The 115,343-nt window shown below is 63.7% G+C and carries 104 protein-coding genes, 2 tRNA genes and 2 riboswitches (2 of these 108 running past the window's edge); of the genes, 45 read left to right on the forward strand and 61 right to left on the reverse strand.

Going from position 1 to position 115,343, the window contains the following annotated elements; all coding sequences use genetic code 11:
• Positions 1 to 4,276, reverse strand: the start of a protein-coding gene (locus G9U53_RS23920; protein WP_165639267.1) for a non-ribosomal peptide synthase/polyketide synthase. It extends 22,301 nt beyond the left edge of the window; only the first 4,276 of its 26,577 coding nucleotides appear in the window; the start codon lies at positions 4,274 to 4,276; the stop codon falls past the left edge of the window.
• Positions 4,277 to 4,570: 294 nt separating this feature from the next.
• Positions 4,571 to 4,927, reverse strand: coding sequence for a hypothetical protein (locus tag G9U53_RS23925; protein WP_042450945.1), 357 nt, complete (start codon positions 4,925 to 4,927; stop codon positions 4,571 to 4,573).
• A 189-nt stretch (positions 4,928 to 5,116) separates the two neighbouring features.
• Between G9U53_RS23925 and G9U53_RS23930 the strand changes: the two genes are divergently transcribed.
• Positions 5,117 to 5,455, forward strand: a complete 339-nt coding sequence (locus tag G9U53_RS23930) for an RNA polymerase-binding protein RbpA (protein WP_003944971.1) — start codon at positions 5,117 to 5,119, stop codon at positions 5,453 to 5,455.
• A 444-nt stretch (positions 5,456 to 5,899) separates the two neighbouring features.
• Here the strand turns inward: G9U53_RS23930 and G9U53_RS23935 are convergent, their stop codons facing one another.
• The 6 genes from G9U53_RS23935 to G9U53_RS23960 all read right to left on the reverse strand — a co-directional run bounded on the left by G9U53_RS23935 (position 5,900) and on the right by G9U53_RS23960 (position 12,601).
• Entirely contained in the window at positions 5,900 to 7,078 is a 1,179-nt protein-coding gene (locus tag G9U53_RS23935) for a PrsW family intramembrane metalloprotease (protein ID WP_003944910.1), read from the reverse strand.
• A complete protein-coding gene (locus tag G9U53_RS23940; RefSeq protein ID WP_228400993.1) occupies positions 7,075 to 7,728 on the reverse strand; it encodes a hypothetical protein in 654 nt (217 codons plus the stop codon). Before G9U53_RS23940 ends, G9U53_RS23935 begins: the two co-directional genes overlap by 4 nt.
• 136 nt (positions 7,729 to 7,864) lie before the next feature.
• Entirely contained in the window at positions 7,865 to 8,695 is an 831-nt protein-coding gene (locus G9U53_RS23945; protein ID WP_007729819.1) for a hypothetical protein, read from the reverse strand.
• Positions 8,696 to 8,787: 92 nt separating this feature from the next.
• Positions 8,788 to 10,356 carry an apolipoprotein N-acyltransferase gene (lnt, locus tag G9U53_RS23950; protein ID WP_165639306.1) on the reverse strand — a complete coding sequence of 523 codons (1,569 nt, stop codon included), beginning with the start codon at positions 10,354 to 10,356 and terminating at the stop codon, positions 8,788 to 8,790.
• Positions 10,357 to 10,393: 37 nt separating this feature from the next.
• A complete protein-coding gene (locus G9U53_RS23955) occupies positions 10,394 to 12,028 on the reverse strand; it encodes an amidohydrolase (protein ID WP_165639268.1) in 1,635 nt (544 codons plus the stop codon).
• Between the two features lie 12 nt (positions 12,029 to 12,040).
• The gene (locus G9U53_RS23960) at positions 12,041 to 12,601 is read right to left on the reverse strand and encodes an FxsA family protein (protein WP_003944915.1); all 561 of its coding nucleotides are present in this window, start codon (positions 12,599 to 12,601) and stop codon (positions 12,041 to 12,043) included.
• A 250-nt stretch (positions 12,602 to 12,851) separates the two neighbouring features.
• Here G9U53_RS23960 and G9U53_RS23965 point away from each other — a divergent pair, with 250 nt between their 5' ends.
• Positions 12,852 to 13,511, forward strand: coding sequence for a hypothetical protein (locus tag G9U53_RS23965; protein WP_003944837.1), 660 nt, complete (start codon positions 12,852 to 12,854; stop codon positions 13,509 to 13,511).
• A 37-nt stretch (positions 13,512 to 13,548) separates the two neighbouring features.
• Here the strand turns inward: G9U53_RS23965 and G9U53_RS23970 are convergent, their stop codons facing one another.
• Both G9U53_RS23970 and G9U53_RS23975 read right to left on the reverse strand, forming a co-directional pair.
• Positions 13,549 to 14,208, reverse strand: a complete 660-nt coding sequence (locus G9U53_RS23970) for a response regulator transcription factor (protein ID WP_124568575.1) — start codon at positions 14,206 to 14,208, stop codon at positions 13,549 to 13,551.
• A 57-nt stretch (positions 14,209 to 14,265) separates the two neighbouring features.
• Positions 14,266 to 15,429 carry a sensor histidine kinase gene (locus G9U53_RS23975; RefSeq protein ID WP_165639269.1) on the reverse strand — a complete coding sequence of 388 codons (1,164 nt, stop codon included), beginning with the start codon at positions 15,427 to 15,429 and terminating at the stop codon, positions 14,266 to 14,268.
• 38 nt (positions 15,430 to 15,467) lie between these two features.
• On the opposite strand from G9U53_RS23975, the gene G9U53_RS23980 reads away from it, so the two are divergent.
• Genes G9U53_RS23980 through G9U53_RS23995 form a run of 4 tightly spaced genes read left to right on the forward strand, consistent with a single transcriptional unit; the run spans position 15,468 to position 20,046 of the window.
• The gene (locus G9U53_RS23980; protein ID WP_030536361.1) at positions 15,468 to 16,235 is read left to right on the forward strand and encodes a TSUP family transporter; all 768 of its coding nucleotides are present in this window, start codon (positions 15,468 to 15,470) and stop codon (positions 16,233 to 16,235) included.
• 30 nt (positions 16,236 to 16,265) lie between these two features.
• A complete protein-coding gene (locus G9U53_RS23985) occupies positions 16,266 to 17,786 on the forward strand; it encodes a TldD/PmbA family protein (protein WP_165639270.1) in 1,521 nt (506 codons plus the stop codon).
• Positions 17,783 to 19,141: a metallopeptidase TldD-related protein gene (locus G9U53_RS23990; RefSeq protein WP_165639271.1), complete on the forward strand. Its 1,359-nt coding sequence runs from the start codon at positions 17,783 to 17,785 to the stop codon at positions 19,139 to 19,141. Before G9U53_RS23985 ends, G9U53_RS23990 begins: the two co-directional genes overlap by 4 nt.
• Entirely contained in the window at positions 19,141 to 20,046 is a 906-nt protein-coding gene (locus G9U53_RS23995; protein WP_165639272.1) for a TIGR01777 family oxidoreductase, read from the forward strand. The genes G9U53_RS23990 and G9U53_RS23995 overlap by 1 nt, the downstream gene beginning before the upstream one ends.
• A gap of 7 nt (positions 20,047 to 20,053) precedes the next feature.
• Here the strand turns inward: G9U53_RS23995 and G9U53_RS24000 are convergent, their stop codons facing one another.
• Entirely contained in the window at positions 20,054 to 20,434 is a 381-nt protein-coding gene (locus tag G9U53_RS24000) for a PPOX class F420-dependent oxidoreductase (protein WP_042450954.1), read from the reverse strand.
• A 203-nt stretch (positions 20,435 to 20,637) separates the two neighbouring features.
• Here G9U53_RS24000 and G9U53_RS24005 point away from each other — a divergent pair, with 203 nt between their 5' ends.
• Positions 20,638 to 22,293, forward strand: coding sequence for a GMC oxidoreductase (locus tag G9U53_RS24005; protein ID WP_165639273.1), 1,656 nt, complete (start codon positions 20,638 to 20,640; stop codon positions 22,291 to 22,293).
• A gap of 39 nt (positions 22,294 to 22,332) precedes the next feature.
• On the opposite strand, the gene G9U53_RS24010 is transcribed toward G9U53_RS24005, so the two are convergent.
• Positions 22,333 to 25,953, reverse strand: a complete 3,621-nt coding sequence (locus G9U53_RS24010) for a cobaltochelatase subunit CobN (RefSeq protein ID WP_165639274.1) — start codon at positions 25,951 to 25,953, stop codon at positions 22,333 to 22,335.
• A 63-nt stretch (positions 25,954 to 26,016) separates the two neighbouring features.
• A riboswitch (cobalamin riboswitch) is annotated at positions 26,017 to 26,102 on the reverse strand.
• A 74-nt stretch (positions 26,103 to 26,176) separates the two neighbouring features.
• Here G9U53_RS24010 and cobG point away from each other — a divergent pair.
• The 8 genes from cobG (at position 26,177) to G9U53_RS34040 (ending at position 31,350) form a co-directional block, all read left to right on the forward strand.
• Positions 26,177 to 27,319: a precorrin-3B synthase gene (gene cobG, locus G9U53_RS24015; protein WP_075833204.1), complete on the forward strand. Its 1,143-nt coding sequence runs from the start codon at positions 26,177 to 26,179 to the stop codon at positions 27,317 to 27,319.
• 19 nt (positions 27,320 to 27,338) lie between these two features.
• Positions 27,339 to 27,965: a precorrin-8X methylmutase gene (locus tag G9U53_RS24020; protein WP_007729839.1), complete on the forward strand. Its 627-nt coding sequence runs from the start codon at positions 27,339 to 27,341 to the stop codon at positions 27,963 to 27,965.
• Positions 27,962 to 29,449 (forward strand): precorrin-3B C(17)-methyltransferase, encoded by a 1,488-nt coding sequence (gene cobJ / locus G9U53_RS24025; RefSeq protein ID WP_030536355.1) that lies wholly within the window; start codon positions 27,962 to 27,964, stop codon positions 29,447 to 29,449. The genes G9U53_RS24020 and cobJ overlap by 4 nt, the downstream gene beginning before the upstream one ends.
• A gap of 26 nt (positions 29,450 to 29,475) precedes the next feature.
• Entirely contained in the window at positions 29,476 to 29,835 is a 360-nt protein-coding gene (locus G9U53_RS24030; RefSeq protein ID WP_065455757.1) for an HNH endonuclease signature motif containing protein, read from the forward strand.
• A complete protein-coding gene (locus G9U53_RS24035) occupies positions 29,832 to 30,236 on the forward strand; it encodes a hypothetical protein (RefSeq protein WP_007729842.1) in 405 nt (134 codons plus the stop codon). The genes G9U53_RS24030 and G9U53_RS24035 overlap by 4 nt, the downstream gene beginning before the upstream one ends.
• Positions 30,233 to 30,472 (forward strand): PLDc N-terminal domain-containing protein, encoded by a 240-nt coding sequence (locus G9U53_RS24040; protein ID WP_165639275.1) that lies wholly within the window; start codon positions 30,233 to 30,235, stop codon positions 30,470 to 30,472. Before G9U53_RS24035 ends, G9U53_RS24040 begins: the two co-directional genes overlap by 4 nt.
• Before the next feature lie 77 nt (positions 30,473 to 30,549).
• A complete protein-coding gene (locus G9U53_RS24045; RefSeq protein ID WP_042450962.1) occupies positions 30,550 to 31,140 on the forward strand; it encodes a dihydrofolate reductase family protein in 591 nt (196 codons plus the stop codon).
• Positions 31,141 to 31,221: 81 nt separating this feature from the next.
• A complete protein-coding gene (locus G9U53_RS34040; protein ID WP_256082810.1) occupies positions 31,222 to 31,350 on the forward strand; it encodes a hypothetical protein in 129 nt (42 codons plus the stop codon).
• Between the two features lie 236 nt (positions 31,351 to 31,586).
• On the opposite strand, the gene G9U53_RS24050 is transcribed toward G9U53_RS34040, so the two are convergent.
• The 9 genes from G9U53_RS24050 to G9U53_RS24090 form a co-directional block, all read right to left on the reverse strand.
• Positions 31,587 to 32,369 (reverse strand): alpha/beta hydrolase, encoded by a 783-nt coding sequence (locus G9U53_RS24050; RefSeq protein ID WP_165639276.1) that lies wholly within the window; start codon positions 32,367 to 32,369, stop codon positions 31,587 to 31,589.
• A 201-nt stretch (positions 32,370 to 32,570) separates the two neighbouring features.
• On the reverse strand, positions 32,571 to 33,086 hold the full coding sequence (locus G9U53_RS24055) for a DUF1990 domain-containing protein (RefSeq protein ID WP_081557891.1): 516 nt from the start codon (positions 33,084 to 33,086) through the stop codon (positions 32,571 to 32,573).
• Positions 33,086 to 33,445 carry a VOC family protein gene (locus G9U53_RS24060; protein WP_019748498.1) on the reverse strand — a complete coding sequence of 120 codons (360 nt, stop codon included), beginning with the start codon at positions 33,443 to 33,445 and terminating at the stop codon, positions 33,086 to 33,088. Before G9U53_RS24060 ends, G9U53_RS24055 begins: the two co-directional genes overlap by 1 nt.
• A 10-nt stretch (positions 33,446 to 33,455) precedes the next feature.
• A complete protein-coding gene (locus G9U53_RS24065; RefSeq protein ID WP_019748499.1) occupies positions 33,456 to 34,097 on the reverse strand; it encodes a ScbR family autoregulator-binding transcription factor in 642 nt (213 codons plus the stop codon).
• Between the two features lie 159 nt (positions 34,098 to 34,256).
• Positions 34,257 to 35,156, reverse strand: coding sequence for a HAMP domain-containing protein (locus G9U53_RS24070; RefSeq protein WP_225320034.1), 900 nt, complete (start codon positions 35,154 to 35,156; stop codon positions 34,257 to 34,259).
• 166 nt (positions 35,157 to 35,322) lie between these two features.
• Positions 35,323 to 36,096: a cobalt-precorrin-6A reductase gene (locus tag G9U53_RS24075; protein WP_037126390.1), complete on the reverse strand. Its 774-nt coding sequence runs from the start codon at positions 36,094 to 36,096 to the stop codon at positions 35,323 to 35,325.
• Positions 36,093 to 36,842, reverse strand: a complete 750-nt coding sequence (cobM, locus tag G9U53_RS24080; RefSeq protein WP_165639277.1) for a precorrin-4 C(11)-methyltransferase — start codon at positions 36,840 to 36,842, stop codon at positions 36,093 to 36,095. Before cobM ends, G9U53_RS24075 begins: the two co-directional genes overlap by 4 nt.
• On the reverse strand, positions 36,839 to 38,122 hold the full coding sequence (gene cbiE / locus G9U53_RS24085) for a precorrin-6y C5,15-methyltransferase (decarboxylating) subunit CbiE (protein ID WP_165639278.1): 1,284 nt from the start codon (positions 38,120 to 38,122) through the stop codon (positions 36,839 to 36,841). The genes cobM and cbiE overlap by 4 nt, the downstream gene beginning before the upstream one ends.
• The gene (locus G9U53_RS24090) at positions 38,119 to 38,880 is read right to left on the reverse strand and encodes an SDR family NAD(P)-dependent oxidoreductase (protein WP_051649467.1); all 762 of its coding nucleotides are present in this window, start codon (positions 38,878 to 38,880) and stop codon (positions 38,119 to 38,121) included. The genes cbiE and G9U53_RS24090 overlap by 4 nt, the downstream gene beginning before the upstream one ends.
• 30 nt (positions 38,881 to 38,910) lie before the next feature.
• Between G9U53_RS24090 and G9U53_RS24095 the strand changes: the two genes are divergently transcribed.
• Complete coding sequence (locus tag G9U53_RS24095; RefSeq protein WP_165639279.1) at positions 38,911 to 39,336, forward strand: PPOX class F420-dependent oxidoreductase; 426 nt, start codon at positions 38,911 to 38,913, stop codon at positions 39,334 to 39,336.
• Here the strand turns inward: G9U53_RS24095 and G9U53_RS24100 are convergent, their stop codons facing one another.
• On the reverse strand, positions 39,337 to 40,473 hold the full coding sequence (locus G9U53_RS24100) for a Xaa-Pro peptidase family protein (RefSeq protein WP_165639280.1): 1,137 nt from the start codon (positions 40,471 to 40,473) through the stop codon (positions 39,337 to 39,339).
• Between the two features lie 37 nt (positions 40,474 to 40,510).
• Between G9U53_RS24100 and G9U53_RS24105 the strand changes: the two genes are divergently transcribed.
• Positions 40,511 to 41,476, forward strand: coding sequence for a 5'-3' exonuclease (locus G9U53_RS24105; RefSeq protein ID WP_003944862.1), 966 nt, complete (start codon positions 40,511 to 40,513; stop codon positions 41,474 to 41,476).
• Between the two features lie 4 nt (positions 41,477 to 41,480).
• Here the strand turns inward: G9U53_RS24105 and G9U53_RS24110 are convergent, their stop codons facing one another.
• The 7 genes from G9U53_RS24110 to pafA form a co-directional block, all read right to left on the reverse strand.
• The gene (locus G9U53_RS24110; protein ID WP_003944884.1) at positions 41,481 to 42,305 is read right to left on the reverse strand and encodes a DUF4333 domain-containing protein; all 825 of its coding nucleotides are present in this window, start codon (positions 42,303 to 42,305) and stop codon (positions 41,481 to 41,483) included.
• Between the two features lie 52 nt (positions 42,306 to 42,357).
• On the reverse strand, positions 42,358 to 45,069 hold the full coding sequence (locus tag G9U53_RS24115; protein WP_165639281.1) for an RNA helicase: 2,712 nt from the start codon (positions 45,067 to 45,069) through the stop codon (positions 42,358 to 42,360).
• Positions 45,070 to 45,117: 48 nt separating this feature from the next.
• Positions 45,118 to 46,146 carry a twin-arginine translocase subunit TatC gene (gene tatC, locus G9U53_RS24120; RefSeq protein WP_003945030.1) on the reverse strand — a complete coding sequence of 343 codons (1,029 nt, stop codon included), beginning with the start codon at positions 46,144 to 46,146 and terminating at the stop codon, positions 45,118 to 45,120.
• A 73-nt stretch (positions 46,147 to 46,219) separates the two neighbouring features.
• Positions 46,220 to 46,495: a Sec-independent protein translocase subunit TatA gene (tatA, locus tag G9U53_RS24125; protein WP_003944836.1), complete on the reverse strand. Its 276-nt coding sequence runs from the start codon at positions 46,493 to 46,495 to the stop codon at positions 46,220 to 46,222.
• A 134-nt stretch (positions 46,496 to 46,629) separates the two neighbouring features.
• Positions 46,630 to 47,607 carry a YafY family protein gene (locus G9U53_RS24130; RefSeq protein WP_030536343.1) on the reverse strand — a complete coding sequence of 326 codons (978 nt, stop codon included), beginning with the start codon at positions 47,605 to 47,607 and terminating at the stop codon, positions 46,630 to 46,632.
• Complete coding sequence (locus G9U53_RS24135; protein WP_042919732.1) at positions 47,607 to 48,617, reverse strand: YafY family protein; 1,011 nt, start codon at positions 48,615 to 48,617, stop codon at positions 47,607 to 47,609. Before G9U53_RS24135 ends, G9U53_RS24130 begins: the two co-directional genes overlap by 1 nt.
• Positions 48,618 to 48,727: 110 nt before the next feature.
• On the reverse strand, positions 48,728 to 50,086 hold the full coding sequence (gene pafA, locus G9U53_RS24140; protein WP_007729869.1) for a Pup--protein ligase: 1,359 nt from the start codon (positions 50,084 to 50,086) through the stop codon (positions 48,728 to 48,730).
• Between the two features lie 144 nt (positions 50,087 to 50,230).
• Between pafA and G9U53_RS24145 the strand changes: the two genes are divergently transcribed.
• Complete coding sequence (locus G9U53_RS24145) at positions 50,231 to 51,649, forward strand: phosphatase PAP2 family protein (protein WP_172827081.1); 1,419 nt, start codon at positions 50,231 to 50,233, stop codon at positions 51,647 to 51,649.
• 37 nt (positions 51,650 to 51,686) lie between these two features.
• Here the strand turns inward: G9U53_RS24145 and prcA are convergent, their stop codons facing one another.
• The 4 genes from prcA to dop form a co-directional block, all read right to left on the reverse strand.
• Positions 51,687 to 52,454, reverse strand: a complete 768-nt coding sequence (prcA, locus tag G9U53_RS24150; protein ID WP_003945006.1) for a proteasome subunit alpha — start codon at positions 52,452 to 52,454, stop codon at positions 51,687 to 51,689.
• Positions 52,451 to 53,329, reverse strand: a complete 879-nt coding sequence (gene prcB, locus G9U53_RS24155; RefSeq protein ID WP_007729873.1) for a proteasome subunit beta — start codon at positions 53,327 to 53,329, stop codon at positions 52,451 to 52,453. The genes prcA and prcB overlap by 4 nt, the downstream gene beginning before the upstream one ends.
• A complete protein-coding gene (locus tag G9U53_RS24160; RefSeq protein WP_003944925.1) occupies positions 53,326 to 53,520 on the reverse strand; it encodes a ubiquitin-like protein Pup in 195 nt (64 codons plus the stop codon). Before G9U53_RS24160 ends, prcB begins: the two co-directional genes overlap by 4 nt.
• Before the next feature lie 148 nt (positions 53,521 to 53,668).
• On the reverse strand, positions 53,669 to 55,168 hold the full coding sequence (gene dop, locus G9U53_RS24165; RefSeq protein ID WP_003944852.1) for a depupylase/deamidase Dop: 1,500 nt from the start codon (positions 55,166 to 55,168) through the stop codon (positions 53,669 to 53,671).
• 58 nt (positions 55,169 to 55,226) lie between these two features.
• Between dop and G9U53_RS24170 the strand changes: the two genes are divergently transcribed.
• Positions 55,227 to 55,784, forward strand: coding sequence for an NUDIX domain-containing protein (locus G9U53_RS24170; RefSeq protein WP_054828098.1), 558 nt, complete (start codon positions 55,227 to 55,229; stop codon positions 55,782 to 55,784).
• A 51-nt stretch (positions 55,785 to 55,835) separates the two neighbouring features.
• Here the strand turns inward: G9U53_RS24170 and G9U53_RS24175 are convergent, their stop codons facing one another.
• Complete coding sequence (locus tag G9U53_RS24175) at positions 55,836 to 56,513, reverse strand: TIGR00266 family protein (RefSeq protein ID WP_003944961.1); 678 nt, start codon at positions 56,511 to 56,513, stop codon at positions 55,836 to 55,838.
• A gap of 118 nt (positions 56,514 to 56,631) precedes the next feature.
• A complete protein-coding gene (gene arc, locus G9U53_RS24180) occupies positions 56,632 to 58,407 on the reverse strand; it encodes a proteasome ATPase (protein WP_003944870.1) in 1,776 nt (591 codons plus the stop codon).
• A gap of 195 nt (positions 58,408 to 58,602) precedes the next feature.
• On the opposite strand from arc, the gene G9U53_RS24185 reads away from it, so the two are divergent.
• The gene (locus tag G9U53_RS24185; protein ID WP_003944789.1) at positions 58,603 to 59,127 is read left to right on the forward strand and encodes a hypothetical protein; all 525 of its coding nucleotides are present in this window, start codon (positions 58,603 to 58,605) and stop codon (positions 59,125 to 59,127) included.
• 64 nt (positions 59,128 to 59,191) lie between these two features.
• Here G9U53_RS24185 and G9U53_RS24190 read toward each other — a convergent pair whose 3' ends face one another.
• A complete protein-coding gene (locus tag G9U53_RS24190; protein WP_225320401.1) occupies positions 59,192 to 60,115 on the reverse strand; it encodes a tRNA (adenine-N1)-methyltransferase in 924 nt (307 codons plus the stop codon).
• Here G9U53_RS24190 and G9U53_RS24195 point away from each other — a divergent pair.
• Together G9U53_RS24195 and G9U53_RS24200 are read left to right on the forward strand one after the other, a co-directional pair.
• Positions 60,083 to 61,144: a RecB family exonuclease gene (locus G9U53_RS24195; RefSeq protein WP_215732001.1), complete on the forward strand. Its 1,062-nt coding sequence runs from the start codon at positions 60,083 to 60,085 to the stop codon at positions 61,142 to 61,144. The genes G9U53_RS24190 and G9U53_RS24195 overlap by 33 nt on opposite strands.
• Before the next feature lies 1 nt (position 61,145).
• Positions 61,146 to 61,955 carry a thioesterase family protein gene (locus tag G9U53_RS24200; protein WP_003944950.1) on the forward strand — a complete coding sequence of 270 codons (810 nt, stop codon included), beginning with the start codon at positions 61,146 to 61,148 and terminating at the stop codon, positions 61,953 to 61,955.
• 46 nt (positions 61,956 to 62,001) lie between these two features.
• On the opposite strand, the gene hisG is transcribed toward G9U53_RS24200, so the two are convergent.
• The 6 genes from hisG to metH all read right to left on the reverse strand — a co-directional run bounded on the left by hisG (position 62,002) and on the right by metH (position 69,325).
• On the reverse strand, positions 62,002 to 62,853 hold the full coding sequence (hisG, locus tag G9U53_RS24205) for an ATP phosphoribosyltransferase (RefSeq protein WP_003944905.1): 852 nt from the start codon (positions 62,851 to 62,853) through the stop codon (positions 62,002 to 62,004).
• Between the two features lie 97 nt (positions 62,854 to 62,950).
• Positions 62,951 to 63,214, reverse strand: coding sequence for a phosphoribosyl-ATP diphosphatase (locus tag G9U53_RS24210; RefSeq protein WP_003944933.1), 264 nt, complete (start codon positions 63,212 to 63,214; stop codon positions 62,951 to 62,953).
• Positions 63,215 to 63,273: 59 nt separating this feature from the next.
• On the reverse strand, positions 63,274 to 64,188 hold the full coding sequence (locus tag G9U53_RS24215) for a pseudouridine synthase (protein ID WP_007729895.1): 915 nt from the start codon (positions 64,186 to 64,188) through the stop codon (positions 63,274 to 63,276).
• 3 nt (positions 64,189 to 64,191) lie between these two features.
• Positions 64,192 to 65,052: a rhodanese-related sulfurtransferase gene (locus G9U53_RS24220; protein WP_042450983.1), complete on the reverse strand. Its 861-nt coding sequence runs from the start codon at positions 65,050 to 65,052 to the stop codon at positions 64,192 to 64,194.
• Positions 65,053 to 65,064: 12 nt separating this feature from the next.
• Positions 65,065 to 65,763 (reverse strand): HAD family phosphatase, encoded by a 699-nt coding sequence (locus tag G9U53_RS24225; protein ID WP_007729900.1) that lies wholly within the window; start codon positions 65,761 to 65,763, stop codon positions 65,065 to 65,067.
• Positions 65,756 to 69,325, reverse strand: coding sequence for a methionine synthase (gene metH, locus G9U53_RS24230; RefSeq protein ID WP_047270513.1), 3,570 nt, complete (start codon positions 69,323 to 69,325; stop codon positions 65,756 to 65,758). The genes G9U53_RS24225 and metH overlap by 8 nt, the downstream gene beginning before the upstream one ends.
• Positions 69,326 to 69,493: 168 nt before the next feature.
• Between metH and G9U53_RS24235 the strand changes: the two genes are divergently transcribed.
• From G9U53_RS24235 to G9U53_RS24260, 6 genes are all read left to right on the forward strand, one after another.
• Complete coding sequence (locus G9U53_RS24235; RefSeq protein WP_223257810.1) at positions 69,494 to 70,348, forward strand: PAC2 family protein; 855 nt, start codon at positions 69,494 to 69,496, stop codon at positions 70,346 to 70,348.
• 41 nt (positions 70,349 to 70,389) lie between these two features.
• Entirely contained in the window at positions 70,390 to 71,505 is a 1,116-nt protein-coding gene (locus G9U53_RS24240; RefSeq protein WP_164490617.1) for an MFS transporter, read from the forward strand.
• Positions 71,506 to 71,651: 146 nt separating this feature from the next.
• Positions 71,652 to 72,737, forward strand: coding sequence for a hypothetical protein (locus G9U53_RS24245; protein ID WP_165639282.1), 1,086 nt, complete (start codon positions 71,652 to 71,654; stop codon positions 72,735 to 72,737).
• 33 nt (positions 72,738 to 72,770) lie between these two features.
• Positions 72,771 to 74,276, forward strand: a complete 1,506-nt coding sequence (locus tag G9U53_RS24250) for a TIGR02677 family protein (protein ID WP_165639283.1) — start codon at positions 72,771 to 72,773, stop codon at positions 74,274 to 74,276.
• Positions 74,273 to 75,715, forward strand: a complete 1,443-nt coding sequence (locus G9U53_RS24255; protein ID WP_054187391.1) for a TIGR02678 family protein — start codon at positions 74,273 to 74,275, stop codon at positions 75,713 to 75,715. Before G9U53_RS24250 ends, G9U53_RS24255 begins: the two co-directional genes overlap by 4 nt.
• Complete coding sequence (locus G9U53_RS24260) at positions 75,712 to 79,887, forward strand: TIGR02680 family protein (protein ID WP_165639284.1); 4,176 nt, start codon at positions 75,712 to 75,714, stop codon at positions 79,885 to 79,887. Before G9U53_RS24255 ends, G9U53_RS24260 begins: the two co-directional genes overlap by 4 nt.
• A gap of 57 nt (positions 79,888 to 79,944) precedes the next feature.
• Here the strand turns inward: G9U53_RS24260 and mshC are convergent, their stop codons facing one another.
• Positions 79,945 to 81,186 (reverse strand): cysteine--1-D-myo-inosityl 2-amino-2-deoxy-alpha-D-glucopyranoside ligase, encoded by a 1,242-nt coding sequence (mshC, locus tag G9U53_RS24265; protein WP_165639285.1) that lies wholly within the window; start codon positions 81,184 to 81,186, stop codon positions 79,945 to 79,947.
• Between the two features lie 10 nt (positions 81,187 to 81,196).
• Positions 81,197 to 83,287, reverse strand: coding sequence for an MMPL family transporter (locus tag G9U53_RS24270; RefSeq protein ID WP_225320402.1), 2,091 nt, complete (start codon positions 83,285 to 83,287; stop codon positions 81,197 to 81,199).
• A 127-nt stretch (positions 83,288 to 83,414) separates the two neighbouring features.
• On the opposite strand from G9U53_RS24270, the gene G9U53_RS24275 reads away from it, so the two are divergent.
• On the forward strand, positions 83,415 to 83,876 hold the full coding sequence (locus tag G9U53_RS24275; protein ID WP_003946187.1) for a MarR family transcriptional regulator: 462 nt from the start codon (positions 83,415 to 83,417) through the stop codon (positions 83,874 to 83,876).
• On the opposite strand, the gene G9U53_RS24280 is transcribed toward G9U53_RS24275, so the two are convergent.
• Genes G9U53_RS24280 through G9U53_RS24295 form a run of 4 tightly spaced genes read right to left on the reverse strand, consistent with a single transcriptional unit; the run spans position 83,873 to position 86,938 of the window.
• Positions 83,873 to 84,679, reverse strand: a complete 807-nt coding sequence (locus G9U53_RS24280) for an SCO1664 family protein (protein ID WP_030537533.1) — start codon at positions 84,677 to 84,679, stop codon at positions 83,873 to 83,875. The genes G9U53_RS24275 and G9U53_RS24280 overlap by 4 nt on opposite strands.
• 4 nt (positions 84,680 to 84,683) lie before the next feature.
• Positions 84,684 to 85,283 carry a DUF3090 domain-containing protein gene (locus G9U53_RS24285; RefSeq protein WP_003946200.1) on the reverse strand — a complete coding sequence of 200 codons (600 nt, stop codon included), beginning with the start codon at positions 85,281 to 85,283 and terminating at the stop codon, positions 84,684 to 84,686.
• Between the two features lie 55 nt (positions 85,284 to 85,338).
• Positions 85,339 to 86,034: a histidine phosphatase family protein gene (locus G9U53_RS24290; protein WP_003946173.1), complete on the reverse strand. Its 696-nt coding sequence runs from the start codon at positions 86,032 to 86,034 to the stop codon at positions 85,339 to 85,341.
• A 58-nt stretch (positions 86,035 to 86,092) separates the two neighbouring features.
• The gene (locus tag G9U53_RS24295; protein ID WP_030537531.1) at positions 86,093 to 86,938 is read right to left on the reverse strand and encodes an undecaprenyl-diphosphate phosphatase; all 846 of its coding nucleotides are present in this window, start codon (positions 86,936 to 86,938) and stop codon (positions 86,093 to 86,095) included.
• A gap of 228 nt (positions 86,939 to 87,166) precedes the next feature.
• On the opposite strand from G9U53_RS24295, the gene G9U53_RS24300 reads away from it, so the two are divergent.
• The 5 genes from G9U53_RS24300 (at position 87,167) to G9U53_RS24320 (ending at position 91,906) form a co-directional block, all read left to right on the forward strand.
• A complete protein-coding gene (locus G9U53_RS24300) occupies positions 87,167 to 88,102 on the forward strand; it encodes an aldo/keto reductase (protein WP_003946175.1) in 936 nt (311 codons plus the stop codon).
• 92 nt (positions 88,103 to 88,194) lie between these two features.
• The gene (locus G9U53_RS24305; protein WP_003946162.1) at positions 88,195 to 88,881 is read left to right on the forward strand and encodes a biliverdin-producing heme oxygenase; all 687 of its coding nucleotides are present in this window, start codon (positions 88,195 to 88,197) and stop codon (positions 88,879 to 88,881) included.
• Entirely contained in the window at positions 88,878 to 89,885 is a 1,008-nt protein-coding gene (locus G9U53_RS24310; RefSeq protein ID WP_165639286.1) for an ABC transporter substrate-binding protein, read from the forward strand. Before G9U53_RS24305 ends, G9U53_RS24310 begins: the two co-directional genes overlap by 4 nt.
• A gap of 63 nt (positions 89,886 to 89,948) precedes the next feature.
• Complete coding sequence (locus G9U53_RS24315) at positions 89,949 to 91,046, forward strand: iron ABC transporter permease (RefSeq protein WP_030537529.1); 1,098 nt, start codon at positions 89,949 to 89,951, stop codon at positions 91,044 to 91,046.
• Positions 91,043 to 91,906, forward strand: a complete 864-nt coding sequence (locus G9U53_RS24320) for a heme ABC transporter ATP-binding protein (RefSeq protein WP_007733386.1) — start codon at positions 91,043 to 91,045, stop codon at positions 91,904 to 91,906. The genes G9U53_RS24315 and G9U53_RS24320 overlap by 4 nt, the downstream gene beginning before the upstream one ends.
• Here the strand turns inward: G9U53_RS24320 and G9U53_RS24325 are convergent.
• The gene (locus tag G9U53_RS24325) at positions 91,887 to 92,309 is read right to left on the reverse strand and encodes a hypothetical protein (RefSeq protein WP_007733387.1); all 423 of its coding nucleotides are present in this window, start codon (positions 92,307 to 92,309) and stop codon (positions 91,887 to 91,889) included. The genes G9U53_RS24320 and G9U53_RS24325 overlap by 20 nt on opposite strands.
• A 183-nt stretch (positions 92,310 to 92,492) precedes the next feature.
• Here G9U53_RS24325 and G9U53_RS24330 point away from each other — a divergent pair, with 183 nt between their 5' ends.
• The 3 genes from G9U53_RS24330 (at position 92,493) to G9U53_RS24340 (ending at position 94,912) form a co-directional block, all read left to right on the forward strand.
• Positions 92,493 to 93,518 carry a hypothetical protein gene (locus tag G9U53_RS24330; protein WP_064074332.1) on the forward strand — a complete coding sequence of 342 codons (1,026 nt, stop codon included), beginning with the start codon at positions 92,493 to 92,495 and terminating at the stop codon, positions 93,516 to 93,518.
• The gene (locus G9U53_RS24335) at positions 93,518 to 93,766 is read left to right on the forward strand and encodes a DUF5703 family protein (protein WP_003946171.1); all 249 of its coding nucleotides are present in this window, start codon (positions 93,518 to 93,520) and stop codon (positions 93,764 to 93,766) included. Before G9U53_RS24330 ends, G9U53_RS24335 begins: the two co-directional genes overlap by 1 nt.
• 75 nt (positions 93,767 to 93,841) lie before the next feature.
• A complete protein-coding gene (locus tag G9U53_RS24340; protein WP_054187384.1) occupies positions 93,842 to 94,912 on the forward strand; it encodes a quinone-dependent dihydroorotate dehydrogenase in 1,071 nt (356 codons plus the stop codon).
• Between the two features lie 58 nt (positions 94,913 to 94,970).
• Here G9U53_RS24340 and G9U53_RS24345 read toward each other — a convergent pair whose 3' ends face one another.
• Both G9U53_RS24345 and G9U53_RS24350 read right to left on the reverse strand, forming a co-directional pair.
• The gene (locus tag G9U53_RS24345; protein ID WP_054827756.1) at positions 94,971 to 95,507 is read right to left on the reverse strand and encodes a YbhB/YbcL family Raf kinase inhibitor-like protein; all 537 of its coding nucleotides are present in this window, start codon (positions 95,505 to 95,507) and stop codon (positions 94,971 to 94,973) included.
• A 65-nt stretch (positions 95,508 to 95,572) separates the two neighbouring features.
• Positions 95,573 to 96,925 (reverse strand): M20/M25/M40 family metallo-hydrolase, encoded by a 1,353-nt coding sequence (locus G9U53_RS24350; RefSeq protein WP_165639287.1) that lies wholly within the window; start codon positions 96,923 to 96,925, stop codon positions 95,573 to 95,575.
• A gap of 118 nt (positions 96,926 to 97,043) precedes the next feature.
• On the opposite strand from G9U53_RS24350, the gene G9U53_RS24355 reads away from it, so the two are divergent.
• The 8 genes from G9U53_RS24355 to G9U53_RS24390 all read left to right on the forward strand — a co-directional run bounded on the left by G9U53_RS24355 (position 97,044) and on the right by G9U53_RS24390 (position 106,249).
• Positions 97,044 to 97,129 (forward strand) — tRNA-Leu (locus G9U53_RS24355).
• Between the two features lie 162 nt (positions 97,130 to 97,291).
• Positions 97,292 to 97,377 (forward strand) — tRNA-Leu (locus tag G9U53_RS24360).
• Positions 97,378 to 97,485: 108 nt separating this feature from the next.
• Positions 97,486 to 99,027, forward strand: a complete 1,542-nt coding sequence (locus G9U53_RS24365) for an SDR family NAD(P)-dependent oxidoreductase (RefSeq protein ID WP_074447104.1) — start codon at positions 97,486 to 97,488, stop codon at positions 99,025 to 99,027.
• A gap of 157 nt (positions 99,028 to 99,184) precedes the next feature.
• A complete protein-coding gene (locus tag G9U53_RS24370; protein WP_083057579.1) occupies positions 99,185 to 99,616 on the forward strand; it encodes a universal stress protein in 432 nt (143 codons plus the stop codon).
• 44 nt (positions 99,617 to 99,660) lie between these two features.
• Positions 99,661 to 100,911 carry a saccharopine dehydrogenase NADP-binding domain-containing protein gene (locus G9U53_RS24375; protein WP_165639288.1) on the forward strand — a complete coding sequence of 417 codons (1,251 nt, stop codon included), beginning with the start codon at positions 99,661 to 99,663 and terminating at the stop codon, positions 100,909 to 100,911.
• 152 nt (positions 100,912 to 101,063) lie between these two features.
• Positions 101,064 to 103,247, forward strand: a complete 2,184-nt coding sequence (locus tag G9U53_RS24380) for a malate synthase G (protein ID WP_064074336.1) — start codon at positions 101,064 to 101,066, stop codon at positions 103,245 to 103,247.
• A gap of 159 nt (positions 103,248 to 103,406) precedes the next feature.
• A complete protein-coding gene (locus G9U53_RS34235) occupies positions 103,407 to 105,101 on the forward strand; it encodes a VWA domain-containing protein (protein WP_165639289.1) in 1,695 nt (564 codons plus the stop codon).
• Positions 105,101 to 106,249 carry a metallophosphoesterase gene (locus G9U53_RS24390; protein WP_165639290.1) on the forward strand — a complete coding sequence of 383 codons (1,149 nt, stop codon included), beginning with the start codon at positions 105,101 to 105,103 and terminating at the stop codon, positions 106,247 to 106,249. The genes G9U53_RS34235 and G9U53_RS24390 overlap by 1 nt, the downstream gene beginning before the upstream one ends.
• A 22-nt stretch (positions 106,250 to 106,271) precedes the next feature.
• Here the strand turns inward: G9U53_RS24390 and gcvP are convergent, their stop codons facing one another.
• The 10 genes from gcvP to G9U53_RS24440 all read right to left on the reverse strand — a co-directional run.
• Positions 106,272 to 109,130, reverse strand: a complete 2,859-nt coding sequence (gene gcvP, locus G9U53_RS24395) for an aminomethyl-transferring glycine dehydrogenase (protein ID WP_058038820.1) — start codon at positions 109,128 to 109,130, stop codon at positions 106,272 to 106,274.
• A gap of 53 nt (positions 109,131 to 109,183) precedes the next feature.
• Positions 109,184 to 109,312, reverse strand: a riboswitch (glycine riboswitch).
• Positions 109,313 to 109,532: 220 nt separating this feature from the next.
• Positions 109,533 to 110,087 (reverse strand): MerR family transcriptional regulator, encoded by a 555-nt coding sequence (locus G9U53_RS24400; RefSeq protein ID WP_207624564.1) that lies wholly within the window; start codon positions 110,085 to 110,087, stop codon positions 109,533 to 109,535.
• A gap of 332 nt (positions 110,088 to 110,419) precedes the next feature.
• Complete coding sequence (locus G9U53_RS24405; RefSeq protein ID WP_003946194.1) at positions 110,420 to 110,893, reverse strand: bifunctional nuclease family protein; 474 nt, start codon at positions 110,891 to 110,893, stop codon at positions 110,420 to 110,422.
• 93 nt (positions 110,894 to 110,986) lie between these two features.
• Positions 110,987 to 111,724 (reverse strand): MerR family transcriptional regulator, encoded by a 738-nt coding sequence (locus G9U53_RS24410; protein WP_003946161.1) that lies wholly within the window; start codon positions 111,722 to 111,724, stop codon positions 110,987 to 110,989.
• Positions 111,724 to 112,218, reverse strand: coding sequence for a glycogen accumulation regulator GarA (gene garA, locus G9U53_RS24415; protein ID WP_003946166.1), 495 nt, complete (start codon positions 112,216 to 112,218; stop codon positions 111,724 to 111,726). Before garA ends, G9U53_RS24410 begins: the two co-directional genes overlap by 1 nt.
• Positions 112,219 to 112,429: 211 nt before the next feature.
• The gene (gene gcvH, locus G9U53_RS24420; RefSeq protein WP_003946160.1) at positions 112,430 to 112,834 is read right to left on the reverse strand and encodes a glycine cleavage system protein GcvH; all 405 of its coding nucleotides are present in this window, start codon (positions 112,832 to 112,834) and stop codon (positions 112,430 to 112,432) included.
• 45 nt (positions 112,835 to 112,879) lie between these two features.
• Positions 112,880 to 113,662, reverse strand: a complete 783-nt coding sequence (locus G9U53_RS24425; RefSeq protein WP_165639292.1) for a DUF881 domain-containing protein — start codon at positions 113,660 to 113,662, stop codon at positions 112,880 to 112,882.
• Positions 113,663 to 113,665: 3 nt separating this feature from the next.
• Positions 113,666 to 114,016, reverse strand: coding sequence for a DUF1290 domain-containing protein (locus G9U53_RS24430; RefSeq protein WP_003946178.1), 351 nt, complete (start codon positions 114,014 to 114,016; stop codon positions 113,666 to 113,668).
• Between the two features lie 13 nt (positions 114,017 to 114,029).
• Positions 114,030 to 114,896 carry a DUF881 domain-containing protein gene (locus G9U53_RS24435; protein WP_003946177.1) on the reverse strand — a complete coding sequence of 289 codons (867 nt, stop codon included), beginning with the start codon at positions 114,894 to 114,896 and terminating at the stop codon, positions 114,030 to 114,032.
• Positions 114,893 to 115,343 carry the 3' portion of a CDP-alcohol phosphatidyltransferase family protein gene (locus G9U53_RS24440; protein WP_030537518.1) on the reverse strand. Its footprint extends 149 nt past the window's final position, so the window shows 451 of its 600 coding nt (coding positions 150-600); its start codon lies off the right edge, out of view — the gene reads right to left on this strand; it ends in the stop codon at positions 114,893 to 114,895. Before G9U53_RS24440 ends, G9U53_RS24435 begins: the two co-directional genes overlap by 4 nt.

Raw genomic sequence — 115,343 nt, forward strand, 5'->3', positions numbered from 1 at the left:
GCGAGGCGTACGCCACCATCACGTCACGAGCCAGCGGCGCCATCGACAGGCCGTCTGCTGCAATGTGGTGCACGACGAGGACCAAAGTGTGCTCGCGTTCGTTCACCTCGAGCAGAGTCGCGCGGATCGGCACCGATTCGCTGACGTCGAATCCCTCTCGCGCGAGCTCACTCGCCCGCGCCGAGGTCGCTGCGGCAGGCACCGTTTCCACCTCGAGATGATCGAACATCTCGTCCACACCGAGAACGTGCTGGACGGGGCCACGCGCACTCTCGGGGAAAACGGTCCGCAAGATCTCGTGTCGAACGATCACGTCCCGCAGCGCGGTGAACAGTGCATCGACGTCGAGATCGCCGGTCATCGAAACCGCGATCGGAATGTTGTACGCCGGCGAACTCGGATCGAGTTGATTGGTCAGCCACATTCGTTGCTGCGCCAGAGATACCGGTATCCGGTCAGGGCGATCGATACGCGTCAGTGCCGGGGCACGTGTGTTCCGCGAGTCCGCGAGGTCGGCACGTGCTGCCAGAGCGGAGACGGTCGGCGCCTCGAAGAGGTCGAGAACGCTCAGCGTCGTTCCGAGAGCTCCGTTGACCCGCGACACGACGCGGGTCGCGATCAACGAGTCACCGCCGAGGTCGAAGAAACTGTCGTCTGCTCCCGCCCGGGTGATACCGAGCAGATCGCAGAACACCGCCGAAATTCGCTTCTCGGTCGAGGTCTCGGGGGCACGGTATTCAGCCGACCCGCCCACAGAATCGATGTCCGGTAACGCTTTCCTGTCGATCTTTCCTGCCGGAGTCAACGGAATGGAGTCGAGGACGACGATCCGCGCCGGAACCATGTGGGCTGCCAACGAAGATCTCGCGTGGGCGACCAGCTCGGAGTTGTCGATGTGTGTGCCCGCAGCCGCCGTGACGTACGCCGCCAACAGTGTTTCCCCACTCGGGCCCGCAACTCCGGCGGTGACTGCCTGTGCGACGCTCGGGTGGCGGCGCAGCACGTCGTCGATCTCGCCGAGCTCGACGCGGAAACCGCGGATCTTGATCTGGAAGTCGCTCCGGCCGAGGTACTCCAGCTCACCCTCGCCGTTCCACCGCGCGAGGTCACCCGTGCGGTACATGCGCTCTCCCGCAACACCGTTGGGGTCGGCAACAAATCGTTCGGCCGTAATCGTGGCACGCGCGTGGTACCCGCGCGCCAAACCGACACCGCTCACATAGAGCTCGCCGGCGACACCGATCGGCACCGGTTGAAGCCGCGAGTCCAGGAGGACGGTTGCGGCTCCGCGCATCGGCTTCCCGATGGTGACGGGAACATCGCTGCTCAGCGGTCCGGTCAGAGTGGCGACGACGGTGGTTTCGGTCGGTCCGTACGCGTTGAACATCGAGCGTCCGTGTGACCACTGATCCACCAGCGCGGGTGAGCATGCGTCGCCGCCGGTCACGACCACTCGTAGATCCGGTAGGCCGGCGGGATCGACTGTTGCCAGCGCGGCCGGGGTGACGAAAGCGTGGGTGACCCGTCCGATACGCATCACCTGTGCCAGTTCGTCGCCGCCGTACACGGTGGGCGGCGCGATCACCATCGTTGCCGCGCCCCCGAAGGCAAGGAGGAGTTCGAGGACCGAAGCGTCGAAGCTCGGCGAAGAGAAATGCAGGGTGCGGTCTGCAGGTTCGACTCCGAACCTGACTCGTTCTTCGTCGGCGAAGCTGCTCAGCCCGCGGTGACTGACCACGACGCCTTTGGGGACACCAGTGGAGCCGGACGTGTAGATGAGGTATGCCGGATCGTCGTAGCTCAGGCGCGTACGCCGCTCGGCGTCGTCGACCGGTGCATCGGAATGGTGCGAGGTGTCCAGTTCGTCGAGGAGCAGCCAATCCACCGAATCGGCGAGCCCGCCGTGGTGCTCCCCCACACTGATTCCGACTACAGCTCCCGAATCGGTGAGCATGTGCCGAATACGATCCTCGGGGTAGTGCGGATCGATCGGGAGGAAGGCACCGCCGGTCTTGGCCACCGCCCACGTCGCGGTCACCGATTCGAGAGACCTCGACAGCGCAAGGGCGACATAGGTGCCGGGGCCGACTCCCCTGTTGATCAGTTCACGGGCGAGTGTGTTCGACTCGGCGTCGAGATCCCGGTAGCTCACCTCACGATCACCGAAAACGAGCGCTGGGGCATCGGGGTTCACAGCCGAGGCCCGGCGGAGAATATCGGGGAGGGTCAACGGGGAGGACGCGGTCGCTCCCCGCGCCGGTACCAGGGACTCACGCTCGAAGTCGTCGAGGAGATCGAGGTCTCCGACCGGCGTTCGCGGGGCTGCTGCTGCGCCTGCAAGGATCCGCACCAGTCGCGAGAGGAAGGCTCGGACCGTGGATTCGGCGTAGTGCTGCGTGGAGTACGCAACCTCGAGGGCGCCGGTATCTGCGTGGACGTCGATCGCCACGTCGAGGCCGGCAATCGTGGTCTCCTGCGAGCCGTCGTTGAGGTGGACGTGCAACTCGGGCAGTGCGGGGACACCTGCCGCCGATCGAATCGACAACGTATCGCGTTCTCGAGCAAGAGAACTCACGAACTCGTCGAACGGCGCCGCCGGATCGACCTCGCAGCGCAGGGGCAGAGTTCCCCACTCGGTCCTCGTTCCGATCAGCACGTCCCGGCGCTCGGTCGATCTCGACAGCAACGAAGCAAATGCGGCATGGACAACGGCAAAGAGGGAGACGCCTTCCGTGCGCGCAAGTTCGGCGACCGCGGGATCGAGTGGGACGCTCAGCCGATTCGTACCGGTGGGCTCCGATTCGGCGTCGATTCGCTCGAGGCCCAGTGTCTCGAGGTCCAGTGTGGAGCCCTCGTCGGAGTCCCCCAGGTATCTCGCCCAGAACCGCTCGAGTTCCCTGCGCTGTGCACTGCGCGCCCCTGCCTCGGCACTTGCCGGATGAATCCGGTTCATCGGCGTACCGGCCGGTGCTGCTGTCAGTTCTGCGACCAACTCGGTGAACGCCCGGTGGTGCTCGGCCAGTTCGTCGTGTCCGTAGCGATTGGGGTTTCCGCGAAAGTCGATCAACGTCTGCGCCGGATCGCCGCTCTGGTACACGTTGACCAGCAGATCCTCGACCGGACCCGACGTGACGATGTGATACTCACCGGTCAGTGGCCCGAGGGTTATCTCCTGCCGGAAGAGCATCACATTCATCATCGGGCCGGACAGACGCGCGTCGCCGACGGTCAGACCGGCATCACGCCGGATGTCCTCGAGGCTGCATCGCTGATGACGAAGCGCACCGAGAAGTTCGAGTTGCACGCGCCCGACCAGATCGTCGACACTTTCGTCCGGGTTTACGTGGATGTGTAGCGGCGCGACGTTGACCAGCATTCCGCCGGACCGCTGCAGCGGTGCCGTCGTCCTCGCGGAAACCGGCAGGTTGATCAGCACGTCGTCGTAGCCGGTACTGCGGGACAGGTAGCACGCCAGTGCCGAAATCAACACTGCGGCCGGAGTTGCACCGGAACGTGAATTCCACTCGTCCAAGGCAGCAAGGCTGTTCGCCGACATCGCGGCACTGACGAGTTCACTTCGTGCAGTCGGGGGTCCCTCACGGGTGGCCAACGTCGAACCGTGTTCGACGCCCGACACACGCTGGGCCCAGTACTCGCGGTCGGCTTCGAATCGGCTCGATTCGCGGTACTTCTGGTCGAGCTCGGACAGCGTCGTGACGTCGAGCGCCTTGTTCACCGCAGGCTCTCGACCTTCGACGGCTGCGGTGTAGATCGCCGCAATCCGATTGACGATCGTCATACCGCTGTAACCGTCGAGAGCGACGTGATGAATCCTGGTGTACCACAGGTAATCCCGATCACCAGTTTGAAGAATTGTCATCTCGACGAGACGATCGCGAGTCAGATCGAGCGTCGTCGCGTAATCGTGGTCCATCCACTCCGAGGCAGCCTGCCGAGGGTTCTCACGCTCGCGGAAGTCGAAGTAGTCGATGCCCGGGTCGATCGTGAAGTCCACGATCTGGCAGGGCTCCCCATCCGGGTACATCAACCGTAGAAACGGAGATTCGAACTCGTGGGCAGCCTCCACCGCGGCGCGACTGAGAAGTTGCATGTCCAAATCGCCGTGGAACTCGATGTACTGCGCGATGAAGTACGGGACCGTCGGGTGAAGTTGCTGCGCAAACCACATGCTGCGCTGCACCGCTGACAGGGGGAACGCTCCTGCCGGCAGGCTTCGCGATCCGGTCAGCGGGTCGATCCTCTTGTCGGTATCCATCACGACCACCCCCACACAGCGTTGTGACGATCAGCGTTGTCACGATCAGCGCCGGGAAGTGTGGCTCGGGGATTGAAGAGAAACATCGCACCGCCTCGATATCGAGTGGAAACCATGTGGCGATCCTGCGAGAGCGCAGCCGAAGGTCATCGACCTCGACGAAGGGTCGCTTCGAAGTCCGAACCTCCCCGAAGGTCCGAACTCAGGATCAAAATTTGTCGTCGTCAGGCGTCAGGAGCACCGCAGTGTTGCAGTGCTCGACGCAAGGCTAGAAACCGGTTGCCCACACCTGCTCTACCGGAAACGTTCGGCTTCGCGGGCAAGTTCGGTCAACCGTTCACACAACTGTGTGAGCTCTGAACTCTCTGCGCCCTCGGCAACTGCTGTCGCCACATCTTCGGCAGCGCATCGGACCTCGAACATCCGATCCACGAGTTCGACCGCTTCGACTGCGGTCAAGATGACGGCGTCAGCCGGGATCGACGTGCCCTTGACGGCATTGCGCTGCTCGTACGCACGCTGTCGACAAGACTGGCTGCAGTACCGGCGTCGACGACCGACACCGGTCACCGCGACCTCTCGACCACACCACACACACGGGTTTCCCGAACGCGCAGACTGCGGTGATCCGACGCGTGTGCTCTCAGCCATGAATCGACACTGTACTCGAGATTCGGACGCCTTCGATGAACGCGCACGGTACCCGGTAAGATGGAGAGGTTGCGTCTTCTCGCCACACGGGAACCAATCGGGTGCTCGTGGCGTTGTAGATGAGTGTGAGCGTCTACTCCCCAAGTCAGGGCGCCCACCAGCGGTGACGAACGAAGAGAGGACACCACCATGGCAGATCGCGTACTTCGAGGTAGCCGACTCGGAGCTGTGAGCTACGAGACCGACCGTGACCATGACCTCGCGCCCCGTCGTATGGCCAAGTACAAGTGCGAGAACGGCGAGATCTTCGACATCCCGTTCGCGGACGAAGCCGAGATCCCCGGCACCTGGTTGTGCCGAAACGGCCTCGAAGGCACCCTCATGGAGGGGACTGCTCCCGAAGCCAAGAAGGTCAAGCCTCCCCGCACCCACTGGGACATGCTGCTCGAGCGTCGCTCGGTCGAGGAACTCGAAGAGCTCCTCAAAGAGCGTCTCGATTTGCTGAAGGCCAAGCGTCGCGGCGCATGAACTAGCACTTCGATCAAGACCGTCCGGTTCTACACCGGGCGGTCTTTCTCGTTCTTCGGGGAGTGATCGTTCACAAGTCGACGTCATACTTCGGCCCTTCTTCGACGTGGCAACTTCAGGATGCTTCGCGGTCCTCAAAGACACTTCAGGGCAACGTCATTCAGCATCCAGGCGCACTCGCGGGCCGACAGTGCGCAAATCCTGGACTTGCGCTGGAGAACCATCGGCACTGCTTCGTGCACCAGTGTGAGCTGTATCCCCCACCCCGCGACACACCAAACTTCGGTACACCAAACTTCGGTACACCAAACTTCGATACGGAGTGAACTGGTAGCCCAGTCACTCGGCCGGGTTGCTTGCCAAGTGACGATGGCAAGCAACCCGGCCGACTGGGGTGTGGGTGAATGATTTGCGGTGCTGAACGGTTCTTCCGCTACTTCCCGGTCACCGAGTGATGCTCTGTGCCGCGGTTCCTTGGCGGAGGCGGGTGATTTCGTTGCGTGATTCGACGACCTGGGGGCTGTCGTCGCCCTTGCTGACAGCTAGGTCGCTGCACAGATCCAGCGCGGCACGAACGATATGTCGTCGTTGGCGACGTTCGGTGCGAGTGGGTGCGGCTTTCGCGTAAGTGCGTTGTTGTCGCCATCCGCCGGCGGCTGTCACCTCGGCGTCGGTCAGGACGCCGGACTCGATTTCCGGGGCGAGAATGTCACGGACGAAGTGGGATTCACGTGGGTGCGCCCAGACGAACGCGATCCACAAGGCAGTGAACGCGAAGACGATGTCGCCGATCATGATGACGAACACGAGCGAACTGCTGCCGCCGGCGATCGCGAGCATGGAATCCCACACGCCGTGGATCAGGATGGGTGCCACGATCAACGCCAATCCGCGTCCGATCCGCCGGGGCTGGGCCGGGGTGCCGATCAGATAGATCACGCCGGCGCAGAAAAGGGCGGTGAACAGGGGATGAGAGACGATGTCGGAGTAGGTGCGGGTGGCGATGGAACCGAGCAGGCCGTCGGTTTGGTGGGCGCCGAAGCCCTGTGTTGCGCCGGCAATCGAGTACAGAAAGTCTTCGCTGGTCTGAAATCCCAAGCCGATGAAAGCACCGAGGAGCAGGCCGTCGGTTGCGGTGCGCACCAGGCGTGGTGCAAGCGCGAGGAGGACTACGATGCCGATGCCTTTGGCGGTTTCCTCCACGAAGGGTGCAGAGAGGCCCGCATGCCAGTCCTGAGCCCATACCTGCCCGAAAATCTTCGAGTAGAGCGAACCGACTGCTCCGTTCGCGGGTACTGCGATAGTGAACGTTGCTGCGGTGGCGCCCCAGATGAAGCCGGTGACCACTAGTCCTACGGGTTGGCGTTCGTAGCGGTCGATGTGCCGGAACCACCATGTCCAGACCGCGGCGCTGATGACGCCGACGATGCCGGCAACGAGGAGTGCGCGCCCGAAGTATCCGGCGAAGGGAGCAAACATCTGCCAGCCTTTGACGAGGCCGAATCCGCACATCCACAGGTATATCCAGAACACGACGTTGCGTGGCTGGAAGAAGTGAAATTTCTCGCCCCAGGCCGTCGTATCGAATGCGCGGGAGCGGGTTTCGAGGAGATCGGTGCTCACTTGGTGTCTCCCTCGTGTGTGCCGATAGAGGCGATCATGTCGGTGATTTCTCGACTGCGGGCGGCGATCTGATCGGGTGGGCCGACTACCTGTACCCGAATTCCCTTGCCGTCGACGACGAATGTGGTCACCGATCCGGCGGACCGCGGAGTGTCAAAGCTGACCTGGACGCCGCTCAGACCCCCGGCGGTGCTGATCGGCTGGCGCGCACCGGAGACCGCAAGCACGGAACTGCCGTTCGTCGCAAGACTCACGGCATCTGTTTGGGAGAGGAGTTCGTCGGCAGTTCCACTGAATGTGTCGGCGTCGACGCTCACGGTGACGGTGCCATCGGTCAACGTCACACGTGGGAGCGAATCGGACGCGCCATGTTGGTCGGTTCGGAAACCACTGTCGACATTCCAGCCCGCAGGTGCGGCGAAGGAGACCGTTTCGGTCACGGCCATCCGGTCTCCGGCGCCGGTTGGATCTTCGGAGGAGACAGCGGAATCGATGGCGGGCACGATCACGGTCCAGAGCATCCACACCGCCAAGATCGCGAGGGCGTGTGGAAAGACTCGTGTGTCGAATCCGAGGAAGCGGTGATCCGCTGGTGGACGTCTTCCGTGTAGGGGCTCGTGCTTGTGTGCAGTACTCGAAATAACGCTCAATTTCCCTCGTTTCCATTGCACGGCAGGTGCACTGACTATCGCAGAAACGGACAAATTCCGTGCATCAGCCGGCACCTGCCGGTCATCGAGACGATCGTGCACCAAGTTCCCGTAGGCGCGAGATCACCGAGAGCTCCTAGTCGACGGTGAACCGTCGCATCGCCAGATGTCCGAACACGCCGACCAGAATCAATGTGACGCCTGCGGTCACGGAAACGGAGTCGGTCACCAACCCCGCGATGCCGGTCACGGCCACGAACACCGGCAAAAAGTCGAACAGCCTGAAAATCGACTGCGGTGGTTCGGTTTCGAGGCCCTGAGCCTGAGCGGCCTTGTTCGGCGCATACTCGGGGTACCACTCGGTGAAGGAGATCGCGAAGAAGGTTCCGAGCAACTGCAGAATCCATCCGGTCCAGAAGTTGTCACCGTCGTGCAGCAGTGCGTCTCCGAACAGGCCCACTACGGCCGACCAGGTGAAGGCGAGAGCCCACACCGCCGTAATGACGTAGTTGATGTGCAGAAACAGAGGCGTCGCCCAATACTCTTCGGGCGTCGACTCTTTCGCGTACTGCAAAGTGAAAGGATTGCGGAGCAGGATCGATCCGAAGGCAAAGACCACCAGCGCGATGTTGGTCAGTTCGCCTCCCCAGAGTTCGAACCACCGAATCGTGTTCGCCGACGCGAGGAGGCCGATGGCCGCCAGAACGCCGAAGAACACGACGTCGAAGACCTCCAACAGCTTCACGGTGCCGCCGCGCCGGTGACTGGCCGCCAAGATCAGCAGCGACAACCCGAGGGCTGCGGCCGCGGATTCCTCGAACCTTCCCGGCCCGGAGAGCAAGGACAGCAAGATCCACGGTGACAGGCCGGCGAGCGGTGACTGCAGAACCGCGTCGACGACACTGGTTTTGTGAACTGCATCCCGGGGCTCGGACTTGTCTGGCTCGGTTTTCTCAGGCTCGGTCACAAGAAGCCGCCTTACGCAGGAACGGGTGGCACAGCGAGTACCCGCGTAGGCGCTCCTCGGAACATCGGCAGCCCCAATATCCGATGCTCGGCTCAGATTGCCGCAGTCTCCTCGGGTGAGTGCTCAGCCTGATCTCGGCGCCTGGCCAGCACTGCCATGGCAATCGCGCCGACCGCGATGATGCTGAGCACGATCTCCGGCACCGGACCTACTCGGCTGGCAAGGGTGGAGCTGGTCGAGAGCGGCACCTTCGCCACCAGGGTCGCCGGCACGAACAGGTCGGTTTGCGAAGTCACCGCACCGTCGGGAGCGATGATGGCGCTGACACCACTGGTTGCGGCGACAACGACGGCGCGGCCGTGCTCGACTGCCCGCACACGCGACATTGCCAGCTGCTGATAGGTCATCTCGGTGTCCCCGAAAGTGGCGTTGTTGGTCGGTACCGCCAGCAACTGTGCACCGTTGCGCACAGATTCCTGGAACGCCCGGTCGAACGCCACCTCGTAACAAGTCGCGACACCGATGGGTACCCCCGCTGCATGGACAACGCCGTTGCCCTCGCCGGGAACGAAATTGCCCGCGCGATCGGCGTACGAGGAGAAGTTCCTGAAGAAGCTTCGGTAGGGCAGGTATTCGCCGAACGGCTGAATGATCTTCTTGTCGTGCTGTTCCTGAGGACCGTTGGCGCCGTCCCACACGATCACCGAATTGGTGGTCGTACGATCGGCGTTCACGAGTACGGTGCCGACAAGAATCGGCGCTCCGATCGCTTCGGAGGCCCGGGTGATGTCGGCAGCGGCATCGGCGTTTCGCAGGGGGTCGATGTCCGAGGCGTTCTCCGGCCAGATCACGACGTCAGGCTGATCGACGCGGCCCGCGTCCACCTCGGCAGCAAGTTTCACGGTTTCGGCGACATGGTTGTCGAGGACCTGCTTGCGTTGCGAGTTGAAGTCCAAGCCCAACCTCGGAACGCTTCCCTGAATGGCGGCGACGGTGATCGTTCGATCACCGGAATCCATGGTGGACAAGAACGGCGACACCGCGAGAGCAATGATCACGGGCACGAGGGCAGCGGCAACAGCTCCGAAGAATCCTCGGTCCCATCGTTTGGCCGCGACAGCGACTGCAACTGCTGCCAAGCCGGTACCGGTCAGGGCCACCGCGAAGCTGAGCAGCGGCGCACCGCCGACACTCGCAAGTGGGAGGAGCCACCCTTCGGATTGACCGAATGCGAGCCTGCCCCAAGGAAATCCGCCGAAAGGAACGCTGGAACGAAGCCACTCGGTGAGCGTCCAGGTCGCGGCAATCCACAAGGGTGCCCATGGCAACCTCGCCACCGGAACCGCAAGCAGCCCGAACAGTCCGATGAACAACGACTCCACCGCGGCCAACGCGATCCACGGGACCGCACCTACGAACACACCGATCCACGGAAGCAACGGCACCAGAAATCCGAGACCGGCCAAGTATCCGTAACCGAAGCCGGCACGAAGGCGCAGTCCGCCGCGCCCGAAGTTCGTCAACACACACGTCAGAAGAGCGATCCCGACGGGCGCCAAGAACCACAGCGGGCGGGGTGGGAACCCTGCGAAGATCAGGAATCCACCTGCGGCCGCGTACAGCGAACGTAGCCATGCGGAACCGGTGAGCACAGCGCTCACACGGGAGCGATCACCGACAGACGCCTCTGCGCCGGCCTCACTCACTCGACGAGCCGCGCTGATAGACGACGCGTCCGCGATGCACCGACTTGATGCAGACCGGAATCGGCGCATCTTCCGCCAGCCTCGGCAGAGCGGGTACGCGCGAGCGCGGATCGGTAGACCATCGCTGAACCGAGTCGGCGGGTGCGCTCACTTCGAGTTCGCCTGCCTCCCACAACACGTAGGAGGCCGGTGCGCCCGGATTGAGGGTTCCCGCGGCGCCGTCCCGCACTCCGCCCGCGCGCCAGGCGCCGCGAGTTGCCGCGGAGAAGGCCGCACGCGGCGAGATTCCACTTCCGTCGGTGCGGTGCTGGACAGCGGCGCGCAGCATCGCCCACGGCTCGATGGGGGTGACCGGGGCGTCGGAGCTGAATGCGAGCGAGACACCCTTACCGGCAGCAGGTGCAAACGGATTCAACGCTGCTGCGCGCTCTACTCCCAGGCGCGTGGCGTAAAGACCGTCGGTGCCACCCCACAGTGCGTCGAACACCGGTTGGACGCTAGCGATGACACCCAAGGCGGCAAAGGTTTCCGCGTCGGCCATAGACATCATTTCCGCGTGCTCGAGGCGGTGACCCAACGCGGCGACCTTGGGGCCACCCAGTTCGTCGGCGACCTTGCGGAACGCGGCCGCTGCCGACGAGACGGCGCCGTCACCGATGGCATGGAAGCCGGCCTGGACACCCGCGAGGGTGCAGGCCCGGATGTGTGCGGCGATCGCGTCGACGTCGAGATAGGCGTTGCCCGTCGAATCAGGTTGGTCTGCATAGGGTTCGAGCAGCCACGCGGTATGCGAACCGAGCGAGCCGTCGATGAAGAGATCCCCGCCGAGTCCGTCTGCTCCGGTTTTGTCGAGGAGCGCGCGAGCATCCTCTTCGCTGTCGACACGCTCACCCCAGTAGCCCCGAACCTCCACGCCGTGATCGTGGGCCAACAGTTCCTGGAAATCGGTCAATCCCGAGATGTCCGGTCCCCCGCACTCGTGAACGGCCACGATTCCGCGTGAGGCGCAGAGATCGAGCGCAGCGGTACGAGCAGACGCGCGCTGAGTTTCCGTCAGCAGATTCCGAGCGGCATTGCGCGCCAGGTGGTGTGCGTCGAACGTCAACGGGCCTTCGGCTGAGTATCCAGCGGTGTCGGCGAGGCCGGAGATCCCGTCGCGCAATGCGCTCGAGCACGCGGCCGAGTGAACGTCGATCCGCGAGAGATACACCTTGCGGCCAGGGGCGGCCGCGTCGAGATCTGCGGTCGACGGCGGGGTCTGCTCGGCCCACTCGGTGTCGTCCCAACCGTGTCCCCAGATGACTGCGTCGGGATGGGCAGTTTCGGGGTTCGCGGCTGCGAATGTTCGTACTCGCGAGAGACATTCGTCCAGAGAGTTCGCGCCCACGAGATCGAGGCCGACGAGATTGAGTCCCAGTGCGGTGATGTGGACGTGGGTGTCGACGAACCCGGGAGTGACAAACGCACCACCCAGGTCTTCGATCTCCGCGGCGGGGTGCAACGCCCGTCCGGCGCGCTCGTCGCCGACCCACACGACGGTGCCGTCGGTGATGGCGATCGAGGTCGCATCAGGTGCAAATGAACTGTAGATCCGGCCGTTGACCAGCAGACGAGTAGTCACGAGCACCCAGTCTGCCTGTTAGTACTGCGGCCCCCGCGAACGGGTGGGTGTATCCGTGTCCAGAATCTCACCCTCGAGGACGAGTTCCTTGCCGTTGCTGGCGACGTACTCGGTGGTTTCGGGTGTCTCGACGATGATCTCGCCGTCGATCACCTCGCCGTTTCCGCGCATCCGCGCCGCGTAGCCGACGGTTCCGGCGAAGGCGTCACCACCGGCGGCAAATGCGGCTGCGCGCTTACCTGCCAGGAGCACTGCAAGCGGGCGCAGCGCCCAGCGGGTCGGCGGAATCAGAAGCAGCAGGCCCAGAACCGAAGTCACGAGTCCGGGTACGAACATCAACGCGGAGCCCGCCGCGACCAGGGCGCCGTCGGCGACCGCCAGTGACGGCGATCCCTCACCCCGCGTGGCCTTACGGAACCCGTCCATGACCCGTCGCCACTGCGAGCGCATGAGGATCAATCCGACAAGCGATCCGGCGAGAAACAGCAGCACTGTCCAGGCGACACCGATGGCGTTGCCCACGATGACCAAGGCTGCGATCTCGACGATCACGTAGAGGAGAAATACGGCGGCGATCATGACGTCCCCTTTCAGACGGTCTATTCGTTCAACGCTCGAGGGGCCGGTTTTTCTCCCGACAACGACGCAGAGGTGCAAAACAGGTGGGTGCTGTGAGTCACACGGGCCTTCTCTCACGCACGTGCGACTTGCCTGGCGTTAACTAACGCTCCGCTAACGATTCTAAACCTCAAGTTGACGTTGAGACTCTGCGCATGGTCAAGTCACTTCGGGCCGCATTTCCCGGCCTCATGAAATGAAGGAGCCCGACATGAGCCGACTCCCCGGCAAGACACTCGCCCGACGCATTCCCGCTGCCATCGCCGGCACTGCCGCCGTCGTGGCACTCACCGCCGGCAGCGCGATGATCAGCGCGGGAACCGCGGCCGCAGAACCGGTAGTACCCGAAGGGATTGCCGCACTGATCGCGCAGGCCGCAGCCATCTCCCCCGAAGCCTCTGCTGCTGTTCAGCAGTTGATCGGCACGGCAGGCGCTGATCAGATCACGACCGCTCTCGATCTCCCGGACATCGGCGTCACCAAGCCGCAGTCGTTCATGTACCCCGCACCGACGGTCGGGTGTGGCGTGGCCGGTGAACCCGTCACCGTAACCCTCAGCTCCGCACAGGCCGGTCCGAACTTCCCGTTGCCGCCGTGGGTCGAGGCCGACCATCTCCGTTTCCAGGCAATCCCGGGTTACGTCGGCATACCCAAGACCTCAGGGTTGAGTGTTGCCTGGATCAACGTCGGCACGTTCAAGGGCGGCATCGTCCCGTTGGACGAGAAGTTGCCCGTACTCGATACGCCGTTGCTCTCGAAGGTCGTCGACACCGGTGACGGCAAGGTGTTTGCCGCTCTGTTCGGCAATGTCGATTACGCAGACGGGAAGACCTGCATCGTGCTGCCAACAGTGGGCGCTTTTGATGCTTGAGCAGAGCGAAACGCTCGCTGCCTGACAGACGGCTGGCCTACGCGCCCGGAGTCACCAGTCCGGTCTCGTAGGCCAGCACCACAGCCTGCACACGATCACGCAGATCGAGTTTGGTGAGAATGCGTCCGACGTGCGACTTGATCGTCGATTCGGACAGGTACAGCTGCTGTGCGATCTCGATGTTCGACAGCCCCGTGGCCACGTGTCCGAGGACTTCGCGTTCGCGTTCGGTCAGGACGTCGAGAACTACCGGATCGCGCCGGGGCGCCGGACCGTCCACGATGAACCTCGACAGCAGACGACGTGTCACCTTCGGGGAAACAACCGCGTCACCGGCTGCCACGCTGCGGATAGCCGACACGAGATCCTCGGGCGGGGTGTCCTTGAGAAGGAAGCCGCTGGCTCCGGCGCGCAAGGCACCGAGAGCGTGTTCGTCCAGGTCGAAGGTCGTCATCACCAGGACCCTGGATTCGATCCCGGAGGCAAGAATCTGCTCGGTCGCTTTCACCCCGTCGACAATCGGCATCCGCACATCCATCAACACGACGTCAGGCTTCAGCGCCACCGCCGCTGCGACCGCCGCGGCCCCGTCGCCGGCCTCACCGATGACGGAGATGTCTTTATGAGCTTCGAGCACCATGTTCAGGCCCATCCGCATGAGTTCCTGATCGTCGACTAGCAGCACGGTGATGGGCACGGCGTAAACCTATCGGGCCTGAGACGTCGGTGCCAATGCGATTGCGGCGAGCCGGTATCAATCGTGGATCTCGAGCGGCAACTCTGCGTACACACGCCAACTGCCGTCGGGGCGTCGTCCCGTCTCGAGTGTCCCGTGCAGTACGGCCACCCGCTCACGCATGCCGACCAGTCCATTCCCCGAACCGTGGGAGAAGGTCGAACTCGACGTTCCGTTGTCGACGACCTCGAGTAGTACCGCGGTCTCGGTGCGGCGCACGGTGACTCGGGCCTTCGGGTTTGCGCCGGCGTGGCGGAGGACATTGGTCAGTGATTCCTGAACGAGGCGATGAATGCCCAGGCTGACCGATGGACTGATGTCGTCGAGCTCGCCGGTCAGTTCTAGCCGCACCCCGAGACCGGCGGCCCGCATCATCTCGACGACCTTGGCAATGCCGGCAGTTCCGTGTTGCGGCATCGCATCACTACTGACCTCGGTGCGCAGCAGCGAGACGGTACGGCGAAGCTCGGCAAGGGCGTCGCGTCCGGTGCTGGAGATGTTGCCGAGCGCCTTCTTGGCCAACGCGGGATTGGAATCGACCGCATACGACGCGCCGTCCGCCTGGACGATCATCACGCTGACCGCGTGGGCGACGACATCGTGGAGTTCGCGGGCGATTCGGGTTCTTTCCGTGGCCACCGCATCCTCGGCACGCCGATCCCGTTCGTATTCGGCCACTTCGAGTCTGGCGGCCACTTCCTCGTCGTAGGCGCGGCGGGCGCTCAAGAACTCGGCGGTGATCCAGGCCAGTGCATAGAGCAGCGTCGCGATGATGATCGTCAGGATCACGTCTTGGCGGATGACGAGCAACGAGAGAGTCATGTCCAGGGCAAGGAAGCACGCGAATATCGCCCCGGTACGCCGATCGACGTAGGCGACGAGTGTGTAGAGCGAAACTCCGAGCGCCAGCAGGCCTGGATGTTCCGCAGCCGGATCCCCAGTCGCCCACATCATCAGGGTCGCGAAGTACGACATCGACAATATGGACGCAGCGGACACACGCGGATATTTGCGACGCCACACGACGGGAAGGCAGATCAGAAATCCGACGACGAGCTGAGGCCACCGCTCCTCACGCGGCGAACTGACGAATGTGACTACCTCGAGCGCGAAGAACACGAGCGCCAGCGCGCTGTCCGCGATCATCGGCTTTCCTCGCAGCCACAGGCTGAACCTCCGCATGTGCTCAAGAGTGTCACAGCTGTGAAAGAGTCACCGCCGTGGATATTGCTGATTGGGGACTGCTGATGACGGCAGCGACGGCGGCGGGTTGGGTCGACGCCGTGGTCGGCGGCGGTGGATTGATTCTGTTGCCGGCGCTCTTTCTGGTCGCCCCGCAATTGACCCCACAGGCGGCACTGGCCACCAATAAATTGACGGCATTCACCGGGACGAGTGCTGCGGTGTACACGTTCTCCCGTCGAATCCCGATGGAGTGGCGGCAGATGGCGCCGGCAGCCGCGTTGGCTGCGGTGACGGCCGCGTGCGGGGCGGCGGCCGTTTCGCTGATCGACAAGAAGTACTTCATTCCGATCGTGATGGTCGTCCTCGTCGCCGTCGCCGTCTTCGTGACCATGCGTCCGACGCTGGGCACCACGATCGCGACCCATCGTCCGACGCAGCGCAAGACCGTCCTCGTCCTGCTGCTCTCCGCCGGACTCATCGGCCTCTACGACGGTCTGCTCGGACCCGGCACCGGCACCTTCCTCATCATCAGCTTCGCGACCTTCCTCGGAACCGAATTCGTTCGGAGCGCAGCGATGGCGAAGGTGATCAATCTCGGTTCCAATTTCGGCGCGCTCGCCTACTTCGCCGTCACCGGGCATGTCTGGTGGAGTTTGGGTTTGGCGATGGCGGTGTGCAACGTTCTCGGCGCGGTCATCGGTTCGCGGATGGCGCTGAGCAAGGGATCCGGATTCGTGCGGATCACGCTGTTGGTGGTCGTGATCGCCATGGTGATTCGCCTCGGATGGCAGCAGTTCGGCTGAGATCGGCGGTCGTCGGCTAGCGTCGTGTGCGTGACCGTCACCCGAGATGTCGATGCAGATTTCCTCGCCCTCCCGCTGCGAGCTGTCGCTGATGCGGCGCTGTCGGCAGCGAGAACGGCCGGCGCCCAGCACGCCGATGTTCGTGTCCACCGCGTGCTCACACAGTCGATCAGGTTGCGCGACGGCGTAGTTCAGGCGGTGTCCGACGGAGACGAGACCGGGGTCGCCGTCCGTGTGATCGTCGACGGCACGTGGGGATTCGCCTCGCACGCCGAGGTGTCCCCCGATGTCGCTGCTGCGCTGGCACGCCAAGCGGTCGAGGTCGCGAAGGCATTGCGCTCGCTCAATCGGGATCCGGTCACACTCGCCGACGAGCCCGTCTACGCCGACGCGACGTGGGTGTCGCCGTACCTCGAAGATCCCTTCGCGACACCGACGGCCGAGAAGGTAGGCCTGCTGGTCGACTACTCCGGACGGCTTCAAGCCGCCGACGGCGTGGATCACGTCACGGCGAGTGTCCTCCAGGTCAAGGAGCAGACCTTCTACGCGGATCTGGCCGGTTCGTCGATCACCCAGCAACGGGTGCGTCTGCACCCCGAGTTCGAGGCGACCGCCGTCGACAAGTCGGCCGGCAGCTTCGAATCGATGCGCACCTTGGCGCCGCCGGTAGGCCGCGGATGGGAGTACCTCGGGGCGGAGAGCACATGGAACTGGGGCGATGAGCTCGCGCAGATCCCGGAGTGGCTGGCCGAGAAGACCAAGGCACCGACCGTCGAAGCGGGTCCGACCGACCTCGTGATCGATCCGACCAATCTGTGGCTCACGATCCACGAATCCATCGGACACGCCACCGAATACGACCGCGCGATCGGCTACGAAGCGGCCTACGCCGGTACGTCGTTCGCGACGCCGGACAAGCTGGGAACGCTGAAATACGGAACGCCACTCATGCACGTGACCGCCGATCGTAACGAAGAGCACGGCCTGGCCAGCGTCGGATTCGACGACGACGGCGTCGCCTCTCAACGGTGGGATCTGGTGGCAGAGGGAACACTGGTCGGGTATCAACTAGACCGCGTGTTCGCGCCGAGGCTGGGGCTGACGCGTTCCAACGGTTGCTCGTACGCAGACTCCGCACATCACGTTCCCATCCAGCGAATGGCCAACGTCTCGCTCTCCCCCGACCCTTCTACGGACACCTCGACTGCAGACCTGATCTCGCGAGTCGAGAACGGCATCTACGTCGTCGGTGACAAGTCCTGGTCGATCGACATGCAGCGCTACAACTTCCAGTTCACCGGTCAGCGGTTCTTCAAGATCCGTGACGGAAAGCTCGACGGTCAGGTGCGTGACGTGGCGTATCAGGCGACGACGACGGATTTCTGGGGCTCGATGGAAGCCGTTGGCGGTGAGTCGACCTGGCGCCTGCAGGGCGCGTTCAACTGCGGCAAGGCACAACCCGGTCAGGTTGCGGCGGTCAGCCACGGCTGCCCGTCCGCTCTGTTCCGCGGAGTCAACATCCTCAATACTCGTTCGGAGGCTCAGCAGTGATCGATCCGCAGCAGGTCGTCGAGCGTGCATTGGCCGCGAGGACGGTAGACGAATCGTTGGTGATCGTGACCGATGCGAGTGAGGCGTCGCTGCGGTGGGCCAACAATTCGATGACCACCAACGGAGTTTCGCTGTCCCGGACGTGGACGGTGATCTCGATCGTGCGCGAGGGTGACATCGCGAAGGTGGGCACTGTCAGTTCCAGCAGTGTCGATCCGGAGCAGATTTCCGTACTCGTACAGGCAAGCGAGGCAGCTGCTCGCACAGCCACTCCGGCTGACGACGCGTCCGACCTGATCACGCAGTCGGCGGCAGAGACCGACTGGGACCTGCCGGCCGCCCTGACCGACATCGGTGTCTTTGCGCCGTTGGCTGCCGACCTGTCGAAGGCCTTCGACGGCGGCGACCAGTTGTTCGGCTTCGCTCACCACCAGTTGCACACCACCTGGCTCGGCACTTCGACGGGCGTGCGACGTAGAACGGCTCAGGCCACCGGCTCCGTGGAGATCAACGGCAAGCGCGGCGACGCAAGTGCCTGGGTCGGATCCGGAACTGTCGATTTCAGCGATATCTCGATACCGAAGCTCTTGTCGCAGTTGACCACTCGACTCGACTGGGCGGGTAACTCCGTCAGTCTGCCTGCCGGCCGCTACGAGACAATTCTTCCGCCGTCGGCTGTGGCGGACCTGATGATCTATCTGATGTGGACCATGGAGGGTCGCGGCGCCGAAGAGGGCCACACCGCACTGTCCACCACCGGTGGTACCCGGATCGGCGAGAAGCTCGGATTGCCACTGACACTCACCTCCGACCCCGGCGCCGAGGGCTTGCAATCCGCGCCGTTCGTGATCACGACGTCGTCGAGTGAATCCGTCTCACTGTTCGACAACGGTATGGAGATCGAACCCGTCGACTGGGTCCGAGACGGCGTCGTCAATGCGCTGGCGTACCCGCGCCACGCTGCACGAGAATTCGGTCGACCTGTCGCAGTTCCCGGCGACAATCTCACCCTGACCGGTGGTGACGACACCTCGATCGAGGACATGATCGCAGGTACCGAGAAGGGTCTACTGCTCACAACCCTCTGGTACATCCGTGAGGTGGATCCGACGACGCTGCTGTTGACCGGACTCACCCGTGACGGGGTGTATTTGATCGAGGACGGCAAGATCGTCGGCGCCGTCAACAACTTCCGTTTCAACGAAAGCCCTCTCGATCTCCTGCGGCGGGTCACCGAGGCTGGACGTACCGAGATCACGCTTCCCCGGGAGTGGAAAGACTGGTTCACCCGCACGGCCATGCCGCCCATGCGGATTCCCGACTTCCACATGTCCTCGGTCAGCCAGGCGCAGTGATGACGAAGGTCGTGATCGCCGGCGGCACCGGCGCTCTCGGCCGCCGGATCAGCGACGATCTCGCCGACCGTGGGTATGACGTCGTGGTCCTGACTCGCTCACCGAAACCCGGCAGGCACAGGCAGGTTCAGTGGGACGGTGTCACGGTCGGAGACTGGGCAGGAGAACTCGACGGCGCCGCGGTGATCAATCTGGCCGGCGAGTTGGTCGATCGCCGACCCACCCCGGCAAACATCGCACTGCTCACCAGTTCCCGAGTCGATCCGACCTGCGCGCTGGTTGAAGCGTCGAAACTACTGGCGAACCCTGTTCCGGTGTGGATCCAGGCGAGCACGCTCGCGATCTACGGCGATGCGGGTGAGGCACGATTGGACGAGGATTCTCCCCTCGCTGACGGGCCACCTCAGATGACCGACGTCGCAAAGGACTGGGAGGCAGCGGTCGAGGGTGCAAACGCGTCACGAGTGGTGATCCTGCGAACCAGTGTCGTGTTGGAGAAGGGCACACCGGCGCTCGAGCGACTGCTGTTGCTCGTGCGTCTCGGTCTGGGCGGACGCGTCGCCTCGGGTAGGCAGTGGACCAGTTGGATTCACATCGAGGACTGGCTGTCGATCGTTCGTTGGGCACTCGAACCCGATTCGGCTGCCTCGGGCGTGGTCATCGCGACGGCTCCGGATCCCGTCCGCAATTCAGAACTGATGGCCGGGCTGCGCAAGCACCTTCACCGGCCACCTGCGCCGCCGACGCCCGCTTTCATGGTCAGAATCGGCGCGTTCCTTCTTCGCAGCGACGCTGCCCTGGGCCTGACGGGTCGTCAAGCCGTATCGAAAGTGTTGGCGGACAAAGGCTTCACATTCACCTATCCGCGCTTCGACTCAGCGTTGGACGATCTGCTCGGCAACTGACGCGCGGTCAGGCTGCAGTGACGGCAAGTCCGATCGTTCCGGTCTTGCCGCGGCGAAGGAGACTGCCCTTCATGGTGATCCAGCCGAGGATTCCGTACCGACGTGCTATCGCGTCGCGAGCATGATCGGTGCCCGGTCCGTCGAGGATCTCGGCGACGGCGGCCACCGGTTCACCCTTGGGATTTCCCCGAGCGTCACACGCAGCGACTGTGACCGACGGGTTTCGCCTGATCCGCTTGACCTTGTAGGAATCGGTGACGGTCCACATCAGGAGCTTGTCGCCGTCCGGCGCGGCCCAGAGCGGAGTCGCCACCGGCGTTCCGTCCTTGCGGAAGGTCGTGAGTAGGACGTACTTGGCCTCGGAGACGCGCTTGAAGTCGGAGTTCACTCCTCGAGGATAGGTGCGAGCGCCTCTCGCTGAACATCGACAGGTTTCCGCGACTATCTGGCGACCGATCAGTACCACCCAGGAAGTGCCACTTATGCACGTTTTATCCGGTTCTTCTTGACGTCGGACACGCCGTTTCGTCCCCGAACTCCATCTCGAGTTATTCTGAGGCAAACCGTCGAACTGGGGAGTCGAACTTACACATGCAGCGCCGTGACATGCAGCGTCGTGACTTTTTCAAAGCCGCCGGGGCGGGGGCAGCAGTTGCCGCCGCGACACCGCTCATCTCGACGTCGACCAGCCACGCCACCCCCGCACCACTGCGGGCGCTCCCGATGGGTGCTGATCACTACCGCGCGCTCGTCCCCGAGTTGTTCGCACCCTCTCCTACTCCCCCGGAGCATTCCGAAGCCATCGTCATCGGGTCCGGATTCGGCGCAAGCGCCACCGCCCTCAGACTGGCGCAGAGCGGCAGCCAGATCACCATCCTCGAACGCGGACTTCGGTGGCCCCACGATCCGCAACGGGAGATTCACACCTCCGACATGCTGGCCGACGGCCGCGGAGTCTTCCGGCGAACATCGTTCACCAACCTCACCGGACTCCCCGTGGCGTGCGACTACTTCAGCGGCGTCCTCGATGCCACCGACTACGAACACATCTCGGTATGGCGCGGCGCTGCAGTCGGCGGTGGTTCCATCATCTTCACCGGCGTGATGATCGCGCCCGAGCGCCGATTCTTCGACGCAGTCTTCGGCAACTCCCTCGACTACGACGAGATGGCGTCCACCTGGTACCCCAAAGTGCGCCAGATGCTGCGTCTGAGCCCGTTGCCCGAAGACATTTACCAAACCCCGAACTTCGGTCACTCGCGTCGTTGGGATCAGGACGCTCGTCGTGCCGGATTCGATCCGCAGCGGATCGACGGGATCTGGAACTGGGACGTGGTGCGCTCAGAACTCGACGGCCGAACCCGAGCCTCGGCCACTGTCGGTGACAGCAACATGGGTAACTCCAACGGCGCGAAGTTCGACCTCACACAGAACTACATTCCTGCCGCCGAAGCCACTGGACGAGCCACCGTCTGTTACGGACATCAGGTGCTCGCGATCAGTCGCGAACGTGATGGACGCTACGTCGTCGACGTCGAATCGACGGATCCGACGGGTGGCTTTCTGGCCCGGAAGACTCTTACCTGTGACCGTCTGTTCCTCGGCGCCGGTTCGATCGGCACGTCCGAACTGTTGGTACGCGCCCAGGCGACGGGCGCGCTGCCCAACCTCAACGAACACGTCGGTAAGGGCTGGGGAACGAACGGCGACGCCGGGATGGTGCGCTCGTTCGGCTTCAGTGACGGCACTGCGCAAGCCGCACCGTCGGCATCACGCATCGTCGACGAGTCGGGAATGCCACTCTCCCTGGAAAATTGGTACGTCCCCGGCCTACCCGTCAACATCGGCATGCTCGGAACATTGGGGATGACCCTCGACTCGCAGCGCGCCGACTTCGCCTACGACGGCGGCTCCGATCGGGTGGTGCTGAACTGGCCGAAGAACGGCAACGACGCCACCGTCGAGGCACTACGCGCCGTCCAGAACAAGATGGCCTTCGCCGGCACCACGCTGCCGTCGGCATTGCCGTTCGCGAAGGACGTCAATTCCTCGTTCACCGCGCATCCCCTAGGCGGTGCGGTTCTGGGCAAGGCCACCGACGGTTACGGGCGAGTCAAGGGCTACGACGGCCTGTACGTGATGGACGGCGCTGCCATTCCGGGCAGCACCGGCACCGTCAATCCGTCACTGACCATCACTGCTCTGGCGGAGCGGAACATCGCTCAGATCATCAAGTCCGGACGCTGACACACTTCAGCGCCCGGACCTGCCGGTGATTCTCGAGGTTTACTCCCCCTCGAGTTCGCCTTCGGTTTCGAGGTACACCTGACGCAAGCCGTCGAGTGTCTTCTGCTCGGGGTGCTCCCACATGTTGCGCTCGGCGGCTTCGAGGAGCCGCTCGGCGATTCCGTGCAAGGCCCACGGGTTGGACTGCGTCATGAACTTCTGGTTCTGCTCGTCCAGAACGTAGGTCTCGGCGAGCTTTTCGTACATCCAGTCCGCGACCACGTTTGTGGTGGCGTCGTACCCGAAGAGGTAGTCGACCGTGGCCGCCATCTCGAACGCACCCTTGTACCCGTGACGGCGCATCGCGTCGAGCCAGCGTGGATTGACCACGCGCGCCCGGAAGACACGTGCGGTCTCTTCCGAAAGTGTGCGTGTGCGAACCGATTCCGGTCGAGTGCTGTCGCCGATATATGCCTCGGGCGACTTTCCGGTCAGCGCGCGCACGGTGGCAACCATGCCGCCGTGGTACTGGAAGTAGTCGTCCGAATCGGCGATGTCGTGCTCACGCGTGTCGGTGTTCTTGGCCGCCACGTTGATTCGACGGTATGCACTGCGCATGTCGTCGGCTGCCGGGATTCCGTCGAGCCCACGGCCGTACGCGAAGCCGCCCCAGTTGGTGTACACCTCGGCGAGGTCGTCGTCACCGCGCCAGGTCTTGGAGTCGATGAGTTGCAGCAGGCCGGCGCCGTAGGTTCCGGGCTTCGAACCGAAGATGCGAGTGGTCGCACGCCTGGCATCGCCGTGCTCGGCAAGGTCGGCCTGCGCGTGGGCGCGCACGTAGTTCTGCTCGTCCGTCTCGTCCAATGCGGCGACCAACTGAACAGCGTCGTCGAGCAGTGCGAGCACGTGCGGGAACGCATCACGGAAGAATCCGGAGATGCGGACGGTGACGTCGATGCGCGGGCGGCCGAGCTCTTCGAGATCGATGACCTCGAGGTTGACCACGCGTCGGCTTGCTTCGTCCCAGACAGGGCGAACACCGAGGAGCGCGAACACTTCGGCGATGTCGTCGCCGGAGGTACGCATGGCGGCGGTACCCCACACGGACAGACCCACCGAGCGCGGGTACTCGCCGTGATCGGCGAGATATCGAGCGGCGAGCGACTCGGCCATCGCCTGACCGGTCTCCCACGCCAGTCGTGAGGGAACTGCCTTGGGATCGACGGAGTAGAAGTTACGACCGGTGGGAAGCACGTTGATCAGGCCGCGCAGCGGTGACCCACTCGGGCCGGCGGCGATGAAGCCGCCGTCGAGCGCGTGCAGGACCTGCTTGATCTCGTTGTTCGTCTGTCGGAGGCGTGGAATCACTTCGGTGGCCGCGAACTGAAGGATCTTCACGACGGTCTCGTCGTCGCTGAGTTGTTCTGCCGCAGCGGGGTTCCAGTCGGCGTCGTACATGCCGCGAACCAGAGCGTGCGCCTTTTCCTCGACGTCGTCGACACGGTTGCGGGACTCGTCGCCGTCTTCGCTGAGCCCGAGAGCTTCGCGCAGACCAGGGACGCTCTGTTCGCCGCCCCACATCTGACGGGCACGGAGCATGGCCAGGACCAGTTCGATTTCGGCGTCGCCCTCGGGTGCGCGGCCGAGAATGTGCAGGCCGTCGCGGATCTGGACGTCCTTGATCTCACACAGCCAACCGTCGACGTGCAGGAGCATGTCGTCGAACACGTCTTCTTCGGGACGCTCCGCGAGGCCGAGGTCGTGGTCCATCTTGGCTGCCCGCATCAGCGTCCAGATCTGCTGGCGAATGGCCGGCAGCTTAGACGGGTCCAGTGCGGAGATGTTGGAGTGCTCGTCGAGCAGTTGCTCGAGACGGGAGATGTCGCCGTAGCTTTCGGCGCGGGCCATCGGCGGGATCAGGTGATCGACGAGAGTCGCGTGGGCGCGACGCTTTGCCTGTGTTCCTTCACCCGGGTCGTTGACGAGGAACGGGTAGATCAGCGGCAGGTCGCCCAGGGCCGCGTCGGTGCCGCAGTTGCTCGACATGCCGAGTGTCTTGCCGGGCAACCATTCGAGGTTGCCGTGCTTGCCGAGGTGTACAACGGCGTCGGCGCCGAATCCGCCAGCATCAGGCGTCGCCGCGATCCAGCGGTAGGCCGCGAGGTAGTGATGGCTTGGCGGCAGATCCGGATCGTGGTAGATAGCGACGGGCTTTTCGCCGAATCCACGGGGCGGCTGGACCATGAGCACGATGTTGTTGAATCGCAGTGCCGCGATGACGATTTCGCCGTCCGGATCCTGCGAGCGGTCGACGTACAGCTCTCCGGGCGCTGCGCCCCAATGCTCTTCGACGCCGCTGCGCAGTTCCTCGGGCAGGGTGGCGAACCATTCGCGGTACTTCGCTGCCGAGATGCGGATCGGATTGCCCTCGAGCTGCTCGGCAGTGAGCCAGTCGGGATCCTGGCCGCCGGCCGCGATCAGGGCATGGATCAGCGCGTCGCCGTCCTTCGCCGCCAGGCCGGGAACTGCGTCCGGACCGTCGACCGGACCGAGATCGTAACCGGCAGAACGCATTTCGGTGAGCAGGTCGATTGCGCTCGCCGGAGTATCGAGACCGACGGCGTTGCCGATGCGGGCATGCTTGGTCGGGTACGCCGAGAGCATCAGAGCAACGCGACGCTCGGTGGTGGGAATGTGGCGCAGCTTGCCGTGACGGACCGCGATCCCGGCGACACGGGCAGCGCGCTCGACGTCGGGGACGTACGTGGACAGTCCGTCGGAGTCGATTTCCTTGAAGGAGAACGGGACGGTAATGATGCGGCCGTCGAATTCCGGCACCGCGACCTGGGTCGCGACGTCGAGAGGCGACAGTCCGTCGTCGTTCTCGTCCCAGGTGGCGCGGCTACTGGTCAGGCACAGGCCCTGCAGGATGGGGACGTCGAGCGCAGCGAGTGCGGCGACATCCCAGGCTTCGTCGTCGCCACCGGCGGACGCGGTCGCGGGCTTCGTGCCACCGGCAGCAAGAACTGTCACGACCATGGCGTCGGCGCGGCGGAGCGTGCTCAGAAGTTCGGCTTCTGCGGTTCGCAGAGATGCGCAGTGGATCGGCAGCGCGGTGCCACCGGCCTCGGCGACCGCGTCGCACAACGCCTGGATGTACCGGGTGTTTCCGGCCAAATGCTGGGCGCGGTAGTACAGAACTGCGATGACCGGACCGCTCGCCGAGTCGAGATCGGGCGCGAAATCAGCGATGCCCCAGGAAGGCAGGTGGGCCGGCGGTTCGAACCCGTGGCCGGTGAGCAGGACGGTGTCGGACAGGAAGTGGTGCAGCTGTGCCAGATTCTGTGCGCCACCCTCGGCCAGGTAGTTGTGTGCCTCGGCAGCAACGCCGGCGGAGACCGTCGAGCACTCCATGAGGTCGGCGTCCGGCGCGTGCTCGCCGCCGAGAACGACTACGGGGAGTCCGGAGGCGAGGACCATGTCCAGGCCGTCTTCCCAGCTGCGACGGCTGCCGAGGATACGAACGATCACGAGGTCGACGCCGTCGAGCAAGGGCGGCAAGTCCTCCGAGACCAGCAAGCGTGAGGGGTTGGCCCAGCGATAGGAGACTCCGTCGCCGGCTTCCTGGCTGGCGCGGGCGCTCAGCAGATCGGTGTCGGACGTGGAGAGCAGAAGAATCACGGGTGAAGCCTTCCTGGGGTTTCGCGCCCCGTGGCACAGATCTGTCATCGACGGCGGTTGAGGGTCTGACTCGTGTTTCCGAGCGGAAACACGTCCCGCTCGAGCAACACTCACAGTGGCGCGACCGCACCGGACTTCCACCGGTTTCCTCAACTGCCGTCACTGGTGGTGGTGATGCTACCGGTCCGCAGAAGGCACTCATGACAGGTCGTACCCTGGAGCCATGCCCACGGACCGTTCACAGCCAGACGCGTGCCCGGGTGCACTGCAAGTTCACCACGCCGCCGACGGCGCACTGGCACGCGTGCGCCTACCCGGCGGACTCCTCACCCCGGTCCAATTGCAGACGCTCGCCGACGCAGCGCGCGATCTCGGCAACGGGCAGATGGAACTCACCTCGAGGGGCAACGTACAACTGCGCTCGGTCTCGGACCCCGAAGCCTTCGCGGCGCGTATCGCTTCGGCCGGTCTGCTGCCGTCCGCGACGCACGAACGAGTGCGCAACATCCTCGCGTCCCCACTGTCCGGCCGTATCGGGGGCGTCGCCGACATTCGTGAACTGGTCCACCGTCTCGATTCGGCGATCCAAGCGGATCAAGCATTGGCAGATCTGCCAGGGCGAACCCTGTTCACCCTCGACGACGGGCGCGGAGACATCACCGGGCTACGGGGCGATTTCGGACTCCATGCGCGCAGCGCCACCGAGCATTCACTGGTGCTCGCCGGTCACCACACCACTCATCTCGTCCAGGCGGACGACGCCGTCGAATTGCTCCTCGAGGCGGCCCGATCATTCCTCGACGTCCGCGACAAGCACTGGCGCCTGGCCGAGGTTCCGGACGGAATCGAACGCACCCTCGAGCAGCTGGGTCTGAGCGCCGAGTCCACCGTTGCGGCGGACCTCACGCCGGATGCACGGCCCACTATCGGCTGGCTCGAGCAGCGCGACGGGACCGTAGCTCTGGGCGGCGGCCTGCGATTCGGGCTGCTCGACGCTCGGCTGGCCGAGTTCCTCGCCGCCGTCGACAAGCCCGTCGTCGTGACGCCGTGGCGATCGGTGCATATCTTCGACCTCGACGAATGGGCAGCCGAGCAGGTAGTCCGGGTGCTGGCACCCATGGGGTTGATCTTCGACGAGAACTCACCGTGGCTCGAGGTCACCGCCTGCACCGGAAGTCCGGGATGCGAGAAGTCGCTCGCCGATGTGCGCGCCGACGCGATCACCGCCGTCGAGCAGGCAGAACTTCCCGTTGTCGGGCGCCAGCACTGGGCCGGGTGCGACCGCAGTTGTGGACGTCCCCGCGGGGACGTAGCGGATGTGATCGCGACGGGTGACGGTTACCGGGTGAATCCGCCCGATCGGTGATGCCTCTATCGTGTGGCACATGATCGAGTACATCCGTGACGGCGCGGAAATCTATCGCCAGTCCTTTGCCACCATTCGGGCCGAAGCCGACCTGAGCCGTTTCCCGGCGGATGTCTCGCAAGCTGTAGTGCGCATGATTCATGCAAGTGGCCAGGTCGATCTCGTCGACGACGTCGCCTTCACACCCGGTGTCGTCTCGGCTGCGCGCGCAGCTCTGCGCGACGGCGCGCCGATTTTCTGCGACGCCCAGATGGTGGCTGCCGGCATCACGCGCAAGCGTCTGCCCGCCGGCAACGACGTCATCTGCACCCTCGGCGATCCGCGGGTTCCCGTGCTGGCGTCGACCATCGACAACACTCGCTCGGCGGCTGCTCTCGAACTGTGGGGAGCCAAGCTCGAGGGCGCTGTTGTCGCGATCGGAAACGCACCCACCGCACTGTTCCATCTCCTGAACCTCATCGAAGCCGGCGCACCCCGTCCGGCCGCCATCGTCGGAGGTCCGGTCGGCTTCATCGGCGCTGCCGAGTCGAAGGAAGCCCTCATCGAACACGCCAGCGGGATCGATCATCTCGTTCTCCGCGGCCGACGCGGCGGCAGCGCGATCACCGCCGCCGTCGTCAATGCGATTGCGAGCGAAGTCGAATGAGTGCAGGCAAGCTCTGGGGTGTCGGTATCGGCCCCGGCGATCCCGAATTGGTGACCGTCAAGGCTGCCCGCGTCATCGGCGAGGCCGATGTGGTTGCGTTCCACTCCGCGCGGCACGGCAAGAGCATCTCCCGCGGAGTTGCAGCGCCGTACATGCGCGAAGGACAGATCGAAGAACACCTCGTCTACCCCGTGACCACCGAGACCGTTGATCATCCCGGCGGATACCAGGGCGCGATGGACGAGTTCTACGAAGCAGCTGCCGAACGGCTGGCAGTTCACCTCGCGGCCGGTCGAACCGTCGCGTTGCTCGCCGCCGGCGATCCGCTCTTCTACAGCTCCTACATGCACATGCACAAGAGACTGGCCGATCGCTTCGACGCCGAAGTGATTCCCGGCGTCACCTCCGTCAGCGCGGCATCTGCTGCACTCGGAAAGCCGCTGGTCGAGGGTGAAGAGATCCTCACGATCCTGCCCGGAACGTTGCCGCAGGCCGAGCTGACCAGGCGGCTCAAGGAAACCGACGCCGCGGCCATCCTCAAGCTCGGACGTACCTTCCCACCGGTCCTCCAATCGCTCGAGGATTCCGGTCGCCTCGGCGAGGCCCACTACGTCGAGCGCGCGAGCACCACACGTCAACGCGTCGAATCCGCTGCGGAGGTCGACCCGGACGGAGTTCCGTACTTCTCGATCGCCATCGTTCCGAGCCCGTCGAACAACCCTCGACCTGCGACCGAGTCTCGCGGCGAGGTGGTCGTGGTCGGACTCGGGCCGGGCGACACCGCCTGGACCACACCCGAAGTGGCGCATGAGCTTTCGTTGGCAACCGACCTCGTCGGCTACGGCCCGTACGTCGATCGCGTGCCGACGCGTCCGGGCCAGCGTCGCCATTCCAGCGACAACCGCGTCGAAGCGGAACGCGCCGCGATGGCGTTGGACCTGGCGAAGAACGGCGCCCGTGTAGCTGTCGTCTCCTCGGGTGATCCCGGCGTATTCGCCATGGCTGCAGCAGTTCTCGAAGTTGCCGCCGAAGACCAGTGGCGCGGGGTGCCGGTCCGCATCCTTCCCGGCATGACGGCGGCAAACGCTGTCGCCAGTCGCGTCGGCGCTCCCCTCGGGCACGACTACGCGGTGCTCTCGTTGTCTGATCGCCTCAAGCCGTGGGATGTCGTCGCGCGCCGTATCTCGGCAGTTGCAGCCGCAGACATGGCATTTGCGGTCTACAACCCGGCGTCGAAGTCCCGGACGTGGCAGGTCCAAGCCATGAAGGACCTCGTGCTCGAGCACCGCTCCCCCGAGACTCCCGTCGTCATCGGCCGCGATGTTGCCGGTGCCGAGGAATCAGTTCGCGTCGTGACCCTCGGCGAGCTCGAGCCTTCCGAGATCGACATGCGAACTCTGCTGATCGTCGGCTCCTCGATGACGACGGTCGTCGAAACCGGTTCGGGCCGTCAGGTGTTCACCCCGCGGCGCTACCCGGAGTGAACATCGCACAGCGATAGCATGGCCTCATGCCCGTCAACCGGACCCGGAAAGCCAGATACGCGCGTAGGCGCAAACGCCGAATGGATCTGATGGAGCACGACCTGTCCGTCGAGCAGTGGTCCGCGCTCAAAGCGGCCTGGGGTGGCTGCGCGTACTGCGGCGAGCCGGACGAGTCGCCGCAGCGTGACTGCGTGCTGGCGATCTCCCGCGGTGGGCGCTACACACTCGACAACATCGCACCGGCGTGCCGCTCGTGCAATGCAAGCAAATGCAACAGCGAGGTCACTCTCTGGTTGCGGCGCAAGGGGTATGACGAGAAGGCCTTCCTCCTGCGACACGCGGAGATAGGGATCGAGATGAGGGCGCAGTTCTCGGAGCAGTCGTGACGACCCCACACGAGTTTCGCCCGATCCTCGACGAGTTGATGGAGTTCGAACCTCTGTTTCACCGAACTCGAGTAGCGATGTCACGAGACGAGTTCGATGCGGTCGTCGACCCGCAGTTCCGGGAGATCGGAGCCTCCGGCGCTCGATACACCCGCGACTACGTGCAGTCGGTAGTTGAGCGCCGACGCCTCCGCGGCGAGGTGAACGACGCCGCCGAACTCGGGTGGACGGCTGACCGGCCAGCGCTGAGCCGGATTGCGCCTGACACGTATCTGGTGACGTACCGGCTGGCGCAAGCGCAACGAGTTACCGAGCGATCATCCATCTGGCGGTTCACCGAGAATCGATGGAGCGTGTTGTTTCATCAAGGCACAGTCGTCGAAAGTGGTCTGGAAGCGTGAACGAATCGACCCCCAACCCCACCATTCCGCTTTGGATGGACATCACCTTCACCGTCTTCGTTCTTGCCTGGATCTTCATCACGATTAGCGCGCTCGTGGCGATCGTGCGCACCGATTTCGACCGCTTGGGGAGCAAATTCTGGTGGTCGGCACTGGTGATCGCGGGGCCTGTACTCGGTGCGCTCGTCTGGTTACTGTTCGGTCGACCCCCGCGTGACTCCAGGTCCCGAACCTGATCTACACCGACGGCCCGGCAGTAGTCTGAGTACGGTCCGGTGCTGTCACTCTGCGCGTATCAGGGGAGAACAACGAGATGAGACCACTTCGATACTCGATCAACGTCACCCTCGACGGCTGCTGCCATCACGAGGCGGGGCTTCCACCCGACGAGGAGTCGATGCGCTACTGGACCGCTCAGATGGAACGAGCCGATGCTTTGCTGTTCGGCCGGGTGACCTACGAGATGATGGAGTCGGCGTGGCGGCGGCCCGCAACGGGGGCGTGGCCTGACTGGATGGACGAGTGGGAGATCCCGTTCGCCGAGGCAATGGACCGGGCTAAGAAGTACGTCGTGTCGAGCACGCTGAGCGGGGTCGATTGGAATGCCGAACTCGTGCAAGGCGACTTGGGGTCAGCGATTCAACGGCTCAAGGAGCAGCCCGGCGAAGGTCTGTGGGTTGGCGGCGTGACACTCCCCCTGGCATTGGCAGACCTGGGACTGATCGACGAGTACGAGTTCGTTGTGCAACCGGTCCTTGCCGGACACGGACCGACGTTGCTCGCCGGTCTGCACGAGCGCATCCAACTCGAACTCGTCGATCGCCACGAGTTCCAGTCGGGTGCAGTCGCCGTGCGATATCGGCCCACTCAAGTACCGCCCCCAGGTCAGGTATCGGACGGTTAGTCGACGCATGGCTGGACATGCGCGGTTGAAAGACATGTCGTCGCCTCAGGTCGGACACGAGAAAGTTTCCAGTCTTGTTCGATGTTCGGTATTGACCGGACACTCGGCACAGCACGAGCATTAGCCACCGAAGTTCTCCGGACAATCCTCGACGAGATCGAAGCATCGAACTGGATCACGAACAAGTTCGTTCCGCCCGGCGGACCGTAAGGACATATGTCGCCATCGAGCGCCTCAGCAAAAATGGCCAAGCTGGACGGCTACTAGCGAGCGAAGGATCGAAATCGCCACCATCGCGAGCGCCACAAAAATGATCATCTGAAAAGCTTCGGTCAAATCGATGCAGGATTCGGTGACGCCACTACTTCGGGTCTTGCTGAGAAACGAAACCTGGTCGAGATCGTATCGGCGTCCGACACAGGCCGGACGCCGATACGTGTTTCACGTCAGCTCATGGGAGCGCCGGCGCTCCCGCCGAGGTGGCGGGCGAAGAACCGAGCCGAACTGTCGCGCTCGTAGTCGGGCACCGGATAGTGCCTGCCCGAGTAGGCGTGCAGCGTCTTCTCCGTCGAGCCGAAGGCATCGAACAACGCTACCCCTGACGTGCGGTCGTAATCCTTGTCGTCCCAAGGGATCCGGTACTCGACCGGGACCGTGAGCTTTCGTGCCGCTTCGATGAGGGAGTCGTCCACAAAAACTCCACCGAAGCTCACGGCAGCGATCCTGGATTCGACCGGGGCCAACATCAGCCCGGTCACGACCCCTAGCGACACGCCGCCAAAGCCGATCGGAGCGTCGGCGTCGACGTCGGGCAGCGTTTGCAGAGCGTCGATGGTCGCCTGCCATTCCGGCACTGCACGCTCCGCCAGCGATCGGTTGTACTCGACGACGATCGGAGCGATCGGCTCGTGGGCCGCCCTAGCCTGGTGGATCGCCTCGACCCACTGTTCGTCCTGTGTGTTCCGCGGCCGATCGCCATGTCCGGGCGCGTCGATCGCGGCGACTGCGAACCCGTGGGAGCTCACACTGTGGAGTGCGCTGGCAACAAGTCCCGGCGCCTTCTTGTGCATGCCGCCGGAGTGCCCGGACAGCAGAAGTGGTGATTCGACGGATCCGGACGCGAGTGACCAGAGCACGCCGGTGATGTCGTCTACAACGAAATGGCGTTCGATGACACCGTTCGACGTTGTCTCGGAAGTGAATTCGATGGTCGGAGAATTGGATTGCATGGTGTTACCTTTCGGGATTGCCTACTCGGGGCGCTCCCGGCGACACCTACGTCAATCGCCGATCCGTGAACACGAGTGGGAGCACCCACATGGTTACAGCGTTCATGGGTCTCACCTCCTGGCGTGTTGTCACGGTCTCGCACAAGCTATCAACCCCAACCGAAGCTCGTCCAATCATTTTTCCAGCGCGCCCGGCAGCGGTCATACCCGCGATCGGGCGACGCTCTGGCGGACGGCACGGACGTAGCGGCGCGTGACAAACGCCTGTACTCGACGTCCGATCGGAGCGCCGAGACGCACCCACCACGTTCCGGGCTTGGAGAACGCAACGATCTCGATACGAACCGCTTGGCTGGCCTCGTCGAACTGGACGACAAACAATTCCTCCCCGCATTCGGGGTGGCCCGCGCGGGTTCCGTACGCGAAGCCCTTGCGATTGGGTTCGTCGACGACATAGACGATCCGAACGGGGATAGTTACCGGACCGAGTCCGAAGGTCGCATCCTGACCCGCCACGGCGGTCGGGGCTGCCGTCCGTACGGCCAGTCCGGCTCCGCGGTGCATTCCCCAATTCGCGACGGTTCGAGCGGCAACCTCGAAATCCTCCCGTCCGGATCCGACCGTCGCGCTCTCGTGAACGTGGTGATAGCCGGCGGGGAGAACGCCTGACGTTGCGCCCACCTCGAGGTACGTCAGCCCGCCCGGGCGGGACGCCATCATTGCTCGCGTCGGTGGCTGAGGATGTTGATCACGTGGCCGTCGGGGTCGGCAGCGAAGAACCTGCGGACACCCCACGGCTCCTCGGTGACGGGATAGACGATGGTGTCGCCGCGCTGCACCGCGGCCTCGTACGCCGCGTCGAGATCATCCACCTCGACGGAGACGTCCGGTACTACGGGCGCATGAGCGTCGTGCGTCATGACGCTGATCTGCAATGACGGATCCGTCGGCGAAGCCAACGTCACGATCCACCCGTGATCCATGACAACTTCGAGGCCCAGCACTTCGGTGTAGAAGCGCTGCGCGGCCTCGAGCGAGCTACTCGACAGATCCGAAACTATCCGCGTGACGGCCATGTCCCGCAGGCTACGCCGCCGCCGGAGTCCACCGCGACTTGACGAGGCGCTCGATGTCACCGGAAAGTTCGTCGCTGACGATTCCCGGAAGCAGGATCTGCCACATCTCGTCGACACGATCCGGAAGATCCGAGCGTCGGGTGAGGACGTTCGAAACCAGCTGTACCCCCGTGAATGCCGAGGGCATGAACCTGCCGAACGATTCTGCGCTGACCGATTTTCGGATTTCACCTTCCGCCTGAGCTCTGGCGGTGAGATCGGTGATTGCCGAGATCCATTCGGCGTACGGTTCCACCGGCCCCTCGTACGTGCTCAGTTCCAGCGTGAGGCGAATGCCCGCGCGAACGATCGGCTCGTCGACAATCTGGCGTGCCATTTCGTGCGTGAGCATGATCATCTGTTCCAACGGGTCCTTGCCCGTCGCGGAAATCGCCTGCACCGACTCGATCGAGAGCCGATGCTGTTCGGCAATGATGAACTGCGCGAGCTCGTCCTTCGACGCGAAATGGAAATACAACGCGCCCTTGGTAGTACCGGCCCCCGAGACTATGTCGGCCATGCTGGTGCTGCCGTAACCAGTCTTCTCGAACTGCGCGGCCGCGCCGGCAACGATTTGCTGCCGAGTCAGCTCGGCGCGTGCTTGCTTGACCACTGAATCCCTCTCGTCCTCCAAAGGCCCCCGCCCAGCAAACCCCACGGTTCGCGCCACATTCCAGCTATACCCAAAAACTTCACAATTGCCCCACATTACCAGCGCTCCTTCCATTGCTTCAATTACGAATGCAACAAAGTCGCTGGTCAGACGTCCGATTTAGAGGGAATCTCCTCTCCCCAACGTGCTTTCGTCAACCCGCGCACGGTCCACCAACTCTCCGACGAGGAGCGTCAACTCCATCATCTGGTCGGTGATTTCCTCACGCAGCTGCGTTGCATCCGCCTCGGAAATCGCGCCGGACTTGGTATCGAAAGACATCAACAACTCGATATTGGTGCGAAGTGCAGTCAAAGGAGCCAGAAGGTCCTGGCCCGCTTCGGTGATCAGACTTCTCTGGCGTGCCCGCGATTCCGACAACGTCCCGAGCATCCGATTGAAACTGACTGTCAACGACGCCAACTCGTCGTCACCGGTCACCGGGATCGGCGCAAGATCATCCGTTTCGGCGACCCGCCGCGTCGCCGCAGTAAGTCGCGCAATCGGCCGTAATCCTGTGCGTGCCACAGCATCTCCGGCCGCGTAAGCTAGGGCGATTCCGGCCGCCCCGAGTGCCGCCAACACCACTGCCAGTCGCTTGAGTACCGAACGCGTCGGCCCCAGGGATTGCGCGACAACCAAAGTCTGGCCCGCAACCGAGGGCTCGACAAGAATTCGATACGCATCAACCGTCGCGATTGTCTGCGACGAATTGCCGTCTGCGATCGACCTGATGGCGTCTGCGCTCGTGCTGAACGGCGGCAGACCGGGAGTCGCCGTCACCAAGGCGCCGTCGGCAGTAAGAAGCCCCACCGCCTGGATGACCGCTGTATCCGCGCCGGCCGTCAATCCCAGAACCGGTGTGACACCGCCGAAATTGACGGTGTCGGTGATCGCGTCACTCGTGCGCTCGAGTTGCCGATCGACGTTGCCTTGCAAATACGCGTTGAACACTATGTACACCGCCGACGCCGACACGATCACCGCGATCGCCACCAGGCCTGCAGTCAGCAATTTCACGCGAGCATGGAGCGTCCGCACGTGAATTCCCGATGGTTTTCGACGGCTCATTCCGGGAACCGACACTCTCATGCGCGGTCCCGCAGTGCGGCGTCGAAAAATCCCAACATCCCTCCAGTATGGTCACGGAACCTTAGACGAACCTGAAGCGAACGCGATGTCGGCCTCACAGCGCCGTTCCACGACCGAAAGCCGTGAGCCAGTCCATCGCCTCGGCTTCGGTATCGAATGCCGGGACGGTCGCCGGGATCGGTGGTCGTTCGACGACGATCACCGGGATCGACAATTGCCTGGCTGCAGCGATCTTTGCGTACGTCTGCTCGCCGCCACTGTTCTTGGTGATCACGACGTCGATGCTGTGAGTTCGCATCAGATCGACTTCCGCTTCGATGTCGAATGGACCACGTGCGAGCAGCAATTGCGAGTGAGGCGGCAATGTCCCTGAAGGCGGATCGATCGAGCGCACGAGAAACGAGACGCTCTTCACGCGGTCGAACGCCGAAACTCCTTGCCTCCCGATCGTCAGAAAAGCGCGTGAGCCGACCGTCGGCACCAACTCTGCGGCGTGATCGAGATCGTGTGCCGGAAGCCAAGTGTCACCGAGTTGCTCGCGCCAGGGCGGGCGTCGGTACATGGCGTACGGCACGGAATTCGCAAGGCACGCTTCGAACGCATTCTGGGTGATGCGAGCGGCAAACGGATGCGTGGCGTCGAGCACTGCACGAATATCATTGGCCGACAACCACTCCGACAGCCCTTCGGCTCCCCCGAACCCGCCGATACGCACTTCCCCCTCCGGCCATCGAGGATCACGAACCCGGCCGGCCAGCGATGTGACAACCTCGAGGTCGGCTGAACCGGCCAAGCGAGAAGCGATCACTCGACCTTCGCCTGTGCCGCCGAGCAGGAGTACGCGGCGACGAGTACCTGTCGAGGTCAGTGTATGCTTCTCTCGCGCGCTGCCGAGTAGAGGTAGCTGTCCGGAAACCCCTCCGCAGTCAACACTCGGCCGACGATCACGACGGCCGTCTTCGTGATGCCGGCCGCATGAACAAGTTCGACGATCGTCTTCAAAGTGCCTCGAACAACGATCTCCTCGGGCCGTGAGGCGAAGGCGACCACCGCGACCGGGCAGTCCTCGCCGTAATTGTCGGCCAACTCGGATGCGATCTGTTCGATGCGATGAGCGCCGAGGTGAATCACCATCGTCGCGCCGCTGCGGCCGAGGGACCGCAGATCCTCGCCCTCCGGCATCGCCGTCGACAAGGTGGAGACTCGGGTGAGAACAATGGTCTGCGAGACGCCTGGGACAGTCAGCTCGCGCCCCAGCGCAGCTGCAGCCGCGGTAAATGCAGGAACACCGGGAATCATGTCGAAATCGACTCCTGCGGCGTCCAGGCGACGAGCTTGCTCTGCCACTGCACTGAAGATCGACGGATCACCGGAATGCAAACGCGCGACGTCCAGCCCAGCGGAATCCGCTTCGACAAGAATCGCGGTGATCTCGTCCAGGCTCAGCCGAGCAGTGTCCACGACCTGAGCTCCGACCGGGCACCACTCGAGCAACTCCGCTGGAACAAGGCTGCCTGCGTACAAGCACACAGGGCTCGCAGCGATGATCCGTTGCGCGCGGACAGTGATCAAATCTGCCGCACCGGGACCCGCACCGATGAAATGAACGGTCATTGTGTGGATTCCTCCGGCGTATCTGTGTCTGCGCCTGCAGACGGCTGACGTTTTGTGACGGACCATTGGACCACCGGAAGTTGCGGTCGCCAAACGTTGAACGTTCCCAACGGCTCGGCGCGCTGCACCTGAAAGCGTCGAAGCGTCCCACCATGGCGACTCATCCAGCCGAGCAGCAACGATTCGGACTCGGCGGTCACGGCGTTCGCGACCAGACGACCACCCACGCTCAACTGCTCCCAGCACGCTTCGAGCATTCCCGGTTGCGTGACGCCGCCGCCGACGAACACCGCATCGGGACGCCGAACCTCGTCCGCAAACGCCTCCGGCGCGGCCCCTTTCACGTTCAACGCGGGCACGCCGAGATTGAGTGCATTGGCACCGATCTGCGACACGCGGCTCGCCACCTTCTCGAATGTTGTTGCAGTGCAACGTGGGTGAGTTCGCATCCACTCGATGGCGACGGTTCCCGACCCACCGCCCACGTCCCAGAGGTGTTCTCCCGGCGCCGGGGCAAGCGCGCACAACGTCAACGCACGGATCTCCTGCTTCGTCATCTGACCGTCGCCGACAAAAGCAGCATCCGGTAGCCCCGGGATTCGAGTCAGCCGCAAGAGAGGATCGGCCGCGATGCACTCGACGGCCAGAACGTTCAACGCGTCCACGTCCTCGTCCGCGTGATCCCACTCGTCTGCGACCATGACGGTCCGCGATTCCCCGGCCCCGCCCAGCTGGGCCAGCACGGTCACGATCGATCGACCGAAGCCCGCGCCGGACAACAGACGTGCCACCTCCCCCGGTGTCGAGCGCCCGTTGCTCAACACCAGCAGTCGCGCACCGTCAGTCACGGAAGCCAATACTGTCGCCGAGTCTCGGTTGACCAGGCTCACGACGTCGATCTCGGCCGATGCCCATCCCATTCGCGCGCTCGCCAACGCCGCCGACGACGGGTGGGAGATCACTCGCACGTTGTCCGCGCCGAGCAGCCTGACCAATGTGACACCGAGACCGTGGAACATCGGGTCACCGCTGGCGAGCACGCATACTCTGCGGTCCGCGTTCTCGGCGAACATCGACGGCAACGCCGGAATCATCGGAGACGGCCAGGTCAGCCTGGTGGGCGCACGCCGTGCCCCGAGATGTGTCGCCGGGACCAAGTCCAATTGGCGCGGCGACCCCATCAGGACCTCCGCGCCCAGGATTGCGCCCTTTGCGCTCTCGGACAGCCCATCCCAGCCGTCGGCGCCGATGCCGACGATCACCACCGGGTGTGTGGTCATCGCGGCATCCGGCGCCAGATCGTCTGAGGCAGAAGCCGCATGACGAAGAACACCGGCTGCAGAATTCGCGGTACCCACACACGCGTCGCCCCGGAGTTCAGTCCCCGCACGACGGCGTCCGCGACCTGCGACGGAGTGCTCGACATCGGGGCAGGCGACATTCCCTCGGTCATCTTGCCGATGACGAACCCGGGCCGTACCAGCATCAATTGGACGCCCGAACCGTGCAGCGCGTCGCCGAGGCCGCTGGCAAAACCGTCCAAGCCGGCCTTTGCGCTCCCGTAGACGTAGTTGGCGCGGCGAACCCGGACGCCGGCGACGGACGAGAACACCACGATCTTTCCGGTTCCCTGTCCGCGCATGATCTCCGCGAGATGCGTGAGGATGCTGACCTGAGCCACGTAGTCGGTGTGCACCACCGCGACCGCGTGCGCCGCGTCGGTTTCGGCACGCGCCTGATCGCCGAGAATCCCGAAGGCCAGCACTGCAATCGAAATCCGGCCGTGCTCGGCCACTACGGCGCCCAGGAGGTCTCCGTGCGTGTCGACGGCGTCGGCGTCGAACTCGACGGTGGAGACGTCGACAGCGCCGGCGTTTTTGAGCATCTGCTCCTGCTCCGACAGCTCTCCGCTGCGTCTGGCAGCCAGAACGATGTTGCGGCCTGGCGCGAGCCTGACCGCGATCTCGAGGCCGATCTCACTTCGTCCGCCGAGGAGCAGTACCGTCTCGATGTCATTCACGTTCGCACCCGCAGTCACCGCTCCAGTGTCCTGGATTACCGTCGTGGCATGACGCTCACCCCCTCCACCACGCCATCGTCACAGCAGACTCTCACCGAAGACGGGCTGAAGTTCGTCGGTGAATACCACCTCGCGACACTCACGACGTTGCGTCCGAACGGCACCCCACACGTCGTTGCCGTCGGGTTCACCTGGGACCAGGAAGCCGGAAAGGCGCGCGTGATCACCAGCGGTGGCTCACAGAAGGCGGTCAACGCAGCGCGTGGCGGATACGCCGCCGTCAGTTCGGTCGACGGTGGCCGCTGGCTCACGCTCGAGGGGCCGGCACGCGTGCTCACCGACGCGGACTCCGTGGCCGACGCCGTTCGGCGCTATGCCGAGCGGTACCGCCAGCCACGGGTCAATCCCGCGCGCGTGGTCATCGAAATCGACGTCACACGCATACTCGGGTCCGCTGCGTTCAAGAAAAGCTGATCAGGCGAGGACAGTCAGGCCGTGCGGACGGTTGTTGAACGACTCGCAACCGTCGGCGGTCACGACGACGATGTCCTCGATACGGGCACCCCAACTGCCGCGGAAGTAGATTCCCGGTTCGATGCTGAAGGCCATACCTTCGACGAGTTCGATGGTGTTGCCCTCGACGATGTACGGCTCCTCGTGCACGGACAGCCCGATACCGTGACCGGTGCGGTGAACGAATACCTCTGCAAGCCCTTGTGCGGCAAGCACTTCGCGGGCTGCAACGTCCACGGATTCTGCGGAGACTCCTGGCCGCACCGAATCGACCGCAGCCTGCTGCGCCGCCTCGAGTACCGCGAACTGTGCGGCAACCTCCGCGGACGGCTGCCCCATGCTGTACGTGCGAGTGGAGTCCGAGTTGTATCCGGGCTCGACCGGTCCGCCGATATCGATGACCACGATATCGCCCCTCTCGATCACCCGGTCCGAAACCTCGTGATGCGGATCGGCGCCGTGCGGGCCCGAACCGACAATCACGAACGCGGCCTCGGTATGCCCCTGTTCGAGAATCGCCGCCGAAATCGCTTCGCCTACTTCAGCTTCCGTACGTCCGACGACCAAGAACTCGGCCATGCGGGCGTGAACACGGTCGATGGCCGCACCGGCTCGCCGCAACGCCTCGATCTCGGCGCCGTCCTTGACCATCCGCAATTCGCGCAAGACGCCGGTGGCGAGAATCGGCAACGCGCCCAAGGTGTCTGCGAGCGGGATCAGATGCAGCGCAGGCATCGCATCCGTCACCGCCACCTTCGCGCCGGTCGGGAGTTGCGCCGCCACAATCGCATACGGGTCGACACCGTCGACCCAGTCGAGGACGGTCAACCCGAGATCGCCCACTGCCGATTCCTTCAGCGACGCCAACTCCAGCCGAGGAAGTACGACGGACGCCTTCGCCGTGTCCGCGGCGATGACCAATGCGGTCAAGCGCTCGAACGAGTCAGCCCGAGAACCCGTCAGGTACCGCAGATCCGGACCTGGAGTCACCACCAGACCGTCGAGACCTGCTGATCGAGCCAACTCGGCGGCACGAGCGATACGTGCGCCGTACACGGCGCTGGAGAATCGGGAATCCTGTTCGGCTGGAGACGTCATGGCTTATAGGTTAGTGCCGACTGGCAGGATGGTGACCATGAGTGGGCCATTGCTTCTCCTCGACGGTGCCAGCCTGTGGTTTCGTGCGTTCTACGCGCTGCCCGAATCATTCGTCGACCCCGACGGAAGACCTGTCAACGCGGTGCGCGGTTTCACCGACATGGTTGCTTCCCTGATCACCAAACACCAGCCGAGTCGTCTCGCCGTGTGCCTGGACTTGGACTGGCGACCGCAGTTCCGCGTCGATGCAGTCCCGACGTACAAAGCGCATCGCGTCGAGGAAGGCTCTGACGGTGCGTCCGAAGAAGTTCCGGACACGTTGACGCCTCAGGTCGACATGATCATGGACGTGCTCGCTGCAGCGGGTATCGCGACGGCGGGTGCAGTCGGACTCGAAGCCGACGACGTACTGGGAACGCTTGCCGCCACCGAGCGCGAAGATCTCACCGTCGTCGTCAGTGGTGACCGAGACCTACTGCAGGTCGTCACCGACGAGTACGTGCCCGTCCGTGTCCTGTACGTGGGCCGTGGCCTGTCCAAGGCGGAACTCTTCGGACCGGTCGAGGTTGCGGAGAAGTACGGAGTACCCGGTGACCGTGCGGGCGAGGCTTACGCCGAACTCGCGGTACTGCGCGGAGACGCCTCCGACGGTCTACCCGGCATCAAAGGTGTCGGTGAGAAGACTGCGTCGACACTGATGCTCCGTTACGGCTCGTTGGCCGGACTTCGGGCGGCCGCAGCTGATCCTGAATCGGATATGGCCAAGGGGATTCGCGCAAAACTGACCTCACCTGAGGCAATGGCTTACCTTGATGCTGCGTTGCCGGTCGTACGAGTGGTTCGCGACGCGGACGTTCAGTTCTCGAAGGACGACCGACTCCCGGCGACCCCCGTCGATCCCGCACGCCTCGAGGAAGTGGCGGCCTCGCTGAACATCGAGCGCTCGGCCGGCCGGCTTGCCGCCGCGCTCGAGGCTGCGGCGGCAGGCCGTTCCGACCAATAGGGCGTCAGCTCGGGCGGCTGACCTCGTACGTGCCGTTGTCGTCGACAAACGTCACGGTCACGTTCGACTTCACACCCGCGATCGAAAGCGTGCAGGTGAACTTGTTGCCTGACTTGACTTCCTGGTCCGCGGGGCACTGAACGTTGCTCACGTTCTTCGCCCCGTAGGACTCGGTGACGATCTTCTCGACGCCGGCCTGAGCCGCGCTCTGATCGAGTGTGTTCTTGCCGAAGACTCCGAACACCAGGGCCACCACGACAGCGGCAAGAACGACGAGAACGCCGATCGCACCGAAGATCAGGGGCTTCTTCGACTTACCCGACTGGTTTCCGGGCGCACCGGGACTCGGGAACGGCTGAGCCTGGTTCCACTGGTTCTGCTGTCCCGGAGTCTGCCCGGGGGCCGTGGCGCCCCACGCCTGCTGCGGTGCGGCAGCCGGAGGCTGACCCCACGCCTGGGTTGCGTCAGGTGACTGCTGTTGCCCGGGCTGACCCCACGGCTGTGCGGGAGGTTGTTGCTGGGGTTGTCCCCACGGCTGTTGCTGGCCGGGTTGTCCTTGTCCAGGTTGCTGCGGCTGACCGTACGCAGGCTGACCACCCGGCTGGCCGTAGGCAGGTTGTCCCCACGGCTGTTGCTGGCCGGGCTGCTGACCGGGCTGCGGTGTTTGACCAGGCTGACCCCACGGCTGTTGCTGGCCGGGCTGCTGACCAGGCTGCTGTTGTCCGCCCGGCTGCTGAGGATTCTGCCCCCACTGCTGCTCGTTCGGCTGCTGCTGATCACCAGGACCCCATTGCCGATTCGGATCGTTCGGTCCGTAAGGCCCGCTCATGTTCGCCTCCCACTCGAAATACCAGTCTGCGAATCAAACCACATAGTTGCGGTCATGCTGCGTCGACAGCAACTACCCCGCGACGAATTGCAGCTACCGCCCGCGCCGCAGTCTTCGCGACGTCGGCATCCGTCGAAGTCAGGCGGACCTGATCGAGGAGATCGATCACCTGACGACACCAACGTACAAAGTCACCCGCAGACAGCGCACGACCCTGCACTCCGGCCGCGATCAGTGCGTCGACAAGCGAGTTTTCGCTCGCCCAGTGATAAACGGCAGTGACGAATCCGAGATCCGGTTCCCGCGTCGGCGGCAGCTTGTGGCGAATCTCGTCCGACCGCAGTTCGCTCCACAATCGTTGAGTGTCGTTGAGGGCGTGACGAAGCGCCGCTGTCGGCACCCGATCCACGGTGTCCCCGTCCCGACGTGATTCGTAGACCACCGAGGACACGACGGCCGCCAACTCAGCCGGGCTGAGACCTGTCCACGCCCCGGTCCGCAGGCATTCGGCGACCAGAAGGTCGCTTTCCGAGTAGATGCGGCTGAGTCGTCGTCCGGATTCGGTGACTTCGGGCGCTGCTTCGGCAGTCATGTACTCACGCTCTTTGAGTAGCGCAATGATGCGGTCGAACGTCCGCGCCAACGAGTTGGTGGTGGCCGCAGCCTTTTCCCTCATCGACTGCGTTTCCCTGGCCAGCCGGTTGTAGCGCTCACCGATCCGGCTCAGATGTTCACGATCGGGCCAGCTATGGCACGGATGCGAGCGAATAGCACGTCGCAAAGTAGCGACCTCGGCATCTTCGGATGCGCCCGCCTTGCGGCGCTTCTTTCGCCGGGGGGCACTGATCCCGGTACTACGCAACGCCGAGGCCAGATCGCGCCGGATCCGGGCGGTGTGGTGATCGACATGCTTGGGCAGTCGCATCTTTCCCAGAACGTCGGCTGCTTCCGGGAAATCACCCGAGGAGAGTCGGCCGGCCCACTGGTCGGCAGTCAGAACCAGCGGACGCGGGTCCTTCGGATCGTTGTCCGGGACGAGGACCACTGCCACCCCGGAATGACGACCGATGGGAATTGCGATCACGTCACCGCGGGCGAGTGCACGAAGGGACTCCACCGCATCTCCGCGTCGGTCTTCGCGGCCCTTACGTTCGAGCGCGCGCTCGCGCGCACTGAGCCGCTCACGCAACGACGCGTATTCGAAGTATTCGCCGTCCGCACCGCCGAGTTTCTCCTGCAAACCCTTCAGTGCTTCTTCGTTCCGCTCGATGCCACGCACCAGGCCGACCACCGAGCGATCCGCTTGGAACTGCGCGAAGGAACGTTCGAGCAGCTTCCGTGAATCCGCCGCGCCCATGCGCTCGACGAGATTGATCGACATGTTGTACGAGGGGCGGAACGAACTGCGGAGCGGGAACGTCCGTGTCGACGCCAAGCCGGCGACATCCGTCGGCTCGACCCCGGGCTGCCACAGGACCACAGCGTGGCCTTCGACGTCGATGCCGCGTCGGCCGGCCCGACCCGTCAGCTGCGTGTACTCCCCCGGCGTCAGTTCGGCGTGCGATTCACCGTTGTACTTGACCAGACGTTCGAGCACCACCGTGCGTGCCGGCATGTTGATGCCGAGGGCCAGCGTCTCGGTCGCGAAGACCGCCCGCACGAGCCCCTTGACGAACAGTTCCTCGACTGTCTGGCGGAATGCCGGCAGCATGCCGGCATGGTGAGATGCCAGTCCGCGTCGTAGTGCCTTGCACCAGTCCCGATATCCGAGAACTTCGAGATCCTCTTCGGGTAGTTCCCCGGTGTGTTTCTCGATGATGGTGTCGATCTCGCGGACCTGCTCCGGCGAAGTGAGATCCAGTCTGGACCGCAGGCACTGTGCAAGAGCCGCATCACAACCGGCGCGGCTGAAGATGAAAGTGATGGCCGGGAGCAGTCCGGACTGATCGAGCTGAGCGATGACGTCAGGTCGTGGCAAGGGCCGGAAATCGTTGGAACTCTGGTAGCTGCCGCGTCGTCCGCGGCCACGCGGCTGCCAGCTCTCGACGCGTTCGAGAGCCTGACGCTGCTTGACGTGGCGAACCAGATCCTGATCGACGAGCACGGTCTTCGGCCCGGCAGCAGGATGACTACGACTGTCGAAGAGATCGAAGATTCGCCTACCGACCATGATGTGCTGCCACAGCGGGATCGGCCGAGTCTCGTCCACGACCACAGTGGTGTCGCCGCGGACGGTTTCCATCCAGGCACCGAATTCTTCGGCATTGCTCACGGTCGCCGACAAACTCACCAGGCGTACGTCCTCGGACAAGTGCAGGATCACTTCCTCCCACACCGCCCCACGGAACCGGTCGGCCAGGTAATGCACTTCGTCCATGACGACGTGCGAAAGCCCGCGCAGTGCCTCGGAGTTGGCGTAGAGCATGTTCCGCAGGACTTCGGTGGTCATGACGACCACCGGTGCGTCGGAGTTGATACTCGAATCACCCGTCAGCAGACCGACTTCGCCGGGGCCGTACCGCTCGACGAGTTCGGCGTACTTTTGATTGCTCAACGCTTTGATCGGCGTCGTGTAGAAACACTTGCAGCCCGCCGCCAGAGCCAGGTGGACAGCGAACTCGCCGACCACGGTCTTGCCTGCACCGGTCGGCGCGCAGACAAGGACGCCGTGGCCCGCTTCGAGCGCAACGCATGCCTTCACCTGGAATGGATCGAGTTCGAACTTCAGGCTGGACGCGAACGTGCTCAGTTCACTCTTGTTCATAACCACCTCGTCAGGGTTTCACACGCCGCCGACGTGGTGGCACGGCGCTCAGAGAGTGTCAGTGAAATCCTGGCCGGGCGCGTTGTCGCCGGCGGTGTCGGATTTCTCCGCGACCGGAGCCTTGGACTTGGACTTACGTCCGAACAATCCACTCGATTCGGCCTTGGGTTTGGTCGGATTGTCGAAAGCCTCGTTCAGATCGGACGGAGCCGAGATGGAGGAAGCTTCCTCGTCGGACAGTGCGCCCCAGTCTTCACCGGCTCGCTTGGCCTTACGTTTGTCGTTGAGGCGAGCGATCTGGACCGCGACCTCGAAGAGAAGCGTCAGAGCCAGCGCGAGCGCCAACATCGAGAACGGATCCGACCCTGGCGTGGCAACTGCAGCGAATACGAAGAGCCCGAAGATCAATCCTCGACGCCAGGCCTTCAAACGCTCGTACGTCAGAATGCCGGCAAAGTTCAACACGACGACGAGCAGTGGAATTTCGAAGCTGACGCCGAAGATGAGCAGCAGATTGATGATGAAGCCGAAGTACTCCGAACCACTGAGCGCGGTGATCTGGACGTTGTCACCGATGGTCAGGAGGAAGTGCAAAGCCTTCGCCACGACGAGGTACGCCAGGATTGCGCCGAGAATGAAGAGAGCGGCACCTGCGGTGACGAATCCGACCGCGTAGCGACGCTCTTTGGCGTAGAGGCCCGGGGTGATGAATGCCCACAATTGGTAAAGCCACACAGGGCAGGCAAGAACGATGCCGGCGGTGAGCGCCACTTTGAATCGCAGCATGAACTGCTCGAACGGCCCGGTCGCCAGCAATCGGCACGCGTCGTCGGTGCTGAGGTTGGCGCGACTCTCGGACGGAAGCTCACAGTACGGTCCGCGAAGCAGATCGCCCAGACTTTCGAGACCGAGTATCGAGTGTGAATACCAGAAGAAGCCGAACGCCGTGGTGATGATCACGCCGAGGAATGCGAACAACAAACGAGTCCGCAATTCGTACAGGTGGTCGACCAACGACATGGTGCCGTCTGGGTTGACCTTCCGCTTGCGGTTACGCGGGTCTAACGGAATACGCACTGTGCATCCTGGTCTTGGTCAGCAGACAACCGGGGTGAACGAATATTTCACCCCGGCTAGAACGCAGTGTGTACTAGAGCGGCTTGACTTCGGTCGGCTGCGCAACAGGTGCTGCTGCACCGTTTGCGACCACCGCGGTGTTGGCCGTCGGCAACTGTGCTGGAGCAGGCTGTGCGACCGGCGCGCTTGCGGGCGCCGCATCGTCGTTCTGCATTTCCTTGACTTCGCTCTTGAAGATGCGGAGGGAACGACCCAGACCGCGTGCTGCATCGGGAAGCTTCTTCGACCCGAACAGAATTACGACGACAACAGCGACAATCAGCCAATGCATCGGCTGCATTGCACCCATAACGACCTCCCATGATCAGATTCCTCGATGCTACCGGACACAACCGGCGCTCGGAGGTGCCAAAGCACTTACTTCAGCTACCTTTTACCTGTTTGTTTCCTGCGAACTCACTGAACGTGAAGTTGCCCGAAGTTTTACGAACCGATTACGTCATAGGCGTCGAGCGCCGCAACGGCTCGATCATGGACTTCGGAGACCAGTTCCGGCGGATGAAGGACCCGAACGCCCTCACCGAATCCCAACACCAGCCTTGCCATCCATTCAAGTGTTCCGAAACTCATCGTCGCCTCGACCGACCCGTCGTCGTTCACGTGCTCGACGTCCAACGGGTAGTAGTCGAGCATCCACACCCACTCTTTGGTGATGAACAACCGCGCTTCCGGAAGGGAACCGTCGCCGCTGAACAATTCGAGATTCGAATCCTCCTCGAGGGCCTGCGGCGGCGGGTCGGCGGGCTCGTCGAGTTGGACGGCGGCGTCGATCCGATCGAATCTGAACAACCGCACGCCCTCGGCTTGACGGCACCACGCCTGAAGGTAGCTGTAGTTGTCGACCAACACGATACGAACGGGGTCGACGATGCGCTCGGAGACCGCGTCACGCGAGGCCGAGTAATACGTCAATCGCAGGGCGGTCTTGTCTGCGAGCGCGGCTCTGACCGTCGCTGCTATCGGGTCTTCGGCGATGTCCGGCGCAGGCGATGTGTCCCGGTCCTGACCGATGGCTCGTGCCGCGGCCGAGCCTGCTGCGTCCTCGATCTTCGCGATGGCACGCTGCGCCGAGGACGGATCGACCATGCCGGGCATTTCCACCAAGGACCGCAGGGCGATCAGCAACGCCGTCGCCTCCGTCGAGGTGAGGCGCAACGGGCGATCGATCCCGGCCGAGAACGTGACCTCGATACTTTCCTCGGAGAAGGACAGGTCGATGAGATCACCGGGACCGTAACCGGGCAGTCCGCACACCCACAGTTGATTGAGGTCGGTCATCAGTTGAGTGGTGCTGACACCGAGCTCCTCGGCGGCCTCGGCGGGACTGATGCCAGGATTCGCGATGAAGTACGGCACGAGGTTGAGCAGCCGTGCCAACCGCGACGACAGTCGATTGCTCATCAGTGGTCCCCCTGTCCATGGCCGGTGATCGGGCTCGCCGCGGCGGCGCGCAGCTTCGCGACGACCTCAGCACGCAAATCCGGTGGGTCCAGCACCAATGCGTCCAACCCGTGACCGGCGATCAACCGAGCGGTCCATTCCCAGGATCGAACGGGGATGGCCAGCACGCTGCCGTCGCGATCGGTCAACCGCCGTTCGGACGACGACGTCGCAAGCCGCCGAAGCTCATGGGCGCGGCCGTCTGCGACCCATACCGTAGCCGTCCCGGTCACGACGCCCGAACCGGTCACGCGATCGACGACCTCGCGAAGGTCGACACCTTCAGGTTTGTGAACCGAACCGGCCGGGCCGAACTCCCTGACGTCGTCACCGATCCGTGAGAGCCGGAAGGTCCTCACCGCATCACGGTCGACGTCGTGCCCGACCAGGTACCACTTGCCGTTGTGCGTGACGACGCCCCACGGCTCGACGGTGCGCTCGGTGAACGGTTCGTTCAATGCGCCGCGGTGCTGAAAATGAACTGCTCGGCCGGCGTCGACCGCTGCAAGAAGCTTGCCGAGCGCGGGCTCCGAACCGCGGGTGCGCGCGGGAATCGCGGTGACCGGGGCGGCACTGACTTCTGAGTCGACCTGGACGCCGGCCGCTCGGAGTTTGAGTAGTGCACTCTGGGCTGCCGAAATCAGTTCCGGCGACTCCCACAACTGCACCGCGACGGCGACTGCAGCAGATTCCTCGCTGGTGAGGTCCACGTCCGGAAGCTCGTAGGCATTGCGATTGATCCGATACCCCTCGACGGTCGAGAACCGTCCTGCCAGACCGGTTTCCAACGGGACACCCAGGTCACGAAGTTCGTTCTTGTCGCGCTCGAACATGCGACTGAACGCTTCGTAGTTCGCGGAATCGTTGTACCCGGCCACACTGTCACGGATTTTCTCCGCCGTGAGGAACTGTCTGGTGGACAGCAATGCGATCACCAGGTTCATCAACCGCTCGATTTTTGATGTCGCCACGCCGAAATCCTAGTGGCTATCCGATAACCGAACGCGCGCCGGACACTTTCGTGCCCGGCGCGTCGCCGCAAAACAGACCTGCCGTCTTGTACATCTCGAAATTGAGTGCCCTACATCGAAGCGATCAAACGCTCGACACGCTCGTCGACGGAGCGGAACGGGTCCTTGCACAGCACCGTTCTCTGCGCCTGATCGTTGAGCTTGAGGTGAACCCAGTCGACTGTGAAGTCCCGGCCTGCTGCCTGGGCTGCGGTGATGAAGTCGCCCCGCAATTTGGCGCGCGTGGTCTGCGGCGGATTCTCGACGGCGTCGTCGATCGTTTCGTCCTCGGTGACCCGCTTGACCAAGCCCTTGCGCTGGAGAACGTCGAAGACACCCCGGCCGCGTTTGATGTCGTGGTACGCCAAGTCGAGCTGCGCGATCTTGGGATCGGACAGATCGAAACCGTGACGGTCCTGGTAGCGCTGGAACAGCTTGCGCTTGATGACCCAGTCGATCTCCGTGTCGACCTTCGCAAAATCCTGAGCTTCGACGGCATCGAGGGTGCGACCCCACAGGTCGACAACCTGCTCCACCTGCGGGTCCGGTTCGCGGTTACGCAGATGTTCGACTGCCTTGGCGTGGTATTCGCGTTGAATATCGAGGGCACTGGCCTGACGTCCACCAGCAAGGCGAACCGGCTTTTTACCGGTCACGTCGTGACTGACCTCGCGGATGGCACGAATCGGGTTGTCCAGCGCGAAATCGCGGAACGACACCCCGGCTTCGATCATCTCGAGCACCAGTGCGGCAGAACCGACCTTGAGCATCGTCGTCGTTTCGGCCATGTTCGAATCGCCGACGATCACGTGCAGGCGGCGGTACTTCTCGGCGTCCGCGTGCGGTTCGTCGCGGGTGTTGATGATCGGACGCGAGCGAGTGGTAGCCGACGAGACGCCCTCCCAGATGTGTTCCGCGCGCTGCGAGAGGCAGAACGTCGCGGCCTTCGGAGTCTGCAGTACCTTTCCGGCGCCGCAGATCAACTGGCGCGTGACGAGGAACGGCAACAAGACATCCGAAATGCGGGAGAACTCACCGGCGCGCGCGACGAGAAAGTTCTCGTGGCAGCCGTACGAGTTTCCGGCCGAGTCGGTGTTGTTCTTGAAGAGATAGATGTCGCCACCAATACCCTCCTCGGCGAGTCTCGCCTCGGCGTCGATCAGCAGTTCTTCGAGCACACGCTCACCGGCACGGTCGTGATTGACCAGCTGGATGAGGCTGTCGCACTCGGCCGTCGCGTACTCCGGGTGCGAACCCACATCCAGGTACAAGCGGGCTCCGTTACGGAGGAAGACGTTGGAGCTGCGACCCCACGACACGACACGACGGAAGAGGTAACGAGCAACCTCGTCGGGGCTCAGTCTCCTGTGCCCGTGAAAGGTGCAGGTAACGCCGAATTCCGTCTCGATACCCATGATTCGTCTCTGCACACTTCGACAGTACAACCAGAATGCGAGGTTCACCCGTGTACTTCGATCGCGTCGTAAGTCACGACTCGACAACGTCGGGCGGCAGCATAGTGTGACGGTGTGAGCCTTATTCGCCGAAAAGTTGTCCGAAGCGACGTCAAAGTCATGGAAAGCACTGGAGCACTGCGCCCTTCCGTGCTCGACCCGACCATGCGGTTTCTCTCCAGAGCCGCCGATCACGGCGTTTTGTGGATGGTTGTCGCCGCCTTGCTCGCGATGATCGGCGGGCGGCCCCGTAGGGCAGCAGCACGCGGGCTGCTCGCACTGGCCGGTTCCAGCGCGCTGGCCAACGGCATACTCAAGCCCCTCTTTCCCCGCCGACGCCCACCGGCACGCGTCTGGCTGAGCCCGAAGCGAGGCGTCGACATTCCGACGTCGTCCTCGTTCCCCTCCGGACATTCGTCTTCGGCCGCGGCATTCACCGCGGCAGTGGCCATGGAGTCCCCGGTTGCTGGAGCTGCTCTCGCACCACTGGCCGCAGCAGTGGCGTACTCACGCGTTCACAACGGAGTCCACTGGCCGTCCGACGTCTTCGCAGGCCTCGCGGTCGGCGGTGCTATCGCTGCCGGCACGCGTCGTTGGTGGGCGGTACGCGACGAAGAGCCCGCCGAACTCGGACCCGAGTGCGTGGTTCCCGCGCTCCCGCGCGGAGAAGGCTTGTTGGTCTTCACCAATCCTGGTTCAGGCTCCGAGGACGACGGGATCGTGGAATCGATTCGAGAACTACTACCTGCGGCGATCGTCTACGAGTTCGACGCGGACATCGACTTCGACATGCAGATCGATGCCAAGATCCCCGAGCTCTCGCCGAAAGCGTTGGGTGTATGCGGCGGCGACGGAACAGTGGTCACGGTCGCGACCGCGGCGACAAAGCACGAGCTACCACTTGCGGTTTTTCCCGGCGGAACATTGAACCATTTCGCCCGCGACGTCGGGGCGGTGAATGTCGAGGAGACCGCACAGGCAGTCGAGTCCGGTCAGGCGGCATTCGTCGACCACGCGGTGGTGCGCACGGATTCCGGAGTGACTGCACGGTTTCTCAACACAGCCAGCCTCGGTGGATACCCGGATGCTGTGCGCCTGAGGGAAAAATGGGAACCGCGTTTCGGTAAGTGGCCGGCCGCAGGAGCCGCGATGATCCGGGTTCTCGCAGCGGCGGAGCCGATGACGGTGACCATCGACGGGAAGCGGACCACAATCTGGATGCTGTTCGTCGGAAACGGGCGATACTCCCCCGCCGATCAGGTGCCGATGTCGCGTCCGGAGATGAACCGTGGACTACTCGACGTCCGCTATCTGCGCGCGGACAAGAAATTCTCGCGCTCACGTCTGCTGTTTGCGGCTGCCACAGGAACATTGGGCAGCTCGCGGGTCTACGTTCGCGAACTCGTCTCGTCGATGTCGGTCCGAGTCGCCGATTCACCGGTAGCCATCGCCACCGACGGTGAAGTGGTGGCAGACGCGCGCCGGTTCGATTTCGACACCGAACCGGGCGCGGTGGCCGTCTACCGAGTCACTCAGTAACTCCAGACCTGCAGTAACTCCCAGACCTACGGAGTATCTACGAGGGTGCGTCGCCGTTTGCCGGCGGCGCATCCTCGACTGCTGCCGGAGCTGGAAGCATCTCTTCCAAAACCGTTCCAGCGATCCGTTTGAACGCACGGCGTGGACGATTGCTGTCGAGTACGGCAACCTCGAGTGCACTCACATCGAGAGTTCGTGGTTCCGCCTCAGTGGTTCCGGCCGGTGCCGGGCCGCCCTTTTGGAGCGCCCCGACTGCAATCCGCACTGCGGATTCGAGGTCGAGGTCTCGCTGGTACGACTCGCGCATCGCCGTCACGATCGGTTCGGTCGTGCCGCCCATGACCACGAATTCCTGCTCGTCCGCGATGGATCCGTCGTACGTGATCCGGTAGAGCTGAGCCGGCGTACTGCTTCCGAAGCGACCGATCTCGGCAACACAGATCTCGACCTCGTACGGCTTGGGCTGCTCGGTGAAGATCGTTCCCAGGGTTTGTGCGTACGCATTGGCGAGCGAACGCCCGGTGACGTCCCGACGGTCGTACGAGTACCCACGCATGTCTGCGTGGACGATGCCCGCGCGGCGCAGATTCTCGAACTCGTTGTACTTGCCCACTGCCGCGAATCCGAGACGGTCGTACAGTTCGCTGACCTTGTGCAGAGCACGCGACGGATTCTCGGCGACAAAGAGCACTCCGTCGCGGTAGGTGAGAACGACGACGCTGCGCCCGCGGGCAATTCCCTTGCGCGCCAATTCCGAACGATCGCGCATGATCTGTTCGGCTGATGCGTAATACGGCATCGTCATAGCGCAGACTCCCCTTCCGGACTCACGGTCGCCGTGCGAGCCGCGACGATCTCCCTGGCGATCTCGGCAGCCCTGGTGGGCGACAACTCGACAGCGCCGGCCGAGGTGATGGTGACCGCCGTCGGATAGATCCCTCGTGTCAGATCAGGACCACCGGTAGCCGAATCGTCATCTGCCGCGTCGTACAGCGCCTCGACGGCGAACCGAAGCGCGGTGTCCTCGTCGATTCCCGGTGAATACAGCTTCTTGAGCGCCGATTTCGCGAACAGGGAGCCGGATCCGACTGCGTGATAGCCCGCGCGCTCCTCGTATCGCCCACCGACGACGTCGTAGGAGACGATGCGACCGGCGGTGGACGGATCGACCGCGTCCAGGTCGTAACCCACGAGCAGTGGCACAACCGCCAAACCTTGCATCGCTGCTCCGAGATTTCCTCGAACCATCGACGAAAGTCGATTGGCCTTGCCGTCGAACGTGAGTGGGACGCCTTCGATCTTCTCGTAATGTTCGAGCTCGACCGCGAAGAGCCGGACCAGTTCGATTGCGATCCCGGCCGTACCGGCAATACCCGCAGCCGAGTAGTCGTCCGTGACGTACACCTTCTGCACGTCACGGCTGGCGATGAGATTGCCCATCGTCGCTCGGCGATCACCCGCGAGCAGAACACCACCCGCATAGCTGATCGCGACGATGGTGGTGCCGTGCGGAGCTACGTCTCCCCCGCCCATGACAACACCTCCTGTGTCGGCGAAGCGGTTCTGCGGAAGATGCTCCGGTGCATGCACCCGAAGGTATTCCGAGAATGACGACAGATTCGAGCCGAAGCTCAACCGTGTGTCCCCGTCTGTGATCCGGGGCGCGCGATCCACCGTCACTGGCCGCCCTTCTGGACGTAGGCACGGACGAAGTCCTCGGCGTTCTCTTCCAACACGTCGTCGATCTCGTCGAGCAGGTCGTCGGTTTCTGCAGCTAGCTTCTCGCGACGTTCCTGGCCGGCACTGCCGTCGCCACCAGTGGTTTCGTCGTCTTCGCCGCCACCGGCACGCTGCGTCTGTTCTTGAGCCATCGCCGTCGACCTCCTTGTGTGAAGGGAGCTCTCGCGAGCATCCTGTTCGGCCCAGCAGAGTCGGTAACTGATCCCGCTCGGACCTTCACCCTACCGAGCGGCACCGTCAGGTGTGGAGAGACGCGACGGCGAGCCGCATCGGCTGATTTCAGTGAGTGAGCTGATCAACCAGTTCCGCGGCGCTGTCCACGGAGTCGAGCAACGCTCCGACGTGCGCTTTGGTACCTCGAAGCGGCTCGAGGGTGGGGATACGGATCAACGATTCACCGCCGAGATCGAAGATGACCGAATCCCAGCTCGCGGCCGCGATATCGGCCCCGAATCGGCGTAGGCACTCGCCCCGGAAGTATGCGCGAGTGTCGGTGGGAGGGTTCGTGACCGCGTCGAGAACCTGCTGTTCGGTGACAAGCCGCTCCATGGAGCCGCGAGCAACCAGGCGGTTGTACAGGCCCTTGTCGAGTCGCACGTCGGAGTACTGCAGATCCACCAGATGCAATCGCGGCGCCGACCACGCGAGTCCCTCACGATTGCGGAACCCTTCGAGCAGACGCAGTTTGGCCGGCCAGTCGAGGATGTTCGCGCACTCCATGGGATCGCGCTCGAGGAGATCGAGAACCATCGCCCACTTGGCGACGATATCGTCCGCTCGCGGATCACGATCGGTCTCACGGTCGAGGAACTTCGAGACACGTTCGAGGTAAATGCGTTGCAGCGCAAGCCCTGTCAGTTCACGTCCGTCGGCCAGCGCAACGGTCTTGCGCAGAGTGGGGTCGTGACTGATGTGGTGGACGGCCGTGACCGGACGCGCCAGTTGCAGATCGGTGAGGTCGACACCTGCCTCGATCAGGTCGAGTACCAGCGCCGTTGTTCCAACCTTGAGGTACGTCGACATCTCCGCGAGGTTCGCGTCACCGATGATGACGTGCAGGCGGCGATACTTGTCCGCATCCGCGTGCGGTTCGTCGCGGGTGTTGATGATTCCGCGCTTGAGAGTGGTCTCGAGGCCTACTTCGACCTCGATGTAGTCGGATCGCTGCGAAAGCTGGAATCCGGCCTCGTCGCCGGACTGACCGAGACCCACACGACCGGAACCGCAGATCACCTGCCGGGACGCGAAAAACGGCGTCAATCCTGTCACGATCGAGGCGAACGGGGTCTCACGTGAGCAGAGGTAGTTCTCGTGCGTGCCGTACGAGGCACCCTTGCCGTCGACGTTGTTCTTGTACAGCTGGAGCCGAGGCGCACCCGGCACGCTGGATGCGTGCCGCGCAGCCGCTTCCATGACGCGTTCGCCGGCCTTGTCCCAGATCACGGCGTCGAGCGGGTCGGCGACCTCGGGCGCCGAATACTCCGGATGGGCGTGATCGACGTACAACCGTGCCCCGTTGGTGAGAATCATGTTCGCGGCGCCGATCTCGTCCGCGTCGATCACCGGCGCGGGACCGCTCATTCGCCCCAGATCGAAGCCTCGGGCATCTCGCAGCGGAGATTCGACCTCGTAATCCCAGCGTGTGCGCTTGGCCCGTGGCACGCCCGCTGCGGCGGCGTAGGCAAGCACCGCCTGGGTTGAAGTGAGAATCGGATTCGCCGACGGCTCACTGGGTGAAGATATTCCGTATTCGACCTCGACACCGATGATCCGCTGCATGACACCAGAGCCTATGTGATTGCGGCGCGGCACCCACAGGCGTGGCACAGTTGGAGGAATGCACCAACCTCTCACCGCAGACCTGAATCCCGCGGACGAGGTAGTCGCCGTGTACGACCGGACGGGTAATCCGATCGGCCGAGCACCACGTTCGGTCGTCTACTCGGGTGGGCTCTGGCACGCGAGTGCGGGCGTCCTGGTTCGTACCGGGGACGGCTCCCGCATCTACGTCCATCGCCGAACCGACACGAAAGCGGTGTTCGGGGGCTATCACGACTGTCTGGCCGGAGGTGTCGTCGATCCAGGTGAGACGCCGCAGGAAACTGCGATCCGTGAAGTCGGTGAAGAACTCGGAATCTTCGGAACGGCAGACCAGCCACTCCAACTGACGGAGATCGCTCGAAAATCCTGGGACGGCGAGTGGAACAACTCTCCGTTGCGCTGTCACCTGTTTGCGTTCGAACTCAGATACGACGGGCCGATGGCACATCAGCCCAGCGAGATCGCCGAAGGTTGGTGGTGGACGCCGAAAGAACTCGGCGCCCACCTGCAGGACCCGTCGTGGCCGTTCGTTCCGGACTCACGCGCGCTGCTGGCCGACTATTGCTGGAGCTGAACACCGCTGGGACTGAACACCGCTGGGACTGAACACTGGTGGGACCTGTGATCAGCCCGGGGTGATCGCCGAGAGCCAAGCAGCGAACGCGCTGGGGTTGCGGGTCTGCGCGAGAACGCGTCCTGGGCCGGTGAAGTCGAAGACAAATCCTTCACCGGACTTCATCGACTGAATGGTGCGCCCCTGAACGGCGCGCCGCATGTTGAAATTCATGCCGAGGTCGTAGGCGACCACGTGACCGGTATCGATCGTGACTGTCTCGCCTGGCTGCAAGTCGATGACGTCGATCGCGCCGTAGACGGCCAGCACTACTTCACCGTCGCCACTTGCCCGCAGGCCGAATCCTCCCTCACCGCCGAAGAGGTTGGACATGCCGCCCCACTTGGACTCGACCGTCACACCGTAGGAGTTGGCCAACCAGGTTCCACGGTTGAGGAAGAACGGGCGATCAGAGGTGATGGTCAGCGGGATCAGATCTCCGGGAAGCACACCAGTCACGTCGACCCAACCACCTTGCGGCGGAGCGGTATACGTCGTGACGAAAAATGATTCGCCGCTCAGCATCGACCGCTTGAGTCCCTGCAGGACGCCGCCCTGCGCCTTCGCTTCGAGAACTACGCCGGCAGAATGCGCGAGCATCGCCCCGCTCTCCACGCGCAGCGGTTCGCCGGGCGCGAGGTAGCAGCGAGCGACAGTGGACGACGGATTGTGTCGAAGATGTATCTGCACGGCGGGACTCTAAACCAGCGCGACCGACCGGTCCAATCGCAACGAAGTCAACGGCAGCGACGCAGAGATCGGGCCGACAACTCTCGCGGAGTGGCCGGCCCGATCGATCTTCGTTTCGCTACAGGTACTGGCCCGTGTTCGACTCTGTGTCGATCGCGCGGCTGGCACTGGCGTTCTTGCCGGTGACGAGAGTGCGGATGTAGACGATCCGCTCACCCTTCTTGCCCGAAATACGTGCCCAGTCATCAGGATTGGTGGTGTTGGGCAGATCCTCGTTCTCGGCGAACTCGTCGACGATGGAATCGAAGAGGTGCTGCACACGCAAGCCCGGAGCACCGGTGTCGAGTACCGACTTGATCGCGTACTTCTTGGCGCGGTCGACGATGTTCTGGATCATCGCACCCGAGTTGAAGTCCTTGAAGAACAGAACTTCCTTGTCGCCGTTGGCGTAGGTGACCTCGAGAAAACGATTCTCTTCGCTCTCCGCGTACATGCGATCGACGACGCGAACGATCATCGCCTTCAAGCAGGCGGTGCGATCGCCACCGAACTCGGCGAGGTCGTCCGCATTGATCGGCAGACCGTCCACCAGGTACTTCGAGAAGATGTCCTGAGCGGATTCCGCGTCGGGGCGCTCGATCTTGATCTTCACGTCCAGTCGGCCCGGACGCAGGATGGCCGGGTCGATCATGTCCTCACGGTTGGAAGCGCCGATGACGATGACGTTCTCGAGCCCTTCCACACCGTCGATCTCGCTGAGCAGCTGCGGAACGACCGTTGTCTCCACGTCGGAAGAGACTCCCGAACCACGGGTACGGAAGATCGAGTCCATCTCGTCGAAGAAGACGATCACCGGAGTGCCCTCGGACGCCTTCTCACGAGCACGCTGGAAGATCATCCGAATGTGACGCTCGGTTTCGCCGACGAACTTGTTCAGAAGTTCCGGGCCCTTGATGTTCAGGAAGTAGGACTTGGCGTCCTTGCTGTCCTGACCGCGGGCTTCTGCGATCTTCTTGGCCAACGAGTTGGCGACGGCCTTGGCGATGAGCGTCTTGCCGCAACCAGGCGGACCGTAGAGCAGTACACCCTTCGGCGGCCTCAGCGAGTACTCGTGGAACAGATCCTTGTGGAGGAACGGGAGTTCGACGGCATCACGGATCTGCTCGATCTGACGCCCGAGACCACCGATGTCGTCGTAGTGAACGTCCGGAACTTCCTCGAGAACCAGATCTTCGACCTCGGCCTTCGGGATGCGCTCGAAGGCGTACCCGGCCTTGGTGTCGACGAGCAACGAGTCGCCCGGACGCAGTTTCCTGGTCGGAGAATCGGCGTCGTACGCGATGATGTCGGCTTCGGGGTCGGCGAAGACGGCTGCCAACGGCGCTGCGAGCCAGACGATGCGCTCTTCGTCGGCATGACCGACCACCAGTGCGCGCAAGCCGTCGTCGAGTACCTCACGGAGCGTGCTGATCTCACCGACCTGCTCGTAGGTGCCGGCCTCGACGATGGTGAGTGCCTCGTTGAGGCGAACCGTCTGCCCGAGGGCGAGGGTGTCCGTGTCGATGTTCGGTGAGCACGTCAACCGCATCTTGCGACCCGACGTGAACACGTCGACGGTCTTGTCCTCGTGTACCGAGAGAAGGACTCCGTAACCGCTCGGCGGTTGACCGAGTCTGTCGACTTCTTCACGAAGCGCGATGAGCTGCTGACGGGCCTCTTTGAGGGTGTCCATCAACTTGCTGTTTCGGATGGACAACGAGTCCACCTTCGACTCCAGCTCACGCACCTGCTCCGGCGATTGTGCAAGTTGTCGGCGCAGTACTTGTGCTTCCACTCGTAGCGCGTGGAGTTCTTCTGCTGCCGCAACCGAATCCGGGTTCTCTGTCGAGCTCATGTGCGTCTCCTCCCAGTGCGATCCATCAACGCTACCGGCATAAGGCCCCAACTGTCGCCAGACACGGTGCGCGAGTGCGAATTCACACCTGCGCGCGGACCGTGCCGACTGGTCTCGAGCCAGAATTTGGTCATGTTAGCCTTGCCTACAAGATGGAGACAGCGCCTGTCTCTCTTTACAACGAAAGGTAACGCTGTGATCATCCGCAAGACTCTCATCAGCGCTTGTGCTGTCGCTGCCGTCCTGACCATGGGTGCATGCAGCTCGGACGACAACAAGGATTCGACGGCTGCAAGTTCGACTTCCGCCGCCGCCTCGAGCACCACGGCGAAGGCCTCGGCTTCCGCCACGACGTCAGCTGCCGCTGCCGCAGCGGCTCCGACGGCCGAGGAGCTCAACGCTTCGCTCGTCGCTCTGATCGATCCGGCCAAGCCGATCGAGGAGAAGACCGCTCTGGTGGTCGACGGAACCAAGCGTCAGGCCAACATCGAGACGATGAGTGCTGCGCTGGGCGGTAACCCTGCCTACGCGATCACGTTCAACGTGGACAACGTCAAGGTCGACGGTCAGACCGCAACCGCAGACGTCGCCGTCGTCAGCCCGCACGGCGCCGCCCCGGCCACCCCGTGGACCTGGGAGCTCGAAGACGGCTCCTGGAAGCTGTCCGACACCTCGGCTTGCGTGCTCCTGGAAATGGGCCGCGCTTCCTGCACCGCATAACTTCCAGCTACTACAAGAGCGGCGATCCGGATACCGGATCGCCGCTCTTGTTGTTTTCGTGTGACTACTTGGCCGCGGTGTTCGAGCCCTTGCCCGCACGCCGCTGCGGCTTCGGGGTGACAGTTCCTTCGGCGAGACGACGAGCGCTCACGAGGAACGCGGTGTGGCCTTGCATCCGATGTTCGGGGCGCACCGCCAATCCGACGACGTGCCAACCGCGCACGATCGATTCCCACGAGCGTGGCTCGGTCCAGCATTCCTGCTCGCGCATCGCCTCGACGACCTTCGAGAGCTGAGTAACGGTCGCGACGTAGACGATCAACACGCCGCCCGGCACGAGTGCCTTCGAGACGGCGGGCAGGACGTCCCACGGGGCCAGCATGTCGAGGACGACGCGATCGACCTTGCCTCCGTGCGCTTCCGGATCGAACTCGGCGAGATCGGCGATGGTCAGTTCCCAGTTCGGCGGACGTTCCCCGAAGAAGGTCTCGACGTTGCGAACCGCATGTTCGGCATGATCGTCGCGGACCTCGTAGGAGATGACCTTGCCCTCGGGTCCGACGGCACGCAGCAGCGAACATGTCAGTGCGCCGGAGCCGGCTCCGGCCTCGAGCACGCGTGCTCCTGGGAACACGTCGCCTTCGTGGACGATCTGAGCTGCGTCCTTCGGGTAGATGACCTGGGCACCGCGCGGCATGGACAGCACGTAGTCCACCAGTAGGGGGCGCAGTGCGAGATAGGGCGTGCCGTTGACCGACTTGACGACGCTGCCCTCGTCGGCACCGATCAGATCGTTGTGAACGATTCCGCCCTTGTGGGTGTGGTATTCGCGGTTCGCCTCGAGAACGATCGTGTAGTGGCGTCCCTTGCCGTCGGTCAGCTGTACTCGGTCGCCGACGCGGAACGGACCTGACGGCCGCTTGCCCGGCGCAGTGAGATCAGTTTCTGGAAGCTCTTGTTCGGGAATCTCGGCGACAGCGGGCTGCACAACCTCATCCACTTCGGTCGTGCCTTCTTCTGGTTGCAGCTCGTTCGCCATGCGCAGATGATCCCTGTTCGCTTGTTTCCGGTGTCCTCGCCACCGGCTCCGACGGAGTTGTCGGACCAACCGCATAGCCTGCCAGGTGTGAGCTCTGTCGAATTGCCAACCCCCACTCCAACGGGTGCAACATCACACGAGCGCCCGCGTAGTCGGCCGGCGCTCTCTCCGTCTCGGGCGGGTGACTACAAACAATGCCCCCTGCTCTATCGCTTCCGAGCAGTCGACAGAATTCCGGAAACGCCAACCAGAGCCCAGGTCAGAGGCACCGTCGTACACGCGGCACTGGAAGCACTGTTTGCACTCCCGACCGGTCACCGGGTTCCGGATCGCGCAGCCGAACTCGTCCGTCCCGCGTGGGAACGTGTCAGTGCCGAGTCTCCCGAGGCCGCTGACCTTGTTCCGGAGGGCGAGCTGGATTCGTTCCTCGACGAAGTCGGCAAGCTCGTCGCGACGTACTACACGCTCGAAGATCCCACTCGATTCGATGCCGAGGCGTGCGAGGTCTACGTCGAGACCGAATTGGAGAACGGCGTTCGACTCCGCGGCTTCGTCGACCGGATAGACGTTGCACCGACGGGTGAGTTGCGGGTGGTCGACTACAAGACCGGAAAAGCGCCTCGCGAGTTCACCGAATCCAAGGCGCTCTTCCAGATGAAGTTCTACGCGCTCGTACTGCTGCGCACTCGCGGAATCGTTCCCGCACAACTGCGCCTGATCTATCTGGCCTCCGGCTCGATTCTCACGTACGCCCCGGATCACGACGAGCTCATCCGATTCGAGCGAACCCTCTCCGCCATCTGGAAAGCGATCCTCGCGGCAGGTGCGACCGGAGACTTCAGACCCAAGCCTGGCAAACTGTGCGACTGGTGCGATCACAAGTCACTGTGCCCTTCGTTCGGCGGAACACCTCCGCCGTATCCAGGTTGGCCGGACCTGCTGAGCACCGAACCTGTTGCCGCAAAGGAGAATTCATAACATGACGGACAGTTCGTACTACCGCTACCTCGGAACGACGGAGGAAGGGCACGAGCGGTTCGCGAGCACGCAGGCAACTGTCAGCATCTGGGGCCCGACACTGCAGCACGGCGCTCCCCCGTCGGCGCTGTTGGTACGAGCCCTCGAGCGGTGCGGTGCGCGCGACGAAACCCGTCTGACGCGCGTCGTCGTCGAGATTCTCGGACCGATTCCGATTGCCGACCTCGAAGTCCGGTCCTGGATCGAACGACCCGGTCGCCGAATCGAATTGATCGTCGCCGAACTGTGGGCAACCACCGCCGATGGATCTGCACGCGCGGTTGCGCGCGGTACGGCGTGGCGGATGGAGACGGTGGATACCGGCGACGTCGTCCACGTAGTCGATCCCCCGCTCGAACCCCGCGACAGCGGCACCCCGGGCGTTCTCGAGGGTCTGTGGAGCGTCGGCTATCTCAAGACCCTCGACTGGTCCTGGATTGCTCCGATCGGGTGCGTGGGAACCGGCAAGGTATGGGCGCGCCCCAAGCCAGAGCTGGTCGAGGGTGAGAAGATGTCTGCTCTCGAGCGTTTGTTCGCGGTGGCCGACATCTCAAACGGGGTCGGCGCCAAGCTCGACCCGGAGCACTGGACGTTCCTCAACACCGATCTCACGGTGCATATCTTCCGTGTGCCCGAGGGAGAGTGGGTCGGTGTCGCCGCCGAAACCACAACGGGTCCGGACGGCGTCGGCATGTGTGCGGGCGTGCTCTACGACGAGCAGGGTGCCGTGGGCCGTATCGCCCAGACTTTGCAGATTCGCGCCCGTTCCTGATTTCCAGGAACGGGCGCGAATGCGCGTAAATCTATTCAGGCAGTGATCAGAAAGCGCGTACCGAGCGGATGTTCGACGCGAGGATGGCCTTGGCACCGAGTTCGGCCAAGGCATCCATCACCTGGTTGTGTCCCTTGATCGGGACCATCGCGCGAACCGCGACCCAGTCGGGATCGGCCAACGGCGAGAGCGTTGGCGACTCCATACCGGGTGTCATCTTGATGGCGTCGTCGAGGATGGTGCGCGGGCAGTCGTAGTCGATCATCAGATTCTGCTGCGCGAAGACAATTCCGCGAACGCGTTCGATGAGCTGATTGCGGGCGGGATCGTCCTGCGGAGCGCCGGTGCGCTCGATCAGGACACCTTCGGAATCGCAGAGCGATTCACCGAAAGCCACGAGGTTGTGTTGGCGGAGAGTACGGCCCGATCCGACCACGTCGGCGATCGCGTCGGCGACGCCGAGCTGAATCGAGATTTCCACTGCTCCGTCGAGACGGATGACGGTGGCGTCGAGTCCGCGATCTGTGAGGTCCTTCCGGACCAGGTTCGGGTACGACGTTGCAATGCGCAGGCCGGACAGATCCTCGACGGCCCAGTCCTTGCCGGCCGGTGCTGCGTAACGGAACGACGAACGGCCGAAGCCCAGTGACAGACGCTCGGATACGGGAGCACCCGAGTCGCCGGCGAGATCACGACCGGTGATGCCGAGATCCAGCTCACCGGAGCCGACGTAGATCGCAATGTCCTTGGGGCGCAAGAAGAAGAACTCGACCTGATTGGCCGGATCCAGGACCGTCAGATCACGGGAATCGGTGCGTCGACGGTAGCCGGCCTCGCTGAGAATCTCGGCGGCGGACTCGGACAGTGAGCCTTTGTTGGGAACTGCTACGCGCAGCATGGTGGATGTCCTTTCGGAAGGTGTGGGTGACGTGAGACGACATGAATCGGAAGCCCTGGACGAGCGAGACGGAGTACACCTCGCTGGTCAGCTCCGATCACAGATGTCGGTACACGTCCTCGAGGGTCAGTCCGCGACCGACCATCAACACCTGCGTCCAGTACAGCAGCTGGGAAATTTCCTCGGCGAGCTGCTCATCGCTCTGGTATTCCGCAGCGATCCACACTTCACCGGCTTCCTCGATGACCTTTTTGCCCTGAGCATGCACACCGGCGTCGAGGGCGGCGACAGTGCCGGACCCCTCGGGGCGAGTAGCAGCGCGCTCGGTCAATTCGGCGAACAAGGATTCGAAGGTCTTCACGGGTAGCTATTCTTTCACGAGGACGGAAGCGGTTTTCACACGCCCACGAACAGCGGTGTTCACAGGCCTGCGTCGAGGCTGCGCGAACTCACGAACCTGCGGGTCTGCCCGGTGATCGGATCCGGGTACTCCAACGCTCGCGCCAACAATCGCAACGGAGTCGAGAAGTCACCGGGCACTGCGGGCAGATACTCCGGATAGTAGTTGTCACCGACGATCGGGACGCCCAGCGAGTTGAGGTGCAGCCGAAGCTGATGGGTCCGGCCGGTCCGTGGGAGCAACCTGTATCGCCCGAGCGTCCGGCCGGCCGAGTCGGTGATCACCTCGATCAGTTCGATCGACGTCTCACTGTTCGGCTCGCCCGCGATTTCGGTAGCCGTCATCTCGCCGTGAACTTTGTTGATGCGGCTGCGCACCGTGCGAGGGAAAGTCAGTTCCGGATCGAAGCCCGCAATCGCCTCGTACTCCTTGACGATCCGCTGCTCGGCAAAAAGTTCCTGGTACGGCCGTCGTAGGTCCGGTGTCACGGTGAACACGATGACACCCGCCGTCATCCGGTCGAGGCGGTGAACTGGCGCAAGATCCGGAAGGTCCAGGTCACGACGCAGGCGCACGACTGCGCTTTCGACGATGTGCGCTCCCCGTGGAATGGTCGCCAGGAAGTGCGGTTTGTCGATCACGAGAATCGAGTCGTCGCGGTACAAGATCTCGATCTCGTGCGGAACCGGAATCTCGGGGGCCGGCTCGCGGTAGAAGTACACGAACCGGGTCGGCTGATAGGGCGTTCGGCTCGTGATCTTCCGCCCGTGCTCGTCGACGACGTCCCCGGCGCTGACGAGGTCCGCCCACAGGTCCCGCTCCCCGGGATGCTCGCCGACCAGGTGCTCGAGGACGGTCCGCGCCGACGACTCCGCCGGCATCCGCAGCCGGTCAGGTCCGAGACCGTTTCGGATCGGCAACGGAGCCTTGGGCACAGCTCAGTCCTGCTCGAGGTCTGGTGAACAACTCTCGCAGAGCAATTCGAGGGTTCGGCCGTCGCCGTCGATCCGGTTGCGGTACCGCGGGGTCGGAGTACCACAATCGACACACACGCCGAGTGTCTTGGCTTCGGATGAGAACTCGATGTTCATCCGCTTGTCGAACACGTACAGGGAACCGTCCCAGAGGCCGCGGTCGCCGAAAGTCTCGCCGTAACGGACGATTCCGCCGTCCAACTGATAGACCTCGTCGAAGCCACGTGAGCGCATCAGCGAAGACAACACCTCACAGCGCACTCCGCCGGTGCAGTACGTGACCACGGCTTTGCCCTTGAGATGGTCGTATTTGCCACTGTCGAGTTCGTTGACGAAATCCCGAGTGGTGGCGACGTCCGGAACTATCGCATCTCGGAAACGGCCGATCTCGGCTTCGAAGGCATTGCGCCCGTCGAAGAACACGACGTCGTCACCGCGAGTGTCGACGAGTTCGTGTAGTTCCTTGGGCACCAGGTGAACTCCTCCGCCGACGACACCGTTCTCGTCGACTTTCAGCTCGTCGGGGGCACCGAACGTCACGATCTCCGAGCGTGCCTTGACACTCAGACGAGGGAAATCGTTCCCGAGGCCGTCCGACCACTTGATGTCAGCGGTACGGAAGGGTTCGTAACCACGCGTACCACGGACATATCGCTTGACATCCTCGATGTCTCCGCCGACCGTCGCGTTGATCCCGTGCGGCGAGACGATGATCCGGCCCGTCAGGTTGTTGGACTCGGCCAGGCTGTGCTGCCACAGCTTGATCGCTTCCGGGTCCGCCAACGGCGTGAACTGGTAGAAGAGAACAATTTTCGGAATAGCCACAGCAAATCCAGCCTAACGTGCCGCGCTCGAGTGAACGTCGTGAAGATCGTGAATGGACAAGTCCAACAGGGACTCTCGAAACACGCGTCCAGGGCCGGCGGGGACGTCGACCTCACACGGAACGACGAGCACCGCGCAACCCGCAGCGCTGGCCGACGCCGTGCCGGTCGGCGAGTCCTCGATCGCGAGGCACTGCGCCGGCTCGAGTCCGAGCAGATGCGCGCCGCGCAGGTACGGATCCGCTGCCGGTTTCCCGTTGGGGACCTCGTCGCCACACACCGAATGGTCGAAGAACTCACGGCCGAGCATGCCGAGTGCCCGATCGACCAGAACTCGCTCGGTGTTGGTGACCAGTGCAGAACGCAGACCACCGTCACGCACGGTCGACAGTGCGTCGCGAGCACCCGGCCGCCAGGTCACGCCGTCCTCGAAAAGATCGCCGACGCGGGTGTACATCCAGTCCTTCGCCTCGGCGATGGCATCGGGATGCTTCTCCAGGCCGAGCGCGTCGAACACCGTCGCAAGGGCGAAGGGACTCGACGCACCGATGACGGCAACGCGTGTCGCTTCCGTCATCGGTCCGCCCAGGCGTAGGGACAGCTCACGAAGCGCGATGTCCCACAGCTTCTCCGAATCGAGCAGGGTGCCGTCCATGTCCCACAGGACACCACCGAGCGTTGATTCGGATACTTCGGTCAACAACTCAGACATTGAAATACTTTGCTTCCGGGTGGTGCAGGACAAAAGCGTCCGTGGACTGCTCGGGATGCAGCTGCAGCTCCTCGGACAATTCGACGCCGATTCGTTCGGGTTCGAGCAACGCAACCAACTTGGCTCGATCCTCGAGATCCGGGCACGCGCCGTATCCGAACGAATAACGAGCGCCGCGGTACTCGAGATCGAAGTAACCGGCAACCTCGGTGGGATCCTGCTCCGCGACGGTGTGACCCTCGGGAAGCACTAGCTCTTCACGGACGCGTCGATGCCAGTACTCGGCCAGAGACTCCGTGAGCTGGACACCGATTCCGTGAACCTCGAGGTAATCGCGGTACGAGTTCGATGCGAACAACTCGTTGGCGAAGTCCGCGATCGGCTGACCCATCGTCACCAACTGGAACGGGAGTACGTCGACCTGCCCGGTGGCCTCGGCGTCCTTGCGCGAGCGAACGAAGTCCGCGATGCACAGGAAGCGGTCGCGGTGCTGGCGCGGGTAGGTGAATCGGAACCTTTCGGGTGCATCCGGTTTCGGCTCGGTGAGCACGATGACGTCGTCGCCCTCCGAGATCGCCGGGAAGTACCCGTACACGACCGCGGCATGCGCGAGGATACCCTCGGACGTCAGCCGATCGAGCCAGTACCGAAGTCGCGGACGACCTTCCGACTCGACCAGTTCCTCGTACGTCGGACCATCGCCCTTGCGCTGACCGCGAAGGCCCCACTGGCCGAGGAAAAGAGCGCGCTCGTCGAGCAGCCCCGAGTACTCGGACAGCGAGATTCCCTTGACGATGCGCGAGCCCCAGAAGGGAGGTGTCGGCACCGCGATGTCGGTTGCGACATCGGAACGCTCCGGCAGGACCACGGGAACCGCTGCAGCCTTACGCTTTTCGGCGATGCGCTTGGAACGCTCGTGACGTGCCTTACGCTCGGCAGCCTTCTCGCGAGCAGCGATGGCCTCCGGGCTGTCCGGCGCCGGGCCGCCACCACGCTTGGTCGTCATGATCTGGTCCATCAAGTTCAGACCCTCGAAGGCGTCGCGGGCATAGCTGACGTCGCCCTCGTACACCTCCTGCAAGTCGTTCTCGACGTAGGAGCGCGTGAGCGCCGCACCACCGAGCAGAACCGGGAACTTCTCGGCGACTCCGCGTGCGTTGAGTTCCTGGAGGTTTTCCTTCATCACGACAGTGGACTTCACGAGCAGTCCAGACATGCCGATCACGTCGGCTTTCTTGTCCAACGCGACGTCGAGGATGGTCGCGATCGGCTGCTTGATACCGATGTTGACGACCTCGTAGCCGTTGTTGCTCAAGATGATGTCGACCAGGTTCTTGCCGATGTCGTGAACGTCGCCCTTGACGGTCGCGATCACGATGCGACCCTTGCCGTCCTCGTCGCTCGCTTCCATGTGCGGTTCGAGGAATGCCACGGCAGCCTTCATGACCTCGGCCGACTGCAACACGAACGGCAACTGCATCTGTCCGGAGCCGAACAGCTCGCCGACGGTCTTCATGCCCGAGAGCAAGGTCTCGTTGATGATGGCCAGTGGAGGCTTGATCGTCATCGCCTCGGTGAGGTCGTCGTCGAGGCCGTTGCGCTCGCCGTCGACGATGCGGCGTTCGAGCCGGTCGAACAACGGAAGTCCCGCCAGTTCCTGCGCACGGGACTCGCGCGCCGACGCAGCCGAGACACCCTCGAACAGAGCCATCAGCTTCTGCAGCGGGTCGTACCCCTCGCTACGACGGTCGTAGACGAGGTCGAGTGCGGTTTCACGCTGCTCGTCAGGAATTCGGGCCATCGGCAGAATCTTGGACGCATGAACGATCGCCGTGTCCAGACCTGCCTCGGTGCACTCGTGCAGGAACACCGAGTTGAGGACCTGCCGTGCGGCCGGGTTCAAACCGAACGAGATGTTCGAGATACCCAGGGTGAAGTGGAGTTCCGGGTACGCAGCCTTGAGCTGACGGATGGCTTCGATGGTCTCGATGCCGTCGCGTCGCACCTCTTCCTGACCGGTGGAGATGGGGAAGGTCAAGGCGTCGACGATGATGTCGGACTCGGCGAGTCCCCAGTTTCCCTTGATGTCCTCGATCAGACGCTTGGCGATGGCGACCTTCGTCTCGGCGGTGCGAGCCTGGCCCTCTTCGTCGATGGTCAGGGCGACGACCGCCGCGCCGTGCTCCTTGACCAGAGTCATGATCTTGTGGAAACGCGATTCGGGGCCGGCGCCGTCTTCGTAGTTGACGGAGTTGACGGCGCAGCGGCCGCCGAGGTGCTCGAGGCCGGCTTGCAGCACGGCAGGCTCGGTGGAGTCGAGCATGATCGGCAGCGTCGAGGACGTCGCCAGGCGGCTGGCAAGTTCCGACATGTCGGCGGCACCGTCGCGGCCCACGTAGTCGACGTTGAGGTCGAGCATGTGTGCGCCGTCGCGGGTCTGGTCCTTGGCGATGTCCAGGCACTTCTGGTAGTCCGCGGAGAGCATCGCCTCGCGGAAAGCCTTGGAGCCGTTGGAGTTCGTGCGTTCGCCGATCATCAGGATGCTGGCGTCCTGCTCGAACGGCACCGCCGAGTACAGCGAAGAGGTGCTCGGCTCGTGGATCGGCGTGCGCTGGGCCTTCTCGACCTGACGAACCGCGTCGGCGACCGCGCTGATGTGCTCGGGCGTCGTACCGCAGCAGCCACCGACGAGGCCGAGTCCGAACTCGGAGACGAAACCACTGAGGGCTTCGGCCAATTCGTCGGCAGTCAGCGGATACTCGGCACCCTTGGGGCCGAGCTGCGGCAGGCCGGCATTGGGCATGACCGACACCGGCAGCGTGGAGTACTTGGACAGATGACGGAGATGTTCACTCATCTCCGCCGGCCCGGTGGCACAGTTCAGACCGATCATGTCGATACCGAGTGGCTCGAGTGCCGTCAGCGCCGCACCGATCTCACTGCCCAGGAGCATCGTTCCGGTTGTCTCGACCGTCACGTGCGTGATGATCGGCAACCGCAGTCCGAGTTGCTCCATCGCACGCTGGCTGCCGAGGATTGCAGCTTTCACCTGAAGCAGGTCCTGGCAGGTTTCGACGAGGATGGCGTCGGCGCCACCGTCGATCATGCCGAGCGCAGCTTCGGTGTACGCGTCACGCAGGACTGCGTACGGTGCGTGTCCCAGGCTGGGGAGCTTGGTTCCCGGTCCCATCGAGCCGAGTACGAATCGGGCCATGCCGTCGCGGCCTGGTCCCATCTCGTCCGCTACTTCACGGGCGAGAGCAGTGCCTTTTTCCGCGAGTTCGCGGATCCGGTGAGAGATGTCGTAGTCGGCGAGGTTGGGCAGGTTGCAACCGAAGGTGTTGGTCTCGACGGCATCGGCACCAGCGGCGAAGTACGCACGGTGGATGTCTTTGAGCACGTCGGGACGGGTGTCGTTGAGGATCTCATTGCACCCCTCGAGGCCGAGGAAGTCGTCCAGGGTGAGGTCCGCGGCCTGCAACATGGTGCCCATCGCTCCGTCGCCGATGACAACGCGCTGTTTCAGCGCATCAAGCAGGGCAGAGTTAAATGGGGCAGACATGCCGTCCAGAGTAGTGGGCGCACCGACAAGCTCTGGCCGTAGGCTGGGTGGGTGAGTCCAAGTGAGTTCCCCGTCACTCCCGACGGCCCGGTCGATTTCGATGATTCCGCGGCCTTCGAGAGCCCTGACGGCTTTGCCGTCGACAGCAGCGACCGCCTCGAGGGCGACATCCCTGTCCTACGTGATCCCATCCTCGTTGCAGCTTTCGAGGGCTGGAACGACGCCGGTGACGCAGCCAGCGGTGCGGTCGAACATCTCGAGCTGATCTGGGATGCCCAGCCGCTCGCCGAACTCGATTCAGAGGACTACTACGACTATCAGGTCAACCGCCCCACAGTCCGGCAGGTCGACGGTGTCACTCGCGAAATCGTTTGGCCGGCAACACGTTTGTCGGTCTGTTCGCCTCCTGGAAGCGAGAGCGACATCGTCCTGCTTCGCGGGATCGAGCCCAACATGCGGTGGCGCAGTTTCTGCGAGGATCTGCTCGAGCTGATCGACCAACTGAACGTCAAGACGGTCGTCATCCTCGGCGCCCTGCTCGCCGATACTCCGCACACCCGACCGGTCCCGGTGACGGGCACGGCCTACAGCAGTGAATCCGCCGCCCGATTCAACCTGGAACAGACGCGGTACGAAGGCCCGACGGGCATCACCGGGGTTCTTCAGGACGAGTGCGTTCGTGCTGGTGTACCCGCTATTTCGTTCTGGGCGGCGGTTCCGCACTACGTCTCGCAGCCACCCAACCCGAAGGCCACAGTGGCCCTCCTTCAACGAGTCGAGGATGTTCTCGACATCGAGGTCCCACTCGGGGAGCTCCCGGCTCAGTCGGAGGATTGGGAGGAAGCGGTCAACGAAATGACCGCGGACGATGAGGAAATCGGCGAATACGTGCGCACCCTGGAAGAACGGGGAGACGCCGAAACCGACATCAGCGAAGCAATCTCCAAGATCGACGGCGATGCCATCGCCGCGGAATTCGAGCGCTACCTCAGACGGCGAGGCCCCGGCAGCTTCGGACTGTGAGCAAGAACACTCCAGAAGAAGGCGGAAGTACACAGCGCCCACTGCGCCTCCGGCTTCAGCTGATCGCGCTGTACGCCGGCGGGTTCCTCGGCCCGTTCGGCGGCGGCGTGGTTGCTTCGATCCTTCCCGAGATCGGTGACGATCTAGGGGTCGGTCCGTCGGCGGCCGCCTCTTCCCTCACCGCGTACCTGCTCCCCTTCGCCGCTCTGATGTTGGTGTCGGGGACACTCGGGACGCGGTGGGGCAAGGTTCGGACGGTGCGCATCGCTTACGGCGTCTACGTCCTCGCGTCGTTGGCATGCTTCCTCGCCCCGACACTCGAGATCTTCCTTGCCGCCCGGGTACTGCAGGGCTCCGCGAACGCATTCACCACGCCGCTACTGCTTGCCTCGTTGGCGGCCGCAACACCGCAGGCACGGCTGGGTCGAGCCCTCGGAGCCTTCGGCGCTTTCCAGGCCGCAGGGCAGTCGTCGGCTCCGTTGATCGGCGGACTGGCGGCCGAATTCGACTGGCGTCTGGCCTTTCTCGTCATCGCAGTGGTCGCGGGCATTCTGGGAGCCGTCGGACTTCCGAAGTCCGAAGCACCGGCAGCGACCACTCCCGCCCGTCTCCGCGATGCATTACGCCCCGAAGTGCTCCGCATCGGTATCGCTGCATTGCTCGGCTGGGGCGCCCTCGGTGGACTGAGCTTCCTGCTCGCCTTCCGCTTCGAAGACGAGTTCGGGCTGTCCCCCACCGTCCGCGGCCTACTGCTCACCGTCTTCGGCGTGGCCGGCATCCTCTCGGCCCGGCGCATCGGAATCCTCATCGATCGCATCGGCGCACGCTCCTCCGTGATGATCGGCGCCCTGGGCGGAGCAGTTCTGGTCTCCGTCGTCGGCCTTGCCGGCTTGGTGCCGGTGATCGCGATCGCATGGTTTGTCGCAGGCGTCGCGAGCCAGTTCGTGCTGGTCGGCGTCAACGCGGCGGTCCTCGGATCCGCGGGGCCGAACCGTGGCGGCGCCGTGTCCGTCGTCCAAGCGATGCGCTTCGGCGGCGCCGCTCTTGCTCCCCTGGCCCTGACACCGATTTACGACTCTTCGCCTGCCGCGAGCTTCCTGATCCCCGCACTACTGCTCGCCGTCGTCGCTCCCCTGATCATGCCGAAGCAACGCTGATCGGTCTCGGCAGTTTCGAATTTGAAGTTGTGGAGGTAGTGAGTTTCTCGGCGAAAGCGACCACCGTTGTCGCGAGGCTGTCAGGGCGAACATTATTCGGAAAATCCTGTGTTTCCGTCGTTGACAGATATTGATACCATTGGAACATGAGCGAATCTGAGTCGGAACCGGAACGGCCGATCGACATTTTTCGGCGATCGGTTGCCGTCATCGAAGAAAATTTGCCTCCTACCTGGTCTTTGTCGACACAGCGCTCCCCCGACCTGTCCGAGGCGCCACTCCGACTCGACCTCCGCTCCCCTGACGGCGCGGTGGCCAAATTCGGCGTCTACGCCGCTCACGGTGTCCTGAGCAGCGACGTTCCCGGTATCGCCGAACGCTTCCCCACCGGTCAACCCGGCTTCGTGTGCGCAAAATATCTGTCCGAGCCGGTCCGCCGGCAGCTCGATTCCCACGCGATCTCGTACGCAGACGCCACGGGCAACGTGTCGTTGACCGCTGATCGACCCGCCGTCTGGGTGCGTGGACGCGGAGCCGACGCCGATCCGTGGCGGGGGCCCGGACGTCCTTCCGGACAGTTGACGGGCGATCCGTCAGCTCGCGTCGTGCGTGCGCTTGCCGATTTCGCGGCGCCACTGGCGATCACTGCCTTGGTGCGCCTGGCCGGTGCGTCGACGGGAGCAACCTATCGGGTGGTTCAGACACTGTCGGATCGTGAACTGGTGACCAGGCTCCCCCGCGGTGGGATCGGTGACGTCCGCTGGCCGAAGATGCTTCGTGAATGGGCGGCCGAAGCCGGGGCCAAAGCGCCGACGCCTCACGGCTTTCACGCGCCGGACGGGTTGGAAGCACTCTTCGATCAACTGCGTCAGCTCAGCGGCCACATCTACGCCGGTACCGCCTCGGTGGCCGCCGCACCCTTTGCTCGGTACGCGCCCACTCGACGTGCCCACTTCCATGCCGACAACGTCGATCAGTTCGCCGACGCTCTCGGACTACGGCGGGTGGAATCCGGCGGTGACGTGTGGATCACCGCTCCCCTCTCACCGTCTGCCTTCGACCGATTGCTCACCCGCGACGGCATCCGCATCGTCGCCCCCAGCCAAGCGTTCGCCGATCTGCTGGTCGGCCCGGACTCCGACGAGGCGGCGGCCGAGCACCTGCTCACATGGATGATCGAGAACGAATCGCAGTGGCGACGCGCCGCATCCCCTGCTACGGATCGCCCGTAGGAAAAAGAGGGGGCGTCTCTCGCCTACCCTGTCATGGTGGAAGAAACGAGTGCGCCCGATTACGCCGCGTACGCCGACACCAATCGACTGAAGCTGTTTTCGTTCACGATCGCGGAAAAACGGGCCGAGTACCTCTGGGTACTTCGTGCCTTCGACCATGCTCGCGCCAACTACACCGTCCTGCTGCATGCCGGAGCCGTCGCGCACATCCTCGAGAAGATCGGTGGATCGGATCCGGCGGCCGATCTGTCGGCAGCAGAGGTCACTCCCCTGTTGGATCAGCTCCACGTGTGGGAGATCCTCGAGCGCAGCTACGACGGCACCCGCGCGGCCACGCTGGCCGAGTACCGCAATCGCCACTTCGTCTACCAGTTCGGTCAGGCCGGATACCAGGTCTATCGATCGGTCGAGGACGTTCTCGCCGCACGCCTGGACTCGGCGTCGCTCTCGCGTCTCGCTCTGCCGGACCTGCTCGCAGACATGTCCGAACTCGCCGAGGCCAACCGAAGCTCCGACGGCGATCTGATCTTCCGCAAGCTCAAGCGCCTCGACTCGACACTCTCCGACATGGCTGATCGAGCCGCGCACTTCTATCTGACCCTCGGGGACCTCGTACGGACCACGGAGATCACTCCGCAGGCTTTCCTCACGCACAAGGACGCTCTGCTCACGCACATGCGGGAGTTCAGCTCCGATCTGGCGCGCTACGCCCCCAAGCTCAAGGAAGCGATCGAGCACGTCGAATCCACCGGGGTCGATCGCATGATCCGCCTCGCCGCCGCCAGCGACGAACGGGTGTTCGTCCCGATCACCGAACGCGAAGACGACTGGGCTGCGCGTTGGCGAGGATTGACCGCCTGGTTCGTCTCCGCGGAATCGGGGATCAGCGAGTCCGAGCGTCTACGTGAGGGCACGATGAGCGCGATCGCCGCGGTTCTGGCGCTCCTTCGCCGCGTCACGGAAACCCGTCGCGGCGGCGTCAGCCGTGAGAGCCAGCTCCGGCACCTCGCCGGCTGGTTCGCCGCCACGCCGTCCGAAGACGCAGCTCATGCTCTGTTCCAGGCAGTGTTCGACCTCGGTCGTCCACGCCATCTCTCGATGGTGCATCCGGACGCCGACATCATTTCGCACTCACGCTCGTGGTGGGAGGCACCGCCGGTCGAGATCGCGCGAACACTCGCCGAAACCGGCCGCCCGCCCTCACCCGGCTTGCCGAGCAAAGTCGCCCGCAACGACGGCAGCATCCGCCGCCTGCGCGAAGAGCAGTTGGCGGCGCAACGTTCGCGCAGTGCCGCGGCGCAATCCCTCGCGTCGAACGGTGTTTATCAGCGCGAACTCAACGAGCAGGAGACCGAAGTTTTGCTGAGTCTGCTCAATGCAGCACTGACCGCGCGCGTTCCGGTGGTGGGACGCGTCAAGAGCTCCACCGGTAGTGAGAACGGGGTGAAGCTGACGCTCAGTCCCTCGGACGGTTCGACCACCATCAAGACTGCTCGCGGACGAATGCATCTCGACGGCATCGAGGTCAGTGTTCGATGAGAGCTCGCGAGATCACGCCCCTAGCCCTCGATTCGTACCAACGAGCGGCGCGTGTGATTCTGTCCAATCACCTGATCACCTCGACGTACCCGGATCGAATTGCGTTGCCGCTCTTGCGCCGTTGGGCCACCGAGCTACGTGACGACTTACTGGAGCTGTTCGGATACCGCCTCGAGGTGACAGAGACCACCGCTCGCCTGTTCACGGTGTCGGATCGACTCAACCCGTCGGCACCGGCCCGAACTGCCTCCGAGCGAACCTTCGATCGCACGCGTTACGCCTACCTGGCATTGTGCCTGGCCGCGTTGGGCCGCGCCGGGAACCAGATCACGTTGTCGGAGTTGGCGGATCACGTCGCGGCCGATGCTGCACAAGTCGACGGCGTCGAACTCTCCACCGATCGTGCGTCCGACCGCGACGCCTTCGTCGACGCAGTGGGCTGGCTCGGAGTCAGAGGCGCTATCGCCCTCGCCGACGGTGACGCAAACGGCTGGGCGTCCAATCCCGAAGCGGGAGAAGCGCTCTACGACATCGACCGTTCCGTCGTCGTAGCGCTGTTCCGTCCACCGCGCGCCCTGCAGCACCTACACTCCATCCGCGGACTCCTGGCCGTCGAGACCTCGAGCGCCTCCGAGGACGACGGAATTCCTGTGGACGCGAAAGAGATCGGACGCCGAGTGCGTCGGGCTCTGGTCGAGCGGCCGGTCGTACTGGCCGGTGAACTCGATCAGCACGAATTGATCGCGTTGGCGCAGCCCAAGACCGCGTCGGAAGTCGAACTACTGACGGGGTTGGTGGCCGAGCGCCGCGCCGAGGGAATCGCGATGATCGATCCCACCGGCCGACTCTCCGACGTCCGCTTCCCGAGCACCGGAACGATCGCTCAGGTGGCACTTCTCCTGGCCGGCGAGATTGCCGACCGCGTACTCGACGTCGACGCTCCTGAACTGCCGAAACTTCCGATCCCGCACGTGTCGGACGATCACCTGATCGAACAACTCGATGCCGCCATCCCCGAGGCCGGGATCTTCGAGGACCTCGCCGACGAGGACGACGACTTCGTGCTGCCCGCCGGCGAACCGGCCGAGCCACCGCCACCCGTCACGTACCCGAAAATCGACGACGACTGGCTCGCTGACAAGGTCACCGAGTTGGTGGACCAGTTCGGGCGAACTTTCGCGGCGCAGTGGCAGGCCGATCACAACGGGCTGCGCAAGCAGGCGCTCGGGTTGCTGCAACGTCTGCGCCTAACGCATGCGGTCGACGGCGGCGTACTGGTGTTGCCCGTCCTTGCCCGGTACCGCGACGTCGTGGTCTCCGTGCGCGAACGCGATCCTCAGATCGACTTCGCGGTGGACAACTCCGCACCGGATCCGGTCGACGAATTCGGCCCCGAACCTTCCCCCAACGGCGAACTATCAGAGGTAGAGAACGTATGAGCAACGCCCGCTTCCGACCTACTCGGGCTGGAATCATCAACCTCTGGGATTACCGAGACCAAGAGTTCTCGTTCGCCGACGGTCGACTGGTTCTGCGGGGACCCAACGGATCCGGCAAGACCAAGGCCCTCGAGGTCCTGTTCCCGTTCGTCTTCGACGGCCGCATCGAACCGCGGCGCCTCAATCCGTTCGCCGGTGAAGAGCGCACGATGAAGTCCAACCTGCTCTACCGGGGCCAGGACAGCGCGCACTCCTACGTGTGGATGGAGTTCTGCCGCGGCTCCCTCGAAGATCCCGAGTCGGTGACCGTGGGAATCGGCATGCGGGCAACCCGAACCAACGACAAGGTCACCCGCTGGTACTTCGTCGCCGACGGCCGCGTCGGAGTCGACTTCTCGCTGATCGGCAACGACGATCGTCCTCTCACCAAGAAGCAGTTGGCCGAACAACTCGGCAGCGATTCCATCACCGACCGTCCCCTCGACTACCGCACAGCCATCGACGCGCGAATGTTCGGTCTCGGAGTGCAGCGCTACGACCAGCTGATCAATCTCATTCTCACGCTTCGCCGCCCCCAGCTCGCGAAGAACCTCGACCCGAAGGGCCTTTCGCAGGCACTCACCGACGGTCTCCGTCCACTCGACGATCAGTTGGTCCTCGAAGCTGCGCGTTCGTTCAGCGACATGGAGGAAGTCGGCCGCGCGCTCGAGGGGCTCGCGGCCGCCGATCAGGCAGCCCAGAGTTTCATCGGGGTCTACACCAAGTACCTGCGTCAGCAGTCTCGCGGAGAGATCGAACAGGTCAGCACCCGCCTCGCAGCGGTCACCAGAGGTGTTGCCGCCATGGACGAGTCGTCGCTCGCCCAGACCCGCAGCCGTGAGGCGCGGGCAGCAGCCGAGGAGCGCTTCAACCAGGCCGAGCAGGCACTCGAGAACGCGCGCGCCAATGTCGAAGCACTGCAACGCTCGAGCGCGTACGAAGGCAAACAGCAACTCGACGACCTCGCCCAGGCCGTCGCGACGCTCAAGCTCTCGACCGAGCAGCAGGCAGACAAGTCCCGGAAAGCGCAGGCCGCACTCGCTCAACGCGGCGACGAAGCCGACAAGGCTGCATCGTCGGTCAAGCGTGCGGCCGAAGCACTCTCGCGCGCCGAGGACGAACTTCAGGCAGCAGCCGAGGACGCCGGCATCGTCTGGACTCCCCTGCCCGACGGCTCACGCAGTGACCAGATCACGGCAGCCGTCCGTGGCCATGCCGAGGAGCGTGACGGTGACGTACGCGTCGTCCGCACCGCACTGGCGACCGTCGAGAAGGCGGCGACCGAACGAACCCGGGCCGAAAACAGCTCTCGCCGTGGACAAGAGCTGCTCGAAGCGTCCAAGGCCGCGGTACTCGAGGGCGAAGCTGCCGTGGAACTCGCACGCAGTCAGTGCGCCAGCGGGCTGCGCGCGTGGTGGACCGATCACTCCTCCCTGTTTTCGGCTGTCGGCGCCGACACGTCGCTGTTCGAAGCTCTCGACGCGGCGCTCGCCGAGGTCGGCGACGAAGACGCTCCGGCGCTGTCCGCAGTTCTCGCCGAGCACACCGAGGCCGGCACCGAGACGCTGCGCGAGCGTCGACGTGAGGCCGAAGCTGAAATATCTGCATCACACGCCTCCATCGCGGCTCTCAAATCCGAGCGCAAGGCCGTCTCCGCGGAACACGACGACGCTCCGCCTGCCTTCCACGCACGCTCCGACAACCGCAGTGAACTGGGTGGTGCACCGCTGTGGCAGTTGGTGCGCTTCGCCGATTCCGTCGAACCAGACGTGGCCACGGGAATCGAATCCGCACTCCAGGCGGCAAATCTGCTCGACGGCTGGGTCTGCCCGGACGAGAAGATTCCCGAGCACGTCAGCGAGCAGTTCCTGACGGCTCTGCCCGTCAAGCAGCGTCCGAAGGGACGAACGCTGGCCGACGTCCTCGAGGTCGAAGGCAATGCCGACGTACCCGACGCTCGGGTACAGGACATTCTCGCGTCGATCAGTCTCGTCGAGGCGCCGGGCGACTCCGACGCAAGCGTCGCGATCGGCGTCGACGGCCGCTTCTGGCAGGGCGTCGCGCGTGGCCGGCACGTCAAGGCCGACGCCGAGTACATCGGCACCACAGCACGGGCGCGTCGACGCGAGGCTCGGATCACCGAGATCGACGCGGCTCTGGAAGAACTTGCCGCGGCAGTCGATACGGCCAAGGCACTGGTGGCGCAGACCAACGAGCAACTGAGCCGGATCAACTCTGCGGCAAAGGAATTGCCGAAGACAGGTTCGATCCTGCGCGCACTCAAGACGGTCACCGAATCCGCCGGCGCACTCCGTACTCGCTCGGAGGCCACGGAAACGGCACAACGCGAACTCGATGCGGCGATCGCTGATCTCGCGGCGAAGGAAAAGCAACTCCGAGCGACGGCGTCGCAGCACCGGACGCCGCATATCGGCCGTGAACTCGACTCCCTCGCGGCGGCGATCCGTCATTTCGAGAAGCAGGGGGAACTGGCGCTGCGCTGCCGACGGGAGCATGCCAAGGAAGTCGAACTCGAACGCGAGTCTCGCGACCGTCTCGACGAATCACGCGCCAATGCGGAGGAATTCGCCGAGGAAGCCGCCATCGCCGAGCAGAGTCTGCTCCAGCAGGTGCAGCGTCTCGAGACGCTGCGCGACACCCTCGGTGCCAGCGCCGAGCAGATCGACCTGGACCTGGCAAAAGCCCGCGCGAAGATCGAAGAATGCAAGGTCGAACAGCGTGCGGCGCGAAAGGCGTACGACGCCGCCGTCCTCCAGATCGGCACGGCGGAGGGTGCGTACAATACCGCCGTGGAGACCTTGCGTCACACCCTGACCGAAACCCGCAGTGATGCAGAGCGACTCGCACCCTACGCGCGCCCGGACCTTCTCGAGTTGTTGGGCGTCAAGGAACATCTGAGCTGGCCGGCCAGTTCAGCGGCGTGGATGAGCCCCGATCAGTTGGTCTACCGCATCCAGAACGAAGATCGCAGCGAGGACGCGGCCCACCCGCCTGTCCTCCCCGAAGACGTCGACAAGTTGTACCGAGCGCTCGAGGCTGCGACCTCGGCAGTCCGAGTCACCGACGGCGCCCGAAAGGCAACCCGCACGGCACTGACCTCGGCGCTGCAGGACTTCGACGCGCAACTCGCAGCAGCCGGACAGGACTACCGTCTGCAGTGGGATGCACCGGATGGGCTGACCGTCGTACGAGTCCAGGACGATCAGGGCTATTCGTCGATCGGCGAGTTCGCAACGCGGATCCACGACGCTCGCGGCGATCAGGAGCAGTTGCTCACCGAATCCGAGCGTCGCATTCTCGAAGATGCCCTGTTGACGGGATTGGCTCAGCAGATCCACGAGCGCACGGTCGACGCACGCGAGTTGATCGCACAGATGGGCACCGAGATGCGTGAGCGTCGGATGTCCTCAGGCAATACCATCGGCGTTCACTGGGTGCTCGCCGACAACCTCGACGACAGCTCGCGGGCGATCTCCAAGCTGCTGGATCGAGACGCGTCGGCCCTCGGCGTCGATGAACTGGCAACTCTGCGAGCACATTTCGCGACGCAGATCCGTACCGCCCGCGCGGCGCACCCCGAACGCTCGTACCCGGAGATTCTGTCCTCGGCGCTCGACTACCGTCAATGGCGCGTGTTCTCGTTCACCCTCATCAGCGGTGAGGGCAAGGAAGACCGTCTTACCGTCGCGCGGCACAGCGCGCTGTCCGGTGGCGAGCAGTCCGTCTCGCTGCACCTTCCTTTGTTCGCCGCGGCGCACGTCATGTTGGACTCGGCCGACCCGCACGCCCCGCGTCTGCTGGCACTCGACGAGGCCTTCGCCGGTGTCGACGACAACGGTCGCAGCGAGCTTCTCGGCTTGAGCGTTCAGTTCGACCTGGACCTCTTCATGACCGGCTACGACCTGTGGATCACATACGCAGACGTCCCCGGCTGTGCGCACTACGACCTCGCGCACTCCACGGCCGAACAGGCTGTCAGCGCCGCGCTGCTGGTCTGGTCGAACGGTGAGCTGCTTGCCGAGCACGACGGAACGGATCTGGCGAGGGCATTGGGCTCGCCGCTACGGCGCCGGGTGCCGACACCCGCCGAAGGTGCGTTGGACTACGCCTAGAAACTGCTGTGCGCCTTTATTAACCGCGGGCGGTTAATAAAGGCGCACAGCAGGGGTTCAGCGAAGCGAAATACCCAGTAGGGCGTCGACGGCATCGGCGAACTCGCTGGGTGCCTGCGTGTCGGATCCGCCGCCCTCGATGGCGCGGCGGGCCCAACCGTCGAGCGCGTCGAGCGCCTTCGGGGTGTCGAGATCGTCAGCCAGGTGCTGACGCAAACGCGCAACAGTGTCAGTGGCAGACGGCGCAGAACCGAGAGCTGCTGCCTCGCGCCACACCTTCAGGCGCGACTGAGCATCCGCGAGGACCTGATCGGTCCACGCGCGATCCTGGCGGTAGTGGCCGGACAGCAGTCCGAGACGGATTGCCGCTGGGTCCACCCCCTCACCGCGCAGCTTGGAGACGAAGACCAGGTTTCCGCGACTCTTCGACATCTTCTCGCCGTCGAGACCGATCATGCCGGTGTGCACGTAGTGCCGCGCGAAACGGCGATCACCCGTTGCCGATTCGGCATGCGCCGCCGAGAACTCGTGGTGCGGGAAGATCAGATCGCTGCCACCGCCCTGGACGTCGAAGCCGGAGCCGATGCGGTTGAGTGCAATGGCCGCGCATTCGATGTGCCAGCCGGGGCGCCCCGGCCCGAAGGGTGAGGGCCACGAGGGCTCGCCCGGACGCTCCGCACGCCAGACAAGTGCGTCGAGAGGATTGCGCTTTCCGACGCGATCGGGATCTCCGCCGCGTTCGGCAAAGAACTTCTCCATCGTCGCGCGGTCGTAGCCCGACTCGTAGCCGAACTGCTCGGTCGCGTCGGCACGGAAGTAGACGTCGGGGAACTCCGCGTCGTCGACGATGTACGCGGCACCGGACGCCACGAACTTCTCCACCAACTCGACTACTTCGTTCACCGATTCGACGGCGCCGATGTAGTCCTTCGGCGGAAGCACACGCAGCGCTTCCATGTCCTCGCGGAAGAGTGCCGTCTCACGCATGCCGAGGACGATCCAGTCCTCGCCGTCGCGATTGGCTCGCTCGAACAGCGGGTCGTCCACGTCGGTCACGTTCTGGACGTAGTGGACATCGTGTCCGGCGTCGCGCCAGATGCGGTTCACGAGGTCGAACGTGAGGTACGTGGCCGCGTGGCCGAGGTGGGTGGCGTCGTACGGGGTGATGCCGCAGACGTACATCGTCGCCTTCTCGCCCGGGGTGACGGGGCGAACCTGACGGTCGGCTGTGTCGTACAGCCGCAACGGCGGCCCCTGACCGGGAACGGACGGGAGTGCGGTATCGGACCAAGACTGCATGCTGCCGAGCCTAGTGGAGACTGCTCTGAGGCTGGGAAGGTGCTGGCTGATCCTGCTCTGGTTCGGGCGTCGACGCGAGCTTGCTCGGCCACCAGATCTTCTGACCGATGTCGTAGGTCAAGGCCGGGACCAGCAAGGATCGGACGATCAGAGCGTCGAGCAGGACACCGAACGCCACGATGAACGCGATCTGGGCGAGGAACAACAGAGGGATCACCGCCAACGCCGAGAAGGTTGCTGCCAGAACAACTCCGGCAGATGTGATCACCCCGCCGGTCACCGTGAGTCCCCGCAGAGCGCCCGCCCTGGTGCCGATCTTCAGCGCTTCCTCACGCACCCTCGTCATGAGGAAGATGTTGTAGTCGATTCCCAGAGCCACGAGGAACACGAACGCAAAGAGCGGGACCACCGGATCCGCGCCGGGGAAACCGAAGATGTGGTCGAACACCAGCGACGAAATGCCCAGTGTCGCAGCAAACGAGAGCACAACGGTGCCCATGAGAAGCAGCGGTGCGAGAAGCGAACGCAGCAAGAGCGAGAGAATCACGAACACCACGATGATCACCACGGGAATGATGAGTGTCCGGTCCCGTGTCGAGGTGGTCTTCGTGTCGAGGTCGGTCGCAGTGACGCCACCGACCAATGCGTCGGCGCCCTCCACTGAGTGAACTGCATCACGCAGTCGCACGATGGTGTCTTCGGCCTCGAGCGAGTCGGCAGCGTCAGTCAACGTCGCCTGCAGGGAGACTCGCCCGTCGACAACCAGAGGCGCTCCCCCGTTCTGCACGACGCTTACGTCGCTGACACCCTCCACGCGACTGGCTGCCGCAACGGCATCCACTTGGTCTGCATTCGCGATGACCACGGCCGGTGAACCCGAACCCGCGTCGAAGTGCTCGCCGAGAATCTCCTGGCCTGCAACCGAATCGACATCGAGCAAGAAGATGTCGGACGACGAGACACCGCTGGCTTTGAACTGCGGCATCATCATCGCGAAGATCACCAGCACCAGCGTCGACGCCACCCAGAAGCGGCGCGGATGCCTACCGATTCGAGCAGCGAGCCCGGCCCAGAACCGGTGATCGTTCGCCTCGTCGTGGTGCTCGCGGTCGGCATCGAACTTCGGCTTGGTCGGCCAGTACGCCGTCCTCCCGAACAGAACCAGGACAGCAGGTAGGAAGGTCATCGATGCGAGGAAGGACGCGGCGATACCGATGGCGGCCACCGGACCGAGTCCGCGGTTCGAGTTCAGGTCGGAGAGCAACAGGCACAGAACGCCCGCGATGACCGTTCCTGCAGACGCTGCGACAGGTTCGAGCGTCGCGCGCCACGCAGTGCGCATTGCTGCGTACTTGTCCTTCTCGATCCGCAACTCTTCCCGGTAGCGAGAGACCAGCAGTAGCGCGTAGTCGGTGGCGGCACCGAACACGAGGATGAACAGGATGCCCTGGCTCTGACCGTTCAGTGCGATGACGTCCGCGTCCGCGAGCAGATACACGAGCAAGCTCGACAATCCGAGTGCGAAGATCGCCGAGAAGATCACCACGAACGGCAGGATCGGGCTTCGGTAGACGATGATCAGGATCACGATCACGACGGATCCGGCTACCAACAACAGCAATCCGTCGATACCGGCGAATGCTGCCGACAGATCCGCAACCTGCCCAGCGGGGCCGGTGACCTTGACCGTCAGTCCGTCAGGGCTCGACTCCAGCGCCGCGCGCAGCGCTTTCACGCTGTCCTTGACTTCGAGGGTGCTGTCGACCGGCAGGAACATCTGGAGTGCCTGGCCGTCGGCCGACGGGATCGGCGGCGATGAGGCGTCGCCGAATCCTTCGGTACCGACGAACGAATCGACGGTCTGGGACAGGAAGGTGGAGTCGGCGGGCTCGAGGCCACCCGGTCGTTCCGCCACGATGATGGCCGGCACGAAGCGCGTGTCCGTGAAGCTCTCTTGAAGCTTTGCCACCTCGGTCGCTTCGGCCGACGCGGGCAGGAACGACGTGTTGTCGTTCTGCTGCACCGTGCTGAGCTTTCCGGCGAACGGACCGCCGAATCCTCCGATTGCCAGCCAGCCGATCACGAGGAGAGCTGGCACAATCCATCGAAGGCGACGAACAGGACGATTTTGTACTGGTGTGCTCACTGGGTCTCCAGGGATCGGCAGCAGAGGACTTGCCGACTATTTTGTTCAGCATGCTGAGTAATTGCAAACGGAAGGCAGAAAAATGAGCAGCGACGGCCTGGACGACTGGCCCACCGGCCGGCTGTTGTCCACCGCTGCACGCCTGGTGGAGCACTCGTGGGAGAAGGTCTTGCGGTCTCAGGACATGACGCACGCGGGCCTGATCGTGCTCCACTCGATCGCCGGTGGGGCAGCGTCTCAACGCGACATCGCGAAGAACGCCCGAGTCACCGATCAGACGATGAGCCGCACGATCGACCGTCTCGAACGAGCGGGTTACGTCACTCGTGACACCGATCCGAGGGACGAGCGTCGGCGCGTGATCGCGATAACCGACGCCGGAAGACTGACGTACGAGCGACTACTGACGCTCGAGAAGGAAGATGCGGCGTTGACCGTCGGCGTCGGGGACGTCGCCGCGCTGCGCGAACAACTACTGCGATTGGTTCGCTCACCCGGATTGAAGACGGCAACTCGCGAACAGCAGGAAACGTCTCGCGACTAGAAGGCCGGCCAGGGAATCGTTCGATGGCCGTTCGGCTCAGGCATCACGGCCGACTCTGCGAACTGCATCGCCCGCACCGCCAAAGCCACGATCTCTTCCTCGGTGATCAGTTCGGACAACTCGTCGCCGAGATCCCCGTCGAGAGTTGTCGCGAATTCGGCGACGTCGGCAATCAAGGCACCGGGTACAGGCTGCCCGGCCCACCCCCACAACACGGTCCGCAGCTTGTTCTCCGAGTGAAGACAGATTCCGTGATCAACGCCGTACACCGAGCCGTCGACGCCTTCGAGGGCGTGACCACCTTTGCGGTCGGCGTTGTTGATGAGGACGTCCAGAACGGCCATTCGCTGCAGCCGTGGATCGTCCGCATGGATCAGGGAGACTGGTTCACCCTCCGAGTCGAAGGCCTGCAGGACCTCGAACCACCCCGGTGGAACGTTGCCGGGACTGCACAGGTCCACCATCTCGAGTCCGCCAGATCCATCCGCACGGCGATCGACGGTGTCGATCCATCGCTGCACCATGCCTGGACCGAAGGGGCCGTCCCGCAACACTGTTCGCGGAATCACTCCCCAACCCAGCGCCTCGGACACGCGGTACGACGCGACCTCACGCCCCGCCAGAGTGCCGTCCGGGAAATCCCACAGTGGGCGTTCACCCCGGACCGGCTTGTAGACCACGCGGGTGGACTTCTCCCCCAGAGTCGACTCACATACCAGCGTGGCGTTGCTCGCCGTGGTGATCTGACCGATCAGAGTCAGATCACCCTCGAGCAGCACGTCCGGCACACCAGGTTCGGACACGACGTCAGACCTCGTCGTCGTCTGCGTCGTCGATCGCAAAACCGAAGGACTCGCCGCGTCGGTACCCATTGGTGCGGATGCAGACGTGCCCCTCGGGCGCCAACGGTTCACCACACAGCGGGCACGGCGCGCGTCCCGCCGCGATGACGCGTTCGGACCGCAGCGAAAACTCGCGCGCTTGCTCCGGAGTCAGGAACACACGGACTGCGTCCGGACCGTCGTCGGCGTCGTCGAGGACAACCGATTCGTCGAACTCCGTCTCGCTGACGGCAAGCAGCTCCACGACGACCGCCCCGGCATCGGCGTCCCAACCGAGCCCCATCGTGCCGACCCGGAACTCCGCGTCGAGTGGTGTGACCAGCGGGCTGAGGTCGGAGACGTCGTCGGCTTGTGGCGGAACCTCGGTTCCGAAGCGTCGATGCACCTCTTCGAGGAGTAAGCCCATGCGATCGGCGAGAACCTGAACCTGCTGCTTCTCGAGCAGCACACTCACCACCCGTGATTCGTGCACGGCCTGGAGATAGAAAGACCTGTCACCGGGTTCGCCCACCGTTCCTGCGACAAATCGGTCAGGAGTGCGAAATACGTGAATCGCGCGCGACATTGCACCTCCTCGAGTTCGAGCAGAACATCACTGAACACCCATTATCCGTCACAGCTCACGCACCGACCTCTCCGCCGGGGACGGACTCCTGCGCGGGAGCCGAACCGTTGGTCGCGGCCTTCGCCGCACCGATCGCGGCGAGCACGTCTCCGGTGTCGTTGACGCGAAGAACGAACGGCAGTGTCGCCGTGTAGCGAATCACACTGACCGAGGCGGGCTCGGCGACGATGCGCTGGAACGAATCGAGATGCATCGCAAACGCGTCGGCGAGAACCGATTTGATGACGTCACCGTGCGTGCACGCAATCCAGACGACGTCCTTGCCGTGTTCTTCGGCCAGCCGTGCGTCGTGCTCTCGGATCGCGGCAACGGCTCGCGCCTGTACCTGGGCCAGCCCTTCACCGCCGGGAAACACTGCACCGGAAGCGTGGCGCTGCACCACTTTCCAGAGCGGTTCTTCCAAGAGTTCCTTGAGCGGGCGACCCGTCCAGTCGCCGTAATCGACCTCGATGAGGCGATCCTCGACCACCGGCGTCAGACCACGGTCGACGGCAATGGGGCCGACCGTCTGCTCACACCGCAACAGCGGCGAGCGTACGATCTCCGCGATGTCCAGACCGACCAGCCGATCGACGACGCCTTCGGCCTGTTTCCGGCCGTGGTCGTCGAGTTCCACACCCGGCGTTCGACCGGCCAGGGTATGGGCAGTGTTGGACGTCGACCGCCCGTGCCGCAGTAGGACAACTGTCATTCCACAACCCTAATGGGGCGGTGGCCGCACGGACGGGTGGTCGACGTCGAAACGGGCCCTATGTCGCGGACACGACCCCTGTGGCCAGCAACGCAAGGACGACTACGCCGAGAGCGATTCTGTATCCGACGAACCAGTACATGGAGTGATCGACAACAAATCGAAGCAGCCAGGCGATCGCTGCGTAACCGACCGCGAAGGCGATGACGGTTGCCACCAGCAACTGCGGACCGCTCGCGTTCAGACCCTCACCGGCCGGCTCGAAGGCATCCGGGAGGCTGAACAAACCGGAGGCGAGAACTGCCGGAATCGCCAACAGGAACGAGTAACGGGCTGCGGCCTCACGGGTGAGTCCGAGGAAAAGGCCGGCACTGATCGTGCCACCCGAACGTGAGACACCCGGGATGAGCGCGAGCGCCTGAGCCGAACCCATGATGATGCCGTCGCGCGCTGTGAGCGATTCGATCGGGCGCGTCTTGCGTCCGTAGTACTCGGCAGCAGCGATGACGAGCGCGAACACGATCAGCATCGTGGCAATCAGCCACAGATTGCGTGCGCCGGTACGGATCTGGTCTTTGAAGAAGAACCCGAGGATGCCGACCGGGATGGTGCCGATGATGACGTACCAGCCCATCCGGTAATCGAGATCGCCCCGGTGCTCGGCATTGAACACACCTCGGAACCAGGCAGTGATGATCCTCACGATGTCGCGTGCGAAGTAGATCAGGACCGCCAACTCGGTGCCGAGCTGCGTCACCGCGGTGAACGACGCGCCGGCGTCACTGCCGAAGAATATCTCCGACACGATTCGCAAATGTCCGGAAGACGAGATGGGCAGGAACTCGGTCAAGCCCTGCACGAGGCCCAGGATCACGGCCTGGAGCCAGGTCATCGCTTCGCCCATCACTCACCGATCCCGGCTGATTCGAATGGGGTTACTGCACACAGGTTTCGTGTGTCGGGTTCACGTTTCACCGGCGCCACGCTACCGGGGCCCACGGCGCCGCGCCGCGCCCGGCACGTCCGTGTCCGAATACCCCGACTCGAGGCGAGCGCCTACTAGTCTGCACGTGGTGAGATCTCTCGGGTGCCGCACTTGCGCACACGAGTCGGGCGCGAGATGCAGGCGGTTATGAAGCACAGATCTGTCGGAACGAGCGGACTTCGGGTCTCGCGACTTGGGCTCGGCACACTGACATGGGGACGCGACACGGACGGCGACGAGGCTGCTGCGCAGCTACTCGCGTTCGCCGAGGCCGGCGGAACCCTGGTCGACACCTCGCCCGCCTACGGCGCCGGTGCGGCGCAACGAATCCTCGCCGAGTTGCTCGACGACGTCGTTCCACGTGACGAACTCATCATCAGCTCGAGCGCCGGCATCGACCCCACACCGATCGGCACCGACCGCGTCGACTGCTCGCGGCGCGGATTGCTCCGCCAGCTCGACGCGACTCTTCGTGAACTCGGAACCGACTTCCTCGACATGTGGCAGGTCGCAACCTGGGATCCGCTCACGCCCGTCGACGAGGTTGCAGCAACCCTCGACTACGCCGTCTCGAGCGGTAAGGTGCGGTACGTCGGAGTGCGCGGCTACCTCGGCTGGCAGCTCGCGACGGCCGTAGGAGCCGGTGGCGCAACAACACTCGCCGCGACGCAGGCCGAGTACTCGTTGCTCGCACGCGGCGTCGAGGAAGAATTGTTCGCAGCGGCGGCCCATCACGGCGTCGGAGTGTTCGCCGCAGTACCCCTCGCTGGCGGTGTGCTGACCGGCAAGTACCGCGACGGCATTCCCGTCGATTCCCGCGGCGCCGACGAAGCACATTCGCAGGATGTGCAGAGCTATCTGACCGATTCCTCGATCCGGGTGGTCGACGCAGTCGTTACCGCTGCCGACGGTCTGGGTACTTCCCCACTGGCGGTGGCACTGGCCTGGGCGCGCGATCGCGCCGGGGTGGCCAGCGCCGTCGTCGGCACGCGTGATCTCGCCCAGTTGACAGGAGTACTGGCAACCGAAGAATTGGAACTTCCGAAAGCGATTGCCGCGGCTCTCGACGATGTGAGCGCTTGATCTGTCCCGCTGATCGAAATACCGGAGGTATCGTGTTGGCGAGGGCAGGCTAACCTAGTAGGCAACGCTTGACTACAGCCTCAGGAGAATCAATGACCACGCTCGACGTAGACAGCCTTTCCGCAGACGCAGGCCCAGCGTTCTCCGAACGAATCAAGACCGAGACGGACGCAGCACACCGCGAGACGGAGCAGTCGCGATTCGTAGGCGCACTACTCGGCGGTGAGCTGACCACGGCTGGCTACGCCGCACTTCTGGGACAGACGTACCTCGTCTACACGAGCCTCGAAGAGGCCGGCCGCACACACGCCGACAACGAGTTGGTCGCCCCGTTCCTGTCCGAGGATCTGTTGCGCGTGGCTTCACTCGAAGCCGATCTCGAGTTCCTCGGCGGACCGAACTGGCGCGACGAACTCGTGGCCCTGCCGGCAACCGAGCGTTACATCGCCCGCCTGAAGGAGGTGGCGTTCGATTGGCCTGCCGGCTTCGTCGCACATCACTACCTTCGGTACATGGGCGATCTCTCGGGCGGACAGATCATCCGCCGGATGCTCGAACGCGCCTACGGATTCGAGACCGACGGACTTCGCTTCTACATCTTCGAAGGCATCCCCAAGCCGAAGCCTTTCAAGGACGACTACCGCTCGAATCTGGATGCACTGCAGATTCCCGCCGAGGAACAGCAGCGTTTCATCGACGAGGTGAATCTGGCATACCGCCTCAACGGCGACCTGTTCGCCGACCTCGAAGGCGACATCGAGAGCTACCTCGTCAAATGATGAAGTGCTTGGCCGCGGCGGCTCTGGTCGCAGCAGCCGGTTTCGGTCTGGTGGCTTGCGGTCCCAGCGACAATTCCACGACATCTCAGGGTGCCAGGACCGCGGTACTCGAAGATTCCAGCCCGGTTCCCGTGTCCGACAACCCGACCGCGACACTGCCCGTGACGGTGAAGAGCTTCGACGGCGTCGACGTGACCATCACCGACAACAGCCGGATCGTTGCGGCCGACCGCTACGGGACGCTCGCGACGACGACGGTGGCGCTCGGCCTCGGTGACAATCTCGTCGGCCGCGACACCGCAGCCAAGTTCCCCGCAGTCGCGGACGTGCCGGTTGTCACGGTCGGCGGCCAATCGCTCAACACCGAGGCAATTCTCGACCTCAATCCCACCGTAGTTCTCACCGACACGAGTATCGGGCCCAAGAGCGTCCAGGATCAGTTGCGCGCCGCCGGTGTTCCCGTCGTCTTCTTCGATCCGACCCGAACACTCGAGGGTGTGCCAGGACAACTCCAGGCCGTCGCCGACGCGCTCGGCGTCCCAGCCCAGGGCGCGGCGCTGGTCGATCGGACCGAATCGGAAATCGCTGGAGCTCGTGACCTGGTCCCCACCGAGGGCGATCCACTGAAAATCGCGTTCCTCTACATGCGCGGATCGGCCATCACCATGATCGGCGGTGAAGGGTCCGGAGCAGATTCCTTGATCGAGGCACTCGGCGCCACCGATGCAGGAACCGCCTCGGGCATCACACAACAGTTCGTGCCCATCACCAGCGAAGCGCTCATCGCCGCAGCGCCTGACGCCCTGCTGATGATGACGGACGGATTGGCATCGATCGGCGGAATCGACGGCCTCGAAAAGGTCCCTGGCATCGCTCAGACGCCGGCTGGAAAGAACAAACGAGTAGTCGACATGGCGGACGGTGTACTGCTCAGCTTCGGGCCGAACACCGGACGCGTCATGGCGGCACTCGCCGAAGCGATCTACGAGCCCGGTGGATCGTGAGCAAAGATTCGTGAGTGCTGATTCGTGAGTACAGAGACAGGTAGTTCCGAAGCAGGTAAGACTGTGTCCGCAGCCGAGGATTCACACGACGTCGGGGGCGCCGACAAGTCGGCGTCTGGCCCCGCGTCGCGGTCGCGGGTGAGTGCGGTTCTGGTCAGCTTGACTCTCGCCCTGGTGATCGTCGCGGTACTGTCGGCGTGCATCGGCCAAGTTCCGACGTCGCCTCTCGAGGTTTTGGGCAGCATCCTGCATCGCATCGGGCTCGACCTCGGTCCGATGCCCGCCCATCCCAGCGGTGAAGTGACTTTGTGGGAGGTTCGTTTCCCCCGCGTCGTGCTCGCCATCTGTGTCGGCGCGGCGCTGGGATGTTCCGGTGCGCTCCTGCAGGGTGTGTTCTCCAATCCGCTCGCAGAACCCGGAGTGATCGGAGTGTCTGCGGGCGCGGCAGTTGGCGCGAGTGCTGTCATCGTCGTCGGGGGAACGTTCGTGGCCGGCTGGGCCGTTGCTGCGGCTGCGTTCGTCGCCGGGCTGGTCACCACCGCGGCGGTCTACCTGCTGGCTCGGCACGAAGGCCGAACCGAAGTAGTGACGTTGGTGCTGACGGGCGTCGCGATCAACGCGTTCGCCGGCGGGCTCATCGCGTTCTTCACCTTCGTCGCCAGCCCGTCCGCTCGCGATCAGATCGTGTTCTGGCAACTCGGCTCACTCAACGGCGCTTCCTGGAACGCAGTCCTGATCGTGGCGCCGATGACCGTCGTCGGGATCGCCGCGACCATGATGATCGCCCCACGTCTGGACCTGCTGGCGCTCGGTGAACACGCGGCCCGTCATCTGGGCGTCAACGTCGAACGGCTTCGCCAGTTCGCGGTACTGATCGTCGCTCTCCTGGTCTCGGCGAGTGTTGCCTTCACCGGCATCATCCTCTTCGTCGGTCTGGTCGTTCCGCACCTGATGCGCATTCTCGTCGGACCTGGCCACCGCGCGCTGATTCCGGCGAGCGCCCTCGCCGGCGCACTGGTTCTGCTTGTCGCAGATCTGGGCTCGCGGTCGCTGATCGACAACGCAGACCTGCCCCTCGGAATGCTGACCGCTCTGGTGGGCGGCCCCTTCTTCTTCTGGCTTCTCCGACGCACGCGCGCGCAACAGGGCGGGTGGGCATGAGCAGCCTCGTAAGAAACTGGCGCGAACTGTTCGGCCGCGTCACCCCCGAACCGAAGAGCCCAGCCGTCGGTGATGTCACCCTCGAGGCGCGCGACATCACAGTCGAACGCGGTGGTCGGCAGATTCTGGAAGGCGTGTCCATCGAAGTCCGGGCAGGCGAGCTAGTCGTTCTCGTCGGACCGAACGGCGCCGGTAAGTCGACTCTTCTTGCGGCGTTGGCCGGTGATCAGCCCGTCATCGCTGGGCGGGTGGACGTTGACGGCACCGACCTCACTCAGTGGTCGCCGATCGACATGGCGCGCCGACGCGCGGTGCTCCCCCAGAAACACACCATCGGATTTTCGTTCAGCGCTCGCCAGGTGGTTCGTATGGGACGTGCGCCATGGACCGGAACTCGCCGAGAAGACCGCGACGGCGCTGCTATCACCGCGGCGATGAAGACCTGCGATGTCGAGGGGTTCGCCAATCGGCCGTTCGCCGTGCTGTCCGGCGGCGAGCAAGCGCGGGTCGCGCTGGCCCGGGTACTGGCACAGGAAACGTCGACCATCCTGCTGGACGAGCCGACTGCAGCTCTCGACCTCGGACACCAGGAAGCGGTGATGTCCGTGGCGCGCGCTCGCGCTGCGGACGGCGATGCCGTCGTCGTCGTTTTGCACGACCTCGCGTTGGCAGCGGCGTACGCGGATCGGATCGTCGTGCTCGAAAACGGCCGCATCGCCGCTGACGGTCCCCCGGAATCGGTGTTGCACGAAGAGCTTCTGACCCGCGTCTACGGTTATCCGGTCGAGGTGTTCCCGCATCCGACAACCGGAGCAACCCTGGTCATCCCGCGCCGAGAATTCACCGAACAGAATCGATGATCGATCCCAGCCTGTTCAGGACGGCTCTCACCGTCGGCAGGCTGCGGCCGTCGCCCTCGCGAACTCCGTCACCGGGACCGGGCTGTGACCAATCAGCCTCGGTGGACAGAACTGCGTCGCGGACCACACCGGCGATGCTTCGCTCGTCGGTCAGATCGATGTCGGTCACCGATCGCTCCGCGGTGGCGACAACGTCTGCAGGGGTCGGCACACTGTGCTCGCAGTATTCGCCGTATACCTCGACGAACAGCATGCTCTTTCGTACGCGGAACGCGAAAGTTCGACCGTCGGACCTGCCGAAACCGTGTGCGTGAGCGCCGACGGTGAGGTCCTCGATCTCGAAGCCCGGCCGCGCCGGTTCGGGCGACTGCGCGCCGGAATCGGTGGGTTCTGTGGGAATCACAATGATCTCCTCGGTGATTGCAGCGTCAACCGCAATCGCTGTTCGTACGGTATCGCGTCAGGGGTGTGAGCGGAATGGTCGGTAGTTCCTCGACGCGATGAACGGCGCCCGACTGCGATCAGGGATGATCGATGACAGTCGCACTGCGTGAAGAACAGATGACAAGAAAAAGAGGAACTACACATGGCTCGCCTAGGGATCCGCACCACTGCAGCAGCAATGGGGGCGGCGGTTCTGCTGGTCACAGGATGTTCTTCCGGAGATGGCGGAGACGACCTCATCACGATCGATCCCGCAACGGCAGCGGTCTCACCGGCCACCACCAGTACCCCGGACGGCGTGGTTCACCCGTATTCAGGTCTGATCGATTCCATCACATTCGACCCGATCACGCGCAGCGCTGTAGTGGTTGCCAACGACCCCCGTTCGGTGCTGGTCGTTCCTTCGGACGGTTTGGCCGGCGCCGACCCCGCCTCTGCAGGTCGTCCAACAGCCCTGGATTCCGACGTACGCGACGTTTCGATCGGCTCTGACGGTAGCGCTCTTCTGTCGATGGATCGCCAGGTCGTGAAGCTGAATCTGACTTCGGGCGAACAGACGTCCATCCCGGTAGACGGGCAGGCGAATTCAGCGGTCGAACTCAACGACGGCCGCATCGCGATCGGCACGGACAATGGTTCAGTTCACATCGTCGACCCGAAGACCGATCAGTCACAGACGGTTTCGGGATTCGCATCCGTCGACGAACTCGCGGTCACCGGCGACAACCTGAGCGCCCTCGATCACCGTCAGACCTCGCTGACGGCGATCAACCTCGAAGACGGCAAACTCGGCGTCGCTCTCCGCGCCGGTGAGGGCGCAACTCATCTGGCCACCGATCGCTTCGGACGCATTCTGGTCACCGACACCACCGGCAACGAACTGCTCGTCTTCACTGCCGATCCGCTCCTGATGCACCAGCGCTACCCCGTCGGCGAGTCGCCGTACGCCGTTGCCTACGACGAGGCCGCGGATCGGGTGTGGGTCACGCTGACCGCGACCAACGAAGTGGTCGGCTTCGATCTGTCGTCCGGCATCCCCGTGGAGACCGGACGGTTCAAGACGGTGCGACAGCCGAATTCGTTGGCCGTAGACTCTTCCAACGGCAATCTGATCGTCGGATCGGCAACCGGTGACGGGCTGCAGGTCATCCCGTCACGGGAGAACTGATGGAAAAGCGTACGCGCGGGATCCCCGCGCAGTGGGAGACGTCGGACGACAAGTTCGACTATGTGCCCCTTCGACTACCGCCGAACGTTTCGCGGGTCACGGCGTCGATGCGTCTGGCGATCTCCGCCGAGTTCGGCGGATGGGAACTCTCCCGAGTCCGTCTCTACCCCGACGGCAGTCGTCGCGTGCTCCTCAAGCGAAAGAAGACGCCGCTGCACGTGACCGATCCGGACGGCATTCAGCACTGATCGTCCAACAGACGACCAGGGCCCGCCGCTGTCGAAACCGCTGACAAAATCACACCATCGAAGAGCTGGAGAATCGTGTACCAACTGCTGCTGAGCCTGATGTTCCGGGTCCCACCGGAACGCATCCACCACATTGCCTTCACCGCGATGAAACTGGTGACACGGTTCGCTCCCCTTCGCTGGCTGGTCGCAAAAGTCCTTGTCGTCGACGACCCGGTTCTGCGGAGTCAGGCATTCGGTCTGACGTTCCCGGCACCTCTCGGCCTCGCCGCAGGATTCGACAAGGACGCCACCGGCGTCGACGCCTGGGGCCCGTTGGGATTCGGTTTCGCCGAGGTCGGAACAGTGACGGCCCAGGCTCAGCCCGGTAACCCCGCGCCGCGTCTCTTCCGTCTTCCGGCCGACCGCGCTTTGATCAACCGGATGGGCTTCAACAACCACGGCGCTGGTCACGCGGCGAATTTCCTGCGACAGCGCCGCGTCACGGTCCCGATCGGTGCCAACATCGGCAAGACCAAGATCGTCGAAGCCGCCGACGCCGCGGCCGACTACACCGCCAGCGCGCAGCTTCTGGGTCCGCTGGCCGACTTCATGGTCGTGAATGTCAGCTCGCCGAACACGCCCGGACTCCGTGATCTGCAGGCCGTCGAATCACTGCGCCCGATCCTGCAGGCCGTGCTCGACACCGTCAGCGTGCCGGTACTGGTGAAGATCGCGCCCGACCTCTCGGACGAGGACGTCGACGCGGTCGCCGATCTGGCAATCGAACTCGGGCTTGCCGGAATCGTCGCGACCAACACCACGATCCGTCGCGACGGTTTGAAGACCCCGGACGCCGAGGTAGCTGCACTCGGCGCAGGCGGGCTGTCCGGTGCACCGGTCGCCGAGCGCTCACTCGAAGTACTTCGGCGCCTGTACGTCCGAGTGGGCGACAAGATGACCATCATCTCGGTCGGCGGTATCGAGACGGCCGATCAGGCGTGGGAACGGATCCTCGCCGGCGCGACACTGGTGCAGGGATACACCGGCTTCATCTACGGCGGACCGTTCTGGGCTCGCAGCATCCACAAGGGGATAGCCAAGCGCGTGCGCGCAGCCGGCTTCTCGTCAATTGCCCAGGCTGTGGGAGCTGAGAACCCTCGCTAGAGAGTGCTGTGCGCCTTTATTAACCGCCCGCGGTTAATAAAGGCGCACAGCAAAGTGACTATTCGACCTCGAACGTCCCGGTCAGGGTTGCACGCGCAATCGCGTGATGGAACACGTTGAAACCGAGGAACGCCGGCGACGAATCAGGGGTGACTCCGTCGAGCGCCTCCACGTCGAGGGCATGCACCGCGACGATGTAGCGATGCGGACCGTGCCCGGGAGGCGGGCCTGCACCGATGAAACCGAACCCACCACCGTCGTGGCGGAGGGTGACGGTTCCGGCGGGCAGGACATCGCTGTCCGCCGCGCCGGCACCGGCCGGGAGCTCGGTGACGGAAGCGGGGATGTTCGCCACGGCCCAGTGCCAGAACCCCGACGCAGTCGGTGCGTCCGGATCGAACACCGTCACCACGAAGCTCTTCGTCTCGGCCGGAAAGCCGGACCACGAGAGCTGCGGTGAGATGTCTTCGCCACCGGGGACACCGAAGGCTCCACTGGCCTGAGCAAGCTTCAGCGGCTGGCCCGCAGTGATGTCGTCACTGGTCAGCTCGAAACTCGGCAACTTCGGCAATGGTTCGTACGGATCGTGCGCCATGCGAATCCTTTCTGTGACAAGAGAGCTCGATGTGCGTCGAGCTCACGGATCTATCTACGTGCTCGTCAGGAATTGAGCAGGAAATGTTCCAGAACACGTGTCCCGAACAGTAGTGCGTCCACCGGAACTCGCTCGTCGACGCCGTGGAACAGCGCGCTGAAATCCAGCTCGGGCGGCAACTGCAACGGCGCGAAGCCGAAGCAGCGAATGCCCAGTTTCGCGAATGCCTTCGCGTCGGTTCCGCCGGAGAGCATGTACGGAACTGTGCGAGCCTCCGGATCGTGGGCGAGGATCGCCTCGTTCATGGCGTCTACGAGGTGGCCGTCGAACGTTGTTTCGTACGAATCCAGCTTGGTGATCCACTCGCGGGTCACGTCGGGACCGATCAGTTGGTCCACCGTGCGCTCGAATTCGGCCTGCCGTCCCGGCAGCACGCGGCAGTCGAAGACCGCCTCGGCAGTCTGCGGAATGACGTTCGCCTTGTATCCGGCCTTGAGCATCGTCGGGTTCGCCGTGTCACGGAACGTCGCCCCGATGATGTTGGCGATCGTCCCCAACTTCGCGAGAGTCCCGTCGATGTCGGGTGATCCCGGATCGAAGTCCAATCCGGTCTCCTCGCCGACGGCGGTCAGGAACTCCGCGACCGAATCCGAGATCACGGTCGGGAACTGGTGGGCAGCAAGCCTCGAGACCGCGCCGGCGAGTGTCGCGACCGCGTTGTCGTCGTGGAGGAAGGAGCCGTGTCCGGCGCGTCCCTTGGCAGTCAGACGCATCCAACCGAGGCCCTTTTCCGCAGTCTCCACGAGGTAGAGCCGGCGGTCGGTTCCGTCAGGCCGCGGAACCGTCAGCGAGAAACCGCCGACCTCACCCACGGCCTCGGTCACTCCCTCGAACAGATCCGGGCGGTGCTCGACCAGCCACTGGCATCCGTACTTTCCGCCCGCTTCCTCGTCCGCCACGAAGGCGAACACCAGATCACGCGGCGGTACGACGCCTTCCGCTTTGAACTGTCTGGCCAGGGCCAGGATCATCCCGACCATGTCCTTCATGTCCACGGCGCCGCGCCCCCAGACGTAACCGTCCTGGACGGTGCCGGCAAAGGGATGGACGCTCCAGTCGGCGGGCTCGGCCGGAACTACGTCGAGGTGACCGTGAAGCATCAACGCACCACGACCCGACTCGGCTCCCTTCAAGCGAGCAAAGACATTCCCACGGCCGGGTGCTCCGGACTCGACGTATTCCGTCTCGTAACCGACTTCTTGAAGCTGCGCGGCAACCCACTCCGCGCACGCACGCTCGCCTTTGGTGGTTTCGAGTTCTCCCGTGTTCGAGGTGTCGAAGCGGATGAGGGAACTGACCAGTTCGACTACTTCTGCTTCGGCTCTGCTCGGATTCGGATTATTCGGGGTTGTGGTCATTCCACTTTCCTACCATCGAATCAAACGACGCGGGCGACCGGAATGCCCCGCAACCTGGCGATTTGGGGCAGCTCACCTAATCGGATACTCTTTCCCAGCACCGAGAAATCGGGGCCGAGTCCGAGTGGCGGAATGGCAGACGCGCTAGCTTGAGGTGCTAGTGTCCTATTAACGGACGTGGGGGTTCAAGTCCCCCCTCGGACACTCGAATACAGCAAAAAGACCCCAGCCTGATCAGGTTGGGGTCTTTTTGCTGTGCGCCTTTATTAACCCCCGGCGGTTAATAAAGGCGCACAGCAGTGGGGCGATTTGGGACCTGGGGATGGCATCGGATACTCTTTCCCAGCACCGAGAAATCGGGGCCGAGTCCGAGTGGCGGAATGGCAGACGCGCTAGCTTGAGGTGCTAGTGTCCTATTAACGGACGTGGGGGTTCAAGTCCCCCCTCGGACACTCTGTGTTGAGACAGACAGGAAAAGCTCCGGTTCATCGAACCGGAGCTTTTCTCGTAATTGGCGAAGTTCCCGCACCAGGGAACAGTCCGCGCGAGCGGCGATCGAGATGGAACAGAAGTTCGAAGTGGATACAGACACCAAGAAGTCGGATGCACTGCAGGCAGATTCGCTGGAAACAGCCGATTCAGAATCTGCTCGAGCCGAACTCACCGGACTCGACCCCGCAGAACTCGAAATCTGCCTGAAGGTCCTTTCCGAAGCCGCCGAACTCGACGACGAGCATCCCGATTCGATCACCATGCAGCGCGCTGTCGGCCATCTGTTCAAGCGACTCAAGAAGAAGCGTCGCCTCGCCTCGCGCGCAGCCGTCAACGAAGCCGACCGCCAAGTGGTCGCTGCGACTGCCACCGGTTCACCCGATCGCATCGACGACGAGACCGCAGGCATTCCGATCAAGTCGAACACCGCGGGCGCTTCCGCCGGCACGCTCATCAAGGCGCGGCCGTGCTACATCTGCAAGCAGCGCTACACCGCAGTCGACGCCTTCTACCACCAACTGTGCCCCGATTGCGCTGCCACCAGCCGCAGCAAACGTGATGCCAGCACTGATCTCACCGGCCGACGCGCACTTCTGACCGGCGGCCGCGCGAAGATCGGCATGTACATCGCGTTGCGCCTGCTGCGTGACGGCGCACATCTGACCATCACGACGCGATTCCCCAACGACGCGATCCGCCGATTCAAAGCGATGGAAGACAGCAACGACTGGATTCACCGTCTGCGCATCGTCGGCATCGACCTCCGCGACCCCGCCCAGGTTGTTGCACTCGCGGATTCCGTTGCCGCACAGGGTCCACTCGACATCCTCATCAACAACGCCGCGCAAACCGTCCGACGCTCCCCCGGTGCCTACGGCGCTCTGGTCGACGCCGAGTCCGGTGCGCTTCCCGCCGGTGAACTGCCTGATGTCCTGACTTTCGGCAAGACGAGCGACGCCCACCCCGCGGCTCTGGCCGGATCGCTGTCGGACGTCGCAAGCATCACCTCCGGAAATCTGTCCGCCGACGCGGTCAGTTCACTCGCCCTCGTCGCCAAGTCGGCGTCACCCGATCGCATCGAGCAGGGCATCGCCATCGACGCGGGCGGGCTGCTGCCCGACCTCGCGCACACCAACAGCTGGGTTCAGACCGTCGAAGAGGTCGATCCGATCGAGCTTCTCGAAGTCCAGCTCTGCAACTCGGTCGCGCCCTTCATCCTCGTTTCGCGCTTGCGCCCGTCGATGGCTGCGGCCGCTGCGCGACGCAAGTACGTCGTGAACGTTTCCGCCATGGAAGGCCAGTTCAGCCGCGCGTACAAGGGCCCTGGCCACCCGCACACCAACATGGCCAAGGCAGCACTGAACATGCTGACCCGCACCAGCTCCAAGGAAATGCTCGACGACGGCATCCTCATGACCGCCGTCGACACCGGCTGGATCACCGACGAACGCCCACACTTCACCAAGATGCGGTTGGCCGACGAAGGTTTTCACGCACCACTCGACCTCGTCGACGGTGCCGCCCGCGTCTACGACCCCATCGTTCAGGGTGAACTGGGCGTCGACCTGCACGGCTGCTTCCTCAAGGACTACAAACCCTCGCCGTGGTGATGGGCGGCACCGCCGCGGTGGTGACAGGCAGCACCTAGCCGCCCCGATGTGGCGATCTCGTCACCCCCAAACCCCCGTGTCGAGTAGCTCATTTCAGGTAGAGCACAGCATTGCAGGCGATAATGGAGCCGACACTGCTCACCGACTCGGAGGAACCATGACGATCGCCGTCGTACACAAGGACAGCCCGGAAGGCCGTGCCGCAATCGTGGCCGCTGCACGGGAATCCGTGGGTCGAAGCGAGGAACTGCTGGTTCTGCACGTCCTGGACGACGTCAACATCGGAGGCACGGTCAACCTCGGAGACACCGAGGACGATCGGGCCGCTCTTCGCGGCGAGATCCAGTCAGCGCTCGACGCCGGTGGATTCTCGGAGACGAAGTGGGATCTGCGCACCACCGAGCACGACGGCGATCCGGTTACCGCGCTCGTCAACCTGGTGCACGGCGCGGGTGTCGATCTCCTGATCGTCGGAACACGCCGGATGTCCCCCATCGGCAAGTTCCTCCTCGAACGCCCGCTGCAACGCCTGTTGCTCGAAGTCGAGGCTCCGATCCTCGTCGTCAAGGAACCCCTCCCCGCCGAGTGACCTCGGTCACATCACTTTCGACTACTCGTTTGTAGGCTGGCTCCATGACTGGAACCTCGCCCGCCCGAGAACTCGACATCATCGTCTACGGAGCGAGCGGCTTCGTCGGTAAGCTACTCGCCGACTACCTCGTCAAACATGCTCCCGAAGGCACGAAGATCGGCCTCGGTGGCCGCTCCCTCGAAAAGTTGGCAGCCACTCGCGCCGATCTGGGCACTGCCGCTGCCGATCTCCCCCTGATCATCGCCGACGCCGACGACGCCACCGCACTGAAGGCACTCGCCCAGCGAACCCGGGTCGTCGCCACCACGGTCGGCCCGTATGCCAAGTACGGCCACGCCCTTGTTCACGAATGCGCCTCCGCCGGAACTCATTACGTCGACCTGACCGGTGAGGTGCTGTTCCACCGCGAGAGCATCGACGACAACCATGAGCTGGCGGTCTCGACCGGTGCCAAGATCGTCCATTCCTGCGGATTCGATTCCATCCCTTCCGATCTCGGAGTTCACGTCCTGCACGAGAAGGTCGCCGCCGACGGCGCCGGCGAGCTCACCGACACCACCCTGGTGGTCACGGCCCTGCGCGGCGGCGTGAGCGGTGGCACCATCGATTCGCTTCGCAACCAAATCGACGTGTCGAAAGACGATGCGCGCCTGCGGAAACTTGCTGCCTCGCCGTACTCGCTGAGCCCCGATCGTGACCGGGAGCCCGAACTCGGACGCCAGAGCGACGTGAGCGTGGTCGACGGCAAGAAGATCGATCCGTCGTTGAAGGGGTGGAAAGCGCCGTTCGTGATGGCGTCGTACAACACACGAGTCGTCCGTCGCAGCAATGCGCTCCGAGAGTGGGCGTACGGCAAGAAGTTCAAGTACAGCGAGGTGATGAGCGTCGGCTCATCGGTGGTGTCACCGGTGATTGCGGGCGGCGTGGCGGTCGGCCTCGGCGCGCTGGTCGCCGGACTCGCTCTACCTCCGACACGTTTCCTTCTCGACAAGGTATTGCCGGCTCCCGGTGAAGGTCCGAGCGAGAGCACCCAGAAGAAGGGCCACTTCACGCTCGACGTGTTCAACACGACCACGACCGGCGCCCGATACACATCACGAGTGAAGGCGAAGGGCGACCCGGGATACAGCGCGACGGCGGTAATGCTCGGCGAATCTGCGTTGTCGTTGGCGAAGGACCAAAAGGCTCTTCCCCCGGCCACCGGCGTTTTGACTCCAGCGACAGCGCTCGGCGACGTCCTGGTCGAGCGTCTACGCGCGGCTGGTTTCGAGATTTCCGCGCGCAAACTCTAGACAGAACGAATTTCACTTGATCGTTTCAGCTCTTCGCGCCCGATTATCGCAGCTCAGGGCGCGGACAGCGGTGGGAATACTCCCAGGTAACATTGATGTTGGTTCATGGCATCCATATGTGATGCTCCGCTTTCGGAAAAGTGAGGCTATTCATGACTGAGCGCGTTCAGGTCGGCAGTCTTCAGGTTGCCAAGGTTCTCTACGACTTCGTGGTCGAGGAGGCTCTTCCCGGCACCGGTGTAGACGCCGAAACGTTCTGGGCCGGCGCCGACAAGGTCATCACCGAGCTCGCACCGAAGAACCGCGACTTGCTTGCCAAGCGTGACGATCTGCAGGCTCAGATCGATCAGTGGCATCGCGATCACGCCGGCGCTCCCATCGACGCCGCCGCGTACAAGGCGTTCCTGCAGGAAATCGGCTACCTCCTGCCGACGCCTGCCGAGTTCTCGGTCACCACCGCGAACGTCGACACCGAGATCACCTCGACGGCCGGCCCGCAGTTGGTCGTGCCGATCCTCAACGCGCGCTTCGCTCTCAACGCGTCCAACGCCCGCTGGGGTTCGTTGTACGACGCGCTGTACGGCACCAACGCCATCTCCGAGGAGAACGGCGCCGAGAAGGGTTCCGGCTACAACAAGGTCCGCGGCGACAAGGTCATCGCCTGGGCGCGTGAATTCCTCGATGCGGCAGCACCTCTCGCGTCGGGATCGCATGCAGATTCAACCAAGTACGTTGTCGACGGCAGTGAACTGAAGATCACGTTGGCAGACGGTACTGTCACCACGCTCGCCCAGCCGGAGAAGTTCGTCGGCTACCTCGGCGAGAAGGACGCACCGACGAGCATCCTGCTGCTCAACAACGGATTGCACGCCGAGATCCAGATCGACGCCTCGTCCCCGATCGGCAGCACCGACGCCGCCGGCGTCAAGGACGTCGTTCTCGAATCCGCCGTCACCACGATCATGGACTTCGAGGACTCTGTCGCCGCTGTCGACGCCGACGACAAGGTTGTCGGCTACCGAAACTGGTTGGGTCTCAACCGTGGTGACCTGTCCGAGGAGATCAAGAAGGGCGCCAAGTCCTTCACCCGCACGCTCAACGGCGACCGTAAGTACACCGCAGTCGACGGCAGCGAACTCAGCCTGCACGGTCGTTCGCTCCTGTTCGTCCGCAACGTCGGTCACCTCATGACCAACCCCGCGATCCTCGACGCCGACGGCAACGAGGTCCCCGAGGGCATCCTCGACGCCTTGATCACCAGTGCCTGTGCAGTGCACGGCCTCTCGATCAGTGACGCCAACGGACCGCTCGACAACAGCCGCACCGGCTCGATCTACATCGTCAAGCCCAAGCAGCACGGTCCCGAGGAAGTTGCCTTCACCACCGAACTGTTCGGCCGTGTCGAGCAGGTCCTCGGGCTTCCGGAGAACACGCTCAAGGTCGGCATCATGGACGAGGAGCGTCGTACGACGGTCAACCTCGCCGCCTGCATCAAGGAAGCCGTCGACCGCGTCGTGTTCATCAACACCGGCTTCCTCGACCGCACCGGCGACGAGATCCACACCTCCATGGAAGCCGGCGCGATGGTGCGCAAGGCCGAGATGAAGAAGCAGAAGTGGATCGGTGCGTACGAGGACTGGAACGTCGACACCGGACTGGCCTGCGGCCTGCAGGGCAAGGCGCAGATCGGCAAGGGCATGTGGGCCATGACCGAGCTGATGGCAGACATGCTCGAGCAGAAGATCGGTCACCCCAAGGCCGGCGCCAACACCGCATGGGTACCTTCGCCGACCGGCGCAACGCTGCACGCGACGCACTACCACCGCGTCGACGTATTCGCAGTTCAGGACAGCCTGAAGGGCAAGCCTCGCGCGAGCGTCGACGACATCCTGACCATCCCGCTCGCTCCCAGCACCGACTGGACGGACGCGGAGAAGAAGGAAGAGCTCGACAACAACTGCCAGTCCATCCTCGGCTACGTGGTCCGTTGGATCGACGCGGGCGTCGGCTGCTCCAAGGTTCCCGACATCCACGATGTCGCGCTCATGGAGGATCGCGCCACGCTGCGCATCTCGAGCCAGCTGCTCGCCAACTGGCTGCGTCACGGCATCGTCAGCGAGAGCGACGTTGTCAGTGCACTCGAGCGCATGGCCCCGGTTGTCGACCGTCAGAACGAGGGCGACGCCGAGTACCGCAACATGGCACCTGATTTCGATTCCAACATCGCGTTCCAGGCTGCCAAGGAACTCATCCTCGAAGGCGCGAAGCAGCCCAGCGGATACACGGAGCCGATCCTGCATCGCCGCCGCCGCGAGTACAAGGCCGCCAACGCCTGATTTCACCTTCTTCGAACTCGAAGCTGAACCCGAACAGCCTCGGCACCGCTCCCGGTGTCGAGGCTGTTCGCGTAGGCCCCGAAGTTTCGTCACTAGACTGGCCGAGGACAAAGTCCGTTCAACAGACATTCTTCGAGTGACCAAGGTAGGGCAAGGTACGTGGGCGAACATCGCGGCGGGTCAGGCGCCAGAGGTATCAGTAAGGGGCCGATTCTCGTCGTCGTGCTGATCGTCTTGATCGTGGCAGGCTTCTTCGGATGGAAGGCCCTCAGCAACCGGATCGACCATCAGGGACAGCAGGCAGCCGGTACGTGCGTCGAGGGCAACAAGACACTCGACGTCACCGCGGATCCGTCCATAGCCCCACAGGTCGAGGAACTGGCGAAGCGGTACACCCAGACCTCGCCGGTGGTGCGTGATCACTGCATCGCCGTCGTGGTGCACGGTGCGCCGTCCGCGTCGGTCTCGACGGCACTCGAAGCCGGTCCGGCGGCCCCCTGGGACGACGCAGCATTGGGACCGCGTCCCTCCCTGTGGATCCCGACGAGTTCGTTCGAACTCGCGCCACTGTCGGGCAAGGCCGTGATCAACGGTGATCCTCGCTCGCTCGCGAGTTCCCCGATCGTTCTGGCAGCCGGTCCCGAGACCGCGGCAGCATTGGCCGGCGCAGCATCGAGTTGGAAGTCTTTGCCTTCCGATCTGACGGTCGCCCTGCCGATCGGAAGTACTGAAACCTCGATGGCTGCACAGGCGATCGCTGCCGACGTCGCCGATGCGGGTGCCGGTCCGGTCACGACGGATCAGGCGAAGTCCGCTCAGGTCAACGCTGCGCTCAGTGCACGGGCGTTGCAGTTCCAATCCTTGCCGACTCCCCCCTCGTCCACCGCCGAAGCCCTCGGAGCACTGAGCGCCGGAACACCGGATTCGGTGAAAGCCGTTCCGGCCACGGAACAGTCGATAGCGCAGAGCGCGAACGCGGCGATGACGACGTACTCCCCCGCCGGCGCAACGCCAGTCGCGGACTATCCGGCGGTCATCGTCTCGGGCAGCGGGATCGACGAAACCGCGTCGCGCGCAGCGGCACAGTTTGCCGATTTCATGCGTGAGCCGAATCAGTCACAGTTGTTCGTCGGCGCCGGTTTCCGGGTCGAGGGCCAAGACCTTCCCGATCTCGGGGCGGTGTCCCCGGCCAAGATCTCGTCCACGTTGAAACCGGCTTCGGCGGAGACCGCAGCGGCGCTCGGTGACATAGTCGCCAACCCGGTCTCGCCGCGTAGTGCCACCATCCTGATGGACACGTCGGCGTCGATGGGTACCGACGACGGTGGCACTACCCGCTTGGCGAACGTTGCCTCGGCGGTGAACACCCAATTGGGTCGCAGCCCTGACGCTTCGGACATCGGCCTTCGCGAGTTCAGCACGGGCACCGACGGAAAACCGTCCGAGCGCATCCTGGTTCCGGGCGGTTCACTGTCCGAGCCGAATCGGCGTGCCACGATCACCGATTTCCTCAACGGGCTTCGGGCCGGCGGAAAGACCTCCAAATACCCGGCGCTTGCCAGCTCCTACAAAGCCGCCGTGGACGGTTTCGACGCGGGGCGAGTCAACTCGGTGCTGCTGATCACCTCGAGTACGCCTGACGAATCCACCACGACGCGAGCCGAACTGCTCAGCGCGATCGCCGCTGCGGGCAATCCGTCGCGTCCGGTACAGGTCGACGTGATCGTCGTCGGTGCGGGCGACGACGTCTCCACACTCCAAGACGTCTCGGATCGGACGGGCGGCACATTGGTTCGGGTCGATTCGACGTCCGACCCCGCTCTCGCGGCCGCAGTGACCAAGATGCTGTCCTGATGGGGCGCGTCGCGGTTTTTGCAGTCCTTCTCGCCCTTCTGACCTGGTTCCTGCATCGCCGACTCGTTCGCGCCACCGGCATCCCGAGGCGATGGGCTCGTCTCGCCGACACTGCGCTTGTCGTCTTGGCGGTCTCGACGCTCATAGGGGTCGGCAGCGGCGAAGTCTTTCCGACATCGTGGGCGCGACCGATCGGATTTGTCGGATGGGTCTGGCTGGCTTCGTGGCTGTATCTGATTCCCGGACTGCTCGTGATCGGCCTGTTCGCCGGGATCGGTCGACTACGTGCACGCCACACGGATACCACGACCGAAGTCGACCCAGCCAAGCGTCGTACGTTGCAGTTGGCTACAGCAGCAGTCACTCTCGCGGCGATCAGCACCGCCGGCTACGGCGTCTACGAGGCGTCGGGCCCCAAGATTTCCCGCGTCCGCGTGCCGCTCGCTCGTCTACCTGAGGGCTTCAACGGATACCGGATCGCCTTGATCACCGACCTGCACGTGGGACCGGCCCGCGGGGTCGACTTCACCCGCAAGGTGGTCGATATCGTGAACTCGCAGAATGTCGATCTGATCGCGATCGGCGGCGACCTCGTAGACGGAACCGTCGCGAAAGTTGCTCCCGATCTTGCTCCGCTCGCCGATCTTCGGGCGCCCGACGGAATCTTCGGAGTCAGCGGAAACCACGAGTTCTACACCGACGACGGCGGCAAATGGCTCGACGTGTGGGAGACATTGGGGATCACCACACTTCGCAACAGCCGCACCTCGATCCAGCATGGCGGCGATACCATCGACATCGTGGGCATCCACGACTACACGTCGCCGGCCCCGTACGAGCCGAACCTGACTGCCGCGCTCGCAGGTCGCGATCCGAATACTTTCGCCTTGCTTCTCGCGCACGAACCGCGTCAAGCGATCGAGGCATCCGAGATGGGTATCGATCTGCAACTGTCCGGGCACACTCACGGCGGTCAGATGTGGCCGCTGCGGTATCTCGTTCCGCTGCAGCAGCCTTCGGTGCAAGGCTTGGACAGGGTCGGAAACACAGTGCTGTACACGACGCGTGGCGCCGGGGCTTGGGGTCCGCCGGTACGCGTCGGCGCCCCGCCGGAGATCACTGTTCTCGAACTCGTACACGAGAGGTGATGATCTCCGGCGGGCACACGCCTTAGTTGCCTGCGAACGCTTCGATCGGCGGGCAGGAGCAGACCAGGTTGCGGTCGCCATGTGCACCGTCGATACGACGCACGGACGGCCACACCTTCGGGCGAGCCTTGCCACGCGGGAAGACGGCGATCTCACGCGAGTACGGGTGATCCCACTGCGCTGCAATGCTTCCCGCAGTGTGGGGAGCACCGCGTAGCGGGTTGTCCTCCACCGTCCACTCGCCCGCTCCGACGCGATCGATTTCGCCGCGAATGGCGATCATCGCCTCGCAGAACTCGTCGATCTCTTCGAGGTTCTCGCTCTCGGTGGGCTCGACCATCAGTGTGCCGACCACGGGGAAGCTCATGGTCGGAGCATGGAAACCGTAGTCGGCCAGACGCTTTGCGACGTCGTCGACGGTGACGCCGGTGTCCTTGGTCAACCCCCGGAGGTCGAGGATGCACTCGTGCGCGACCATGCCGTTCTCGCCGGTGTAGAGAACCGGGAAGTACTCGTCGAGTCGACGCGCGATGTAGTTGGCCGACGCGATGGCGGTCAGGCTGGCGCGGCGCAGGCCCGCAGCTCCCATCATCCGGATGTAGGTCCAGGTGATGGGCAGAATGGACGCACTGCCGTAGGGCGCTGCCGAGATCGTTCCTCTACCACCGAGTTCGGGCGCCATCGGGTGTCCGGGCAAAAACGGCGTCAAGTGTGAGCGCACACCGATCGGGCCGACGCCGGGTCCGCCGCCGCCGTGCGGGATGCAGAAGGTCTTGTGCAGATTCAGGTGGCTGACGTCGCCGCCGAATCGGCCCGGACGGGCAAGGCCGACAAGCGCATTGAGGTTGGCGCCGTCGACGTACACCTGGCCACCGGCGTCGTGTACCGCTGCGCAGATGTCGGCGATCTCGTGCTCGTAGACACCGTGCGTTGAAGGGTAGGTGATCATGATCGCGGCGAGACGCTCGGCGTGATCGGCGATCTTCGCGCGCAGATCGTCGACGTCGACGTCACCGTTGGGACGGCAGGCGACAACCTCGACGCGCATCCCGGCCATGACGGCAGAAGCCGCATTGGTGCCGTGAGCACTCGACGGAATGAGGCAGGTGTCGCGGTGGTCGTCGCCCCGGCTGAGGTGGTAGTTGCGGATCGCGAGCAGGCCCGCGTATTCCCCCTGGCTGCCGGCGTTGGGTTGCAGGCTGACGTTGTCGTAGCCGGTGACCGCGACCAGCCAGTCTTCGAGATCCTTGATGATCTTCAGCAGACCGGGCGCATCCGATGTCGGCGCGAACGGATGGATCGCGTTGAACGCGGGCCAGGTGATGGATTCCATCTCGGCGGTCGCATTGAGCTTCATGGTGCACGAACCCAGCGGGATCATGCTGCGATCGAGCGCGATGTCCTTGTCGGACAGCGCGCGCAGGTAGCGAAGCATTGCCGTTTCCGTACGGTAACGGGTGAAGGCTTCGTGCTGCAGGTAGTCGGAGGTGCGCTCCTGAGCAACCGGAACCGAATTGCCCTCGGCTTCGATGGCGACAACAGCATCCTCGATCCCGAACGCGTCGAGCACGGCAAGGACGTGGTCGGCGGTCGTGGCCTCGTCGCAGGAGATACCGACATGATCGGCGTCGACCAGACGCAGGTTGATCCCGGATTCCTTGGCCGCAGCGACGACGTCGGCCGCCTTGCCCGGAACCTGAGCGAGCACGGTGTCGAAGAACGAATCGTGGACAACGGTCACGCCGCCTTCGCGCAGGCCGTTTGCCAACGCGTGTGCGCGGGCAGCGACGCGCAACGCAATCGCCTTGAGTCCCTCGGCGCCGTGGTAGCTCGCGTACATCGCAGCGAGGATGGCGAGGAGCACCTGAGCGGTACAGATGTTGGACGTCGCCTTCTCGCGGCGAATGTGCTGCTCACGTGTCTGCAGCGCCAGGCGGTATGCCTTGTCTCCGTCGGCGTCGATGGAGACGCCGACCAAGCGGCCGGGCAGCTGACGCGCATGCTTGGAGTGCACGGCCAGGTAACCGGCGTGCGGTCCGCCGTATCCCATGGGAACACCGAAACGCTGGGTGGTTCCGAAGCACGCATCCGCGCCGAGCTCACCGGGTGAGGTGATGAGCGTCATCGCGAGGAGGTCTGCGCCGACGGCAACCAGTGCGCCGCGCTCGTGAGCTTCCGCGATGATCGAGGTGTAATCGACGACTCGTCCCGAGGCACCTGGGATCTGGGCGATGACGCCGAAGAAGTCACCTTCCGGAAGACCAGCGGTGAGGTCCGCAGAGACGATCTCGATTCCGAGCGGCTCGGCGCGAGTCTCGATGACGGCGAGGGTCTGCGGGTAGAGATCGGCGTCGACGACAAATCGTGGGGACTTGCTGCGGTTCGCGCGGCGCAGGAGCGTCATGGCTTCGGCAGCGGCGGTGGCCTCGTCGAGCATCGACGAGTTTGCCAGTTCCATGCCGGAGAGATCGGCGACCATGGTCTGGAAGTTGAGGAGGGCTTCGAGACGGCCCTGGCTGATCTCCGGCTGATACGGGGTGTACGCGGTGTACCAGGCCGGGTTCTCGATGATGTTGCGCAACAACACCGGCGGCGTCAACGTGTCGAAGTAGCCGAGGCCGATCATCGACGTCGCGACGGTGTTCTGGGCTGCGAGTGCAGTCAGTTCGGCAAGTGCCTCGTGCTCTCCGACCGGAAGCGGCAGAGCGTCGAGTCCGGCAGCGATGCCGTTCGGGGCAGCGTCGAGGATGACGGAGGGAACGGCCTTGGTTGCCAGTTCGTCGAGTGAATCGACCCCGACGAGTTCGAGGATGCGCGCGAGTTCCGCGGCGTTCGGACCGACATGGCGGTCGGCAAATATACGGCTTGCAGCGTCGATCACGACTACTCCCAGACAGATCGGAGGATCAGGACACACACCGAACTGCGGTGTGTTCCTCCCCCTCTGTCGCATGCTCGATTCCCGAGCGCCTGAGAGATTCGGTAGTGATCCGCCGAAGGCGGAAGCCACAGCCTTTCCCCGTCGGCGGGTGGGTTGTCCCACCGCTTTCCAGAGGCGTCGGAGCCCGTACGGTCCTTGGTGCCTGAGAGATTGACGGGGAGGTATTGCTCCTTCGGCGCCCTGATCCCGCTCACGACTGACCTTTGAGACAAAGACTGAATCAAAGACAAGTTCGGTGAATCGGTATCCGAGGCTCTCCCGTACGCCGGCGACGCAGGCCCAGTCTAGTTGACCGAAACGCCTACCTGCACCGTGGCATCCTCCAAAGAGATGTGACGTACGTTATCCGGTTTTGCGGCTGGCGCGATTCTTGCGTCGCGAAGCCAACTCGTCTTCCGGGTTGGGATCATTTTCGCCGCCGTCGGCCCGCTCGGCGGGGAAGTCGGCGATCGTTCCGGTGAGTTCACGCATCGCGCCACTGACTGCGATGCCGAATACGCCCTGCCCACCCTGGAGGAGGTCGACGACCTCTTCGGGGGACGTGCATTCGTACACGGTGGTGCCGTCGGAGAACAGAGTGATGTTGGCAAGATCGCGGACGCCACGCTTACGGAGGTGATCGACGGCAACGCGGATGTTCTGCAGTGAGATGCCGGTATCGAGCAGACGCTTCACGATCTTCAGAACGAGAATGTCCTTGAAGGAGTACAGACGTTGGCTTCCGGATCCGGCAGCGCCACGGATCGACGGAACAACCAACGACGTCCGTGCCCAGTAGTCGAGTTGGCGGTACGTGATCCCGGCGATCTGGCAGGCACTGGGTACTCGATATCCGACGAGGTCGTCGGGGATGGAATCGTCCGGGAACAGGCCCGGCTGCAGCTCTTCGGAAGACATTTCTGCAGTCGCGGCACTACCGGCTATGCCCGTCCCGCGCTCATTCGACTGTTCTTCCACTGCCGTCTCCCTCTCGCTTCGCCATCATGTAACCAACCTGTGCTATCAGCAGTCACGAGAATCCCGTGCCGACCGAACTTTCAGATGTGAATCCAAGGCAGGTAATTCCATGAGTGGACTTACCCAGAGTACGCCTCGATCGACAAGGCGAGAAGATCTCCACCGCACGCAACGGTAAGTCCAGGAGGGTGCATGGTCAACGCAACACGCCGACCGAGACTCAACCTCTACTTGAGAGTTGAAGACTAAAGTCCGCAACCAGTCAATTCAGGCTAACCATCAGTGGCTTTGAAATCGTCCGGCGAGATGGTGTCGAGGAATTCCTTGAACTTCTCGACCTCGTCTTCGCGCTCGTCGGGAATGACCAGACCGGCCTCGGCGAGAACAGCCTCCGACGCGAAGATCGGAACGCCGATGCGCAGGGCCAATGCAATCGAGTCCGACGGACGTGCCGAGACAGTGGTCTGCTCGTCGAAGACGAGATCCGCGTAGAAAGTGCCCTCTTGCAGGTCCACGATCCGAACTTCCTTGAGGCTCCGACCGAAAGATTCGATCAAGATCTTGATCAGGTCGTGAGTCAGCGGCCGCGCCGGCTCGACTCCCTGTTGTTCGAGAACAATCGCGGTAGCTTCGGTTTGCCCGATCCAGATCGGCAGGTACCGATCGCCGTCGGACTCTCGCAGCAACAGGACCGGCTGATTCTGAGGCTGCTCGACACGAACTCCGATCACACGCATTTCGCCCATCGAGCTTGCCTCCAACCTGACGTGATCCAGCCGACCGACTCCGATGCGGTCGTACTGAAATTCTATTCGAGTGTGCCCCGCTGATCGAGGAACTCAGCGATCGAGACTTCCCCGAACTGCCGATTTGACCAGACACGTGTGCAAAGTCAGTGACAGAGCTGCCAGCTCCCGCACCATTTCCTCGGCACGATCACGTGCTCCGGCGTCACGACCCTTGGCAACCGGTCCGGCGATCTGAGTCACCAGTCCCGCTTCGCGATCAGCAGCCAACTTGAACGCGCGCAGATGGCGAACCTCCAAGCCGTACTCGGACATCGCCTTAGCGGTGCGCGCCAACGTCACGGCATCCTCGTCGAAGAAGCCCGCCGCGCCGGGAACGACCAAACCGGTGCGGATCAGATCGGTCAGAAACCGATCGTCGATGTCAGCGCGCGCGAGAAGATCCTGACGACCGACTCGAACTTCGCGATCGACCCGGAACGCCTCGGGTGAGACATCGCCCGTAGCGATCGACAGGACGCGAGCACGACGAGGCGCAGGAACTTCTGCACTCACCGTCGCTGCGCCACTGTCGATCGCTTCGAGTTGTTCTTTGATCACTTTGAGCGGCAGGTACTGATCGCGTTGAGCGGTCAGCACGAAGCGAAGACGCTCGCAGTCCTCGACAGAGAATCTGCGGTATCCCGACGGTGTCCGTTGCGGGCTGATCAAGCCCTCGGACTCGAGGAAACGGATCTTCGAAATCGTCACGTCGGGAAAATCTGGACGCAACCGATCCAGCACGGAACCAATCGACATTCCGGGCTGGCTCTGCTGCCGCACTGCCGTCATTAGCTACCCGCACCTGCTGACGACTCGCCGACCTGCGAACCGCCGGCACGAGGGCCGGTGAGGAACACCAGACGGAACTTGCCGATCTGAACCTCGTCACCATTCGCGAGAACTGCCGAATCGACAGGCTCACGGTTGACGTAGGTGCCGTTGAGGCTTCCGACGTCGACGACGTGGAAATCTGCATCTTCCTGACGGAACTCGGCGTGACGACGGCTGACGGTCACGTCGTCCAGGAAGATGTCGCTGTCCGGGTGCCGACCTGCCGACGTCGTCGGCTGATCGAGCAAGAAGCGGGATCCTGCATTCGGTCCCCGCTTGACCACCAGAAGTGCGGCTCCGGCGGGAAGGCCTTCCACACCCGAAACCGGCTGCTCGGCGGCCGGTGCTGCAGAGGAGGTGTTGTCGAGCTCATTGAGGAAGTCCGCGCGGAAAACCGAAGTGGTCTCCGCCGGCGACTCCCCATAGCCCGCGTCGTTACCGTTCTCGCTCACTGTTTCTCCTCCTGGGTCAATCATCCAGATCATGAATCACTGGACTACGCAGTGCACTTTCTTCACGAGCATCTTTCACAGTCACGTTCGATACGGCCCTGCGCCCCGACTCGGCACATGCGTACCTAACGACCGTACCCTGCGCAGACCGCCGTGTGCAGCGAGACAGGCCGCGACACAACACGAGTTGGCCGGTCCACGCGCAGGTTTTCTACTCGGACGTGAGTCCCTTGTATGCCTCCGCGTCCAGAGTTGCCGCGAGTGCGGCGTCGAGTGTGGCCTCGTCGGCAACCTCGAGTTCGACCAACCAACCCGTGTCGTACGGGTCGGTGTTGACGAGGTCGGGCTGTCCGTCCAATTCACCGTTCGCTGCAAGAACTTTCGCAGTGAACGGAGCAAAGATGTCGGAGACGCTCTTGGTCGACTCGACCTCACCGAGCGATTCACCGGCGGTCACGTCTTCGTCGACAGCGGGAAGCTGGACGAACACGACGTCACCGAGCTGCGACTGAGCAAAGTCGGTGATACCGACTCGAACTGAGGTCGGGCCGGTTCGCTTCACCCACTCGTGCTCCGCGGTGTAGCGCAGATCGGTAGGTGTATCGAGCTCACTCACAGTGGCTTCCTTTCACAGGCCGTCCGAAAGTCGGACGCAAAAAGATCAATTTCCGGGTTGAGCGTATTGGCGCGGATTCAATTGTCGCAAGACGGAGATCGTGACCTGCTGCGATTGCTCGACGGACGACGTTCCGCCATTGCGTGCGACATTGTCGAAGACGCCTCCGGGAATGTTCAACGCTGCCGCCAATGTCGGCGGATCTCCGATCGCGGTCACAGTGTACGGCTGCTCGATCCGGGTTCCGTCCAATTCGATCTCGCCGCCGCGCCCACTCACCCACGAGTTCACGCCGATACGAATGGGTTCGCCGTTCGCACCTGCGATCGAGACGGCTTCGGCACCGGCAGCACGCAGTTCCTGGATGAGATCGAGAATCACTTCCGATCCGACGCCGCCCGCCGGATCTGTCAGGGTCATCGTCACACCCGGTCCAGTGGCCGGAGCGGTCCCCACTTGAATGGAGAGTGAGGTCAGCCGCGCCCGCGCCTCGTCCAGCGCTGCTCCCGTGTTGCCACCGGCTTCCAAAGTGGCAAGCGATTCCTGAAGATTCGCGACTTCCTGCCTCAGCGCGGCTTCGCGTCGATTCAAATTGTCGAGAACCACCAGGAGGTCGGCAGGGCGCGCGGCGTCGAGTGAATCTCCGGCCACTGTGCTGCGTACCTGTGTGGCAATCGCAACGCCGAGCACGCCCAACAGCACAGCAGCGAGGATTGCGAAGACGACGTTGGTGCGGTGTTTGGACGGTGAACGCAACTCGTGACGACCTTCACCCGCAGTGGTGACGGGAGGTTCTTCTTCCGGTTCGGTCGTGGAATGTTCCGCCATGACTCACGCTCCGAACAGTCGGCGTCGCAATGCCGCTGCGTTGCCGAAGATCCGGATACCCAACACGACGACGATCGCCGTCGAGAGTTGAGTACCGACACCCAACTGATCACCGAGCCAGACGATCAACGACGCGACGAGCACGTTGAAGACGAAGGAAACCACGAACACCTTCGCGTCGAAGATTTCGTCCAGATACGCGCGTAGTCCACCGAAGACGGCGTCGAGCGCCGCAACGACAGCGATCGGAAGATAGGGCTGGATCACGTCGGGCACCTGCGGGCTGAAAACTACGCCCAGGACGATGCCGACGACCAGTGCTGCGAGTCCGTACAGGGCGGAACCGGCCTTCATCGAACTCCTTCTGTCACTTGGGTTCTGTTGGTTCTGTTGCCACTCGGACGGCGCGAGGCGCCGCAGGCGGCAGAGTCAACGAATCGTCTTCGGCCACCGCGAAACCGACTCCGTACAGTTGCGAGACGCTAGACATTCTCACGTAGGCGTCGCTGACGACGAATTTCCGCTGCAGTGCTCGCGTGTCTCCGATCGCCTCGACGAGGTACGGGGAGAAAACAGGTTGGTTGTCGACGAGCATCGCGCCGCCCGCCTGACGAATGGTCACCGTCGGCCCGATTCGCACGCCGCCGACGGCGATCGCCTCCGCTCCCCCAGCCCACAGGGCGTTTACGACGGTCTGCAGATCGCGATCGAGGACAACTGTCTTACCGCCGACACTCCGTTGCGACGCATCCGAGAGGTTCGGGCGTCCGGCCGGGTCGGTCAACGTCACCACCAGTCCCTCCCCGTGAACAGCTTCGGCTCCTGCGCCGGATTCGACCGCTCGCAGTTGGTCGAGGACGGCGCTGCCGCGTGCATCGCCTTCGAGCGCCACGCCGCGCGCGGCGTCGACGGCGCCGCCGAGTGAATCGCGGGACGCGGCCAGTGAATCGATTCGATCCTCCGCATCACGGACCTTCGCCACCAACTCGCTTCGAACCTCTTCGGTGCCGGTCACCTGCTTCGTCGCCTGAACAGCCGAGACCGTGACGATGAACCCGATCAACAGTGCGCCGAGGGCCAGCCACGGCCCCGTCTTCGAGGATCTGTTCTTGGTGTGCTCGTGCTGGCGTTCGAATGCAGTTGCCTCGTAGCCCGGGTCGAGATGTTCGGTCATGAGTGACCGAAGCAGCGACGGTACCGGGTTACGACGGACGTCCTCCCCGGTCGACTTCATCGGGGCACGACCTCGTGGGTTCGCGCAACGTCAACGGCCTTGAGCACGTAGATCGCGGCAGTCCACACGTACAGGACGGTTCCCCAGATCAGGAAAGCGAAACCGAAGGCATGGGTGAACGGTCCGATGGCCCAGTCTCCGTGCCCGGCAAGAATCAACGGCAGCGCGAACATCAGTAGGAAGGTCGCAGCCTTGCCGAGATAAACCACCTCGGGCGGTGGCAGGCCACGCCTGCGGTAGATCGGCAGCGTCAACGCAAGCAGAAGATCACGGCCGATGAGTATCGCTGCGACCCACCAGGGAATGAAATCGCGGGCAACGAAGGTGACCAGTGTCGTCACGACGTACAGACGATCGACCAGCGGGTCGAGAAGCGCTCCCAGACGCGAGGTCTGTCCGAGCACTCTGGCCAGCTTGCCGTCGAGCCAGTCGGTGAACCCGCTGAGC

Source organism: Rhodococcus sp. D-46 (assembly GCF_011290655.1).
Taxonomy (GTDB): domain Bacteria; phylum Actinomycetota; class Actinomycetes; order Mycobacteriales; family Mycobacteriaceae; genus Rhodococcus_F; species Rhodococcus_F qingshengii.

Coding starts and splice junctions, on each gene's coding strand:
- G9U53_RS24390 (WP_165639290.1), top strand. CDS start 105,101: ATGGGGCGCGTCGCGGTTTTTGCAGTCCTTCTCGCCCTTCTGACCTGG.
- G9U53_RS23965 (WP_003944837.1), top strand. CDS start 12,852: ATGAGCCGACTCCCCGGCAAGACACTCGCCCGACGCATTCCCGCTGCC.
- cobM (WP_165639277.1), bottom strand. CDS start 36,842: ATGACCGTTCATTTCATCGGTGCGGGTCCCGGTGCGGCAGATTTGATC.
- G9U53_RS24060 (WP_019748498.1), bottom strand. CDS start 33,445: ATGGCCGTCACGCGGATAGTTTCGGATCTGTCGAGTAGCTCGCTCGAG.
- G9U53_RS24400 (WP_207624564.1), bottom strand. CDS start 110,087: ATGTCTTCCGAAGAGCTGCAGCCGGGCCTGTTCCCGGACGATTCCATC.
- G9U53_RS24020 (WP_007729839.1), top strand. CDS start 27,339: ATGATCGAGTACATCCGTGACGGCGCGGAAATCTATCGCCAGTCCTTT.
- G9U53_RS24050 (WP_165639276.1), bottom strand. CDS start 32,369: ATGCAATCCAATTCTCCGACCATCGAATTCACTTCCGAGACAACGTCG.
- G9U53_RS24370 (WP_083057579.1), top strand. CDS start 99,185: ATGACGATCGCCGTCGTACACAAGGACAGCCCGGAAGGCCGTGCCGCA.
- G9U53_RS24095 (WP_165639279.1), top strand. CDS start 38,911: ATGACGCTCACCCCCTCCACCACGCCATCGTCACAGCAGACTCTCACC.
- G9U53_RS24055 (WP_081557891.1), bottom strand. CDS start 33,086: ATGGCGTCCCGCCCGGGCGGGCTGACGTACCTCGAGGTGGGCGCAACG.
- G9U53_RS24335 (WP_003946171.1), top strand. CDS start 93,518: ATGGAAAAGCGTACGCGCGGGATCCCCGCGCAGTGGGAGACGTCGGAC.
- hisG (WP_003944905.1), bottom strand. CDS start 62,853: ATGCTGCGCGTAGCAGTTCCCAACAAAGGCTCACTGTCCGAGTCCGCC.
- G9U53_RS24250 (WP_165639283.1), top strand. CDS start 72,771: ATGGTGGAAGAAACGAGTGCGCCCGATTACGCCGCGTACGCCGACACC.
- G9U53_RS24430 (WP_003946178.1), bottom strand. CDS start 114,016: ATGAAGGCCGGTTCCGCCCTGTACGGACTCGCAGCACTGGTCGTCGGC.
- G9U53_RS24300 (WP_003946175.1), top strand. CDS start 87,167: ATGAAGCACAGATCTGTCGGAACGAGCGGACTTCGGGTCTCGCGACTT.
- G9U53_RS24005 (WP_165639273.1), top strand. CDS start 20,638: ATGCAGCGCCGTGACATGCAGCGTCGTGACTTTTTCAAAGCCGCCGGG.
- G9U53_RS23995 (WP_165639272.1), top strand. CDS start 19,141: ATGACGAAGGTCGTGATCGCCGGCGGCACCGGCGCTCTCGGCCGCCGG.
- mshC (WP_165639285.1), bottom strand. CDS start 81,186: ATGCAGTCTTGGTCCGATACCGCACTCCCGTCCGTTCCCGGTCAGGGG.
- metH (WP_047270513.1), bottom strand. CDS start 69,325: ATGTCTGCCCCATTTAACTCTGCCCTGCTTGATGCGCTGAAACAGCGC.
- G9U53_RS34040 (WP_256082810.1), top strand. CDS start 31,222: ATGTTCGGTATTGACCGGACACTCGGCACAGCACGAGCATTAGCCACC.
- G9U53_RS24255 (WP_054187391.1), top strand. CDS start 74,273: ATGAGAGCTCGCGAGATCACGCCCCTAGCCCTCGATTCGTACCAACGA.
- G9U53_RS24130 (WP_030536343.1), bottom strand. CDS start 47,607: ATGAGCAATCGACTGTCGTCGCGGTTGGCACGGCTGCTCAACCTCGTG.
- G9U53_RS24110 (WP_003944884.1), bottom strand. CDS start 42,305: ATGAGCGGGCCTTACGGACCGAACGATCCGAATCGGCAATGGGGTCCT.
- cobJ (WP_030536355.1), top strand. CDS start 27,962: ATGAGTGCAGGCAAGCTCTGGGGTGTCGGTATCGGCCCCGGCGATCCC.
- G9U53_RS24330 (WP_064074332.1), top strand. CDS start 92,493: ATGGCTCGCCTAGGGATCCGCACCACTGCAGCAGCAATGGGGGCGGCG.
- G9U53_RS24375 (WP_165639288.1), top strand. CDS start 99,661: ATGACTGGAACCTCGCCCGCCCGAGAACTCGACATCATCGTCTACGGA.
- G9U53_RS24245 (WP_165639282.1), top strand. CDS start 71,652: ATGAGCGAATCTGAGTCGGAACCGGAACGGCCGATCGACATTTTTCGG.
- G9U53_RS24170 (WP_054828098.1), top strand. CDS start 55,227: ATGCACCAACCTCTCACCGCAGACCTGAATCCCGCGGACGAGGTAGTC.
- G9U53_RS24200 (WP_003944950.1), top strand. CDS start 61,146: ATGACGGACAGTTCGTACTACCGCTACCTCGGAACGACGGAGGAAGGG.
- G9U53_RS24105 (WP_003944862.1), top strand. CDS start 40,511: ATGAGTGGGCCATTGCTTCTCCTCGACGGTGCCAGCCTGTGGTTTCGT.
- G9U53_RS24310 (WP_165639286.1), top strand. CDS start 88,878: ATGATGAAGTGCTTGGCCGCGGCGGCTCTGGTCGCAGCAGCCGGTTTC.
- G9U53_RS24410 (WP_003946161.1), bottom strand. CDS start 111,724: ATGACGGCAGTGCGGCAGCAGAGCCAGCCCGGAATGTCGATTGGTTCC.
- G9U53_RS23930 (WP_003944971.1), top strand. CDS start 5,117: ATGGCAGATCGCGTACTTCGAGGTAGCCGACTCGGAGCTGTGAGCTAC.
- G9U53_RS24145 (WP_172827081.1), top strand. CDS start 50,231: ATGGAAAGCACTGGAGCACTGCGCCCTTCCGTGCTCGACCCGACCATG.
- G9U53_RS24405 (WP_003946194.1), bottom strand. CDS start 110,893: ATGGGCGAAATGCGTGTGATCGGAGTTCGTGTCGAGCAGCCTCAGAAT.
- G9U53_RS24290 (WP_003946173.1), bottom strand. CDS start 86,034: ATGACAGTTGTCCTACTGCGGCACGGGCGGTCGACGTCCAACACTGCC.
- cobG (WP_075833204.1), top strand. CDS start 26,177: ATGCCCACGGACCGTTCACAGCCAGACGCGTGCCCGGGTGCACTGCAA.
- G9U53_RS24115 (WP_165639281.1), bottom strand. CDS start 45,069: ATGAACAAGAGTGAACTGAGCACGTTCGCGTCCAGCCTGAAGTTCGAA.
- G9U53_RS24225 (WP_007729900.1), bottom strand. CDS start 65,763: ATGTCTGAGTTGTTGACCGAAGTATCCGAATCAACGCTCGGTGGTGTC.
- dop (WP_003944852.1), bottom strand. CDS start 55,168: ATGCAGCGGATCATCGGTGTCGAGGTCGAATACGGAATATCTTCACCC.
- G9U53_RS24100 (WP_165639280.1), bottom strand. CDS start 40,473: ATGACGTCTCCAGCCGAACAGGATTCCCGATTCTCCAGCGCCGTGTAC.
- G9U53_RS24160 (WP_003944925.1), bottom strand. CDS start 53,520: ATGGCTCAAGAACAGACGCAGCGTGCCGGTGGCGGCGAAGACGACGAA.
- G9U53_RS24045 (WP_042450962.1), top strand. CDS start 30,550: ATGAGACCACTTCGATACTCGATCAACGTCACCCTCGACGGCTGCTGC.
- G9U53_RS24295 (WP_030537531.1), bottom strand. CDS start 86,938: ATGGGCGAAGCGATGACCTGGCTCCAGGCCGTGATCCTGGGCCTCGTG.
- G9U53_RS24275 (WP_003946187.1), top strand. CDS start 83,415: ATGAGCAGCGACGGCCTGGACGACTGGCCCACCGGCCGGCTGTTGTCC.
- G9U53_RS24435 (WP_003946177.1), bottom strand. CDS start 114,896: ATGAAGTCGACCGGGGAGGACGTCCGTCGTAACCCGGTACCGTCGCTG.
- G9U53_RS24320 (WP_007733386.1), top strand. CDS start 91,043: ATGAGCAGCCTCGTAAGAAACTGGCGCGAACTGTTCGGCCGCGTCACC.
- G9U53_RS24380 (WP_064074336.1), top strand. CDS start 101,064: ATGACTGAGCGCGTTCAGGTCGGCAGTCTTCAGGTTGCCAAGGTTCTC.
- prcA (WP_003945006.1), bottom strand. CDS start 52,454: ATGACGATGCCGTATTACGCATCAGCCGAACAGATCATGCGCGATCGT.
- tatA (WP_003944836.1), bottom strand. CDS start 46,495: ATGGGTGCAATGCAGCCGATGCATTGGCTGATTGTCGCTGTTGTCGTC.
- G9U53_RS23975 (WP_165639269.1), bottom strand. CDS start 15,429: ATGCGGAGGTTCAGCCTGTGGCTGCGAGGAAAGCCGATGATCGCGGAC.
- G9U53_RS23925 (WP_042450945.1), bottom strand. CDS start 4,927: ATGGCTGAGAGCACACGCGTCGGATCACCGCAGTCTGCGCGTTCGGGA.
- G9U53_RS23960 (WP_003944915.1), bottom strand. CDS start 12,601: ATGATCGCCGCCGTATTTCTCCTCTACGTGATCGTCGAGATCGCAGCC.
- G9U53_RS24285 (WP_003946200.1), bottom strand. CDS start 85,283: ATGTCGCGCGCGATTCACGTATTTCGCACTCCTGACCGATTTGTCGCA.
- G9U53_RS24345 (WP_054827756.1), bottom strand. CDS start 95,507: ATGGCGCACGATCCGTACGAACCATTGCCGAAGTTGCCGAGTTTCGAG.
- cbiE (WP_165639278.1), bottom strand. CDS start 38,122: ATGACCACACACCCGGTGGTGATCGTCGGCATCGGCGCCGACGGCTGG.
- arc (WP_003944870.1), bottom strand. CDS start 58,407: ATGAGCTCGACAGAGAACCCGGATTCGGTTGCGGCAGCAGAAGAACTC.
- G9U53_RS24305 (WP_003946162.1), top strand. CDS start 88,195: ATGACCACGCTCGACGTAGACAGCCTTTCCGCAGACGCAGGCCCAGCG.
- G9U53_RS24030 (WP_065455757.1), top strand. CDS start 29,476: ATGCCCGTCAACCGGACCCGGAAAGCCAGATACGCGCGTAGGCGCAAA.
- G9U53_RS24425 (WP_165639292.1), bottom strand. CDS start 113,662: ATGGCGGAACATTCCACGACCGAACCGGAAGAAGAACCTCCCGTCACC.
- G9U53_RS24365 (WP_074447104.1), top strand. CDS start 97,486: ATGGAACAGAAGTTCGAAGTGGATACAGACACCAAGAAGTCGGATGCA.
- G9U53_RS24260 (WP_165639284.1), top strand. CDS start 75,712: ATGAGCAACGCCCGCTTCCGACCTACTCGGGCTGGAATCATCAACCTC.
- G9U53_RS24350 (WP_165639287.1), bottom strand. CDS start 96,925: ATGACCACAACCCCGAATAATCCGAATCCGAGCAGAGCCGAAGCAGAA.